This window comes from Metallosphaera yellowstonensis MK1, assembly GCF_000243315.1.
Lineage (GTDB): Archaea > Thermoproteota > Thermoprotei_A > Sulfolobales > Sulfolobaceae > Metallosphaera > Metallosphaera yellowstonensis.
Genome location: NZ_JH597761.1, coordinates 1,038,765 through 1,152,061 on the forward strand (window position 1 = coordinate 1,038,765; position 113,297 = coordinate 1,152,061).

The window sequence follows — 113,297 nt, forward strand, 5'->3', positions numbered from 1 at the left end:
ACGAGCGAGGTCACCACGTGATTGGATAGAGATCTCATGGTATGACCTAGCGCTCGTCCCCTTTTAGTGTTACTGATGTAGGATCAATTAAGTCACTTTCATTCTATAGAAACAAATAGAAATCGCAATGGAGACCTGAATCGCCCGTAGCTGTCTTCTAAATGTTTTTAACCATGGTTCCTTAACTCATTCAATGATAGTCAAGGACGAGGGGAGCACTAGGGAGACGTCAAGGTTGGAGCGAGAGTTAGGGAGGCTTTCCTTTACCTCATCAACGAGCTCGGTCACAATCGTATCTTTATCTTCGGGCCTGGAACAGTCTGTAGATAATGTGGAGTTCCCACCCTCTGCCCGCCGGGGCCAACACCATCTCGAGACGCCGGAAATTCCTACCTCAAGGAGGGAACTCCCGTGAGGGCGGGGTGAGTTAACACTCGCTGCAGGGCGACTCAACAATGGAGGGAGTAGAGGTCATTGAGCTAAAGAAGAGCTACGGGAGAAGGAAGGCGTTAGCTGGGATCTCATTAAGGGCTAAGCCAGGAAAGGTAACGGTGATCTTGGGACCTAACGGGGCTGGAAAGACTACGCTAATAAGGTCCCTGATGACGCTGATCTTTCCAGACTCTGGACAGGTGAGAATTCTAGGACGGGACCCCTTCAGACACAAGGAAGTCTTCAACAGGGTTGGTTACGTCCAGGAACTTCCAAATCTCCCCCCGTTCATGAGTGGGAGGGAGCTACTGGAGTTCTCGGCCAGGATCAAGGGTGTACCCAGAGAGGAGGTGGATCACGTTTTGGAACTCGTGGATATGAGGGAGAACGCCAACAGGAAGATAGCTAAGTATAGTAAGGGAATGACTCAAAGGATAGCCTTAGCTGAGGCTCTCCTGGGAGAACCAGACGTTCTAGTGATGGACGAGCCGAACGTAGGCACGGATCCCGTACTCAACCTCAGGTTGAGACAGGAGCTCGAGAAGAGGAAGAGAGAAGGCACCTCCATATTGATTTCCACCCACGAACTTGAGGAGGTGAAGAGGTTAGGGGACGAGGTCTATTTTCTCTTCAACGGAAAACTGTTCTTTAAGGGCACGGTGGAGGAGTTGGTGCTCAGGTTCTTAGGGGTCAGGGTCGTAGTGGAGACCTGCGACAGGGAGTCGCTCCTGGGTGTATTGAAAAGGTTGGATTACGTGATGGAGGTGAAGGAGAGTGGGAACAGGTTCCTCATCAGGCTCTCCTCCGACAAGAGGGAGGAATTCCTGAGGGAACTGGTGTTGAACGAGGTGAGGGTTAGGGGATTCTTCCTAGATCAATCATTGGAGGAGGCCTATGAGGCCGCAGTGAGGGAGGCTGTGAGAGCATGATAGGGGAATTGATCGTCTATGAGATGAGGAGGTCTGTGGCCAGAAAGAAGGTGGTGTCCCTAATCCTAATCACGGTCGTTTTTGAGGTGGGTATCTACGTCGCGCTCTCTCAGGTTAGGTCTCCTAGAATTGAGGAGCTTATATCCCCGATCCAGCCCATCCTGTGGCTAGTTGGCGTTCTCTTACCTCAGAGTTTACTGCTTCACTTCATTACAATCTCTATTTCCTCTGGCTCTATGTCGGAGGAGTACGAACAAGGAACCGTAGATTTCTTTCTAACGAAGGCAATAACCAGGTTGAAGTTTGGAATAGGTAAGTTGTTGGGTGGTTTCATTCTAGTATCGTTGATCTATATTCTAATGGTCATATTAGCAATAACATTTTCGAGTTTACTCTTCGGTTCCCAAGAGTACTTGAATTTCCTCCCAGGCCTGATACTCACAGTACTATTCTCCTCCCTCACCTTCTTCTCAATAGCCTTCATGGTCGGGGAACTAGTGAGAAGGAGCAGTCTGGCGTTCCTTATATCTAGCTCGGTTCTCATAGGTTCCATATTGGTAGGGGCCGTACTGGTCTTCGTGGCAAGGCTTACTGGAGATGATCTCTACAACGTCATTGCCATAGCCCTCCCCTCATGGGGAGCCACGGAATTGCCTTTCCTTTATGCTGGAGGAATACCCAATGCGTCGCTCATAGTCCAAGCTCTGGAGATATTCCCAGCAGTGCCGGGCACGCAGATAGATGCGGTGATCCTCACTATAGGATACTCTGGCATAGCGTTAATCATCTCCTTCGTGAGCCTCCTCACGAGGGATATCCCCAAGAGAATAGCGTGAACTTCTACTCTGGATTGTTAGAGTAATCGTAGAGTAGAAGGGCGATGACGCAATAGTAGCAAGAACGTCTCGGGAGCCCGTTGCAGATCTCTTTAGCTTCCTTAGTCGGTGTGACTTGGTCGTTATCAAACTTTCATGATATTTCTCAAATTATTAAAATAATATGGAAATAAAGCAATTTTACGAAGGATTCCTAGTCCTTTAGAATTTTCAACACCTCATGAAATATTTTTAGAAGTGTAATTTTGGGTCTACCGTTCAGGGCTGGTAGAAGGTGAGTAAAAGTGAAGAAGACTTTCAACGCGACTGTACGGTAACAATAAGTTAACATTGTTGAAAATTTCCCAAATTACCGAAAACTTTATAGCCTGAGTAAATAAAAAAAGAATGGGCGGTTTGCGGATATCCGTGCTAAGTATAAAGGGTGGGGTGGGAAAGTCGACAATTGCCCTGACCACCGCCCTGGAACTCACCGAAATGGGCCGAAATGTTCTTTTAATAGACAGGGATCTGTTGGGTTATTCCTCCCAGCTTGCGGGAATAAGAGGGAAGGGGTTATTGGCAAGTGTAGTTGAAGGGGGAAACGGTGGTAATTACATAAGTGAAATAAAAAGGGGAGGCACGCTGACTATACTAAAGTTTTACGGGGACGGTCTGAGGTTCAGAAAGGATATAGAGGCAATACATGAGAGGCTAGAGCTCAGGAGAGAACTTAGGTTAAAGTACACGAGGATATTATCTCGCAAGAAATTCGATTACGTGATAGTTGACAACCCCCCTCTTGTTCACCCCAGGGATGAGGCAGTTAAACATGAACTGGACTTGTTCAGGGATGTCTACCCTGATATGCCCATACGCAGAATTTATGTTACAGATCCACTAAAATATAACCTGGAAGAGACAATAGATTACCTTAGGGTAGTGGAGAGCCTATCGCAGGGTGGGGAAAGACCAATGGCGTTGGTAATAAACATGGTTCCTCCTCCGCTAAGTGTAGGGCCCTTCAGTGAGGTTATCAATGAGGCTAAACTAATAGATTCCAAGATGGGGATAGTAGTAGTACCTTTTGTTGAACAGTTGTTCCAATATTCGGGGGAAATAGACTGTATACCTAGGCTAGAGCAGATCAGAAGATTTGCTACGGCGATTGGAGGAGGTACAAGTTACGACATAGTGTTGTGATACCGCGTTTGCTCACGGTCTCTCAGTCCTCACTAGGGTATGATCTCCCCCTTGAGGCCGTTAATTTCTTGTGTACTGTAGACCAACGACCTAACAAACCTATGGATCTGAGGTACCTCTGGAAATCCAACTATGGCCCCAGAGTATTGGAACAACTCCTCTATGAAGGGGACCAGAATCACAGATATACTGGGGTCGAACCCTTGAACTTCCCTTACCATAGCTTCCACGCGGAGGCCTCCACCAGGGGGGATCATATTGATTACGAAAGCTATGGGTCTTCCGTCCCCAGGGTTTAGGGATTCGTTATACTTCATGTAAGCCATCGCGTCCCTGAAGTTGAAACCCAGGGAGTCCGTAACGTATATCCTACCTTTCCTCATCTCTGGATATACCTCTTGAAATAAGTCATGTTCCAACTTGACTGGCTCATCATTGAACGTAGCCATGCCCATGTTATCAAGGATCACGTAATCATATTTCCTTGACGTAAGGACGTCTCGGTATTCTTTCCTCAACGTCTTCATTAGTCTCTCATCTCGCTGGATCAGTCTAATGTCATCCTTGAACCTAGGTCCATCACCATAGAACTTCAGAACCGAGAACGTTCCACGGTTCTTGAACTCTCTGAAGAAGTCTCTGGAGCCTTCATCTATGACATATGACAGCAAACCACCACCCTTGATCCCGCACAGACTGGAAGCGTAACCTACCAAATCCCTGTCTATAAGGAGTACATCGTTACCAAGAGCTGAGAGCTCTAGAGCCATAGATACAGAAATCGTAGACTTCCCTACTCCTCCTTTATGGCTGAATATAGATATCCTCATAGAGTGATTCACTCCCGAAGTTGGTTTCCTATCCTAACGGCTTCGTTTAGGTAGTTCACTCCCTTTACATGCAAATTTGAGATATTCAGTGAAGTTCTCATAGGCCCCATCCATCCATTTCTCCTTGATTTACCCTGCGGTTTTCTGGAGTATCATTCAATGTAGGATACTGTTCCGAACCTGAGGTTAGAGTGATCAGTTTTAATGTAATGTGACCCTCATCCTCCCAGGGCAGGGACGAAGAGGGAACTCCGAGCCTAGGACACATTCCTCTCACTCATCCCCTGGGCTTCACTTACTAGGGGTTCAATTACCTTCACTAGTTGGTGAATTTCCTTGGGCGGATCACAATTCTGAAATCCCTTATAGAGTAGATCCCTGTAGAAAGGGATCGCAATTACATTGATGCCAGAAAGACCCTGTAATGATTCCTTAGACATGTTGATCACGAGGGCGATAGTCTTAACGAAGGACAGCTCAGGCACCATATGCTTAAGAATTTTTGCACTTTCACCCAAAAAATTCAATGTCCTCTCTAAGACCAACCCTGGAGTAGAGACCGCCACGAAGTAGGAGTGAACTTCACCCCTTGCCTTGTAATACGCCTTATACTCCATTATTTCAAGTTCGCTTATTCCACCAGGCGGATTATCGGTGATTAAAATGTCAGCTCCGTCCAAGAGGGTCTTATAGATCGGATAGAAGTTGTCCATATTTGGAACCTCGGTAGGTTGATATCTCGCCATGGAAATCACTTTTAGATTACCTTCCTCATGCACAAAACTCCCCTGGACGTTGTCGGTTAGGTAATTCAGGATACCTATCTTTATGCCGAATATTGAGCTGATGGTAGCAGTGAGGTCCCTGTCCACCAGGATAACCCTGTAGCGTTTACTTAGTTCCTTTGACAGATAATACGCTATGGTAGACTTCCCGACCCCACCTTTAGGACTCACGATGGCGAGTCTTAGCATGAACTGACCTCCCCCTCAGTCGTTATAAAAACTGGCATGAATTTCGACAGTAGGTCACTTAAGATCTCAGGCTAAGGTAGGCCATGACGCTACTTAACGCATAAAATACCAAGAAGTATAACCATATTGCCGCAATTAAATGATCTAAAGGATATTTGTAGAATATGAAGATTATAGGCGAAACTATTGAAAATATTATAAGTAATTTGAAGATAGCATAATCCAGCCTAGTACTGAAGGTAGTCTTGAGGATGTATTTTAGGAATATATTGTTTCTCATCTTATGCATCCCAGGTATCTTCGCCAATACCTTCTTTCCATCATCAGTTATCATCCATTCCGATCTTAACCCAGAGAGTCCTCGTCTGTTTATCTTCTTAAAGAATTTATATCGAGTGGATAGTACGTCGAGGTAGTTCAGGACAGTCCTTTTGGATATCCCAAGTTCCCTGGCCAGGGCGGACACCGGGACCTTTCCACCGTTGATCATCGCTGCCTTACCTATTTCAACGAAGTAGTAATAATGATTGAGGTTACGCATTATGTCGAGTTCCCCGTTAACCTGAGCTTGAGGTATTGGATCGTTGGAGTCCGTTCCTGTCCCGTTTAAGCTGTTCCTTTTCTTCTCCCCTTGTCCCACGGAGAACTCGGATAGCTTTCCAAGGAGCGTACGCCCTTCCTGCGATAACTGATAAATATCATACTTCACCTTGCTCACTAGCCCTTTGTCTATGAGCTTCCTCACAGAGTCTATCACCGCCTTCTTGTTGGCACCAACTCCCTTTGAGATCTCCGATGTAGAGGAAGGTCCCTTCTCTGAAAGGAAAAGAATTATTTTCCATTGTAGGACACCTCTAGCAAAATCTATATTCTCATCCAACTCCCTCATTGTCTCAATGAGATCTTCGAGCCGCATGAACCTTATAGTATACCTCTAGAGGGAAATAAAAAGTATAGTTGTAATAGTTAAGGCGAATAGAAACTCAAATGACGAACGATAATACGCGTATAGATAGTGGAAGGTTTTGTGTAGTAGACGTAAACGCTAATTTTACTTAGCGTCAGATCCAAAGGACAACTCATGTAGCCCAATAGTCGAAACTCCTAGTCTTTGTTAAATATATCTTAAGGCAAGTAACATGATAATGGACCTAGTTAACCAAACTTTCCTCTACGCAGTTACCTCCTCTAATCACCTAGCGTTCTTCTTGCTCATTAAAATTCTCGCGCTAAGTAACAACACGGTAGTGGCTAACGTTACGGATATTCAGACTAACGGAGCTCTTCTCAACTATACCGTTTCGCTTCCCCTCTTCCTCTTCTATTATAATGGTTCTGGCATCCCAGCAGGTCAGATTGACGGAGCCCCAGTATATTCAGTTAACTTACCTGGCTACGAAATTTACGTGGACTCGTATAACGGTTTAGTCCTGGCATATGTTAATGGGGATGGTAACTTCACCTTGAACGGATCAACAGTCCCTCTAGGACCTGGGGTGTATGTACCGTTACACGTACCTAATTTCAATCCAGAGCCCGACTACACTCCCTCGGTCACGGTCTTGACTGCAGTCTTGGTTTCCTCCTTCTACTTCCTCTTCAAGAGGAGGCGGTCATCACGATAAGGGAGGAGCTAGGGACTATGGGAAGGTCATTCATAGCCTCCTCGTTGATCCTTTTACTGCTATCTGCAGTGTTTTATACGTTCGGTGAGACCGCTCTCTCCAACACGTTGGGTAACTTCACTTACATGTGCCTATTTCTGGGGGTAATACTCGTTGGGATAGATTCAAAGGGTGAGAGTGAGACGAGTGAAGATCAGGAGAGTGATCAGGAGGATCTGATAATACGCAAAGGGAATAGCTAGGTCAAAAATTTATCAAGCCGTCGTCAACAATTCAGATAAGCTCTAAAGTTTATATTATTTGTTAGAAGAGATAAATACACTTACACCGGGTGGGTAAAGGTATCCCGAGGTGTGACGGTAACTAAAGGCGAGTTGATTTCCCCAAAGGATAGAGACACTCCGTTGGGTGGGGTCATCCCGCTGAGGGGCAACGGGCCAGCCCTGACTCCGGTGAAGCTCAAGGCCTAGGATTGATATCATTTGAAATCCTATTAAGCCCAAAACCCCTTGTTGGACATCTATACAGAACCTTGACCCATCTAGCGTATTTGCGTTCCCCTGGTTTCCATTAGATACACACTCGTTACGGTAGATATTATTCCTAGGAGAACGCCTAGGGTAGAGAAGAAGGCATCAACATGATATAGCATTAGGGGAAAGACGAATGTACCTAGAGCCCCACCCAGTCTACCCGAAAAGAATCCTAGACCGTGTCCCCTCCCTCTTATCGAGGTTTCAGTGAGCTCAGCCAGAGCCGTAAAAGTCGAAGAGAACACCAGTCCTCCTGAGAGCCATAACCAAACTAGGAATAACGTGAAGGGTATAACGTGATAGGCGACGAGGGCCAACGCTGCTGACCCACAACCCAAGCACGTTACAGGTTTCCTACCCAGCTTATCTAGTGTGAGTAGCGCCAAGAGTGAACCTGTCCCGAAGGACGCCCAAAGCACGACGCCAGAGCTCTCAGTCGTTATGTGAAGGTATGACGGAACGTAGGCTGCCAGTGAGGCCAGCGCCATGGTTAACAGGAACTGCTGGAGTATTAAGGGTAAGACCCTCCAGTTTATTCTCTTGAACGATCTCTGCTTCCTTAACCAGAGTGGACTCTCCGGCATGCTCCTATTCAAGATCAACAAGAATATGGAGGGAAAGGCGCCAGTCAGTAATACAGACCTATACCCTAGAGCAGATAAGGGAATGGAGACCAAGAGAGCAGTTATGCCTCCCATAGCCCATGACGTAAAGCTGAGTGACATTATCTTAGCCCTATTCGAGCCCATTAGCTCAGCTATCAGGGTGGCAGAAGTAGGTATTTCACCGCCTATGGCAAACCCAACTATAATCCTTCCTATGAGTAAGAGAGCATACGAGGACCATATGCTCAGCATACTCCCCAGGACGAATAGTACCCCTGAAATTATGAACGACAACCTCCTGCCTACGTAATCACTTAGTACGCCCATTACCAACGCTCCGATCACTGAGCCCACGAAAGCAGAAGAGACGAGTACTCCTATCTGTAGATTACTGAGTGAGAGAACTTTGGCTATCTGCCCTAAAACTCCGCTGACGATGAGCAGATCATAGCCGTCGGAAAAGTTCCCTAGGCTTAAGGCCACTACGAAAGTTTTCTTGATCATTTTCATCATCTCCATTCGTTACTAAAATCCCAGCTATCAGGTCGGGAGAGGTGAACGTAAGTGTAGATCATGTCATGTAATCCCCTAGAGGGATGTTCAAACCCCGAGAAGATAAAATCTTTTTTCTATGCAAATTTCGCCGTTGTCAACTTCCGATCAGCAGTTATTAGATTTTGCCTTGATTACAGGGCGATATTTAAGGGAAAATCCCATAACTGCTGTAGAAAAGTGATTTTGGATCTACCATCATGGGAGGATCTTCCGTCCTCCAGACTCCCAAGAAAATAAAGAAATTTAAACGTTTACTAATTCATCTGGGCTAATGAGTGCAGTAAAGTCGTCGAGCAACCTAATGAATTTCGACGAAAACACACGTAGAGGAGCAACGACTTTCCTTATCTCTCACATTACTCTTATTATCGATTCCTCGTCATTTAATATACTATGTTCTCCAATTAATTTCAGTGATGTGGGAGTCTTAAACGATAAAGAGGGGATGAGGTGGGAATAGTTGCGCATCCCAATTCTGAGCGTAAAGGGAGGGGTAGGAAAGTCCACACTCGCACTCCTCTTGGCCAGAGAGCTCTCCTTAATGGGGGGAAAAGTGCTCTTGATAGACAGGGATCAAGTGGGATTCTCTTCCTATCTCTGTGGGATAGAGGAAAAGGGTCTTGTGGCTAGCATAGTCGATGGGGAGACCCATAACTACATGACCACTCTAACCATGGGTCAAGGGAGTCTCACCGTCTTGAAATTTTATGGTGATGGACCCAGATTTAAGGCCGATCTTCAGCAAATCCTCTCCAACAGGGACATAGAGAGTACCGTCAAGAGGCTTTATTCGGACATCATCACTAGGGGAAAATTTGACTATGTCGTATTAGATAACGCTGCCCTAACCTTCCCTACAGATGAGGGAGTCAGACTCGAGATGGAGACTTATCTTCAGCACTTTCCCTCAGAGCCTTCCCTGAGATTGTTCGTCTCGGACCCCTCCACTCAAGGCATCAATAGTACCTTAAACTATATAGAATTCGTGAACTCATATGACATAACATCTGGAGTGCACGCTAACGTCAGTGGTCAGGTTCTGGCGATAAATATGGTTCCACCCGGATCTAATCTTGAGCTCTTACTGAATGCTCTACGAGATGCGATGAAAAGAGTTAAGATCTCTCTGGGTGTCGTGATTCCGTTTATGGATAACCTCTTTCAATACTCCAACGACTTGGAAGAAATGCCTCTCCCGCCACAGATCCGGGACCTCGCTAGGGCAATATCAAAGGGTTATCAACTCGGTGAGATCATTAAATAGCCTTTTGAGTATTTTCCTTCAGGACGTTAGGAGTCCCAAACCCACACGTGATCTCTGAAGTGGGTGTTGGAGCTATCCCACTTTAGAACGTGAAGGTTTCCTCGTAATACCTGTGAAGTTCTGAAGTTTAGATTAAACACTGTGAACTCACTTGAAGCCAAGCCCCTCGTACACGAGTTCCACCACATCCCTCATCTCTACCGGTTCTACTACGTTACTGAAGCCGTGGCCAACAGTTTCAGACAAACCGTAAAGTTTATATCATTTCGTCATAAACTCTTATATGATGCTAAGGCCTAAGGAAGTCCGCCAACGCTTAGGAATATCCTATAGGTGTGGTTTCACCCTGGACAGGCAATTGAACGCGTCCCTCAACATCTCCCTCAAGATGTGCGGGTTTCCCCACCTCTTTCTCACTCCCACTGGGAGTAGGTGGGTTTAGGTTACCCCGCTAAGGGGGCGGAGGGGTAACGGGTTTCCCCGCGACCCCGGTGAAGCTCAAGGGCTAAGGATTGGATACAAATTCATGAAAATTCAATGAAGCCCGAACTCCATCTTCACGACTACTCCTATCACTTTGACGTCTAATGATAACCATCGGAGACCCCGATAAGGTTTTTAAATTAATCCAGGAATAAGTATTTTGTGCAGGCTTATAGGGTATTGCCATTAGTCCTAACAGCATTGGTGGCTTCCTTGGCTTACTACTTCAACAATTATTTTCTACTCCTCATTGTACCCCCAGCCCTATACCTCCAATACGAGTTGGGTAGGGCACCAAAAATCAAGGATCAGCGTAGCCTAGAGAGGTACGTGAGGAGAGTTTACGGCAAGAGATGTCAGGGAATGATAGTTTTTGACAAGAACGCCAGCTTATACGCCTTCTTCCCCTCGAGGATGAGGGACAATACTGCGGTCTTGAACGAGGAACTTTGCGTGATAAAGACCAACGGCGAGATAAGGGTCATGGGAGTATACGACGGAATAGAGGAGGCGTTAAAGTTGCTCTCAGCCGCTGGTAAACCTGAACTGAGTAACTCCAGGAACTGATGAGAGACTGCAGAGAGACCCCTCACGCTCCAGTTTTACCGTCATTGGAATAATACTCGACTATCTTCCTTATGGCGACAGTATAGGGATAACCTTGAGGTAATGCCTTCGAGAGGCTCATGAGTAAGCTCTCAGGTATCCTCAGTCCGACAACCGCGTAAAGTGACGAACCGTCTTCACGGGACAGTATAGACTCCTTAACCTCGTCCTTTTCACTCAGGTATCTCCTCACCATGGAAATGATTAAGCCACTCTTGGTGGTTCCTAAATTTCTGGACATGGAATCAAGCAATAAATTGGTACTCCTCCCCAATCTGAAGGTTATGGTCCTGAAGAACTCATCGTCAAGTATGATCTCTTTCTTCCCCCTATCCAAGTTTCTCACCCCCTTGTCTGACCATTGAACCATCTCCAGCGTTCGTCCTCAGCCCCAGCCAGGCAGACAGTTCCAGGATAGCTGAGATGACTCTCATATCCTTAGGGGGTTCTGGAGAAGGACCGTAGAGGATAAGTTGTTTTATTAAGGGAATCTTGACCACTTTCTTGACTCTCTCTATCTCTTCTGGGATCTCGTCCTTGACCATGTTGACAACTAACACCTTTCTATCATCAGCTTCTGGGAAGAAGTCAGGAGAGTTGAGAACCTCTAATGTCTTAGCAGCAGTGAAGGGATGTGGTGTGGTTAGTAGGACTAGGCTCAGGGAGGCCTTCCCGTGAGATATCTTCCCCTCGAGCTCCAATAGTTCGTGGGTAGGAGAAGATGCGTCAATGATCACCAGGTCGTGTCTATCTAGGAGTCCAGGATAGACTGTCTGGAACTGTGTGAGTAAGCCAGGTGAAACCATGCCACCTAAGGATAGTATGGAGAAGTTACCTTGAGTCCAGTATAGGATCTGTGAATTACCGGAGTATAAGTCATTAACGTCCAGAAGACCTATTGTCCTACTTAGGCTCCTGGTGTAGTCGAGATCTAAGATCAGAACCTTCCTGAACTTCATGGCCTCCTTTGCCAACCAGAGGGCCACAGTGGACTTGCCTGAACCTCCCTTCACTCCAGTGACTAAGATCCTTGTAGTCATATGGTCACCCCCTGAAAGACGTAAGGGAAACTGTTAAGCGACATGAACAATGCCCAAAGGGCTAAGAACAAGAGAAGTGGGGTCCTCACGTCTTCCCTCAGCTTTGAGATCCCAAGCGAGGCTGGAATGAAGAGAGGTAGATCGATGATCAGGTTCTGTACGACCCCCAGAAATAGGGTGGCTAAGATTGACGACGAATAAATCACGAACATGATCCTAGGGGTCGAGTTCATACCATAAACCACTATGAGGTAATACAAGAAGGTGTTGATGGTTCCCCAACTCAGGAACGCTACCTGCGTGAAGTAGTTTGATGTCGAGAACCCAACAGGTACTGAGAAAAACCCGGTCAAGATTAGAGAGAAGCCCAGTATGAAGGGAAATGAAGTGAAGAGGACGTACGTTTTTAGTGGCTTCCCTATCTTTCTGGTTAGTAGGAAGGAAATCAGGCAAAAGAGCAATATGCCTCCTTCTATTTGGGCCCACGCATAGATGTGGGAGAACATGGAGACATATGAGGTTAAAACGCTCTGCCACACCTTGCCCTCAATTATGTAGGCCAATGACAAGTACATCAAAGAGATGGAGAATAGGTTTGCCTGCAGGCCTGAATATAGGAAGGTCAGCAACGTCGGCGAGACTACAGCCATGAAGGACGACAGGGGTCCTAGCCCAGGTTTTACTGCCTCTCCCAACTTGTAGGACGAGATCCACAGGAGGACGGTCAACACGGGAAGCTGTAACTCCCCCATAATCGAGGGACCCAACAGTCTGGCGAAGGGGAAGAACATGAGAAGGTAGAGGGGTCTCGAGAAGAAGAACCATCCCATGGTGGGGGACTCCCACCACTGGGAGTAATACCTCCAGTCCACAGTCTCAGGAACGTGTAATGAGTTGAGTTGAGTCATAGGGATCAGAGTTATCACGAGACCAAGCAAGACCGCTAAGACTGGATTGATACTCTGAGGTTCTACATCCTCCCCCCTAACCTTGAGCCCGTAAAGGATGCCAGCGAATAGTACAACGGGTATTAGGATAGGTGCACCAGCCTGGACTACGGCCATAGGTATGGCCAGTGGGTTGAGTCTGATACCTAACAAGGCGAAAATGACGTAGGTTAACCCAAAGGCATCAATAGCAAGCAATATTTCCCTTGCGAAGGTCGGTAAAGCTCTCACCGAGCTTACGGCTATCAAAAGCACGACGAGGGACACGTACTCCACGGGAACCAAATAGGAGAGGAAAGCTATGGGCAAAGAAAAGACGTAATAACCCATTCTGGTAGAGAGAGCTAAAGCAGAGGCTATGACCAGCAACTGTGCCAGGAGTGGGGAATACAGGAGATGCAGAAAGGTGGTCCTCCCCAGAGTTAGATTAAGTCCGAAGGAGAACGTAACCGATAGGAAGGCAAGGCCCACAGAGAGCCAAGAGACGTCCTCCTTTCTGACCAGGATCAACGTATCACCCTCCTGAGGACGAGATAGAGTTGAAGCCCGGCGAGAATTCCTAAAGCTGTCAGGAGGTTGAAGGGCAGTAAATCAACATGACCGGCAAGCGACCAGAAGTCTGGAGGACTCTCGTTTGCTAAACCTGGGAAGTTAGCGTACACTAGCCTGGTGGTCTGTCCATGGGAGACCTCCTCCAGTAGGACGTGATTGTAAGATATGACGATGATGGTGTTACCCTCTACAGATTCTATTGCAGGCACATTATTGTTACCCAGCACGTAGTTAGAGGGAGTTCCGGTCAGCTGTAGGGCGAGAATTGAAATTGGCCATGCCGTGGAGTAGTTGAGCACAGTGTGTGTTGTCGGATCTACGGTGATTAAAACCGAGCTATGATTGGTGAAGTTCAGTAAGTAGAACACGTAGGTTATACTGCCGTTAGTGACCACCTCGTATCCTAGGAAGTAGAACATGTGAGGATAGGGCCCCTCCCGATTTTAAAGGGAAGTGAGAGTTTCGACTTGCAATCTTCATCCGACTACGACTTCACGGGTCGCAACTATGTTTCGTTTAGACCGGATGGGAACTAACCGGTCTTTGGACAAACGTACACGATTATCATGCGGTATAAGTTGTGAGCTCAAAGGTACAAGGTTCAACGTTGACGAGACGAATGCGTCATCTCCTGGGAATGGGTACGACAAAATTTGTTTTGTTAACTTTATTTGTCAACTTTCTAGGCTAATCAAAGATTCAGATCAATCGGAGACAGAGTCTTACTTATTTGGGAAGAGCGAAGATCTATCTATGTGTGATCCTCTGGAACATACGTGTCCGAAAGTTGTAAAGGTGTCCTTGGAATATAAATCAATCCCTTAAATCCGATATAATCCTTAAAAGTTAATTTAATGAATCTTATCGGAGGTGTTTTGACAGCACCTCCTGAATTATGAACGAGGCCTTAGGGACTCTAGTGCCAACGTATCATTTATTTGAAATTAATGTTGTTTAAATATAAAAAAGATTAAATATTCTGTGTAAACGACGTGAGAATTAGAGTGGCGCTTTTACGTTTTCATTTGCTAACAGCTTACCATACGATCATCAGTCGAAAGATCTGAGCATCTTTAAAACAGGGCGTAAACCCACCCAACTAAAGGAGTGAAAGCGGATGGGAAAACTCAAGAAGGTGGTCCAAAGCTATAACAGGCTAGTCAGGCGTAAGGGTCTAGCAGGCCTAGATACTGCGATAATTCTAATAGCTTTCATAATAACTGCTTCGGTACTAGCCTTCGTAGCTATAAACATGGGACTATTCGTCACGCAGAAGGCAAAGACTACAATAAATAAGGGTGAAGAGACTGCGTCGACTGCACTGACTGTTTCCAGTTCAGTGCTTTATGCAGTTAACTATCCAACAAACTCTAAGAGCTATTGGATCTATTTCACTGTGAGTCCCACGTCTGGGGTTTCGAGCGTTGAGCTGGATCCGGCGACCACGGGACTCTCCTTCGTGGCGACACAGGAAGGCTTAACGTTATCAAATATATACAAATATACTCTATTAACTGTTCCAAATCCAGGGACACTATATAGTACTGTTAGCGGGAGTTACCTGACATTACAAAATAACGTGAGCAGTGGAGGTAACACCTATGTGTATTACCCAAACCCCTACTATGCTCTCCTGGCACTCAATGAAACTCTCGGAAAAAATATGAAAAATTCACCTATCTATATAAATTATACAGCTTATACAGTACAGTCGCCAGAGCCGGTTTGGCTTAAGCATGATAATAACTTCACTTTTACGCTGACGATAAATGGTAATACGGTCAAATATTACGTCTTCGTCAATCAGACATTCGCTTTCTCATTTCCCGTTGCTGGTGACCCATTAGTGGGTAGCGCAATAGCCCCAGCAGGTTCGACCATAGGTTTCATGATACTGTTTGGTCCTAACGTCGGCAGCCACATCTTCGAATATCAGACCATAAATATCCAAATAACGCCCAACATAGGATCCCCGCTGACCCTCTCAGAGTACATCTACCAGCCAGAAGGGTCCGTGACTTCCATAGGATAATTTTTTAGGAGGCAATATATATGGGAGACCTCTTCTCAAGTCAATTTTTTGTTGTTTTCGTTTCCGTAAGCATTCCTCTCTCCGTGTTTTTCGTTTTACTATTCTTTTTTGTGTTAAGACCTAGGGGGCTAACGTTTAGGAGAGGCTCAACTAATCCCCCACCTCAATCTCCTCAACCCACACAGACACAGCAGCCCCCTCCACTCCCATCGGTTCCTCCTCAGCAAGACTTGAGCAAGATAACCACGAGGATAGAGAAGATGCAGAGCGACATAACCAAGCTGATCAGTGATAGCACTGCTGAGTTCAAGCAGTCGGTCGAGGCATTGGGTAAGAACTTGGAGGATTTGGCCTTGGCCTTGAAGGCTTACAAGAGCGACGTTGAGTCTCCCTTCAACAACATTCCCGTGAACGATCACGAGGAACACCCCTCATCCTCTACTTTACAGGGCTCACTACAGTCTCCACAACAGAGGATTGACACAGTAGCCCTGAGCAAGATAGACCTCAAGAAGTTGATTCAGCTCTCAGTTCTGCTGGCAGTCCTTGACTATGACAAGTCCAAGATTAGGGCACTCATCAATCTGGACCTCATAACGCCAAGGGATCTAGAGATGATAACAAAAATAGAGGAGATAATCCATAAGAACAGGCCCAAGATAGACGCAACTGAACTTGCCCTCCTGGCTTACGACATAGCCAGAAGTTACGACTCCGTGGACTCTGACCTCGTAAGGTATATGTCGGTAATACTAGGTGAAGGTGATGGCAGGGGAAATAGTCAGTGAGGCGATCCTAGTTATAGCTAGCGTGACGCTGATGGGAATCTTGGTTGCCGGTGTTTACTTCTCGGTGAGCAGCATCAGTTCCGGGATGAGTTCAATGTCCACTGGACTGTCCCAGAGGTTGGTCACAGACGTCAAGGTAATATATGCTACCAACACCTCCCCTACGACCGTAGTATTTTACGTCCAGAACATAGGGGAGACAGAGGTGTACATGCCTTTCTCGTCGGTGTACTTCGGCAAGGTGTATCAGCTCCAACAGGTGGGCTACTCAGCATCCTCCCCTCCCAGTTGGACCTCCAGCGTCTCTGTCCTCTCCCCTGGGGGTACAGCTGCCGTGACTGTAACTCTACCTTCCCAACTTCAACCCAATCAGTACTACGAAGTCATGTTTGTTACCCAGAACGGTTACCAAACGGACTACGTATTCGAGGTGGTCTGATGGGTGTCTCCAACGTCATGGCGTTCTCGCTGACCATGTTCGTAGGCTTGGCCACCTTCGGTTTCCTCCTCCTGGCCATCACAAACGTGGTGAGCGTGGTGGAACATGCCGAGTCTTCGAGACAGGACCTCTACATCAATCAACTCAACTCCAGGATTTACATAACCTCCACCTCAGTCTCAGGTACCTACCTATACGTATTCGTCACCAATAACGGGTCTGTGCCCCTCTGGGAGTTCAACCACTTCGCTGTCCTAGTTCAGTATTGCGCAAACGTTAGCGGGAAGCCAGTCCTCAGCCTATCCCTCTATAACTTCTCCTCGAACCCCGTGGCGTACCAGTGGACCTCACTCGATGGACTGCTTGAGCCTGGGGGGATCGGGAAACTGGAGATAGTACTCCCCTATCCTCCCTACCAGGGCACAGCTGGGATAGTGATACTCTCCTCCAATTACGGGAGCTCCGCTGTGTGGAGGGGTATACTTTGATAATAAGGACAATGAACGAGGAGCTGGACAGGAGGCTTGGAGGAATTCCCTTCCCCGCCCTAATCCTAATTGAAGGGGATCACGGAACTGGGAAGAGCGTCATGGCTGCTCAGTTCATATACGGTCTCCTTTCTTCGGGGAAGAGTGGTTACGTGATCACCACTGAGCAGTCCACTTACGGTTACCTGAGGAAGATGAGGGAAGTAAAGGTGGACCTTATACCGTTCTTCCTTAGGGGAAAGCTGGGAGTGGCTCCACTGAACACCAGTAGGTTCAGCTGGAACTCCTCATTGGCCAAGAGGTTGCTCTACGTTATCCTGGACTTCATAAAGAGGGTGAGAGACTTCCTCTTGATCGACAGTCTGACAGTGATCTCAACTTTCTCTAGGAGGGAGGACTTAATGGAGTTCCTCAGGGGACTGAGGGTTGCGGTCACTGAGGGGAAGGGAATAATCATAACTGTTCATCCCAACGCCTTCCCCGAGGACTTTGGTACCAGGGTGAAGAGTGAGGTCGACGTTTACTTCAGGACCAGCTCTGCCAGCATAGGTAACAGGAGACTAAAGGTAATCGAGAAGATCAAGACAAGCGAGGGAACTTTCGGCTCAGACTCCGTGTCCTTCGATGTTGATCCCAGCCTAGGCATTAAGGTAGTACCGCTCACCCTCTCGAGGGCGTGACCATGGCCTTCGAATACCTGGATAAATACTTGGCTTCACTGGAGGAGAGGCCTGAGATGGTAGACGATCCCTCCAAATATAAGGGTTCTAGGGTCTTCAACATAGTCTACAGAGTGTCTGATGGGATCTTCGTTCACGTAACGAGCAGGAAGTCAGATGACGGATACTTTCAGTACATCGTGATCGAACCTCCCAGGCCTCCACAGAGGATCCTGGATGAGGCAGAGGTTCAGTTCGCTAAGATCATAAACTACAGGGAAAAGGTCCCAGAGACAGTACAAGAAAAGGAGGAGAAGATGAAGAGGTTGCTGGCCAAGGTGAAGGTTAGAGAATTCAACAGGGAGTACCTCATGTATCACTTCGTAAGGGACAAGCTCTATTCAGGACCCATAGAGCCCCTAATAAGGGATCCATTCATTGAGGACATCAGCCTCCCTGGATTGGGTCACGTTTACATAGTTCACAAGCTCTTCGGCCCCATGAAGACCTCCATCAAGATTGATACTCAAGAGGAGTTGGACGAACTGATAGTGACCCTGAGCGAGAAGACGTTGAGGCCCGTATCCCACAACAGGCCCATAATCGATGCCTCTCTTCCAGACGGATCGAGAGTTAACTTCGTTTTTGGCACAGATATAAGCAGGAGGGGGTCTAACCTCACTATCAGGAAGTTCAGCAAGGTGCCCATGAGTATAACCCAGCTAGTGGCAGGGGGAACCATTTCACCAACATTGGCCGGTTACCTGTGGATGATGCTCGATGAGGGAATGAACCTTTTCGTGTGTGGGGAAACTGCCTCAGGAAAGACAACTACGCTTAACGCCATCACCGCGTTCATTAAGCCCAATCAGAAGATCGTCACCATTGAGGACACCCCTGAGCTAACTGTCCCCCACGAGAATTGGGTCGCAGAAGTGACCAGGGAGACCGGGGGCGAGGGCACGGTGAAGTTGTTCGACCTCCTCAAGGCAGCCTTGAGACAGAGGCCCAATTACATACTTGTGGGGGAGATAAGGGACAGGGAAGGTAACGTGGCCTTCCAGGCCATGCAAACTGGACACTCTGTGATGGCAACTTTCCACGCAGCCAACATCAGGACGTTGGTCCAGAGGCTCAGCGGTTACCCCATAGAGGTTCCTAAGTCCTATATCAACAACCTTAACATAGCCCTCTTCCAGAGTGCCCTGTACGACAAGAAGGGTAACTCAGTGAGGAGAGTCATAGAGGTGGACGAGATAATCGACGTGGATCCCATAACCAACGATGTGGTTTTCGTACCTGCCTTCACTTACGATCCCGTTTATGATCAGATAAACTTCGCAGGCAAGGGTTCCTCGTTCCTGATAGAGAACAAGATAGCGGTGAGGAGGGGGATAGACAGGAGAAATATGAGCGTCCTCTACGAAGAGTTGAACTTGAGGTCAAAGTTCATAAATCTCTTGGTAGAGAAGGGTGTGTTCAACTACTTCCAGGTGTGGGAATGGATTCTCAAGGCTAGACAGATCGGTCTAGAGGAGGCGGTGAGACAGATTGCCGTTACGTAGTAAAGAAGAGTTGGACTCCAGGTTCATCTTCCTCATAGCCTACATGCTGGCCCTCTTTACAGCTGATCTCCCCCCAGAGACCATAGTGGTTCTCCTCTCTGGTCTTGAGTATTTCGGTGAGTACTCTAAGACCTTCAGCAAGTTAAAGACCTTGATTCACGGTTATAGGTACAAATTCTCCACTGCCATAAACGTGGTTAGCTCTAAGGTTTACATAAAACCCTTCAGGGAGTTCATCATCAGGTTCTCCCAGGCTCTGTCCCACGGTGACAACATGATATCTTTCCTGAACAGGGAGATAGAGATGACCTTGAACGATTATGAGGCCAACATGAATAGGAAGATAGACTCCATGAACAACTTTCTGGCCATATATGGTAGCTTAAGCAGTTCCCTCGTCTTCCTCATGGTCAACCTAACATTGATCTCCATACTGTTCGACGTAGGCACCTCGGCACTCAAGTTGCTATCTCTGGCCATGGTGATGGTAATCGTACTCATGACGTTAGTAATTTACCTCCTGTACAGACCCGAAGTTTACATCCTCTTGAGGAGATATGAAAGAGTTATGGGCATTCTTGCCGTGATGAGCTGCGTCATACTCATGATGATGGGTAGGAACTTCGTCTGGGTGGCCTTGGGGGGTGGAGTCCTCGTGGGTGCAGGAACGTATTTCAGGTTGAGGGAGAGGAGGCTCAGTACACTAGAGAGACACTACATAGCCTTCGTCACTTACTTTTCCAGGACCTTCTCCGTCGTAAACAACCTCATGGACACCCTCCTCAGTGTCATGCGAGGTGATCTGGGAACAATGAGACCGTTAGTAACCGTGTCCCTCAACAGACTAAAGTATGGGGTTAAGAAGTCCATCATATTCGAGATGATGGGAGAGGAGAGCGGGAGCGTCCTCATACTCATGATGAACAGGATACTCTCGGCGACCATCGAGCTGGGCGGTAACGTCAAGGAAGTAGGCGAGACCATATCGAAAGTTGGAGTAGCACTCCTGAACCTAAGGGCCAGGAGAGAACAGAACGGCAGGGCGTTTGAGGCCTCGGTATATGCCATGCAGGCTGCGAGCTCTGCGATAGGAGGGGCCCTCCTGGCCCTTATACAAGTCTTCGAGAACATATTCACCACTAACGTCATAAGTTCCATCTTTACGTTAGGTCAGGTCAGTATACCCGAGCTCTCCATACTCCTCCTGGCGATATTGGTGGCTTTATCGTTCGCCAACGGCGTGTCTATAGCCATAGCATACGGTAAATCATTTTTCTCGTCTTTGTATTTCATAGGAATATTGTTGATAATAACTGCCCTGAGCTTTCACTACACCTACGTATTAACTGGGGGTATATTCTCCGGAGTGTTTCAGGGATTGCCATCAGTTTCCAGTATTCCGCAGGGAGTTTAGCTTCTGGAGAGTTCAGCCTTCATCGTGACTAATAGTCACTTTTCGTGACTATTAATCACTTAGCCTCATCACTCCTTCTCCCTCTCCATGCCGTCTACGGGAGCGGTAGTTAAACCACTCCCTTCAAGGACATGGGGAGTTTCATTGGGTGCCTTCCTCCACCTCGCAACTGCTCATAGACTTCATAGTGGCACCTCCAATTTAATGTTATCACAAAAATTTATAAATTTTTCCGCTACTTACAAGGTATGGAGCAGATAGTTTTCAGAGGTGTCATATCCTCAGCTGGTAGTGATAAGTACGGTGAGAAGAGGTATGCAATATACATCCCTAAGAGTGTGAAAGAGAAGGCTGGGAAAATTGCTGGAAAGGAGGTGATTATAATTGTCATCCTACCGGATGATGAGGAGTAAATTAATTGGCTCTAAGGAAGCAATTGATAACTTCCAGTTTGTTACAATAAATGGTAGGGTTGAGTTTGAAGACGTTGAAAGAATCTCAAGGATTGCTTACTCTTACTCAAAGGCTGTGAAGGCTGGGATTAACCTGGCTTTAAAAGGAGTTTCATTAAATGATGCTGTTAAGGAGTTGTATAATATCATCCCTTACGCCTTTTATGCAGAGACTGCTTATAAGCAGGCTTTAGCTCTTGTTAATGGTAATAAGGTTGAGATTAAAAAGAGATGGATCGCTTGTAGAGGCAATAAAGCTGATAATGGTAATAGGGGGATTAAGTTTCACGTTTTTCAAGACCACGTTGAAGTTAAAGTTAAAGACCCATGGGGTAAGTGGGTTCACGGGAAGGCGTACTTAGGCAAGGAGTACTTACCATCACTTTCTGAGCTAGAGGAGTTATCTCGAAGGAAGGAGGAGGGTTACGGTGCTGTAGTAAGTTTCAAGCATTACCCTATGATCCACCTCCAAATCCCACTCTGGTTGTACTTAAAGCACTTCTCTTCGCCGAAACCCAATGGTTACGGTTTGGTTGCCGGTTTTGATTTAAATAGTGATAGGTTGAACGTTGTTGTAGTTAATGAGGAGGGTAAAGTTGTTACTGAAAAGACGTGGTGGTATTCGGATGTTACTAGACCAGGTTTTCCTAAAGGGAAAGCTATGGCTTTGCGTTTGAATGCTCTATCACAAGCCCTTAATTTCCTATCAAGGGTTGGTGTTGATTACGTAGTTTTTGAGGACTTATTCCTATAAGAAGAGGAGGTTCACTAGGAGTAGGAGTGGTAATAGGAAGGTTTCGCGTTTCGCTAAGAGGCAAATGTTAATTCACGGTGTTATTAAAGCACTTAGGTTAGGTTTCAACGTTGTGTTAGTTAATCCAAAGGGTACTACAAACTCGGAAGAACATGAAAAGGTGATGAGGGAGAAGGGATTTGATAGGCATACAGCCTCTGCTTACTTAATAGCATTAAAGGGATTAGAAGTAATTAAAAATAACGAATAGTTACGTAAATGTGCTATAGACTACGGAATTTTTACGTAAGTTTTAAATATTTTCAATTACTTCTAAATATAGTTTTGATGCAATTCATGTTTATATAACTTTACCAAAATTTCCCCTGATGGCCTCCCGGCTGATGATGGACACTGCTCACAGGATGGTAGCGATTAAAGAGATGGAGGGTATATTTTTCTAGTATATCTTCACAAGATTTCCTGGCTCTTCTGAAGAGCCAACCGTAAAGGCCCTCTCCTTTTTCCCAAGACAAATCGTACTCCCTTCTTCCTAACTTTTTAATATGCTTCCTCAACGAATATGGGAGTTTCAAGCATAGCCAAAAATAGCGGTATCGGGATAATACTATCACCGATTTGGTCTTTACTGACATACACGAACTTCTTTACCTTCCCCAATACCTTTTTACTCCCCTCCCTCACCTTTCCGTACTTGACCTCAACACCAAGATACTCTTCACCCCGTCTAACTATTATGTCCACCTCACCGTTAGTCCTGGCATAGCCCACCTCGTAGAGCCTTGAAAGGTGGGCAATCGTAACAGCCTCTGCCAGTTTCGGGTAGTCTAGGGGCTTACTCATGGTCCACCTCGTGAAACTGTGGTAAATAAATGGGTCTATGAAGTAGAACTTCTTCAGTTTTTTGTGTAGGGGCAAACCCGTGTTTACGTCCATAGTATCAACGACCTCCATCAAGTGTAACTTTTCCATTAAATCGACGTAACTTATAGCAGTTTTTACAGTCCCAACGCCGTAGTCTTTTGAGATGGTGTGGAAGCTGTACTCTGACGACGCTCTCTCAACTATCGCCTTTGCTGTGAGTTTGAAGAACCTCTCACTCCTCCTTAACTTGTTTATATCACTTATGATACTTGAGATGAAGTCTTCTTCAGTAGTTTTGTTAACCCTCCCCTCGTTTATGAAGTCCTTTATGGCGTTTGGAAACCCTCCCGTAAGTAAGTAGTTTTCAAACACTTCCTTCAGCTTGGGCAGGTAACCCACGTACTTGGTGTAGTTATCTAGGACGAATTGTAAGTCCCCTGTAGGTATGTTTATACCGAAGAGTTTGACATATTGTGAAAAGGGGAGGGGAAGCATTATCAAAGTCCTCCCCTTTCCCCTCCTACCTGGAAAGGTCTCTGTTTCCCCTTTGGCCTTAATTGACAGAGAGCCAGATAATATTAGTACGTCGTTACTGAACTTCCCCACATCGATCCTGTGTTTAATGCTCCTAAACCAGTCTTTGGGGAAGGTGACTTCGTCTAATATGATGACTGAACTCTTAACTCCTTCCCTTCTCCTAATCTTGTCGTATTCCTCTAAAATCTCGTCCAACTCCTTATAATCAGCCAGTTTGTCGCAAGCGAAGTAAAAGATGGACTTAGGGTTATAACCCATCTCCAGTAGCTTTTTCACGAGGAGTATCAACGCCGTACTTTTACCCACTTGTCTTGGGCCGAACAAAAAGTTTAAGGAGTAGGGTTGGAGAGATATGGGGAGTTCCACTTCCCACTTACCTTTTGATTGCTGGTACTTCTTATAGCATTCGTTTTCAGAGATGAGCCCTGGTGAGAGCCACCATGGGTTTTGTTCCTCAATCATATGTAATTACACTCTACAAGGGTTTATAAAGCTCGTTTACTCTGACTCCACAAGCCTTTATAAACGAAATGTGGCAAGGGATTGTCCTGAGTGGAGATAACTCAATGAATATGAAATGACAGAGATGTAATATTACACCTAATTGAGAATAAAGGAGAATTACCTTCACGCGTCGCTGAGCTCCGTTTGCCCCTACACTTTCATTTCACTCATCTTATGTTCAATCATGATGGAGTGCAGGGACTTAGCCCTCAGCCACCTACCAGCCTTAACGGTAGGTGGGTCACGGAACTCCTTGGAGCCCAAGGGCAAGGGACTCACATCTCTGCTATCACTCCCACCCCTTTGGGCTTAGCCCACATCGGCGTGAGAGGTCATCCTTTATCACCAAAAAAAGATTTCTGTTAACACGAAAAAGGATTCAGCCCATCTGAACGTTGTTAGAAAACAGGTATGAAGTCCTCCTCCTTGAGATCCTTGACTTCTTCCCCGGTTATTCCCAACTCCGGGATGGCCGGCATGGGAACCCCGTATCTACTCAAGGTAGATCCTACCCTGAGTATAGCCATCCTCCACGCCTCTTCCTTCTCCTTAAGTTCAGGGATATAGAATCCGGCCTCCCTGGCCAGATCCTCCATGTGCTCGTTAACCTCCTGGAACCACGATGGCAGTCTCCAGAAGTCCTTGGGAGGCCTATATGTTATTAAAGAGAGGAACACGAAGCCTGCCCTGACCTGTTTCGATACGAGTTTCTTCCTCTCCTCGCTCATGGAGGACGCGTTCTCAGTCATAATGAGATGAGTGAACGCATAGTGTCTGGTTTCGTCCACAGCAGTCTTCTTGAACAACTTGGAGAACTCCTCCACTTTCGCCCCCTTGGACATGGTACTGAACACGGTGGTGGCTGCAGCTTCCCCCATCATGAAGGAGGTAAAAAGGACGTCCATGGTGTATTTACTGTAAGCCTCTAGGTATGCCTTCCAGTATCTCGACCCGTTATACCAGGCCCATAGGGTATTGAGCTTAACCTTCCTCTCCAACTCATCCTGTGGCTTAAAATTGAAGGGATACCCGGGAAGGACGCTATTGATGGCCAGTCCGCACATGACGTTGTGTCTGTTCTCGTCGAAGGTTATGGTGGTGAGCACTCCCTTAACTGCGGTGTCGAGGTGCAGTTCGTGTGCCTTTACTAGCGCATAGGCGAATACAGGGGTAGCGTTATCAAAGGTGGAGAGTAGTGACCACCAGTAGGCTATGGCCAACCTCTGTTTCCTGTCCAACCCTGACGCTATCTCCCTGACCCTGTTCCAGTCTATCTCCTCCTCGTCCCACTGTTCCCTCTTGGCCCTCCTGTAGAGTTGCCAGGCCCTCTCATTGTCGAAGTTCCACCTGGGAGGGTAGACGTTGAACTCGGGGAAAATGGGTTCAAGCTCGTAGTTTACAGACATCCTCTCACTCATTTTATAGTGATAATCTCAGTTATATAAAGATTCCTTAAAACCTATAAATGAACTAGAATATTATATATGTCTTTGCTTTATACTCCAAGGGTAAAGGAGCCCTTAGTTTCTGTGCTGTTCAGGACTTTACGTCGAGCCTCACCGTTGTCAACGGCGTCTCATAAGTCCTCTGTGATAAAACAAACGACAAACCTCGCCCGGGCAATTCAGGACTCCTTTGCGAATTGTAATATCTCTGTTGATTTGGACTTATTCAATGGAGGAATTACTGAACAGCAGTTATGGGAATCTTAGGGAGGTAATACCAAGAACTTGGTATTAGCGAGAAGTTTTTAAACGACACCGTGGACCACAATACTCCAGGGGGGAGGACGTGAGCCCCTGAGAACCACTGGATCTACTGCCACGCCCACGGGAGGTTCGAGAGGGCCAAGCTCCTCACGGTCGCCATAGTGGACCTCAAGCAGGACGTTCAAGGTTTCCCCTACGCCGTGAGGAAGATGTTGGACTTGGGGATGGTCAACGAGTTCAAGACCAAGATCGAGATGGCCAGATGTTGGACGTGCTCAAGGGGTACTTCCGCGTGTCCAGGGTAGTCTTCGACTCCAGTACTGTCCGAGAAGCTCGTGACGGACAACGTGGTGTCTGAGCTCAAGTCAAACAGAGCCCAGGGTCGAGTCGGCCCGGGGGACCCTCGAGGAGGTGGAGGGACACCTCCGAGTGTGAGACCTACACCCTGGAGTCTACTACGCCGACCTGACCCCGGTAGGCCGAGCAATTACGGTAAAGTTGCCAGTCCGGGAATATAAACGTGACTCCATGACACACGTCAGGTACCTCTACACGACCGACCTCTCGCTCAGCGAGGAGGAGATCGAGGAGGCCTGTCGGGTGGGAGACCGAGGAGCTCCACAGGGACGTCAAGGCCCTGGGACTGGAGGACTCCTCGTTCTGGAGGAGGGAGAGGCTTCAGGGCTACCTCGCGATCTTCACCGTGACCAACGTCGTCAGGGAGCTGGTGGGGGAGCTGAACCTGAGGAGCGCGGAGGCGTTCCTCAGGTCCTCGAGCGCCATTTAGGCTGATCGCCGGGGCTGATGAAAATCTTTAAGTTACGTTAAAGTCCCATAACTGCTGAAGATTTAATGAAGAGATTTAAAGGAATACAGTGCTATATATTATTGATGTCTGATAACAAAATAACAAGGTTTTCAATTTTCGGGTTTAAGGGAGGAGTGGGTAAGTCTACCGTAGCCTACTTCCTAGCCAGGGATCTGGCCATGAGGCATAGAGTTCTCCTTGTGGATCGAGATTACACCAACACTATAGGTAAGATCTACGGTTTGGACACTGGAATAATCAACGTGCTGGCTGACGGTGTGGAGGGAAAGTTCTTGGCAAGGGATGGAAACCTGAAAGTACTATCCTTAATATCGTTTCAGCCCAGAACCCTTCCCGCATTGGAGGACTTCGCCCGTTCATATTCCCAGGTACTGGAAGATGTAGATGTGGTTGTCACTGACAATCCTCCCAACCTCGATGACATAACTAGGATAGAGGCGCAGGGGTATTATAGGGCTAGGGGCGAGTTCCACTGTAACGCAATAGTGGTAACTACTCCAGGTCTGGCCCTAAGGCTCACCTTGGAACACCTAAACGAGATATCCTCATCGCTTAGAAGCTGGGTTCCAGAGGCTACGTACACTAGATTGGTGGCATTCGTGGTCAACATGGCGAGAGAGAATGTAGACGTGGAAGTACCCAGGAAGGTCGTAATACCATTCTACAGGGACATGTTATTCAAAGGATTTAGGGAGGTCCCTGAACCTAAGGAGATGGAGAAAGTGCTAGAGTATGCTGAGCAGGCAATAGCGGGGGGGGGTCCCTGTTCTATGATAAAACAAACGACAAACCTCGCCCCTTCTAGGAACGGGGTAAAGTTCTTGACTCAGACCTACTCTTACTTCTAAGGTGCCCTCTCCTGGTCAACTTCCTGGGGATGAGGAGCGGGAGCCGACCTCTCATGCGATGCCAGAGGAGGGCGTCTAGAGGTTGAGTATAAGAAGAGGAGGGCAAACGTCGTACATCTTGTACCAAGGTTTCAGGAGAGGAAACTCAGGAACAGCAGATATGGGATTTTTCGTTAGGTGTAGCCTTGAAGTCAAGGCGAAATCTGATAACTGCTGTCAGGAAGTTAGCCAACCTCTCTTCTAAGTTGTTCAACGAGTTGAACTACGAGAGGAGACAACAATTCTTCAAGCACCACGTGGACTTCGAAGCCACGTGGGACAGGTACTACGGGAAGTACAAGGAAGAACTGGGAGTTAACGCTCAAGCAGTTATGCAGAAGGACAACGAGGCCCGGTCGTCGTTCTTCACCCTTCTGAAGCTGAGGAGAGAAGGGAGTTTGCCACCCCACATCAAACACGTCGCCCCACCCAAGTAATGGAAGGATAGGGACGAGAAGGGGAGGAAGTTACTACTCGTGGTGAGGCAGGACAGGAAGGTCGTGGACGAGCAGGACCAGCTGGTCCTGAAGGACTTCGACGTGGATGTCGAGTTCGCTGGGAGGTTGAGGTGGTACGGGAAACAGGGGAGGCTAGAGATACACTACGACGACGTGGAGAACGCCTGATACGCCTCTATCCCAGTCGAGGTAGGTGTAGAGACGACGAGGAAGGGCAACAGGTCGAAACACATTGTGAAGGGTGAGAGGAAGAGTATATGGATCGAATCACCCAAGGGGAATAAGGTCGCGTCCATCGTTGGGAATAAACGTGTTGGCGAGCGTTGAGGTAGACGACACCTGGATCTTGTACAGGGGCATAAGGACAAAGGAGGGCGGTAAACCACAAACCTGTGATCCGGCCTGATGGAACCCTCATCCTCAGGACGGGGAGGAGGTCAGTTTTGGCCCCATAACTGCCCATTACTAATAATGTTGCTTTCCTTGAAAACTGCAGAAAATGAAAGGAAAAGTTTATTTTTCAGATCTTAACTTTCCACTTGTGCGTATATCCATAGTGAGTACTAAGGGTGGTGTGGGAAAGTCTACTATAGCTATCTCCCTTTCTAGGGAGTTGGCGGATAGGGGTAAAAGGGTTCTGCTAGTGGACATGGACCTATCTGGGTTTTCCTCCCTCATTGCGGGAATAAGGGAACAGGGCCTGATCTCCTCAACAGTTGACGGTAACGATTCAAATTACCTAAGGGAAGTACACACTGGCAATGGAACGTTCACAGTACTCAAATTTTGCGGTGATGGACCTAGATTAAGGAGGGATCTTGAAGTAATTAGGGACAACGAATTCCTAAGAGAAGAGGTCATCGAGGCCTACTCCTCAATAATTTCCAGGGGTTATGACTTCGTAATCTTAGACAACAGGCCCTTAGCTAACCCTCAGGAGGAAGAAGCTGGGATCGAGTGGGAAGCTTTTAGGGACACGAAACAGGAAGAGAGCTATAGGATATACGTCACTGATGCCTCTGAGTTCGATATAGAGGACACGATCAGGTATCACGAGTGGCTTGACAAGGATCCACGCGATAATACGTTCCCTCTGACCCTTGTGATCAACATGATACCTGGCAAGGAGAGGATAGAAGAGATGAGAAGTAAGATTAAAGATGTAATGAAGCGAATGAGCGTAAGGATAGGAGTGCTCATACCCTTCATTGAAGAACTGTTCGAATATTCAGGTTCACTTGACGGTATGCCCAGATTGGAACAAGTAGGAAAGTTGGCTCAAAGGTTGCTTGACAGTAGCCTGGAGGATTACATCGTAATCGAGTGATTCGTATCCGTTATAGAAGAGGAGTTTAAAGGGGGCTGAAAATCTCGCCCTTAGGCGGGGATGGAAAGCCCCCAACATTTAAATATAACTTGGATTTTTCATTGGCAATCGCGGATAGGGTGAGAGTCACCTAGACACTTGAGCTAGAGTCAACGACGTACGCCTCTGCCCCACCAGACGGCCCTTCCCCTGATCGACTTCCTGGGGATAACGTAGCTCGTGCTAACTGTTGCCACCAACTACAATCTATCGACCTGTTTCCTTATTGTTAGGAATATTACAACATTCCTTTTCTTATTAATATTATAATATATATTTAATTAATTCATGCAAAATTACAAAAAATTAAAAGAGTTATTACAATTCACGATGGAAACCTAAATGGACCGAAACCTGAGCACATGATGAATAATCTAAACTGCCTTACTTAATTCTGACCTATTTTTCCGAGGAGGTGAGTTTGAATCTACCGTAAATGCCGAGATCCCCCCTCACAATATTTAACTAAAGATTATAACCAGCTAATGACGAGTGAAAGCAAGTTCTCAGAACGTGAGGAGATCGAGCCCAACTTTGTCCAGGGAGCTCATCCATTGCAGGAACTTCTTGACGTTATCTCCCTGGAACACTGAACCGTGCTGCGGAGCTATGAAGTCTATTTGTAGGCCTCTTATCCTGTTCAACCAGAGCTCTATGGCCTTCCTGCTCGGTATGTACCTCCTATGGAAGGCCTCCATCAGTTTGGCGTGTTCTTCAAAGTCCTCGACGATCAGGTACCAGGTACCTTTAGGGAATATGGCAGCTCCCATGTCGCCAGAGAAGTAACCCCTGGAGATGGGGTCATAGAAGTGAAAGTTCCCAGGAGAGTGAAGGAAGTGAGCTGGTATCGCCTCAATGAAACTCGACCCAAAGGGGATCCTCATCCCCATGTCGGGTATTTCGTTGATCTTCTCACTTACCTCCTGGCCGAGGTGTGGAAGGAATCTCTCCCAGAGCTCGGACACGTAGATCTGTGCGTTTGGGGCCACGTCGACCCATAGGTTGAGTGCACCTACTACGTCCGGGTCCTGATGGCTGAACAGTAGTAGCGAGATGTTCTCAGGCTTCAAGAATTCCTGGACAGAGTTCAATACTCTTTCGAAGACGAAGTAACCTCCAGCGTCAAGTATCGCTCCCTTTTCTCCGTCCCTGATTAGGTATTGGTTTGTGAGAACTCCCTTCTCTGCATCTGACTCATCAAGACCCAACCATATGAAGGAGTGATCTTTCTCTTCAAAGATTACATAAGGCTTATGTACTTTCATGACGTCACCTCAAGTACTTTGGGACTTAGAGCCACGTAAACGTGGATCTTGAAACCACCCTTCAAGATGTTCAGTGATCCCTCCTCGAGAGACTCCCTTCCTTCCCTCACGACGTAGACCCCCTTCATCTCTCCTCCCACAAAGAGTAACCTAAAACTGCCTTCCCCGCTACCGGAGATATATATGACGGGGTACTGCGAGTATTGGGATATGATTTCCTGTAAGTAGTCCACGAGCTCGCCTTCCTTAACATCTACCACCTCTGACTTCACCAGCTTGGACTTCATCAGTAGCTTTGTTATGAAGGAGACCTTAGAGAGGGACTGGGAGTAATCACCTCTGGTGCTGACTGAGGGGAGTTTCTCCACCTCCTTTCTTAAACCCTCCTGCAATTCCTTAGCAATGAGCTTTACGGCCTTGTTTACAACCCACTCCCTCTCACCGGAGTAACTCACAGAGATCGTCAATTCCCTCTCATTCCTCGAAGAGAATAAAATCACTAGGCTGTTCCCCCTTTGATCTGCTAACTTGTATTCCACCATCCTAGGTCCAAGGATGGCAGCGGAGACCTCGTAGGTAGATTCATGAGTTAGCATCACTCTTCTGAACCTCAGCTTAACTTTGTTTCCCTGTATGCTCACCACTCCAGGGAGGTGCGATATGACCACGTCCCTGTCCTTGGCAAGTCCTAGCAATCGATCTGCAGGGGATTCAGCGATTTCCACGGAAAATGATCCCATTATCTTCCGTTCAAAGAAAGCGCCATTAAGTTTTGTTAATTAACGGAAACCGTGTAGGACGTAAAACATTGTTAACGTAATTAGTCCAGCATAAATTAACCCAGTCTTACGACCAGGGTGGGCCTCATTGAATTTTCATGACTTTGTATCCAATCCTCAGCCCTTGGGCTTCACAGGGGTCACGGGGAAACCCGTTACTCCGCCCCCTTAGCGGGGTAACCCCAACCCACCTACTCCCGGTGGGAGTGAGAAAGAGGTGGGGAAACCCGCACATCTTGAGGTAGATATTCAGTGATGCGTTAAGTTGCCTGTCCAGGGTGAACCCACACCTCTCACACTTGAAAGTCCTACCTTTCGGGATAAGCTATGGCTATTTTAGAAACCTCGTTATTGAGTATCATTCTAAGTAACTTGAGGGACCCTTCCTCTTCACGTTCAATGAAGATCCCACGTCGGTTATTACCTGGTAGTATTCCTTAACGTTCTCCTCGAGGTACTTAACTTGGTTCACTAGATCGTCCTTTCGTGTGTTTGATGATACCCTAGCGTATAATATTACTTTCCTCTTTCTAACAATACCCATTAACTTCTCTAGGTCCTTCTCCCTGAACCTCCACTTCCCAATCTCTAGTACAGGTTTAATGTAACCCTTCTTAACATATTCCCTAACTGTAGCATAGGATATTCCTAAGCGTTGGCGGACTTCCTTAGGTCTTAGCATCATATAAGAGTTTATGATGAAATAATATAAACTTTACGGTTTATCGGAAACTGTTGACGAGGCTTCCCTCCTACAGCTCTCGGCCTCGGTTGGCTCTGAGGAACTTTCCAGGGAGTGAGTTCAAGTTCCTCTCACTGGTATGGCCTCAAGCCTTACTATGGACTTGGCAAATATCCCCTTTACCAAACTGTTCCACAGACGCGAGGGTACCCTTTCCTTTCTGGACTCTTCGTCGTTCCCCACACCACCTATCTTTATCTTCATCTCTGTGGCTACCCTCCTAAGGCCGAAAACACACTCGGCGTAAACGGGACAGGCGGGGCATGAGTATTTATCTGAACCCATATCGATGAAGATTAAGTGATTGTTGGACGTGTATAGTATACCCACGTCCAGATCCAGTGAACTCTCCCTCGGAATGAAGGGAAGGACAGCCTTAAACGCTATGGCGTTATCCTCAACTAATCCCATCCTTTTGAGGTCCTCGAGGATATAATAGTAATAACTTTTACTCATGCCCAAGGTCTGCCTCCTATCTGTGGAGAGTACCTTCATGTAGTTCTCGGTGCCCAACCTGTTGAAGTTCTCCCTGCTTAGCATAACTATCTTCTCAGTTTTCTTTACTGGTCTATCTGTGTTCAATATCCGGTAGTCGCACATTGTTATCGTGTAAAGTAACACTTTAAAAACATTAAAATGAATTTACATATCATTTCTTCTTAGGCACTTTAACGGCCTTTACCCAACTGAGCTCCCATGAGCTTAGTGAGCGAGGCCAGGGTGTTTACCCGTGGCGTAACTTTTCCTTACTTTTAATTACTTCTAATTCCACCACGGGCACCCCTCTTAAGGGATCATACAGGGTCACCCTTAACTCATTGGGGCTAGTCGAGGGAAACACCACTACCCTCCCATCCACCTTCCTTGCCAAGTTAAGGGGAGCAATAGAATCCCTCTCCAAAAGAACTTCACCGCTTTCCAGGTACCTAGCGTTCACCTTCAGTACTTTTACACCCCCACCCTCGTGAGCAGTGCCCGTCATCAGGTAGGGGTTTAAAACTTTGATAACTTTCTCAACTACCTGCTTTCTCTTCTTCAACTTCTCACCGTTAAATGGGTTGATGGAGGAAGTGTAGGACTCAGAGACCTCCGCGACGTCTATCGGCTGAGTTTTCAACATCTCCAGGAATTTAACAACACTCCACTGGTGAATCCTATGCCTAAGCTTAGCAGTCTTGTTACCCTCCATCTTCTCCTTAGACCTTGAGGAGAACTTACCAACAATAACCTTAGCCTTTAAATCCCTAGCTAACTCCACGACTCTCTTAACAGTCTTCCTCAACACGTCAATTTTCCTCTCCCTCTCCCTTAATTTCCTCAACTTCTTCTTAACCAGTTCGTCCTTAGTTGAATGCCCCTTAGTAATCTCTTCCCTCCTCAAGGAGTAGTTCATGACAACCCTCCCTAACCCAGTCTCATATCTTCTCAACTCCTTGAGTTTAAAACCCTCGAAGACTGCTAAAGTGACGTTATTCTCATTAACGTCAATAGAGATATGATTGCCGTCTTTCGTTTCAACCTCAACCTCCTTCTCAAAAGTCAACCAAACTAGGACTTTCCTACCAACTAATCTTAACTTAAGCTCTTGCGAAACCCTCCAACTCTCATGCAAGTAACGAATAAGCTGTCTAGTTACCATGAGGGGAATCTCGACCCAACCCTTGTGGGTTAGGACGGTGACAGAAACCTTGTTAAACCTCCAATTAACCATGTTAGGAATAGTGATTACAACTCTCTTGTACTCCGGTTTATCCTTCCTCGTTAACCCTCTCTTTTTCCTTTCTCTGAAACTCTTAACAATCCTTCCAGCAACGATATAAGAACCTTCAATAACCCTTGAAGGCAGGAAGGGGTACTTCTCCTTATAGTCACTGTAAAATCTCTCGTGCAACTTCTTCCTAGTGGTCTGTAAGCGCTTTGATAGGATTACCCCAATCATTTCGTTAACGATCTTCCCCTGATGTTCCTCAACCTCCTTAAGAACGCGGTATTTCCACTCGTTCAAGAAGTCACCCTCTAGTTTAACCGTCCTTTTCAACGTTTTCAACACATTTTACCACCTTCTCATACTCTTGGCCGTAAATTCTAGAGGCGAATGACTTGACGATTTCTACGAAGTCCTCCACTAGCTCCTGCGTGTGATCCTTATCATCTTGGGAAGCCACAATAACGTTTACTCCGTAAGCTTTGAATAACTCTACGAGGTATTCGAAGCCGAAACGTGTTAGCCTGTCCTTATAAGCTACTACAACTGCGTCAATTTGCCTCCTCTTGGCTAATTCTATTAACTTCTTTAACCCTCCCCTATCCTCTTTCAATCCGGAACCTATATCTTTGACTTCTATCACACTCACTTCACCGAGAGTTTTCCTAACCCATTCTCTCAATGCGCCCAACTGCCTCTCCAAGTCGTCCTTTTGCGTTCACGAAACTCTAGCATATCGCTACTTGTTTAACCCTTCCACCGCCAGACAACAATCTTTCAATTTCGCTGTAAGGTATTCTCCACCTACCGTTAACCTCAACAACCTTTATCTTCCCCTCCCTTACTTAATGACACCACTCCTACTCACGCCGAATATTTCAGCAACCTCAATAGGTGTTAGATACCTCTCCACAGTAATTAAAAGTAACTAGAAATATTTAAAAGTCACGTGAAAGTGCTATAGTCTCTTTCCTACAGTCGACTCCATGATATCCCTTGCCCGTTAAGACTGCCAGAAATCTGCACCCTCCCATGCACATGGGGAGGAAAGGACAGTCTGTACAGCTATTCATCTTTTCGCACTAGAGACCCCGTCCGTAACGGTAGACCTAAAATCACCTCCTTGAAAATAAATCTATATTATTAATAAGCGGTTCTATTGATTTAAATAGAAAATCTTTTAGATAGAATAAATCATCAGAAAACAAGAGTATTAGGAGTAACCTGAACTGCTCCCTCCTCACTTCCCCCTTGAACACGGTGTACAGGGAGTGGAAGGCCACGGCCAGCACGAAGATCAACGTGCGGAAGACGAACTTGGTGGAACTGGTGAAGGGGAGGAACGCCTTGATGTTCCGGTAAGAGGTCTCTATGGGACCCCTCACCTTGTTGTACAAGTCCAACACCTCCCCCTTCGGTAGGTCGAGGTTCGTAGCCCTAGCGAAGTAAACAACCTTCTTCCTCTTCCCCTTCTCCCTACCGTAGACCAAAAGCCTGAACTCGACCTGCTCGTCCCTCCTGTGCCTCTTACTGTTCGTCTCGTACTCGCCGTCGAACTCCTGGTAGACCTTCACGTCCCCAACAGGAACTCCGATTACGTACTTGAACTGCGAAACGAAGTTGAGCACGTCAATCGTGTAGAAACCAGCGTCGAGAGTCATCAACCTTACCTTGAACCCCATGGCGACGACTTGCTCCACGAGGGCCTTCACGACCTCATCCTTGGTCATCCCCTTGACTTGAGTGATGAAAGCTAGTAGGAGCACTTTCCCATCTTTAGTCGTCGCAGTTGCGTAGTTCCAAGAGCTCCCCTCCTCCGAACTCCCGAGCCCCTCCACCGGTCTCCCGTACCAGGTCTTGGTCGTCCAGTCTATTGAGAGGTCTATCTCCCTTACTCCCTTCAGTACCTTCAAGGATATCTTCCTCACTTGTTCCAACAGCTTTTCCACCACTTCCACCCCTTGCTCCTCCACGTAATTCCTCACGGTCTGTGGGGACACGCCGTACGCCCTCGACTTGCTTTCCACAGAATCGTTCCATAAACACGCTGAGATGAGGGTTCTCGCCACCTCTTCCCCTCTCTTTCCCTTGAAGTTCAGCATGGAAAGTAATTTATATCCCATTTGTTGTACGTTGTTTTGGTGAGGGAGTACCGGTGTTATCACCTTGATCTCCCACACGGTAATACCACATCTCCCTCACCTTAAACCTTTCTTCAACTGAATTCTTAATACCCTTATAAATCCTGTTATCTATCATGAATCGATATTATTCTGTCAGAATTATTTTTCATAATACGATTTTGGGTCTACCGAAGGGCGGAGGAGGATGAGTGGGGCAATGCCCCATGACTCTGTTGAAGCCCAAGGGCTGAGGATTGATATGAAATATTATGAAATCCTATGAAGCCCGAACCCCCAAGAACTTTAAGGGAACACTGACGTAACCTCTCGGTAATTACAACGAGGTTGGGGAGCTTTCCCGCAGGAGCCCGTCCTTAAAGATATCCTCCAGGTAACAAGAGGGATCCTTCCCCCAGAGGTCTCCAGTGTAGACCAACGCTCTTCCCCTCAATCCTCCGTTGCACACATCAAAGAAGGGGCAGGAGGAACACTTCACATACCTCTTCCTCTCTCTCAACATCTTCACCAAGGGTCTCGGCTCATCCCATATCTCCCTCAAGTTCTCAACTCTTCCCAACGGAACCGGAGTGAACTGATCCGGGTAGACTATTCCCTCGGGAGAGATATCTGCGATCCTCTCGCCAGACTTGTTCCCCCCATTCTTCCTCAGGAGATCGAGGACATTAACGCTCTTGGTGAGGGAGTACACCAGGATTCCGTCTACCGGATTATCGGCAGTGAGCACTTCCCATTTACCTGCCTTGGTCCGCTCCACTATCTTCTTCACGACAGATAGCCTGGTCTTGTTATCTATGTCAAGACTCCTGTCTGCCCTTCCTGCGTAGGCCAGATGATAGAAACATACCCTGTCAACCTCCTCCCTCTCCATGAGTTGGAACACGAAGTCCACATGTTCAACGTTGTCCTTGGTCAGGGTGAATCTAAACCCGGTCTTGAATCCCAACTCCTTAGCCAACCTAACGCCCTTGAGTGCCTTTGAGAAGGCTCCCTCTACCCCCCTAAACCGATCGTGTACTGGTTCAGGGCCGTCTATGCTCACCCCAACGTAATCTATCAGTCCTCGCAGTTCCTCTAACCTCTCCCTCGTCAGCATGGTGCCGTTGGTAGATAGCTCAACCCTTATTCCCCTCTCGTGGGCCTCCTTAGCGATCACGTGGACATCCCTCCTGGACAACGGTTCTCCACCTGACAAGAGGACGTGCTTGACTCCCATATCGGAGGCCTGTTTCACGGCGTTTAACCAGGAACTTAGGGGGAGATCTTGGAACAGACCGATGCCTGACCCAGAGTAGCAATGCTTACATCTCAGATTACAATTCCTGGTGACGTTGAAGACCAGGACTGAGGGGTACTTATCCTTTATGCCAGAGTACCTTATCCTATCTGCGTCCTCCACCTTCCCACTTATCAACCGTGATATGCTTATCATACTCTCATCCTCACCCTAGTAGGAACGTAAGAACAGAAGGGATCCTCCGCCAGAAAGTCTTCAGTTATACTGAACGCCCTGGCCCTGCAACCTCCACAGACGGTTCTAAATTCACAGATCCCGCACTTGCCTCCCAACTTATCTGGATCCCTCAGAGCCCTAAAGACTGGGGAGGAATCATATATCTCACTGAATTTCCTGTGTCTTACGTTGCCCGTAGGGATCGGGAGGAACCCGCATGGGTACACTGTGCCGTCGTATGCCACGAAAGCGTAACCGTTTCCTGCCATACAACCTCTCGCCCCATGGATGCTCCTCCTCCCATACGTGTTGTCTGGGGGGACCGGTCTGATTCCCATCTCGTTCATTACTCTGACTAGGTAAGGTGCGCAGGTCATCCTTACGTTTAGGCCCTCCAATCTCCACTTGGCAACAGTCCTCATTACCATATCACCCTCGTACGGGGAGATCATCATTTCCCTCGTGGCCCTACCGGTAGGTATCAACATGAAGATGTCCCAATACCTAGGGTTGAAGGACATTACCGCCTCCCTGACTTCCTCCAACCTGTTCACGTTGTATTTACTGACGGTAGTATTTATCTGGACAGGTACCCCTACCTCCTGTAAGGAGGAGATCGCCTTGCTGGCCATCTTGAACGCGCCCCTCACACCCCTGAACTCGTCGTGTATCTCCTCCGGTCCGTCTACACTTATGGAGACTATGGAGACGCCGGAGTCCTTGATCTCCTGTGCTACGCTGACGTCTATCCTGCTACCACTGGGGGAGAGGGCGGTGGTTATTCTCGACGATGAGTACGAGAGTATCTCAAAGATGTCCTCTCTCTTGAGGGCGTCCCCTCCGCTCACCACGAAGAGCTTCACTCCAGAAGACGCTAGATCGTCTATTAACCTCTTTATCTCCCAGGTCTCCAGTTCTCCAGGAAGTCTGTGGGGGAGGGCGACTGCTCTACAGTGCTTACACGCTAAGTCACACGCCTTAGTACTCTCCAATACAACCACGTGCGGAGCTACCATCTCTCCACCACCTCCCCGTGATAGGGGATGAGATATCTAAAGGGAAGAGAAAGTAATCGTTTGAAGGATTTCAGAGCCTTGACGTAGTCCCAAGAGAAGAAGGCCAAGGGAGGTGAAGGTTCACCATGAGGAGCCCTGACCGCATCGCCAGTGACGAGTACTACGCCATCGTGAAGGGCTATGTGGCCCGGAGTGTGACCAGGAACATGTATCACTTTGAAGCCAGCCAAGTTCTCTCCGCCCTTCAGTTTGACGTCAACAGTGACTGGATGGAAGCTAATGCCGTTGATTCTCCTCAAGGTCTCTTGAAATTCCTCCTCGCCTATCCCCAGCTCCTCCTTAACGGAGTCATAGGGCAGGTCGAATCTCCTGGGGTGGAGTAGGTATTCCTCCTCGTCCGCGTGAGCGTAAACCTTAGCCTTACTTATCCTCCTGATTTCCTCAGCGTTACCGCTGTGATCTGGGTGCCAATGTGTCACCACTACGTCTGAGATGTCCTCTAGAGAGAACCCCCACGCATCGAGGTATTTGGATATCTCGTCGAGGTAACCTGGTAGTCCAGTATCTATCATCATGATCCCTCCAGAGGGACCACCTTCCACCATCACTATGTTGTGATTCAGTGTAGTTCCGAAGAAATCTGGCTCCACCAACTCGATCACTCTCACTCTATTGAGCTTCACCATGTCCCCCAAACCTCTGGATCAATTCCAACGGAACCTCAACTTTCCCTAACTTTAACTCACCTAGTGGTCTACCCTCCACAGTTATCACGTTCCTGGCCACTGCGTCACAGTAACCGCAGTCCTCACAACTTCTGGTTTCGCAATCGTTATGTCTGAAAAAGGTCAGCCACTTTGGTGGGAATTTAGAGTTGTCCACGTAAACTTCCTTTAGGACATCATAATCCTTAGGCCCACCCACCCTCTCCACTACTCTTGGAGTAGCCCTGCCCTGTGGGTAACTCACAATGTCCAGGAGGTTTCCCTGATACCTCCTCTCCGAATAGGCCTTCACTGCCCTGACTAGCCATTCGGTCTTCTTGTTCCTTCCGGCTATCTTGAAACGATCTATCCCTAGGGTTTCGTAGAAGCTTAAGTCTTCCGGTCTTATCCACCTCATCCTTATGATGTTGGCGATATCGTTCCTAACGTCAGTGGCACAGAACAGTATGGGATACTCGAACCAGAAGTTCACGGAGTCCTGAGATGAGGCCAGTGAGGAGATCAAGTCGTGGGTCCTCCTGTAGACGCATCCCCAGAGACAGGAGTTGTTGGCTATTAGCTCCAGGTCCACCTTTCCCCTAAACCTCTGAAGTGAATTGAGGAGCTTGAAGTTCCTATTGTCGTCCTCGTGTAATATGATCGTGTCCGCACCCAGCGATACGAAGTTCTCAACCTCCCTTATGTTGTAGACCCTGGCGTATGAGGAGACTGAGACCTCCAGGTCAGGATGTTCATCCTTGATGAGCTTTATTAGGAAGGGTAGGGCGACCACGAACCCATCCACTCCCAAGTTCACCAGTGTCTCTATCTCTCTCCTCAACCTTTCCACAAACTCCCTGGAGTACTCCCTTCCGTGGAGGGTAGCTGTATTCATTGTGTATAGGAACTTAATCTTAGCTCCATGTACCACGTCCAGGTGTTCCTTGAACCTCCTCTCGCTAACTTCAGGGAGTAGGAAGGAGGCCCTGCCGTGTCCCGTCAGCGTCCTCTGATGGCTTCCGAAGACGTGGGTTACCGGGTAGCCCTTCACCTGCTCTATTAGGGAGTTGTCAAAGTTCGTTGCAACGACGAGTCTCATGAAATTAAGTACATTTTTATTATATTTAAAGCTGATATACAATTAACGACCTTTAACGGTAAATAATAATAATACTTCAAAGGGGGTAAACGGGCTTTAAACTTCCCTTCGTGTCACTCAAGGACTGGTTCAACCACTACGCCGACTTCCTTGCCGACCGTCCTCGAGTGGTATTTGAACTGACCTCCTCTCCGCCATGTCGGTAGACCCAAGATCGCTCTTCTAAAAATATTTGATCTACTATTTTAATTTTGAGCAAGGGAGGCATTAAGGTGTGAGTCGAGTAATGCTCGTGAGCAGGATGAAGGGGGAATACGATCGATCTACGTACAGGTTTGTGTCACAGTGGTCCTGTTCAAACTCTCTTCCTTAGGTAGGTCAAAGTTAGATATCCTCATAGTCCTTACGTTCTCCACCAGATTTTCCTTTATTCTCTTTATGAGCTCCTTCCATGCCTCCCTCGGATTGGCCTTGGATAAGGGTACTTTCACTTCTCTGGCCAACGTCTTCAAGGACTGAACACAGTAGCTCTTTACGGTACAATTCCCGCAGGCGAGGTCGTCTCTCTTTAAATCCATGAGGAGAACCTCCCTGTTCTCCGTAACATACATTATGCCGTCTCCTATCTCGATCCTATCACCCCTAACCTGGAACGGGAGAGCGACCTTGAAGGCCAACGCGTTATCCTTGATCAGCCCCATCTCTCTAAACCTCTCGAGTACAAGGTAGAAGTAACTCTTGCTCATATCCTCCCTCTCGTGGGTAGAGAGCACGGAGATATACTTCTTGTTAGTCAATTTTTCAAAATTTTCATTATGTAGTAAAACAACATTCTTTTCTATAATAGGCCGGTCAACTTTAGAAATGTTAAAGTAACACATGATCTCAATAATGTTATTACATATTTGAAGAAAAAAGCCTTACTTAGAAAAAAGCAAAAGCTTATCTTAAAACAGTATTAACCAAGTTAATTCGTCCATTGGGCACGTATGCCGTGCTATCATCAGCAGTCACAGGACTGTCCCTCGGATGTCAGCCCAGATTGAGACGAAATTGGTAATTACTGCATTAACTAATTTCTATCACCTCCGAGGAGTGAGGATCATGGAATAGTTGTTATTCCTGAGCCAGGATTGAGGTCGAGGGAGTATTAAACAGCGTTAACATCATCGTATATCGAGGCTGATAAGAAACCCTTATTGTACTAAGGTTAGAATATTTGTCCATGATAAGACATGATAGAGATTTCGCTTAAAGGAAGGGGAGGTCAGGGCGTAGTGACTGCTGGAGAGATAATGGCTAAGGCCGCCATAGTTGAGGGAAAGTACGCCCAGTCCATTCCCTTCTTCGGTGGAGAGAGGAGGGGGGCACCGGTGAGCTGTGAGGTGAGGATATCTGATCAGCCCATATCCCTACATAGGAGGGTTTACAATCCAGATGTCGTGACTGTGTTCGACGCGACCCTCATGGATTTGCTTAACCCTTTGACAGGGATAAAAGAGGGAGGAATCCTACTCATCAATACCGACAATCCAAGGAGATATTGGAATAGGACCTATTACGTCGACGCCACGGGAATAGCCAGGTCTTTAGGTCTCAACATAGCCGGTTGGGCAGTGGTCAACACAGCCATGGTAGGCGCCCTGTCATCTGTCACAAAACTCGTGGACATAGGTACCGCGGAGGATGTAGTTAAGGAGGAGTTTCCTGGAAAATTGGGTGAACTCAACGTAGAGGCCATGTACTTGGGTTTCAAGGAGGTGAGGGCCCTTGATTAATCTTCCTCCAGGAGTTCCCTTGGCGAGACCCTCCTTAGGTTCTTCGGGACAGACGGGCACTTGGAGGGTACTGAGACCTGTCATACACTACAACAAGTGTACCAAGTGCAGACTGTGCTTCTTCTACTGCGTTGAGAACACGATCGACCTCGAACTCAATATGTTCCCGAAGATAGATTACCAGTACTGTAAGGGCTGTGGGGTCTGCGCGCAAGTCTGTCCCACGGCCGCTATAGAAATGATGAGGGAGGTGAAGTAATTGCAGGTAACTAAGGGTGTAGTGAAGGCGTTGGTGGGAAATCACGCCGTGGCCTATGCCGTCAAACAGGCGAAACCTCAAGTCCTTGCGGTCTACCCGATAACTCCTCAGACCACCATGTTGGAAAAGCTCTCTGAGTACGTTGATAGAGGGGAGTTAAAGGCCAGGATGATAAGGGTGGAGAGTGAGCACTCCGCTCTTGCCTCGATCTACGGGGCAGCTGTGGCAGGGGCCAGAGTGTTCACGGCGACGGCCTCACAGGGGCTCCTATACATGACCGAGATGCTATATTGGGCCGGAGGTCAGAGGGTTCCTATAGTCGCCGCAGTGGCCACTAGGGCCCTGGCCTCGCCCTGGTCAATCCTCGATGACCACCAGGACTTCATGAGCAAGAGAGATGCCATTTGGATACAAATGATGGCTGAGAACGTCCAGGAAGCTTACGACCTAACGATCCAGGCCTTCAGGATATCCGAACACGAGAACGTCGTTCTCCCCGTGATGATGGGATTCGATGGTTTCATCCTCACCCACACCATGGAGAGGGTGGAGGTTCTCCACGACTCCGTAGTGGACTCCTTCATCCCTCCCAGAAAGTTCAACCTGGTCGACTTCACGGATCCTGTGGGGGTTGGACCAGTCGCCCCGCCTGAGGACTACATAAGGATAAGGTTCGAAGCCAAGAAGGCTATGGAGAGGAGTAAAAGGGTCATAAAGGAGATTTTCAGGGAATATGAGGACATCAGTGGCAGACCTCAGCACGGGCTCGTGGAGTGTTTCATGTGTCGTGACGCCGATTACGTCGTGGTGTCCATGGGGGCCTGGTCTGGAGACGCTCGCGTGGCGGTGAAGAGGTTAAGGGAGAGAGGAGCAAAGGTTGGTCTGCTCAAGGTGAGGGTATTCAGGCCGTTCCCCTTTGAGGAGGTGAGGGACTACCTGAGGGATTGTAAGGGGGTGTTGGTGATGGACAGAGCTTACTCTTTCGGTTCAGGTGGGATTTTAGTGAACGAGGTAAAGGTTTCCCTCTACGGTCACGACGTACCAGTTCACAGTCTCGTTGGGGGGTTAGGGGGTATGGATGTGAGGCCACTTCACATTCAGACTGCATTGGAGAACCTTATGGAGGGTAAATTGGAGGAGGAGAGGTGGCTACTATGATGTTCCTGAGGGGTAACGCGGCTTGTCCTGGTTGTCCGATCCCTAGGGAACTGGACGCCCTCCTGGAGGTAACCGGTGAGAGGACTGTCCTAGTGGTTCCAGCGTCATGTACGACAGTAATCATGGGGGACACCAGGGGCATGCCCTCTAAGGTTCCTGTCATTCACAGTGCTTTCGCCGCATCTTCAGCTATAGCGTCAGGAGTCCGTTCTGCGCTAGACGCTAGGGGAGAGAAAGCTACTGTAGTGGTGTGGGCTGGAGACGGAGGCACGGGAGACATAGGATTCGCCTCGCTCAGTGGTGCAGCTGAGAGGAATGAAGACATACTCTACGTTTGTTATGACAACGAGGCATACATGAATACCGGCGTACAGAGGTCTGGGTTGACGCCCTTCGGAGCCTGGACCACCACAACTCCCAGCGGAAAGGCTGAGTCCAAGAAACCCCTTCCCAAGATAATTGCGGATCATGGAGTTCCCTACGTGGCGACAGCCTCGATCGCTTACCTCTTCGATTACAAGGATAAGGTGAGGAAAGCAAAGGAGATGTCAGGATTCAGGTATATTCATCTCCTATCGCCCTGTCCTCCAGGGTGGAGGTTCGACGCTGGACTCACCGTTGAGATAGCTAAGCTGGCTGTGGAGACAGGGATATGGCCACTGTACGAGATAGAGAAAGGGAAGTTCAGGCTGACCAGTATAAGTAAAGTGTTGGTAGACAAGAAAAAGAGGAAACCAGTGGAGGAATACTTGAAGTTGCAGGGCAGGTTCAAGGATCTCAAAGGAGAAGACGTGAAGAGGATCCAAGAAGAAGTGGATCAGATGTGGGAAGATCTCGCCAGGATGTGATTTTTTAGCGGTTATGGGATTTTTCGTTAGGTGTGACCTTGAAGTCAAGGCAAAGTCTAATGACTGCTGTTCCTTAAGGACTTACCCACCGGTTCCTCAACTTGAATGTCCTCCATGACTACCACGTCGTACTTCTCGGCGAAGTGTTTGCCCAACCTCACGTCCTTCCTCGGCTCCTTCAAGTGCTCGTAAGTCTCAGCGGGCTTGGCCTCTCTTGGACAGGAACTCCTCCCTGGAGAGGTCCCCGTGCAGCTTCCTCAGCTCTCGAGTGCCTCCTCGTGTGGTCTCAGGTTGGGCACCATCCGAGGTCACTAGCGACTTCCCATCCCGACGTTCGGGGCAACCACCTCGTTCGTCCTGGGAAACTTCGGGAACTCGTGGTAGACCACGAACGAGACGTACACCCTCTCCGACCTGCTCAGTCTCACACTACCCTCTTCACCTTCAAGGGGAAGTCCCTGTGCACGACAAGCTTAAAGACGCCCGCGCGTTACAACCGCTGAACAACGAGCTCCCTCTTCTTGGTCCCCCAACCTTCAGGACGTTCCACCCGCCTTGCGTGTAAACCATGGAGAAGTACCTGTGGGCCCCCCTGGGGAAACGCGACAGTCCGTCTAAGGACCTCTGTCTAGCCTCGTAGTGCGACCTGTTGGACTACCTGGGAGTGCATTGACTGACATTGGACGTCCTGCTTCCTCAGGTCCAGTGCTAGTTGCCTAAGTTCCGTGAGAGTTAAACCCTTCCCATCCCTTTCACGGAAGTACACGTCTGCCCAACGCAGGGTGTTGTGAACTTGAGGCTAACTCCAACCGGGCCTCTAACGCCCTAAACGTTTGTTGATCTATGTGTGCCCCGAAACGGAACCCTACGGTGGGCTTCAACATAGTTCCTCGTTAGCCCTTATTGGGGGCCTATCCATCCCCACGGTGGGTCTTCCGCACCTTAACCCCAGTTAAGATAAAATATGCGGAGCTTATCCTAATCTCATGACTTCTGGGAAAGAGGACGCGGGCCAGGTCGACGTTTTTGCGAAGCTTCACACCTCATACCAAGGACTTAGCCAAGAGGAAGCCTCCAAGAGGCTGAAGGAGTACGGGCCCAATATGGTAACTGAAAGGAAGAGGAATCCTTTAATTCTCCTCCTCCTGAAATTTTGGGCTCCTGTTCCCTGGATGTTGGAGATAACGGCCATCCTCACCTATGTCCTCCATAAGTACCTCGACATGGAAATAATACTCTTCCTACTCATTTTCAATTCCATTATAAGTTTCATGCAAGAATATAGAGCGGAGAACGCTGTGGAATTATTAAAGAGAAGGCTCAAGGTCACTTCAAAGGTCAAGCGCGACGGTAAGTGGACCCTCATTCCGGCAGAGGAGCTTGTCCCTGGGGACGTCGTTTCAGTCAGGTTAGGCGATATAGTGCCTGCAGATGTTCATATAATCGACGGGATCGTCCTAGTCGACCAGTCCGTACTCACTGGTGAGTCTCAACCGGTGGAGAGGGGAAAAGGTGCTTTGTGGGTCACTTCATAATTATACAAAAATTTATAACTAATTACATCGAGTATTACCCATGGGAAAGAGTAAGCACAAGGGAAAGAGTGAGTACAAGAGGGATTGGCACAAGTACGACGAGAACGTCATAACGAGATACGAGCTAATGTTCCCCTTCTACGTCTTCCAACACTGGTGGGAATTACTCCAGGAAGAGAATAGGAATGCCAAGAAAACCTACAAGGCACCAAAGGAGTTCAACGACTTCCTAGCGTTCCTGCACTTGTTCCTACCCTACAGGGCAATGGAAGGAGTATTGAGAGCACTAGAGGGACTGAAGGTCGTCCCGACAAGCCTAGACTACTCGACAATATGGGAAAGGGTGAGGAACATGGACGTAACGTTCCCCGAAGCGAGTGACGAGCTAGAAGTGATAGCTGATGGTACTGGAATAAGCACAACGAGGGGAGGACAATACGTCGTTGCAAAGTGGGGTAAGACCAGGGACTCAAAGTTCCTCAAGATCGAAGTGGTTATGGAGAAGGACGAGTTCAAGGTAGTAAGCGCTGAGGTGACGAGCGACGAGGTCGAGGCTGCAGTCAAGACTAAGGACTTACAGGATGAGGGGAAGAAGGTGGAGAGGTTTTATGGGGATAAGGCTTACGACGCCAACGAGGTTTACAAGACGGGAGTTGAGGTAGTTGTCCCACCTAGGGAGAACGCTAGGCGCGGTCATCCCGCCAGGAGGAAGGCTGTGAGGGAGTTCAAGGAGTTGGGCTATGAACGTTGGAGGGAGGAGAGGGGTTACGGTGTTAGGTGGAGAGTTGAGTCCCTGTTCTCTGCAGTGAAGCGTACCTTTGGTGAATCTGTTGGGGCTACAAGTTTTGCTGGGCAAGTGGTTGAGGCTAAGCTCAAGTTCTGGGCTTACGCATGGATGGTCCATTTAGCTAATTATGTAGTCGGTAGGGCTCCTGGTATTAAGGTTTGAGCTCACGAATGACGTTGAAATATTAACTACTGAAAAATCCTCAGTGTATCATATTATGTTTATGAAATAAATTGAAGAGATCCACAAAGCAGATCTACTGTGAAGGGTGTGGGTTTTCCCGCTCGCCGGTGATAACTTGATGTCCAGTTGCTTTGCATCTTCAATCATCTTTCTTGTTATTTTTACTCTTCGCCAGTCATCTCTGGTTATTTTATGCTTCTTAATGAACCTTTCAACATCCAAAAACATCACCTGTTCAGCAGTTATGGGAATCTTAGGGAGGTAATACGAAGAAGTCGGTATTAGCGAGAAGTTTTTAATTTTCGACGTCGTCCCGCTGAAAAGATGTAGATGACGAACAGAAAGGGACAGGTCGAACTGGCTAAGGAGGATCTGATCAAGGCGGTCAACCAGGTCCTGGGCATAGTGAGGAGGAACGGGAGGAGCAGGAAGGTCGGGTTGGCACTCGTCTTGATGGTCCTGCTAGGTGGGAGGTCCAGCGTGAGGAATGCTGCTGAGACGTTCGGGTTGGACTACGCGAACCTGCTGGAGGCGTTGGGGGAACTCCACGACGCGTGGAGGGACTACCTGGAGGTCCTGTCGGGGCTGGTGAAGGGTGAGGTGGCCGTCATCATAGACGACACCGTGGACCACAAGGAGTACTCCAGGGGGAGGGACGTGAGCCCCCACGGGAACTACTGGATCTACTGCCACGCCCACGGGAGGTTCGAGAGGGGCGTGCAGCTCCTCACGGTCGCCATAGTGGACCTCTCCACGGGCAGGACGTTCATGGTGGGAGCCTTCCCCTACGCCGTGAGGAAGATGTTGGACTTGGGGATGGTCAACGAGTTCAAGACCAAGATCGAGATGGCCAGGGAGATGTTGGACGTGCTCAAGGAGCGCTTCCGTGTGTCCAGGGTCGTCTTCGACTCGTGGTACTGGTCAGAGAAGCTCGTGAAGGACAACGTGGTGTCTGAGCTCAAGTCCAACCGGAGGCTCCTCAGGGTCGAGTCGGCCCGGGGGACCCTCGAGGAGGTGGAGGGACACCTCCGAGTGGGGGACCTACCCCCCGGAGTCTACTACGCCGACCTGACCCTGGGAGGCCAAGCGATTACGGTAAAGTTGCTAGTCTGGGAATATAAACGTGACTCCGGGTCACACGTGAAGTACCTCTACACGACCGACCTCTCGCTCAGCGAGGAGGAGATCGAGGAGGCCTGGAGGATGAGGTGGGAGATCGAGAAGCTCCACAGGGACGTCAAGGCCCTGGGACTGGAGGACTCCTCATTCTGGAGGAGGGAGAGGCTTCAGGGCTACCTCGCGATCTTCACCATCATGACCAACGTCGTCAGGGAGCTGGTGGGGGAGCTTAACCTGAGGAGCGTGGAGGCGTTCCTCAGGTTCGTTGAACGTCTTTAGGCGGACCGCTGGGGCTGATGAAAATCTTTAAGTTACGTTAAAGTCCCATAACTGCTGACCTGTTAATATTCCTCAGAAACATTAACTTTTCAGGTGCTTTTAACACCCAAAACAGCTGTTTTCAGCCTTCAGACATTTGCGATGGTTCTGCGCGCAGAAAAACGCCAAAATTCGCCTTTGAGAACCATATAGTGTAAAATGCTTTCACATTTGAAGAGCCGAGGGGGGATTCGCCATCGGCGGAGATCCACGAGAATGAGATCCTCACATCGTCTGCTAGCCGCTCTTTTAGCTTCTCACAACTCGGTCCGGGTGAAATCCACGTTCCCTGGCTCCCATCATAGTACGAGCAGAACAATTGATATGTATTCACGGCTTCCCCCTCCGATAGTGAAATCTCAAGATCGATCCCCGCCGAGGATTTCCCAAGATCGTGCAGATAGTTGCGCAGCTCGGTCTCTTGAATACCCCCTTCTAGGCCGACCGCCGCCCTCAGGAGGCGCAGCGCCCTGATCATGTTCGTCTTCCCGGAGCCGTTCGGGCCGACGATCAGCGTCCTCCTCCCCAGCTCGATCCAGCCCGAGTCCTCGTAAGTCAGGAGGTTGCGGATCCTCAGCCTACTTATTATCTGCGGCACGTATGAAGAGGGATGCACGCGCTGAAAAGGTTTGTCGCGGAGGGCGCTTGAGGCATCCGCGCCATCCATATCCGCCGCCTGCAATCCGGCGCCCCGCCTTGCGGCGGCCTCCATGGATCCCCGCGGATACCAGATCGCCGTGTGCGGCGGCAGACAACGAGAAATATGAGATATCACCGGAATAAGCCTAAAGCATGGCTGAACGTGGTAGTAAGTCCGAGTGCTGTGATAAATCCGGATGCGGCGATACCTATCAGCTGATCCGCGGCCTGAACATGGTGCTCGTGGGCATAGTTGCCTCATACTTTCTCGAGGTTATGAGGGCGTCAGAGGGCGCGGCCCCCATCTACGTCCTGGAGGGTCCGGGCAGCCCCTACTTCCCGAGCACCCTCGGAGCCTCGGTGGTCATCGTGGGTTCCGTGGTGCTCATCCCGATGTTCTGGGACAAGTACTTTCCCATGCTTCGCAACGGCAACTCCTGCAAGCTGCCGCTGGAGGTCATATATTCGTTTGTGGCCCTGCTCCTCCCATTGGCCGCCCTATTGGTCGTGATGGGCCCATTCGAGTGGCACGGCGCCCTCGGGCTCAGGGCGCGCTACGTAGCAGCTATATACATATCCGCGGCCCTGCCGATCGTTGCGTTGAGGCTTCACCGGAAAAGGCAGCAATGCCCGAAGGTCCTGCCGCCGCGCGGGCGGTGAAGGGCCACCGGATGGAAGCCTCGTGGTCGGGGGCCGCGAGCCTAATAATCGCGGACGTGCCATCCCGGGCGTGCACGTGACCAAGCTGGGGCTCGAGAACTTCCTGTCGTTCGATGAGGGTGAGCTGGAGCTCGGCGACCTCACGATATTGGTAGGGCCCAACGGGGCCGTTCCAATAGAGTGATTTTAAATCCATAATAAAAAATAAAAATAGATTTACGCGTTCACCAATTCCACAGATTCGCCAAAGACGTCGGATACTGGCCGTTTGCTATTGCCTTTGGCTTCTCTATCTTAACTACGTTGACCATCGTATCGAAATACACTGCCTGGTAGCTGATCGGATCCGCTAGCGGCATGCCGACGTTGTTCTTGTCAGGCAGCATCAAAGGATTTGCTTGCAGGCCCCTTCTACGCCTCGGGTCAGCCTTTATCGTCACGCCGTCTATCACCGCATCCGTGGCCCCCCATCCCCAGTGCATGTAGTCTAGTACCACGCTCACCACCCCAGGGCGTATGGCCGGTGTCATCAGCACAGGCCCCTCGATGTACCTCTTCCCGAGCGGCCCCAGGTCGAGCTCGCCCGACGTGAGTGATGGACTTTCCAATCTAACGAAGTCGCCATTCTTGAGACCGAGGCTCTTGGCGTCCTCCGGGTTCATGACCACGTTGGGATACGGCAGGATCGATAACTGGGACCAGTACTCCACTATGGTGCGCTTGGCGATGAATATCGGCTTGAAGGTATGTAGATGGTACGTGTAGCCCGTCTGATCGATCGGAGTGCCGTCCGCGTATGTCGGCGGGTAGTACTTTGGAATTCCGTGGTAGTATTGGCCGGTCACGCTGTCCTTGGTCGCGGCAAGGGCCTCGTTGAATACGTTCCACAGCCCTGGGTATCTAGCTACCTTTATGTACTCTCCCTCATACGACTCGCTCAGCGGCGTGGCGCGTCCGCCCCTGTTGAGCACGTACACTACCTTGGGCCACCAGGAACCCACGGCCTCCTGCCACTTCTGTGCGTCGAACACGCTCGGCGGCAGATTCCTACGCGCTTTGGAGAACAGCTCCATCTCATCGTCGTTCGCGTCGGGCACCTCATCGCCGGGAGCGCTCCCGGCAGCCAAGTTGGCCACCTCCTTGAGGTGGAAGTGCTCCGGCCTCGTGAAGGGAACGCCGGGGCCGAATCCGTCGGGCCCGAACCCGGGCAGGTTCATCTTCTCCGCGATGGCCAGCAGCACGGCCTCCATGCTTATCGGCATCTGCTCGCCGTAGACCGTGACCGTCTCGGTCACGGGAGGGGCGGTCGGCTGCCTCACGACGGCGAACTTGCTTAGCACGCTCATGCCCTGAGGCGACGGAGACTCCACCATCCACTGCTCGAGGTATGTCCCATCAGGGAAGATGTAGTCTGCGAATACTGATGTGTCCCCTATGTTCGTGTCTATCGCTATTATGAGCGGGATCGTGCTGAGGTCGAGGAGCGCTTTTATTTGCTCATAGTTCGAAGGAACTAGGTTTGCCACATTGTTGGCGTACAAGATGGCGATCTTGAGAGGGTAGGGATAGCCGGCCTTGGCGGCGGGCAGAATTTCCTGGTAGCCGCCTAGAAGCGTGGGGCTGGCCCAACCGAACGGGAACCACGAACGCTTAGCCGGGTAGCCTTGCTCCTTGTACAGGGTCGTCATCTCATATAGGTAGCCGGCCCTCATGATGTTGACCCCGAAGGGCGTCAGCCCGTTCGGGACGCTCATGACGTCGAACGCGCGGCCGGATGCCGTCGGCCAGCTCGCGGCCCCGACAGCCAGCCCGCCCTTGAAGTCGGGGTTGCCTATCAACACGTTGAGGAGCTGTATGGCCATGCCCGCGTAGGTTCCGTTGTAGTGGGCTATCGGTCCTCTGTACATGTCCACGGCAGCCTTATGGCCGTGGCTCGTGAACTCACTCGCCACGTCCTCCACATCGGCGGGGTTCACCCCGGCCAGCTGGCACCACTCATCGAAGCTCTTCGAAGATGCCTCCTCCCAAAGTAACTGGAAGGCGGACTTGACCCTTATCCCGTTTATGGTTGTGTCCACGAACAAATCGCCTACAACGGGGTTCTCGGCGTCGTAGGGGTTGAACGCCACAGGTTGTCCGTTGACCATGGCCACGAAGTAGTCGTATGGGTTGGCCCCGCTCGGCACCTGAAGCCCCAGATCCGCGGCGCGCACGAATCTGCTGGCCCTCCCGTCGGGCTCTATCTCCACGAGCCACGTGGCGTTGGTCCAGTCCAGGTAGCCGTTCTGCTGGGCCGCGGCCTTGTTGGCCGCGCTGAGAAACACGGCGTCGTAGCGCTTGTTCTCAATTATCCACCTTATCATCGCCATCGCGAGGGGCAGATCCCCTCCCGGCTTCACCGGGATCCACTTCCAGGCCTTCGCGGCCGTCTTGCTATACCTCGGATCGATCACCGCCAGCTTCAGGCGCCCGGTGACCAGGCCGTCGGTTATCAGCTCCGTGACATTGACCGGACCGAAGCTCGCCTCGAACGGGCTGGTGCCCCAGGCTATGACGAACTCGGCGTTGGCGTAGTCGGGCCTAGCGCCGGTCGCCCCTGGGAGCCATCCGTGGATGGGCTGCCCGGGGCCGATGCCGGTCTTGTTCCACCCGACGTATTGGGCCGTAACCAACTTGACGGACACGTGGTGCGCTATGTCGCAGATCGAAAAGTGATCCAGGACGTTGACGGAGCCCAGGGAGTACTTGGTGAACCTAATTGCGAGGTCGTACCTGCTGCCCTCGATGCGGCTGGCGAAGAATACGAACTGGTTGTTCTTGGGGCCCAGGTCCGGATGGTCGGGATCGATGAGGACATCGAGGTTGTCCTTGTACTTGGCTTTGAACTCGTCCACGGTCATCTGCCCCATCATTATCTTCTGCACGTCAGCGGCCATGGAGGCTGCGAGCTGGGGGTCCGTCAGCTTTATCACGTCCTTGAGCCCCTCGACGTACCTGTTCTCCTCGCCCGGCACATCCTTGAATAGATAGCCGCCGTTCACTATTTCCTCTATTGCCTGCTCGAACGGGATGGAGATCCACTTATTGGAGCCCCTGGGACCTGCGCGCTTCAGAACCTTCACCACCCTGTAAGGGTCGGCGTAGTCCTGAACACCGGCCTGGCCCTTGGGGCAGACTTTGCCGTCTATGAGCACCGCCTGCGTGAGGGGCGTCTCGTACGGGAGCCAAGGATACATGTTCGTCGGTATGTAGGGATTCCCGTCGATCTTGACTGGATAGCCGTTCCCGTTCTCATATTGGATCTTCACCTTTATACCGCAGTTGTTATGGCACATGAAGCAGGCAGAGTAAATTACGTTCTCCGGGTGCGCGAGCTGGTATACATCATAGTCGTTGTAGAAGACATGGGATCCCGAGCGTTCGGTGTTGGGACTGGATCCGCTGGTCGAGCCGTTGGCCGGGACCGGAGGGGATTCCTCCGCGGAGAGCAGCGCTGAGAACTCCGCCGCGCCGCCGAGCAGCGCGGCCGACTTCAGGAATTTCCTCCTCCCCTCGTCCGTCCCCGCCCTTTCCTTCCTGGTCTCGTTCCCGCTCATGGCACCCACGCTCCATCGGCCATCGGCGCCTCCTCCTCCATCATGGGCTCGGTAAGGCCTATGTAGTAAACTTTCGGCTCGGTGCCGAGTTCCTCCTTGAGCCTGGACACGCCCTGCTCGCGAAGCAGCTTCGAGACGAGGCTGTCCGGGTCGTTGAGATCGCCGAAGTAGGTCGCCCTGCCGATGCAGGTCGTGACGCACTGCGGCAACATCCCGGACTCGAGCCTGTGAATGCAGAAGTGGCACTTGTGCGTGTTGAACTTCGGCGACTTCCTGCTGTCCACCGGACGATCCCATTTGTCAACGCCGTACTCAAACGACGTCCAAATATCGTAGTACTCGATCTTGGGCGTCCCGTCCGTGTAGTTGAGGCCCCAGTCGAAGGTCCTGGCCTGGTAGGGGCAGGTGGTGATGCAGTATCTGCAGCCTATGCATACATCGTAATCGATCGCGATTATGCCATCGGGCCTCTTGAACGTGGCACCCACGGGGCAGACTTCGGTGCATGGCGGGTTTTCGCACTGCATGCAGGGCCTCGGAAGGAAGGTCGCCGACTGGTTCGGATAGTCGCCGTGCACGGCCACCACAACCGGCCTGTACACGACTCCGGGGGGCTCCTTGTTCTCGATTTTGCACCCCACGGTGCACGCAAAGCAACCCACGCACTTGCGCGTGTCGATGACCATCCCCCACTTACGCTGGTTCGCGGGCTTGGCGAGGGCGCGCTTCAGATCCTCCATCATCCGATAAATTGGGTTCAGCTCATCGTACCCGGGCGGAACCTGTATCGTCGGCTGGCCCGGCAACCACGTGTACGGCTGCGACCAGCTCTCGTCCTCGAAATCCGTCTCCGCGACGGCCACCTGCGCGGCCTGCGCAACTAGCGGGGAAACCGCGACGACCCCTTCGCCGGCGGCCTTCACCAGTTTATTCTCGTCCACGAAGCTGGGTCTCTCCGCCCCCTCCCTGCGAGCCAGGCCTTCGATTATCCCGGTGCTGACCGCTGCCAGCCTCTCGCGCTCCCTGGCTATGAGGGCCCTCGCCGCCTGCCTGCTGTACGCCAGCGCAGATGACGTCGCCTTGGTCAGGGCACCCCACTTGATGGAAACGGCCACTAAGAATCCGGCCGCCGCCAAGCTGACGGACCTCAGAAACCCCCTCCTCTCCATCAGCTTAGGCTCGCCCGCATCACCGCTGATGGGACCCATCGATCCCCCGCGCCCCTGCTCAGGCATCGTGGGAGCCGATCCCCCGCGCCCCTGCTCAGGCATCGTGGGAGCCGCTGCCCGCGGCACGAGCGGCAGGATGCGATAGCCGAGATACAGCAGCCCGATGCCGAATGCCACCATGAACGTGACCACCTCCCATTCGTGGATGCTCGGGGTGTACGTGTCAATGAGCCTGGGATCGACGTAGGCGGACTGCAGGCCCGGAATTTCCGGTACACTGTAGGCCGGGATGACCTCAACGAGGCGGACCGCGAAATAGAAGATACCTGCGAACGCGCCGCCGATGCCGACGATTACGGGCCTATCCCTGAACCGGCTGCTGAGGAGGATCCCGGGGACGATGAACCCCAGCAGGACCTCGAAGATCCAGAAGACGTACCAGTACTGCCCGAACAGGACCTCGTTCGTAATGGCCGTGCCGGCGGGGTCGGTTCCGTACCAGATGGGAATTACGAGGTCGGCGACTATGAGCACGGCGTTCCCGATGAGGAGCCAGTAGACGATCCTCCCCAGATACGCGATCATCTCCCTGAACTCCTCATCCTTCCTCGGCCATAGGGCCATTAGGATTACTATGAAGAGTGCCGCCCCGGAATACAGCGCTCCGGCTACAAATACTATCGGAAATAGCGGACCGGTCCACCAGGGCTTGGAGAAGTACACGGTGCCCAGTAGAGCTCCAACTCCGCCGTGGAACAGCAGCGCGATGATGAGGCCAAACGCCCCCAAATATAGGAAGGACCTGCGAATCAACCTCGCGCTCCTCTCCAGGCTCTCCGGAGAGCCGGCACTCGGGTGCAGCAATCTGGATATCAATTTCTTTATAGGAGCACTTCCGCCGAGCGAGCCGAAGCGGCCCTCTATCAAGTCGAGGCGGAACGATAGCAGGAGCTCCACCACGAGGAGCACGAAGTATATAACGTATACCGTCACTACGTCGGCCATCACTGAGTGGTATTGGGGCCGAGAGAGCACCTCGATCGCGCGTTCTGGGTGCCCGAGATCGAGGATTATCGTGAAAATGGCCATGATCAACAGCACGAGGGCGCTGTAAAGGGATAGCTTCACCGTGGGCTCCAGCTTTTTCGTACCCAATACGTTCACGATCACGGAGATCAAGAACGCGCCGGCGGAGGCACCTATGAAATACATGTATGTCGGGACGTACAGCCCCCACACCACGTAACTCGTCGCGTTGGTCAAGTCCACTGGTGAGGTCAGTTCCTCGTACACCGCTATGGCGCCGACGACGAAGGCGACAAACCACATTGCGAACAATCCGACCTTCAGGGAACTGACGCCGCGATGGAGCCGCGACGTCCTTTGCCCTTTGCTATCTTCGGAATTCAACATTCTCATACCCCTTCATTAAATGATATTTCAAGGAAACAAGTGACTTGCTCACCGTCCAACCCCTACTATTGAGCGCCCAAAGTAACGCTTTTTGTTTAAACGCCTTTCTCTTTGTTTCATCATCATCACCCTTAAAACTTTTCAACAGATACTTTAACAAATATCTAATAGCCCTTTGTCATTAGTGATACGTTTTACATTAATTTGAGTTCCCACTCCATAATGATTTTCCCAAAGTTCACGTATCCACTCTACAGGAACAAAATCAACACCGAACAGCATGATGTGCAGATGTGGATTACCCGATTTCTGAAACTCTACGACCCTTACATAGCCTATGAAGTTAGGATACCGCTTTCTTATGGCTGTAACGATTTTGTTCCATCCTTCTATCATCCCTGTGTATGCTTGATGCAAACTTGAGAATCTGTTAGGGTTCAACGTCAACGTAAGGAAGATGCCTTCCGTATAGCCTATCTTCTTCCATTTCCGCGCGATTCTCTTAGCATATTCATCATCAAAGCGTGTTTTATAAGGCAGATACTTTATCTTTTGATGTTCATGGTTTATCAAAACAAGCGTCTTATTCGTAACATCCTCCATATACCTTTTAGCATACGCCTCTACTTCATCAGCGCTTCCCCACGCATTATCATAACCAAATATACTTGGTCTACGCACAACACGATTGGCTTCTAAAAACAACGGGTGCTTTTTAGCGTAAGATTTATCAGGCGCCCCACATATTATATTTCGCTCGTCATCGAGGTCCATATGTGGGGGGATAATTATCCCCCCGCATATATCGTTTTCGAAATTAAACTCAAACACGGGTAAAAGTAAACTGAAATTGGACAAATTAAAGTAAAAGTAAAGTAAAAGTAAACTGTTTACTTTTCTCACGCAGTTTACTTTTCCGCTCTTCATCGAAAACCGGAAAACCTAAGGAAGACCTAAAGAAAAATTCCGCACTCACATGATGTGTGAAAAACACACGGCTTAACACAAGCAATCCTTTAAAGCTAATCATAATCGGAAATAAAACAGACACGAAACAAAAACAAAAACCAACCCAAAAACAAATCAGGTATCAAAACCAAAATAAACCAAAAACTCAAAATACGAAAAACCCACACATTCCCTCGGAAAAACACCCAAAAAAGTCCAAAACTCCCTGTTTCCAGTTTGAGTTGGTCTATTGGATACTGAAATTAAACTTATTTTGCGCATATTTGTTTGCTATTTTACACATTTGCACAATCAAGCGCTATTGTACGAGGACTGCTAATCACGGCAATTTATTGCGTGCATCTTGTTCCTCAATTCTAGTGATGATAATTCCATGTTAAACCTGCCAAACTGCCAACACAGCGGCTAGATGAATGATTTTGAAGAAACTTAAGACTGATTAGGGTTAACTAGGATATAGTTATATTGAATCTTTATGTATACAGCAAGATTCATATTGAGCCGTTGACGCTGGACCGAGTCGGCAGGTTGAGTGTTATATTGAGAGCAACGATGTGATTAGGTGTATACAAATGTATACTTATAGACACAGTTGCCCCGTGCCGAATCGGACTAGGCGCGCGATTCACCTACATGTGGAATTCTCCTCCCGGGACGGCGAAGGCTATGGGGGATCATTACGGCAGGAAGTCGTCCCACGCCTCGGCGCTCAACTGGGCGCGTGCAGTCGGGGACATCGCGGTCGTGTGATATCCTCCTCATCTGACTGGCACCAGCGGAACTATATTTAAGTTAGTGGTGGTTATGGGGGCGAAGGTCCCCTTCCGCGAGGTAGGGGACAGATAGCTCGCTCACGATGGTTTTTACAGCCGGTCTGAACAATGATAAAGTGAACGGCAAACCTCGCCCCTTCTACAGTAGATCAAAAATTTTAATGGAAGACTCCAACAACATAGATACACACCCTTATCCTCGACATGTTGGTCTTCACTGGTCAGTTCACCGTCTACCTGGTCAGGGAGAGGAGGAGGATGTGGAGCTCTCTTCCCAGCTTACCATTACTGTTATCCAGTGTGGGTGCCATAACTTTCACTTGTCTGATCTCCATCCTAGGAATATTAGTGACCCCCCTGCCGCCCCCAATAGTCTTGGGGGTATTGGGGTTGAGTTTTGGATTTAATATAATATTTGATCAAATAAAGTTGGTCACACTGAGGCTGAGTAGAGGCGGAGGAACCTCAGTGAGCTGACCCATCGTGCGATCTTAGAGGGTCAAGCTTCGACGTTCAAGGTTCTACGTCACTCATTTGAGGAGAAAACCCCTTCATTTCTTCAAAAGCCTCCAGGCTCCTGAGAGATGATGAGTCCAACGTCTTAAGTTTATTAATGAATGGGGTTATCATCTAAATTGTGACGGATGTATGATGAGATCTTCCCTATCCAGTAGGAAGCTATTTCTCATAGCTACGGTTGGAATGTTGGTCGCAGCTCTCGTAATGGGATTGGCAAGCGTCCCCATGGCTCAGACGACACCACAGGTTGTTGCCTACAAGATCACAGGAACGGCCAACCTGAGCGCCCCAGGAACAGAACAGTTCTGGTCCAATATAGCCTGGGACAACATATCCCTGACGGCCAACATACCTCAAGCTCCGACCTCTGGAATAACGCACTACGTGCTCGTCAAAGCAGCATGGAACGGAACTGACCTCATGATCCTCATGAGATGGTATGCTCCATCTCCCGCCTACGGGGCGTGGTCTGCCGCGGCCGGAGCGTTGTATCCTCCCGCGAGTGGTCCTGGGCTGTTCAGGCTGATTGAACTCACACCCGGTACCACCTATTACATGAATACCTCCTATTCTAACTATTATGCAGTAGTGAACGGAGTACCCAAAAGCGGAAGGCTTATACTCAATTACTCAGGCATAACTCTACCTACCCCCAACGGGACCCAGATCGAGGTTCTGTCCAACGGAACAATCATCCTGTACCACTCCCTGAGGCCGATGGAGGATCTCCTTTACAACAACGGTATGTTCTACGGGTATTATACGAACTCCACGTGGTATTACCCAGATAGGGCTGCCATAATGTGGTACATGGGGACTGTCATCCCGCCAACCAGTGACTGTATGAACATAGGAGGAAAATTTCCAGGTCAGACATTCGATGGATTTACCCTGAAGGATGCCGGAGGATCTCTACAGCAACAGGGAGGTGCTGCCAATATATGGATGTGGGTATCAGGAGCTACCTGGGCCAACAAGACCTACGATCCAGCCTTCGCCACTAACCTGTGGCAGAACGAATCCTTGACCGGCCTGCCGTACATAGATCCAGGAAATCAAGGTTTCGCAGTACCCCTCTACACCAACAACACTGACATGTATGAGGTCGACACTGCTGGGATATGGTACGCACCAGTCTCTTCCTCTGGGTTAAATGGCTCTCTTTTCTTCGTAAAGACCGGAGCCACTTACTCCGACGGTTACTGGACTGTGGAGTATGTAAGACCCCTAGCTGTTCCTCAGGCCTACGCGCAGTGGATGCCCAACTTCACAGTAGGTAATACTTACTACGTTGCCTTCGCCGTATGGCAGGGAAAGTTGGGAGAGACGTTGTTCGATAAGTCCATCACATCAGGCTTCCTGCAGTTCACTCTCTCCACCTCTCCCCCCTCCCAAACTACGACCACTACGAGCACGAGTACAAACACTACCACGACGACACCACCGTCCACCACCACTAGTACAGTAAGCAATGTAACCCTGGACGTCACAGTGGTAGGGGCAGTAGTAGCCATAATAGCCTTAGTTGCCCTCTACGTGGTGTTCAGGAGATGAGCCTCAGACAGGGAGGCCTCCTCAAGTTAACCATGGTTTTTTTAGCCTTAGGTTCTGTCCTCCAGTTCATTCTTCAATTCGTCGCCTCAGTGTCCTTCCTTCCCATAAAGATACCTGCCCTCCCTCTTCTCACCAGATTGGGAGAGGTGGGGATCTACCTCAGCTTCGTGAGCATTGTGACGCTCTCATTCCTTATTTGGCCTAAGGTGAAGGCCTTGCTCCCCCTCGGGCTGATCCTCATGATATCTCCCGTGTTCACGATCGTTCCAGACTACTTTGCGTCGCCCTGGTGGATAGCCCTCGAAGTAGGTGTCGTAGTCCTGGGAATAGTTGCCATCGTGGAGAGCCTGTTGAAGGCGACACCTCTTTCACTCCTAAATCTTCCCACGTTTTTCATGGTGATCATACTCATGTGGGTAGCCCTAGACGTAGATGTAGTTCACAGCGAGGCACTCCTCAATTACTTGGCCTTATTCGACGCGTCAGTACTCGGTTTTGCCTTGTACACTCTAGTGTGGAAGACCAAAGGACTGAGGATGAGGAGAGCCTTGGCTTCGTATGGGGGGGCCGTTCCTGCCCTATTCGTCTTCTTACCCTTGTACTTTGTGGTGTCTGGTAACAGGTTCATGGAGATCATAATGAACATGGTCATGCCCTCGGTCTTCGGCATAGTGTTCTCAAACCCTTATTCTCTGCCAGTCTTCGTCCTCTCCCTGAGCCTGGCCTTGTATTTCATTGTGGCACTAGCGTTGAAAGGTAACTTCCTGGCCTCCCTGGGCTACTTCATGATCGTGACCACGACTTTCCTGGGCGTTAATGGTTACCATCTTATTCTATACATGATTTACCCTCTAGTGGGCTCTGTACTGCTCAATGTTGGTGACGAAGGGGCCTCTATCCTGTCCAAGTTGAGTAAATCAGTCCAACGTTGAAGACTTAATATTTATGGTAGCCCTCTTAAACTCTGTGAAAGGCTCATGCCCCTAAAATTCAGGCTCGGAAACGGGGAGAAGGGAGTTCTGAGGACCTCGGATTTACTCTTCATTCAGAAGATGCTCAAGACCATGAGAAACCCGAAGACTAGGTTCGACTCGAGGGAGTTCGTTGAGAAAGGGGAGGATTACCTCTTCAACTACGTGGGGAAGAACGTAGGCGGAGTAGATGAGGGGAGGAGGAATTTCCTCAAGGGCATAGTGATCGGGATAGCCGCAGCTACAGTTGTGGGAGTAGTTCCAGGGTTGAGAGTATTAGTACCTCCAGTTCAACAAGCCTCTGGTTTCCCCAAGTCGCTTTTGACCGACTCCTCAGGAAATCCCGTGAAGGCATCATCCGTACCCGTAAATAGTCCCATCATTATGCTCTTTGAATACCCGTTGACTGGAGAGCCTAACTTCCTGATCAACCTGGGGGACAAGGACAACAACCCTGTAGCCATAGCACCGGTTGAGGTCACTGTTCCCCAGACAGGCAAGAGCTACAAGTTCCCGGGTGGCGTGGGTCCCAAAAACTCCATAGTTGCCTATTCGGCCATATGCCAGCACCTTGGATGTACCCCTCCGTACATACACTTCTACCCGCCTAACTACGTTGGACCGTCCCAGCTAACCGCTCCAGAGCCAGATACGCTCACGGCACAGGCCCTGCTGGCGGCTAAACAGGCCAACGTCCCAGCTCTAATTCACTGCGATTGTCACGGCTCTACCTACGATCCCTATAGGGGGGCCGCAGTCCTCACCGGACCTACGGTGAGACCTCTACCGGCAGTCCTGTTGGAGTGGGACAACTCCACAGACTACCTCTACGCTATTGGGGCCATAGGAGTGGCAACGTACCCAGAGGGGGCTGACGGAACGCCGTCTCAGGATCCAAACTCCGACTTGAATACATCGCAGTTCGGCAGTTCAGTGGGTGACAAGACCCAACTGCAGGCCAGTACAAACCCATTCTCGGGTTCATGAGTCCAACGATTAACACTTTTTTGTCTTGAAACATGAGGTGATAACATGAGTGGTTCCAAAAGGATCTCCGGGTGGTTCTCAGAGAGGTTGAAGCTTGAGGACCTCCCGTTCTTCAAGACTCCTGACTACATGTACCACGTGAACGAATGGCTCGGTGCACTCGTGGCAGCCTCCTTCATCTATACGATCATCTCTGGGCTTATACTCCTCCTGTATTACAACCCAGAGGCCGGCTATCAGTCCACTGAGGCCATAATTCAACAGGTACCTTATGGTTCTGTGGTGCTCTACAGCCACCTCTACGGGGCATACGCTATGATCATCCTGGCCTACGTCCACATGTTCAGGAACTACTTCGCTGGAGCCTACAAGAGACCTAGAGAACTCCTATGGATCTTGGGAGTTCTCATGCTAGTCCTAACTTTGGGGGCTTCCTTCCTAGGTTACAGCCTAATCGGGGATGCCTTGGCTGTGAGCGCTGTGGACGTCGGTGCTGGAATAATAACTTCCATTCCCCAGCTATCCTTCCTGATCCCCATTATATTCGGGAACTACGATACAGGTGATTACGAGAGAGTATTGGCCATGCATATCATCCTGGTAGCTTTGATAGGTTTACTATTCGTCTTCCATTTCTTCCTTGCCGAACAGTACGGCATGATGCCGTCTAGGAAGGTAAAGCCTAAGGTTCCCGCGGTGTATACAAAGGAGGAGTGGTCCAGGTTCAACCCGTGGTGGCCTAGAAATTTCGTCTACATGAGCTCCTTGATCTTCATAACTTGGGGCTTCATACTCGCGGTACCCAACGCTCTGGCTTACCTGAACGGTCTCCCCCAGTTCCTCAACCCCTTCATGAACCCTAAACCTGCTCCACCTCCCAATAGCCCGGCTGCAGCTCACATAACTACCTATCCTCCGTGGTTTTTCCTTTTCCTATACAAGATAGCCGACTTCACCAGTGACGTAGTGGTGTTCCTACTCATAGGCGTCATCATTCCGTTAGTCTACCTAGTCCTGGTACCCTTCATCGACAGGTCTGACGAGCTTCATCCCCTGAGGAGAAAGGTCTTCACTGGGATCGGGATATTGATGATGACATACCTCATTCAGACGTCCCTCTGGGGTGACCTAGCACCTGGAGTAGAGGTGAGTGTTAAGGAACAGGTCGTCGCTTACCTGATTCCAGCCATAATAGTGGCACTGGGTCTGACCTTCATGAAACCGTTGGAGAATCAAGGGAAAGTAATTAAGGGTACATCACCGCTTACGTCCATTCTCTTCGTTATTGTAGCCATGCTGTTCGCTGGAGCTTGGGTGGAGCTGTTACAGTACCCATCGGCCTTCACCTTTGCGGTGACCGCCTTCTTCGGATCACTCTTCTATTTAGGGGCTAAGGAGATGTCCAAGGTAGTGCTGACTTCGGTTCCCAACAGGGCTTTGCCAGAGACCAGGCAGGCTACGGTATCCACTTCCAACGAGACCAAGAAGAAGTTTGCTGAGATCCTCATGAGTTTGCTCTTCATCCTAGTGGTGATCCTAGTGGCGCAGATGTGGACTATACCTCCCACCGGCTACGCCTCCAATCTCTTCGGAGTGGACTTAGGTCTAGTGTTCCTCATGCTCGGGGAAGCCATCTCCCTATATCATTACGTAGTGTATAAGAAACCTAACGAAGTGGTGGAGTAAGTTTTTTATTTTCCAGACCAATAGTAATTTTTATGATAAACGTAGGTTTCTATTACAGGGTGAAGAAAGGACATGAGAAGGAGTTCGAACAGACCTTCTCCAGTGTCTTGGAATACCTCAAGTCCAGCTACCCAGGCTTTAGGGACGCTAAGCTCTACAGGAGCGTGACTGACCCTCAAGAGTACCTTATATACAGTGAGTGGGACGATCTAGACACGTTCAGGAAGTTCATCTCAAGCCAGGCTTATAGGGATACTACCAGTTACGGGAAGAACATCCTAGAGGGAAGGCCTACACACAGAGTTCTTCAGCTCGTCGAATGAGTTCATCTCTTCCTATTTTTTAATAGAGGACAGCAGTTATTGGATTTTGCCTTGACTTCAAGGCTACACCTAACGAGAAATCCCATAACTGCTGTAGAGGAGTTCCGCCTCTTTAAACCCCCTCTTCAATAAACAAGGTATCTCTAAATCGAACAAGATGCCAGCTCTCGACATCTGTCAGTACGGACGAGTGATGGTTCAGGAGGGCCACGTCTTCGTGAACTTCAATGCCAGTAGGGTTAGGGCTACGGCGCCCAACTTTAGAGCTCCTTCGTCTACAGTAAACTTGGAGCTGTGATTGGGATAAACTATCCCCCTCTCCTCGTTCCTGACCCCAAGGAACACGAAGGCTCCCTTCGCCCTCTGTAAGAATCTCGAGAAGTCCTCTCCGCCCATCACTGGATCGGTCTCCTGAACTGTGGCCCCAGGGATCTCTGAGAGTACCTTCATGACCTCATCGGTGGTCTCAGGATCATTCACGGTTACGGGATAGGCATCCTCTTTGAACTTCACCTGGCACTGGGCCTGATAGGCCTCACATATGGACATAACGATCCTTTGGAGTGACTCTAACGCCTTCTTCCTAACGTCATCGTGGAGGGTTCTGATCGTGCCCTCTATCATCGCCCTGTCTGGTATTATGTTATCCTTGGTTCCAGAGTGAATACTGGTCACTGAGAGGACGAAGGGTTTCAGTGGATCTATGAGCCTCGTCCTTATCCCTTGAAGGGCAGTCACGATCAGGGCGGAGACGTAAACCGGATCTACGGTCTCGTGAGGGGCGGAACCGTGTCCCCCTCTCCCTATCACCTCCACTCTGAAGGAGTCCGGTGCGGCCATCAATGGGCCCCTCCTCGTGGCGAACGTACCGGAAGGATATCTACTCATCACGTGCAAACCGAAGACGTAATCCACGCCCTCCATGACTCCAGCCTCTATCATGGGTAGAGCCCCTCCCCTCCCACCGTCCTCCTCAGCCGGTTGGAAGACGAGTCTCACCTCTCCCTTGAGTTCGTGAGCATGTTTGGTCAGTAACTTCGCAGCACCGAGGAGCATGGCTACGTGGGCATCGTGCCCACACGCGTGCATGACTCCAGGCCTCCTCGAGGAGAAGGGCAAGTTAGTCTCCTCGCTGACAGGCAATGCGTCCATGTCTGCCCTGAGGGCTACGGTTTCCCCTCCCTCCTTACCTCTCACCACTCCCACTACGGCAGTGGGCAGACCAACTCCTACCTTGGTCTCGATACCCAATCCCTCCAGGTACTTCCTGACCAGTTGTGCGGTCTCGAACTCCTGATAGGACAACTCAGGATTCTCGTGAATCTTTCTCCTCAAGGATATTATCTCCTCCTCTATCTCCTGGGCCTCCTCCAATATCTTCTTGGCATCCATAGTTTAAGGTGGGGGCCCCACTTAAAAAGAGGATAGCCTCCCCGTCTTCCTTAGGTATTCCCTCAGGAAAGGAGTGTCGTCTATCTTCTTCCTACTCAGGAACTCCAGGAGAAGACCACGAGGTTTCGCTCTCTTCCTCTCCGTCTTGAAGACATTCTCCTCGGTCACTATGAGGTCGAGGGGTACATCGAAGGGCTCCCAGGGTATTTCATCAACTACCTGGAGGGAGTGTACCGTGGTGACTACAGGTACGTCCTCACTGACCTTTCCGACTTCCCTGAGTATGGCGTACTCGAGTTCACTGTAACCCTCTCCTTTTCCCACACGTTCCCCCTCCCTCGAGACCGCCACAGAACCAACGACCACTAGGTCTACCTGAGGAATTTCCTCAAGACCTACTCTTCTCCCGTAAACGGAGAAGTTCCTTATCCGTGAGGCCTCCCTGGGGTTTTCGATCGATTTTCCCAGGAACAGGAAGAACTCTCCCCTGAGCCTGGGTGTTGGGACGAGAAGAGTCTTCCCCTCTCTCATGGCCAACTCTCTAACCGAAGCTTGAGGGGAGTCTGGGTTGCACTTCACTACCTCTGCCCTCTTGAACTCCGGAACTCTCCTCAAGTTCTCAGCAGCTTCTCTGTTACCCTTGAAGTTAGGTATTCTACCCTTTATCGGCAGGGGGAAAGTAGCTACGCCCCTCTCCTCCAACAGTTCCCAAATTCTCTCCCTGATCCTCGCCTTATCCTCCTTAACTCCCACGTCTCTCCAGCCTCGCCTTCAGGCTCATGGCCTCATAGATCAAGTTGGAGGCGAGCATGGTGGTAAGCTCGCTCACGTCGTAGGGAGGGGACACCTCTACCACGTCGAAGCCTACGAGCTCGACGGGAAGCCCTCTCACCAACTCCAATGCCTCGAACGAGGTCAGTCCCCCCACTTCCGGAGTCCCGGTTCCTGGGGCGAAGGCCGGATCGACTACGTCTATGTCGAAAGAGACGTAGGTAGGACCCCTCAGAGCCTTGACTCGATCCATGACCTCTCCCCAGTTCTTCTTTACCTCCCTGATGCTGAACGACGTTATCCCTAACCTCTTACTGTCCTCCACATCTTCGTGGGAGAAGACGGATCCCCTTATTCCAATCTGAACCACCTCCTCCAGGAGGCCCTCCTCCAGGGCCCTCCGTAGCCACGTGCCGTGATCGTATTTCTTACCCCAGTGTGAGTCCCAGAAGTCGTAATGCGAGTCCATGTGTATCAAGTTCACCCTACCGTGTACCTTATGCACTGCCCTCAAGACTGGGAGAGTGATGGAATGATCTCCTCCCACTATAAAGGGAGTGGAGAAAACGAGGATGTTGAGCAAACCCTCCTCAACCTTCTTCATGGTGTCCTCAATGTGACCCGGAACAGTATCCACATCTCCGGCGTCACAGGCATTAAGTTCGTCAAAGGGATAGACTCCCTGAAAAGGGTTGTAGGGCCTGAGCAATCTGGACCCATCCCTGACCCCCATGGGACCGAATCTCGCTCCTGGCCTGTAAGTAGTCGCGTCATCGAAAGGTATCCCGATGAAGACAGCTTTAGGTCTCTCCTCCCCACAGAGGGGTAGCCGGGCGAAAGTCGACACTTGGGAAAACCTCGGAGACTTCAGGGCATCTATTTGTCTCATAAAGTAGACTCTCATGGGAGGCATATAGGGTTTCATTAAAGGCTAACATCTCCGTAATCCCTCCCACCCTTTTGGCATAGCCCACATTGGTATGAGATGTCATCCTTTGTTGATTTTTTATAAACAGATAGAAAAAGATTTTCTATTAACGTGAAAAAGGATTAATTCCAGTCAAGAAGACTGAAAGCCTAAGGGGTCGTGGATCAGGACCTAGCACTCCAGTGTTTACCCGTGGCGTAACTTACCTTCTTTAATTACTTCTAATTCCACCACGGGCACCCCTCTTAAGGGATCATACAGGGTCACCCCCAGATCATTGGGGCTAGTCGAGGGAAACACCGCTACCCTCCCATCCACACTTTTATCACTCCCCAAACCTCGTGAGCAGTGCCCGTCATCAGTTAGGGGGATCATCAATAAAAACTACTTCGGTGATACTATATAAACACAACTTGTCAAAACGATATTTAGAAGTGATTAAAAATAACGAGTAGTTACGTAGAAGCGTTACAGTCTGTCTATTCAAGCTCCAGCCTTCTATCAAGAGCAGGTGTGTCTTCAAGAAAAGCTTTAGTGTGCTGGGAAGAAATAATATATAATGACAAAAGTCTCTGACGTAATGAATCCAGTGGTAGTCTCCATATCTCCTCACTCAGAAATGAAGGAATTACTAGACGTTCTCAGCAGAGAGAAGTCGGGAAGAGTAGTAGTGATGGATCAAGGTAAGCCAGTAGCCATGGTCACTACCAGGAGCGTAGTTCTTGCCTACGCTGAACATGGTAGAGAATTGTCTAGGTTGAAGGTCAAGGACCTAATGAGCGAGGATTTGGTCAAGGTGAGACTAGATGATGAACTGCAGGCCGTGTTAAGGTTGATGCTCAACAAGGAGATAGGAGGAGTGCCAGTGATGGACGGGGACGTGTTGGTGGGAATTTTCACCGAGAGGGAGTTGATAAAGTTCATGGCAAAGCAGACTTATTCAGGATTGGTGGACTCGGTGATGAGCACTGACCTGAAGGTAATAGACGAGCATGAGGACACGCTAGAGGCCTCAAAAATGATGCAAAGATATAAGGTCAGGAGGTTGCCTGTGGTTTCAAATGGAAGACTGGTGGGTATCATAACCGCAGCCGATATTGTAAAAAGTCTGGCCAGGACTCTAGATCCCAAACCAGTACTGGAGGCGGGAACCAGGAATCCCATAACAGTGGGGAGATATGAGACCTTAATGAGGATCGTAAGGATCATGGAGGAGAGGAGGATAGGCACAATACCCGTTGTGGAGAATGAGATAGTAGGGATAGTCACAGAGAGGGATTTGTTGTACGCTACTGTGACCTCTGGGATAAGTTAAAACTTTTTATTTTTCTGTCCTATATTTAGTATTTCTTTTTTATCCCTCCTGATCATGCAGTCGTATGATGAGATGAAGTAATTTTCAAGAGCAATAAGTCTTTTCACATGAGTTTCATATAGGGGAAACTGCATTCCTAAGTCCTGCTGTACACTTGTCAGAAATTTAAATAATACGAGACAACAGAACAAAAAATCCTACCTTTGGCTCCTGTTTGAAAACACTTTAGAGTATCTTGTCAGGCCCCGTTTCGGCTCCCTTAGTCATCTTATCTGCACTGGCTTCAGTCGGTAAGGCTTTTACTCCCACTCCGGATCCTCTGGCTACTCCGTTATTCTCTTCTATCATTATGTTTCCGTCGGCCGGTAGCATGAGCGGTAGCTCCTCCTCCTTGTAGCCTTCCCTCCTCATACCGTATCTCTCCAGGGCTATCGTCTGAACTGCCCACATAGGCAGATCCGTCTTCGGCATCTTCTCACCGTAGAGGAGGGTTAGCACCAGGTTGTAGGCGAATATTATCGTCGCGAAACCGGCCAGCCATCCACCTATCAGCAGCAGTTGGTAGTAGACCTCGTAGAAGCCAGCCCACGCGACCTCCCTCCTTATGAGGCCGAACATTCCTCCTTCACTAGACGCTATGGCGAAGAGCCCCATTCCTGCCTGCCAGCCCCAGAAGTGTAGCCAGCCTAACTTGTTGCTATACCATTTCTTGCCGAAGAGATCTGGGCCAACTACGTAAAGGGCACCTAGCAGTCCCCCCACCGAATATATGGCGAGCATTATATGGAAGTGGCCGAATATCCAGCCTGTGTTGTGTACCGTTGGATCCACGGCCGGTACCGGGTTGGTGGGTTCTGCCTGGATCCCACCAATGATGTTCCACACTGCTGCGGCGAAAATGAAGGCGAAACCGGGATCCCACTTTAATTTCCTGGGGTCTCCTAGTGTTGTGAAGAACAGTAACCAGAGTGCAGCGAAGGGTACGGCTATCAGGGCCGTGCTGGTCTGGGCGAAGATGTCCCTGAGGATGAGGGGCCACGGGTCGTCAACGATGTGGTGCACGTAGACGCTGGAGCCCAGGACGAAGAGTACTGGAATGAGCCACCTGGTGAACCTGACGCTGTACATTGGCCTCCTGGCGTAGAGCGGGGTTATGGCCACAGTCGCTCCGGTCAGTGCGTACGGGGCGAAGTACACCAGTGGGTGATCTGCAAACCAGAACAGTCCCTTCCACACCTCGGCGTTAGGGATACCGAACAGGTAGATGTTGAGCCCACCTATGGGGGAGAACAGACTCCACATGTCAGCTATGAAGACGGATATGTTGGCCAGGGCCATCATGATCATGTCCATTACTATGAAACCTATGGCAGTCGGCACAAGCCTACCAGGGACTCTTCCTAAGAAGGAAGTACCTAGGACAGAAACCATCTCCAACCACTCTCCCACTACCATTAGTCCGTACCCTATGTACCAGGTGGGGGAGGCCTGCAGTGGGTTCAGGAACGTGAAGAGGTACTGGTTCTGGATTCCACCGAGGTTCATCATGAATAACGCCAATATGCTGAGCCAGAAGCCGGCGTTGGCTATCTTGGGCCACTTCACCAGCCTAGAGCCGTTCAGTGCTGGTATCATGTAGAACGCCACTGCGAACACCACGTTGAACGCTGCACCGAATATCATGTCCATGACGTGGTTGGTCATGGCCTGGAAGTAGTACGCTGGATCCACCACAACCGGTACTCCCTCGCTGGAGAGCCCCGCCTGTCCCCTCAGTATGAGGGCGAAGGCTCCCCCTATGAAGAGGAACATCAAGCCAGCGAGGATTAGCTTTATGGATATCGTCTTATAGTCTTCAGTGTATAATACCTTCATTAGTAGCGATCTCTTAGCTTCTCTCTCCTGGACCTCTTGAAACTGTCTGGCCCACTCCGTGAGTTTTTCTCTTTCTTGCCTCCTAATCTCCTCGTGCGTAGCCATTTGTCTTCTTCAATGCAAAAAGAGATATAAAAAGATTGATGAAGTACTTTAAGATCAATATTCCAAGGGTATTGGAGATATCACGAGTATGTTGTCTGATAGCTTTATAAACATAAAATGAGCCTTAACATTTTTTACTCTTCAGTAAAATGCAGAGCTACACATATGTGGCATCTTAGGCATACCTGCTTCGGTGTCGTTCTCAAGGAGAACTCTAGGCTTAAGACTCTCTTCCATTTATGCATTGGGAAAAGTCACAATTCTTTCACGTTAAACAGCGTTTATTAGATTTCGCCTCGATTACAGGGCGATATTTAAGGGAAAGTCCCATAACTGCAGGTTAAAATAGCCCTGCATGCAGAATTCATAGTCACGTCTCAAGGTGCTTTGTGGGACCGTTCAATTTTCTAGGGGTTGAGCCCAGTGAGTTTTCTTAAATCCAAAATCTAGTGTTAGAGTAAAGGTAGGTTTCATGTTGTCTCTGATAAAATATTGAAGTAGCCCACAAAGCAGTCTCAAGCCAAATTTTTAAGTAAAAAATTATTAGTATCTTTAAAATGAAACTATTTTTGTGAAGCGTTTCCAGAGGATAGAGAAAGATCGACGTCAGGTTTAGGAACAAGCTTTGCCTCTGAACTTAGTGCCTTAACGCTGCTTATACCTGCTGAGGCACCAGTTACGGATTCGTTGAGCCTTATCATCCCGTCGGCCGGTAGCATGAGCGGTAGCTCCTCCTCCTTGTAGCCTTCCCTCCTCATACCGTATCTCTCCAGGGCTATCGTGTAAACAGCCCATAGATCTATGTCTGTCTTCGGCATCTTCTCACCGTAGAGGAGGGTTAGCACCAGGTTGTAGGCGAATATTATCGTCGCGAAACCGGCCAGCCATCCACCTATCAGCAGCAGTTGGTAGTAGACCTCGTAGAAGCCAGCCCACGCGACCTCCCTCCTTATCATCCCCATGAGACCTCCCTCGCTTGCAACTGCGCTAAATAGTCCCATTCCTGCCTGCCAGCCCCAGAAGTGTAGCCAGCCTAACTTGTTGCTATACCATTTCTTACCAAGCAGATACGGCCCAGCTACGTAAATTACGCCCAGAACACCTCCCACGGAGTAAAGTGTGAGCATTATATGGAAGTGGCCGAATATCCAGCCTGTGTTGTGTATCGTTGGATCCATGGCCGGTACCGGGTTGGTGGGTTCTGCCTGGATCCCACCAATGATGTTCCATATGGCGGCAGAATAGATAAAAGCAATACCTGGGTCCCATTTTATCTTTCTTGGATCGCCCAGAGTGATGAAGAACAGTAACCAGAGTGCAGCGAAGGGTACGGCTACTAGGGCCGTGCTGGTCTGGGCGAAGATGTCCCTGAGGATGAGGGGCCACGGGTCGTCAACGATGTGATGAACGTAGACGCTGGAACCCAGGACAAAAGCTGTGGGAATGAGCCACCTGGTGAACCTAACGCTGTACATTGGCCTCCTGGCGTAGAGCGGGGCTATGGCGACGATGCATCCCGAGAGAGTGTAGGGTACGAAGTACACCAGTGGGTGATCTGCAAACCAGAACAGTCCCTTCCACACCTCGGCGTTAGGGATACCGAACAGGTAGATGTTGAGCCCACCTATGGGGGAGAACAGGCTCCACATGTCAGCTATGAAGACGGATATGTTGGCCAGGGCCATCATGATCATGTCCATTACTATGAAACCTATGGCAGTCGGCACTAATCTCCCCTTCACCCTTCCCTCAAAGCTGGTACCCATTACTGAGACCATCTCCATCCACTCTGCCACTACCATTAGTCCGTACCCTATGTACCAGGTGGGGGAGGCCTGCAGTGGGTTCAGGAACGTGAAGAGGTACTGGTTCTGGATTCCGCCGAGGTTCATCATGAATAACGCCAAGTTGTTCAGCCAGAAGCCGGCGTTGGCTATCTTGGGCCACTTCACCAGCCTAGAGCCGTTCAGTGCCGGAATGACGTAGAATGCCAAGGCGAAGACGGCTGTGAATGCCAGACCGAACACCATGTCCATGACGTGGTTGGTCATGGCCTGGAAGTAGTACGCTGGATCCACCACAACCGGTACTCCCTCGCTGGAGAGCCCCGCCTGTCCCCTCAGTATGAGGGCGAAGGCTCCCCCTATGAAGAACCAAACTACAGCTGCCAGCAGGAGCTTAATACTTAACGTTTTGTACTCTTCAGTGTACAGAACCTTCACAAATAGAGACCTCTTGGCTTCCCTCTCAAGAACCTCCTGGTACTGTCTTGCCCACTCTATGAGTTTCTGTTGTTCTTCTCTCCTAATCTCCTCACGAGTAGCCACCATCCATCACTTAGACATAACTTGCTTGATAGAACCTTTAAGTGGCTGAGAACTTTCGTATTTCCGTTAGACAGAAGTCCATCTTTGAGGGTATAATTCAACGGGAATCTTAGGTCGCTTTAAAAATATAAAAAACATAAAAATGAGATTATTCTCTCTTTCTTATCCGCTCAAGGAGACGTTGAAGTTGAACGTGTTACCGTCACTGAAGACAATGGTGTAGACTCCAGGCGAAAGTTTGAGCGGTACGATTACGGTCTCTACCCCGAGATATATCTCGTGGGCTTGAACGTAGACTGTTGAGACGGAACCGTTGGGGAGAGGCGCAACTTGCGTTTCGTAGTACCAAGGGGGGACTACTTTGAACGTGGAGTTGTAGACTGATGATATCTGTAGAGCATTTTGATCCTGATTGTTCAACGTTAGCTTCACTCCCTCAACGGTGAGGTACGTTACAGTATCGTTGGGGTAGTAGACAGGTATACGATAGACACCGTAAGTGGCACTGTATTCAGGTATGAAGGGAGATGAAGGGATCAGGCTCTCAACCACGAAGTAGGCTGTAATACCAACTAATATTAGAACTATCAGAACTGTCAAAAAATTTTTCCTTGTCAAAATCCCATCACTTTCAGTCCTGCATGTATGCACCAACCATTATTAACGCTAGCCCTATGATAGAGATTGCGAGCCCTGCTAAGTCCGTACCTGTCACGGTAAATGCGAAGGAAGCGGGGTTAGGCTTAAGGAGCGTATAGCTGTACAGGGTAAGCATTATGACTGATATTGCTACTAGAACTCCACCAGAAAGTATTGGACCCCAGACCTTTAGATTCATGATGTCTCAAGATTACTTTCGTGATTAACTCAAATAAAAAGCTTTACTATTCTAACCTTGGGGTCCAACATATTATCTCCCTAATGTAAGGATTAGCCTGTAATTTCTAGAGATTAAACGCTCACCTGAAAACTGACTCCTCCGTTGCGGCGTTAAAGGCATGGCTGAAGTCGACTTGTGAGATGTATGACCCGCTACGTTGGCAGAGGTGTATTTCCGTGAGAGGGACGGAGAGTGGTTGGCTCGAACAGCGTTGAGACAGCTCACCCTAGACCTGAGGAAATAGGACGTAGAGCAACAGGCGATGTACTCCAGAACAACAGATCGTAGATCACTACTGCGAGACCAGGGAGAGGTTCTTTCAGGGGTTAGGAAGGTTCCCGAATGAGAAGAAGGCCCATGAGTACTATTCCCTAGTCTACCGCAGAGCAGTTGGAAGGTCCTGGAAGTTAGGAAGACAGTGAAGGGAAGGAAGAGGTAGATCACGTTGGGCCGTTGTCAACAGTTTCCGATAAATCGTAAAATTTATGTACTTTAATGATAAATATAAATGCGGTGACACCAGATGTGGATGGGTTTTCCGAAAAAAGGGACGGTAAATCAAAGACGTACGGGTTTCCCCAAACGGATGACAACACTCCGTTGGGTGGGGTTATTCCGCTAAGGGGGCGGAGGGGTGTGAACGGGTTTCCCCGTGACTCCGGTTAAGTCCAAGGGCTGGGAATTGGATACAAATTTATTAAAATTCAATGAAGCCCGAACCCCTGTCCCACCTAGGATGGGTAACTTACACCGCAATATGCCTAATGATATGTGAACCTATGTCCTTCCTGAAAGGCTTATATATTATAACATCAGATTCTCGATTTAGAATGTAGCTATGTGTCAGTATAGAATCCTTAAGGTGAGAAGGGCGCTGAAGAACACAGAGAAGGTCGTCCTCCTGCATGAGGATAATCTCAATAGGATCCTTTCAGAACCATTATTCTCAATACTCCTTTCGGATAGGTGGGAAGAAACAGGGATAAGCAGAAGTTATTACTACTCAGGGTTGAAGACCCTAAGGGAGCTCAGACTCATAGAGGATAACGCGATAGCGTTTAAAGTGGCGTTGGCGTATAGATATGAGAGAAACTGTCTCAGGCTTCTCTCTGACAAGCTCGCTTTCGTCTCTAAGGGGAGGATAGTGATTTCCATGGGATTATCTGAGAGGCCGAATTGTCTATCGTGTGAGCTATTAACCGAATGCATCTACGGTTTGAAGTTGATTAAGACCGAGTTGAGGCTGAAGAGTACCTCCGTTGATCCCCACGAGAGGTGGATCGAGAACATTAATGAAATAGAGGAGCGGTTAAAAAGGAACGATGTTGAGACAGAGTTAGTTCTGAAGAAGGGTTAAAAACTTCGCTTCTTCACTTCGAGACAGAACGTTTGGACATGTGCTACCTTGGCTAATAGACAATAAGCACAATCTATCGTCTCTAGCCTGAACGCATTGTCACATCAAAGACGCGGGCCATTTCCCCGTATGTCCCTCTCCTTCCCTCCACCGAAACCTAACCCACTTCCGAAAAGAAGCTGAAGAGGCCCATACATTCCAAGTGATCATGGGATTCCAGCAGTTATTAGATTTTGCCTTGACTTCAAGGCTACACCTAACGAGAATTCCCATAACTGCTGGGATTCCCTTCGGTCTGCATCACGTCTGGTGAGAGTTCCCTCAGACTTAAAATGGGACAGCAGTTATGGGAATCTTAGGGAGGTAATACGAAAAAGCCGGTATTGGCGAGAAGTTTTTCGACGTCGTCCCGCTGAAAAGGTGCGGAAAGGGACAGATCGAGTTCGCTAGGGAGAGGCTGGTCAGGGCGGTAAACAGGCTGGGAGTGGTCAGGGGGAAGGGGAGGAGCAGGAAGGTCGGGTTGACGCTAGTCCTCATGGTCCTGGTAGGTGGGAGGGCCAGCGTGAGGAACAGGGCCGAGACGTTCGGGTTGGACTACGCAAACCTGCTGGAGGCGTTGGGAGAACTCGACGACGCGTGGAGGTCCTGTCAGACTGGTGAAGGGTCAGGTTGTCATCATGGACGACACCGTGGACCACGACGCTCCAGGGGGACGTGAGCCCCTGAGAACTACTGGACCTACTGCCACACCCACGGGAGGTTCGAGAGGGCCAAGCTCCTCACGGTAGCCGTAGTGGACCTCTCCACGGGCAGGACGTTCACGGTTTCCCCTACGCCGTGAGGAAGATGTTGGATTTGTGAGGGTCAACGAGTTCAAGACCGAGATCGACGTGGCCAGATGTTGGACGTGCTCAAGGAGCGCTTCCGCGTGTCCAGGGTCGTCTTCGACTCCCGTACTGTCCGAGAAGCTCGTGACGGACAACGTGGTGTCTGAGCTCAAGTCCAACCGAGCCCAGGGTCGAGTCGGCCCAGGGGACCCTCGAGGAGGTGGAGGGACACCTCCGAGTGGGAGACCCCTGGAGTCTACTACGCCGACCTGACCCTGGGAGGCCGAGCCATTACGGTGAAGTTGCTAGTCCGGGAACGTAAACGTGACTCTGGGACACAGGCCAGGTACCTCTACACCACCGACCTCTCGCTCAGCTGGGAGGAGATCGAGGAGGCCTGCCGGGTGGGAGATCGAGGACCTCCAAGGGACGTCAAGGCCCTGGGACTGGGGGACTCCTCGTTCTGGAGGGGGGAGAAGCTTAAGGGCTACCTCACGATCTTCACCATCAATAACGTCGTCAGGGAGTTGATAGGGAGCTTAACCTGAGGAGCGTGGAGGCGTTCCTCAGGTTCGTTGAACGTCATTTAGGCGGACCGCCGGGGCTGATGAAAATCTTTAAGTTACGTTAAAGTCCCATAACTGCTGATGGAAAAAGTATGAAATTCACGTCTCATGGAAACTACTGAGCATGCTGCGAGTGATGGCTGACTTTGGACGTTTCAGACTCATTTCTCTATGTAGGTATTTCATGGAGTCTACTTCGTTCGTCCTAGAGGTACACTTCCCTACTCCCTTGTTGGACAATCTAAATTATAATTATTAATATCATTAACGGGGCTTAAAGATATTTTAGATAAACGTCTCCTAAGGTAAAAATCGAAAGTTTTTTAAGTATAAAGGGTTATACCAGAAACAACACTGGGACTGTTTTCACTGATTCTCCTGTGAAGATAGTATTTTCTAGATAAACTGATGTTTCCTGGCAGGTATTTAAGTCCAACGCCTTGTAGTTGAGGTATCCGTATGGATAACCGTGAGATATGATCTTCAAGAACAAATGATAACTTCGCGAAATTCAGGAAAAAAGAATCTTACATAAAGAAACAAAAGGTTTTTAAGCAGGTTCTGAGGGTAGAGAGTAAGGTGATAAGGTGAAACGTGGTACTGTAATAGCTCTGTTCTTCGTTCTCGTAATTGTAGCAATAATATCCCTGGAGGTACAGTTCAGCTCTTACGACTACATAGGTTTTAGCCCAAATTACGCATCAGACCACATTCCTGCTGGGGAAGGTGTCGTTCATGCGCAGTTAGCTAACGCACTGGGAGCTTATAAGGGTCCTTATGTAATCATCTACGTTACTGGACAGCAGTGGCATTGGGATTTCTATCCCCATAACATGGTATACACCAATATAACCTACGTACCTGTAGGAGAGCCCGTCCTTTTCGTAATACATAGCGTCGACGTATTCCACGAATTCTTCATCCAAGCTGCGACGTCCAACTTCACCATTCCGCTCAACGACGGGGCTGAGGCTGTACCAGGTTACTACTCCTATATGGTGTTCGTATTTCCACAACCCGGACTCTACCACGTTGCATGTGCAGAATACTGTGGCACAGCTGCTACTGGGCTTGGGCATTCCTGGTTAGTAGGCACCATAGTTGCCACTACTAACGCCTCTTACGTGATGCAACAGACGGGAGGAGTAATGCCTCAGGGAACTTGGGATCCTTACGTCAATGAAACAGGGTGATAGAGATGGTTAATTCCAAGACCTTCATGTACCTTGGCGTGATCCTTGCAATAATAGGAATCATAATCCTGGCTGCGGGCACAACTACTTGGACGTATCCAAGGGAGGTCTTCTCGGTGAATGGAATGAACCTCGTGGCCAACAACACTACGCCCAACTACTTCTTCAACTTCGTGGGACTAGCAATATTTCTATTCGGCATTGGTTCCCTACTGTCCTATGCGGAGATGAGGAGGAGTGGGAAAACATGAGTGATTTTTCATATTTGAGAATTGGAGGTGTATATAAATGAATGGGAATAATAATGTGAAAAGTCTTCTTATACTCGGATTCGTTTTTATGTTAGTTCTAGTTGGAGTAGCCTACGGTGCTGACGTCTTGCTCAACGCGGCCTCCAGCGCCTCAAATACCATTACTGCATATTACGTCCCAAACGCCCAAATAAACGAGGCCAACCCAGGCGGGGAGCTATTCTGGCAGTCCATCCCCTACAGCTCGATTCCCCTAGAGCCTACGGTCCCAGTCCCCGATGGTATATCAGGGCACACAACAGTGGTTTACGTTAAGGCAGCGTGGACCTACGTGGATGGAGTTCCTTATATATTCATCCTAATGAAGGCCCCAGTGGTAGGTCAGGCCTCGTGGTTAGCGTGCCCTGAGAGGACACCCTCCGGTCAAATATGGGAACCATTCGGGAGACCAGTACCGCAGGGATGGTGGGTCGTAAACGTCTCATATGCCCAGAAGGATCAGGCCATGGCCTCTGTTTACACTCTTCCCAATTCCGAACAGTTGGGATACCCACCAGGTCAGGCACTCACTAACCCAATAACGATCTACGTCTACAACCAGAGTGGAAGGATATACGGACAGATAGTAGGGGCTATAGACCCAGAAGGCAATCCGTTGAACAACGGCAACCCCATAAACATAACTTCAATAAATCTGAACTATAACGGCACACCGGTCACTTCCCTGACCCAGTTCTTATCCATGGGACTGAACGGGACCACATGGTTCCAAGACACTTACAACCTATTCTACCCGGAGGATACTGCAGGCTACGTGTCGCTCTTCTATAACAGTACTTACTACTATCCAGACAGGTTTGCCATAATGTGGCTCCTGGGAGGCGTTCCCAGCACATGGACTCAAGTTGCCTACACTCCCCACATGATGCCGGGAACCTCGGGCGCTCTGTCAGCTGGTCAAGCTGAGATATGGTTCCTCAACAGTAATCCTAGAGCGAACAATACACAAGATTCCGGTTATCCGGGACCAACGTTCTTCAGCAGGACATCTCCTCCACCTTATGTCCACCACCCCCAGTACAATGATCCGTTGAACTTAGGTTACTTGCCCAACCAGGGTCTGATCGCTGATCTCTTCGTTAACGGTTCCTCCATCTACTATATAGGAGGGAACTATCAGGCCTCCTTCCCCTCCATAGATAACCCGCACATAACCCCGTGGCAGGTAGCCAACGGCATGGCAAACCTCTCGCAGCTCTGGGACCCGTCGGTCGTTGCAACAGGATTCCAATTCGTCAACACCCCAACTGGTCAGTACATGATAGCTGAGTTCGCGAGGACCTTCTCCACCGTGGGTGTATCCGGAGGACAGGGAGAGTCCCATTATCAGATACAACTGCAACCAGGGCAGACGTATCACGTGGCATTCGCCGTGTTCCAAGGCGGAGCCGGAGAGTCTGTGGACTTCAAGTCTATATCCTTCTGGTGGAACCTCTACATACAGCCAGCTAACAGTGGCTCGACATTCCTTCCGCTATTCCTATTGGGTAACGCGTTCACGGCACCAATGATAGCCTTCATGCTCATGAACAACAACTCACTAGTAAGGTTTTCTTCTAAGCTCGGTCCAGTGATAAGGATCCTAAGGCAGATCGGTAATGTCTCGCATACCAGGAGTTAATTTAACTATTTTTTCTTTAGTCTACGTTTTCGCACTCCTTTTTGAGTTGATCTTTAATAGGGAGTTCTTGGCTGGAGTGATACCCATAGGTATGGCAGCAAACACTCAGGTAGTGGAGAGAGTATTCTCGGCCATGTTCATTGTTGGGGCAGTAGCTTACGGGCTAGTTCTTATCCTCCAGCCTATCATGATAGGGATAGCAGGAATTTACGGTGATTTACCAAGGCTGGGTAAAGCGTTCCTTTGGACTAGTCTCTATCTATCCCTGATCCTGGATGCTGTACACTTCTACTACGGAGTAGACAACACTAGCTTCAATCCGCCGGTACTCTTCTCCATAACATACGTGGGTATTATATTGATAACCGTTCTACTCCTCTCCAAATTCTCCAGAAGATGGATAATCCCTCTACTCGTCATACCTGACTTACTCGCTTATCTAACCCTTCTAGGAGACTGGTTGGTTCAGATATCGGGTAACTCCGCGTTTGGGGCCGTGACCTATTACTCTGGGATAATAATGCCCTACTCCGTCATGTTTTCTGCGCTATCCTTCCTGGTTTTTGCCATCCTAGACGGAATAAACAAGACAGCCTTGATCCCCTTTACGGCGTTGGCAGTAGTCGTCGCGTCACTAGTTTACCTCAACGCCATACCTGGCCTCGGTATCATGATAGGGGTTGTGTTCCCCTACATACTGGGAATAATAGGCGTTAGGGACTGGATGCCACCAATAATATTCGCCGTAGCTGTTTTAGCCTTAGGATCAGCGATGTTAGAGTACAAAGAAGACAAGGGAGCGGCCCTGAGCGCTCTTTCGTTGTTTTTTGGTGCGCTCGTATTTGACACAGTTAACACTACGATTTACCTTATGCTCCCAGTGTCTGCCCTAGTTTTCTCAATACTGTTCTCTAGATCCCCCAATAAGAACGTTAACAGAGCGACTCAGGATGGGAATCAGTTGGTTAAATAAGTGCCCGTAGTCAAAAGTTTCAGATTAACCATAAAGTTTTGTCATTTGCTTTGTTGGTCGTTCATTTTTCTTAGAGGTTGAGCCCAGTGAATTTTGTTAAATTCCAGCAGTTATGGGATTCTCCCTTAGGTACCGTCCTGTAATCTGGGTGAAATCTAATAACTGCTGTAAATTCAAAATCCAGTGTTAGATTAAAAGTAGGTTTCACGTTGTCCATGTAAAAATTGAATAACTCACAAAGCATTATTTATTTAAAAATAAAAACTTGGATACAGTTACACTGGATGGGTGAAGGTATCCAGACAAGGTATGACAGTGACTAGAGGTGTACGGGTTTTCCTCAACGGATAAAACACCCCGGTGGGTAAGGCCATCCCACTGGGAAGGGGAACGGGACAGCCCTGACTCCAGCGAAGTGCAAGGGCTGACGATCGATATTGTATGAAAATATTATGAAGTCCAAAACCCCTATACAACCCTCATCTCACCAGTTGATGGGTGATAAAAAGAACGACAAACCTCGCCACTTCTATGGGCGGGGTAAAGTTCTTGACTGAGACCTTCTCTTACTTCTAAGGTGCCCTCTCCTGGTCAACTTCCTGGGACATAGAGTGCAAAGCGACCTAAACGGGGCACTGAACATCCTGAGGAAGGCCACCAACTCGCTCGTGTCAACAACAAAGAAACCCATCTCCTTCCTGGTGGACCACAACAGAGCAACACCCGTAAAGGGGTGTAACCCTTAACTCGGGGAAACCTCGCCTTCATGGCGGGGAGGAAGTCAGTAACACAACACCCTCAGCCTAAAAGCCGCCATCAAGATTTATAAAGTGGAATAATAAACTAAATATTGTGAGACAATGGCAGGAGTTAAGTTCTCAAGGAGAGTTCTTGGTTCCATAATAGCAGCAATAGGTGTAGCAGCATGGGTCTCTGACCTATTTTTGGTTCAAACTCTTCCCTATTCGCAATTTGCTGACGATTCACTAGTGGCCATAGTGCCTTTGTCGGGAGCTGTACTAGTGGCTGGAGGACTCCTAATGGGATTATGGAACTAAGGGATGGTGAGAATGCCAAGGGCAAGTGAGGCATATCTATTTTTGGGCGTTGCCATGATAATCGCAAGTGCGAATCCTCTTTCGCTTCAGCTCTCTACAGTCCAGGAAATCGCTAAGTTCTCGTTCGATATGATGTTGGTTTGGGGGGCAGGGCTAGTAGGAATATGGTTGGCAAAGAGGCTCTATCAGAAAGGAGGAAGGGCAGCGACCTCGTTCTTGGACTTCAATTACTCCACAAAGGGTCTTGTCCTCTCATGGATAGTGGGCGGTTCTATCCTCACATATTGGTACATCCCTGGACCATTTGAGGCCAGCGTCACCAGCACCATGGCCAGGGCCTTCCAGGTGATCTCTTTCATAGTGGCAGGTATTCTCTCAGGGATTGGATGGGAGGCCATGCCAAAGGTTTGGAAGAGCATAACGATTTTCGCTGTCTTCAGCATGATGGCTACCATGGCAGAAATATTCCTGGAAATGGGCGGTTATTACGCGGTAGACGTCTATAGGCCCTACCCTGTATCTCAACTGGTGGAAACCTCATACTTCCTGTTCGCAATGGCTTTCGTACCCTCCACTTATTACATGGTGAAGATACTAAAGGACCTAGATATTTTCTAAAACTAATTTAAAGTCATTTTCTTTCTTAATAATGGAAACCGAAAGCCTTTTATATTTTTACGCGTAAAAACTTACGAAGTAGTATGGCTCTAATAGAATCTCAGGTGATGTTGTACCAGGTGAGCTATTTCCTTATGGCTGTGGTATACCCAATATGGTACTTCATACTTCTCTGGAAGGCAGACAAGGATCCTCAAGTGGACATTGCAGCAGTAGTGAAACAGGAGTCCTCTTAAGCAAGGGGACCTGAGTGCAAAGGTTAACTGACCTTTTTAAGGTTAGATGGTTTAAGCTTGTTTTTTCTATAACTTTCTCTCTCTATTTCTTGTTTTATCAGGTAGTAGATAGAATAATCTTATTTCAGAACATAGTTTTACCTAAGGGAGTGTACTTAGTAGTGGACACCTCAACCCCAGTACCTCCATCCCAGATGCCCTATCCCCTCTGGGGTCCATTCATTTCGATTACGAGCAATTACCTAGACTGGGCCATAACTCCGCTGTCTCTCGGTGTCTCCTTCATTCTTTCCTTCCTAGTAGCCCTCAACGTAAGTCTTTACCTAGCTCTGTTCAGGTTAATGCAGATGAGTTCGACTCATAGACTGGCCGCGTCCCTGGGATTGTTGGCCACTTCCCTCTCCTGCTCCTGCGAACTCTTCACAGCCCTGATCGGAGCTACAGTATCCAACATACCCTTCATGATCTCCATAGGGTTCATGGATACCTTGGGGATAACGTTGACTCTGGTTGCCGGAATAATACTCACGCTATCTTCCCTGGTGATAGCCTCGGAGATAACTGGCTCAAGACCCTTCTCGTGGATGAGGGGAAATTACGCCATCGCCGTTGCGATTATATTGTTAACCTCGTATTTATTGATACCACAGTCCCAGACCTTCTTCCTTGTCAGGATCACCGACATGACGATGGCAGGCGGGGTAATAGCCTATGCTGCGAGTAAGAGGTTGAGATTAAGAGGCAACCCACTCCTATTCTGGGTCTCTGCGGGTTTGATAACCGCGGAGATCGTAGGGTTTCCTCTCATGGTGCCAGTCGTCTCAGCCCTATTATCCCTTATAGCAGGGGCAGTGGGCTACTTAGGGTACTCCACCTTGAAGCCGTGGGCCAGACTCGGCCTACTTCACGTTGTAGGATGGACCCTCATAATGCCCGGTCCAATTTCTCTGATATTGGGCCAACCGATTCCGTTCTTTAACCTTGTGGGCGACCAGGCCATACTCTTCTGGATAACAGCCTGGATATTCGGCACACCCATAGCGTGGCTCGCAGGAATCCAGTACCTTCAATACATCAGGGACTCCATGGTGAATTATTCCCCTACCAAGATGGATCTGAGATTGCCACCAAGGAGGGCACAGTTCCCCTGGCAGTGGTTCCTCCTGGGAGGAGTAGCCGTCGTTTCACAGATGCTGTTTTTCATGACCCACCCTCAGGACTTCCTGGACTATAACGGCTACGACATGGTGTTCCTAGAGGCGATGACGTTAGCTTCGACGTTGTTAATAACGGCTGGGTTAGTCCTCATAGGTTACGGGGTATACGAGCTCATAAGGGACAGATACGGGATTCCTCGAATCAGCAATAAGCACTTCTTGATAGCCGTCGTCATCTACGGGGTGCTAGAGATGATAGCAACGAAGATGCTTGTGATAGCTCCTTCCGGCTATCCCTATCCACCTATCCTCCTGTTGACCTACGGTGAACCCATGTATGCTCCGGCTGTGACGATTTACATCCCGAACATAATAGGCTTCTACATATACCCAGTGTCCTTACTGGCGTTAATATCTTCCTCCCTACTGGCAGGTTACATTTGGGCCCTAGTTTTCCAAACGAGGCGAAACAGGTTGGGTTCCCTCACGGCCTTCAGCCTTATCACAGCGTGTCCCTCGTGTGGACTCTCCGCAATGGGTTATGTCATGTCCTCACTGGTCACTGCTGCGAGTTTTTTGGCCTCAACCTACGCCCAGATAGGCATGACCTTGTTGTCTCTGTCTCTGTTGGTTGGGCTCTTGGTGTACGTCCTCAGGACAAGTAAGGGTACCTGTGACCTCAAGAAGTGACCCAACAATTTCGTTTATTAATGTTTTCATCCCGATGTATATTATGGACAGCCTGGAGCTCTGGGCCACCCTCCTGGGTTTCTCATCATTAATGGTCGCAGTAATAGTCGTGCTCCTCTATTACGTGTATAGAGTGATCACAAAACTGGGTGTCTTCTTCCTGTACTTCTCATTCGTCATGATGGCCTTCATGTTGGTTGGCGCCTCTGTTTACTTGTATTCTCCCAGCGAGACGAGCCTGGGAGTGGCCGTGGGAGTGAACATGGCCTCCATGATATTGCTCCTTGCTTACTTCTTCGCTGTGGCCGAGAGATTAACGGAGGAGTTCACCATGCGAGAGGTTCACTACTATTCCTTGGCTGGACTGGTCGTGCTCAATGAGGGCCTCATGGGCCTTACCTTCGGACTCGCCCAGTTCGGAAGGACCCCTTTCAGTGACCTTGAGTTAGCCCTCTACAATTCCTTGAACAGCTATTGGTTCTTCTACCCCATGATGGCTGAGATGCTGTCCCTATATTTCATTCTCTTGAGTAGGAGGAGGGCTCCGTTAGAGCTCTTCCCCCTAATAGGAATAACAGCGTTTCCGCCCACCATCTTCACAGGTCTACTAATCTGGAGATATACGGCACTCGTGATGGGGCTGGGTATGTCAGCGTTAGGTCTCACGTTTAAGAGTAGGTTGAGACTCCTCTACATAGTCACTATTTTAGGAGTAATAACTACGGTTTACACACCTTGGCTCTTCGACACTTCGATTATTGCAGGTATGGTACTCTATTACGTGGTCTCATTTAAGGCTGAGAGGATAGCTAGGTCATAGTCCTGAACCGCTCAGAACTTTTCGCACTCCCACCCAGAGCACCGGTCTAGGATCTCTCATTCCTTCGGACGTTTGGTATCAAGCTCAGTAATCGAAGTACCTTTGCACACTCCTAATCACGTAGAAGAGCAGAATTCCACAAATCAACAGGTCAAGGAAGAGTATACCGTAAAAGAGAAGGTTGTTCTTGACGAATATAATGTCGGCGAAGAGGACTATGGCAAAGACGAAACCGATCTGGACCAGGTTGACCAGAGACCTCAATCCCTCCGTGGGCATACCTATCACCTGAATATCTTTCTAGCCATGATAATAATTACATATGGAATAACTTCCACCATTACCAAAAACGCCCCCGCGTACACTACTATCCCCTCCAAAACCCCAAGGATGAGAAAGTAAAATATAATAATGAATATAAGTTTTATCTCAACACTGCTCAGGTAATACAGGTCTAACCAGCTAACAACCTCTTGCCAACCTATTCCCAGGACTATGAGGGAGAAGACTCCCGACATCCCCAACGAGTAGACGAGGAGGCCTGCGACTGAGTATATTTCAGGCGTAAGTACCAGTTAGCTTCACCCTCTCAGAGAATGAGGAATAGTAGTTTATCATGGCTTGACTGACGGTCGGTTTCACGGACTTCAGCGACTCTACAACGTCCTCCATGGTCACCTTTGAGGCTTTACCTTCCTTTACTGACCTCCTTACGGCCAACAGCACGGCTCTATTAACTACTCCCTTGATATCTGCTGGGGTGAAGTTCTCGGTGACCTTGGCGAGGTAGGAGAAATCTATCCCTTCATCGAACGGATGTTTGGTTATCATCCTTTGGAACAGAACCTTCCTAGTCTCATAGTCAGGGGGAGGAACGTAAACCAGCTTCTCCAGCCGACCGGGCCTGATTAACGCGGGATCTATAATGTCTGGTCTGTTGGTAGCAGCCATGAATATCACCCTCTCCTTTCTACTGGATACTCCGTCCATCTCAGTCAGCATTTGACTTAACGCCCTGTCGGTCACTCTGTTGGGATCGGATCCTCTAACCGTGGCTATAGCGTCTATCTCGTCAAAGAAGATGACCGTGGGAGACGCTTGCCTCGCCCTCTTGAACACTTCCCTGATCGCTCTCTCCGTCTCTCCTACCCACATGTTCATGAGTTCAGGCCCACTGACAGCGATGAAGTTCGCCCCGCTTTCGTGTGCCACGGCCTTTGCCAGCATGGTCTTCCCGGTCCCTGGAGGACCGTAAAGCATGACTCCTGAAGGTACGTCGGCTCTCATCTCATCGTATAGGGAGGAGTACTTTAGGGGCCACTCGACTACCTCCCTCAGCTCCTGTTTCACTTGGTCTAGACCTATTATGTCCTCCCAAGATACGTTCGGTATCTCAATCCTGAACTCCCTGAGTGCAGAAGGCTCAACGACCTTCATCGCCTCAAGGAAGTCGGCCATGGTAACCTTTACTTCCTCTGGGTTTTCGGTTCGTCGTAAAGCCCTCATAGTGGCCTCCCTCACCAGGGCCTCTAGGTCTGCGCCCACGAACCCGTTAGTCATTGAGGCTATCCTCTCCAGGTCTACGTCCTCGGACATGGGTATCCTTCTGGTGTGGATCCTTAGGATCTCCAGCCTTCCCCTCTTATCAGGTACAGGGATTTCTACCTCTCTATCGAACCTACCCGGTCTCCTCAATGCTGGATCTACGGCGTTTGGCCTATTGGTCGCACCTATGACGAGGACACCTCCTCCTGAGGCGACTCCGTCCATGAGAGTCAGGAGCTGTGCCACTATTCTCTTATCAGCCTCCGCGTTGGTTACGTCCCTGTTGGGCGCGATGGCGTCTATCTCGTCTATGAAGATGATGGATGGGGAGGACTTCTCGGCCTGTTCGAATATCTCCCTCAATCTCTTCTCGCTCTCTCCGTAATACTTTGACCCTATTTCCGGACCGCTTATGAAGAAGAAGTTGGCCATCACGGAGTTGGCCAAGGCCTTGGCGATCAAGGTCTTCCCGGTCCCTGGAGGACCGTACAGTAAAACACCCTTTGGAGCTCTGAACCCGAACAACCTGGGCACTTCGGGTTTCAGTAGGGCTATATCTATGATCTCCTTCAGGGAAGTTATTTGTTCCGTGAGTCCTCCTATGTCGTCCAGAGAAACTAAAGGGATGTTCTTCTGAGTTTGCCTTATGACCTCTCCTGTTATCTCTATCTCGGTCTCTCCTACTATCATCCCGACGTCTCCTCTAGGTTCAAAGGCCACCACGGAGAACTCCCCTTGTCTCGTTGAGAGAGTTATGCCCCTGGAGACGGGCAAACCTCTCAATTCCAGGTTCAGCCTCTTTATGTCGAAGGTTTTAGGTGAGGAGGGGGCCAGAGTGACCCTCCGTAAAATCAGGGGCTCGACCTTCCTTGCAACAGTCTTCTCCCCGTTTCTAATCCCGAGGAACTTAGCCACGTCCTCGTGGATCATTAAACCTCCAGTACTCTCCTTGTCCTCCTGGACTTGTAATGGGAACATCCTATGAGTGACCAACACTATCACGTCCCCGTAGTTGATTGCCTTGGATCTCATTAACTCCGGGTCAGCTAAGCAGACGCTTCTGTTCTTGACTTTCCTGTTGCTCCAGTAGACCTTGGCGACGAACTCACTGACCAACTCTCATCAGTATACCATGTGCCTCACGACATAAAAGTTTTCATTTACATGTCACTTCTCAGGATTTAAAGCCAACTATAGTGAAAAACTTAGGCAAAGGGTTGCTAAGGGCGATTCAGGTCTCCATTGCGATTTCTATTTGTTTCTATAGAATGGAAGTGACTTAATTGATCCTACATCAGTAACACTAAAAAGGGGACGAGCGCTAGGTCATACCATGAGACACCCATTTTATCACGTGGTGACCTCGCTCGTCCCCGAGTTACTTGGGAAGGACGCGCTATTAAATGAAACGGTGGCTGAGATCGAGAGGAGGGCCCTGGAGGAGGCGGAGAGGACCTCCCCCAGGTACGCCAGGGGGAAGGAGGTGAGGAGGAGGGGTTACGCCAGGTACAGGTTCTTGAAGGGGTTCAGGGTCTCCCTCCGGGGGAGGAGGGTAGTGTACGGGGTGGAGTGGGTCACGGTGAGGTTGCCCGTGCTGTACAGGGGAGGGGAGAGGGTGAGGACGAGGGTGGAGGAGGAGTTGCTCAGGGAGGAGAGGCTGGTGCTCAGGTCCCTCCTCCTGCTCCACTCCGTGTTGGGAGGGAAGTTGAACGCCAAGCTCTGGACCCAGGAGCTAAGGTTGGGGACTTCAAGTACGTGGTCGTGGACGGGAAGTACGTGAAGTTGAGGGGAGGGAGGAGGGGGGTCCTCTTAATCGCGTTGGGACTCACTGACCACGGTGTGAGGGCCGTGCTTGACGTGGTCCTGACCGGGGAGGAGGACGTCGTGAGCTACTGGGACCTCCTGGTGAGGCTGTGGAGGAGGTACAACCTCACCCTGGTCGTAGCCGACGGGGTGAAGGCCCTAGACACGGCAATCTCCCGCTCCGGGATCAAGGTCGCGAGGCAGACCTGCCTGGTCCACCTCAAACGGAGGGTGGACAGGAGGGTGAGGGTCTTGCTGGACCTCCTCCTCTCCCTCGCCGAGTCCGTCCCCACCCGTGTCTCTCCCCTCCTCTCCTACCTCCTTGCCCCCAGGGAGCTCTGGCCCCTCCTCAGGTCGAACAACCTGGCCGAGTCCTTCAACTCCCTCCTGGAGAGGAGGAGGTTCGGGAAGTGCCACTCCCCCTGGAGGATACTCCAGATCGCCCAGGCCATAGCCGTCAACTACAACCTCTCGACCTGTTATCTCGCTCTTGTAATAATATTACAGGGTTCCTTATTTCTTCGTGATATGATCAAATATATTCAATAATTCCTCCATTGAATAAGTCCAAATCAACAGAGATATTACAATTTGCAAAGGAGCCCTGAATCGCCCGTTGCTAAAAATCCGGCGTGCTTAATCCAGTCTTAGGAGTCCAGGGAAGACCCGAGGACTGTTCAAGGTACTCTAGTGACTCCCCTCACCCACACCGCTTGTTTAGCGACCTCCTTTACACTCAGGATCTTCCATGATTCCCCATCTTTCACCGGAATGTGTCTCAAGTTATGTTCCATCATCATGGCCAACGCCTTGGATATCTCTTCGTTTCCTGAGAGCACAGTTACTCCCCACCTCGGTTCCACGGGATCACGTAGGTCTCTGCCCTTCCCTAAGGCTCTCGTCAGGTCTCTGATCGAGAGGAGTCCTATTGAGTCGCCTCTTCTCACCAGTAAAGCCTTAGTCCCCTCCCTCTTCATTACGGCGTAAGCTTCAGAGTTTGTTATCTCTCCTACGACCGGAACAGGAGTAGCGTACTTCTTGACGATGTCCTTTGGGTTAACCGCAACTGCCTCTTCTCTTAGAACAGGAGACGTGGTTGAGAGGGATCGTAGTGCGTCCCTTATGGATAACATCCCTGACACTTTACCCCTCTCCGTGACAGGTAGGTGTCCTATGTTCCTGTCGACCATTATCTTTAGTGCCTCCTCCACCGTTGCACTGCCCTCCACTGTTATGGCGTCCTTGGCCAGTTTCCCTACACTCTCTTGCTCCAGCCTGTTGGACCACGCCTCCAGTACGTCAGTCTCCGTGAGTATCTTTAACCTGTCCTCAAGGATCAGGAGGGAACCCACTCCTCTCTCAGTCATGATTTTGGCTCCTTCCCTCACTGTAACCTCTGGGCTCACGGTCACAAGGTGCCTATTCATGTATCTCCTTACCCTGGAGAGGGTGACCTTAGCCCTACTGGCTACGTCGATACCGTCGTTCAAGACCACTATACAGTCGTAGGGACAGGCCCTTTCACAGGCTCCACACCCCGTGCAGTCCTCAGGTCTGACCACCTCCGCAAGCCTACTCAACTCGTTTATCTCGAGGCATTGGGCTAGGGCACAAGCCCTCTGGCACATGTAACACCCGACGCATCTGTCCGCGTCGATCAGGACTATAGGTTCCATTCCATCACCTCAGAAGGGGGGAGAGGCCTGAGTGGGATTATAGAGGAGGTTGCCCAGGTACGGATTATAGAATGGTATTGAGGGAGAAGCGGGGGATGACATCCAATAGGTCACCAACATGAAGGCTATCCCGAAGGCCAACACTACCGCGTAGTACGTCCACCTGCTCACCCCATCCGTGACACTCAGCATGTTAGAAGCCCTTATCCCGAGGTAGGTGCCGAAGGCCATGACTGCCTCCATCACCAGTAGTACCCACCATGCAGCCGCAGCGTTCAGGGGATCGTGACCCAGGGAGTGAAGGAAACTGCCCCAGAACGTGGAATATATCTGGGAGTTATGCATCCCGTAGCCGGTGGGATTCAGTATCTCGTTGAGGATTAGAGGTGATCCCCCTAGGAACTTGGGCAAGTTCCTCACGAGGATCGAGGCGGCGAACACTGGTATCAAGGCGTAGGAGATGCTTGTGAACCCCCACTTGAGAGGAACGCCCCTCCTCTCCTCGAACTTCGCAGCAATTAGCACAGCGAGGATAGGTACCAAGTTTATGGCGAAGTAATCTATAGGGTTGGGGTAACCGTCGTTGGAGTAACCGTAATTAGAGAGCCCAGGTACCAGCAACTTGGAGAACGAAGCCCACCCAGTCACATGGTTCAGCCATTGGTCCATCATAGAGTAAAACGGAAGTGCGTTGAGGAACTGGAATAGGACGACACCGGTCAGTAAAGTCACCGACAGTGCCAGGTCGAATCTTTTCTTGCCGGTCATTAGGTCGCTGAGCCACGGGAACCTCTTTACCTGCCAATCTATGTTGTCGTGTGGACAGGCCTTGTAACAGTCAGAGGCCAACCCGCACATGGGCGAGTTCTCCTTGCTTCCAGGGGAGGCAAACCATGGACAACCGTGGTACTTATCGTTCCCTTTCATGCAATCCTTTGTGGTACACTTCTTGCATACCTCGGGGTCTCTGGCCCTAAAGGTTCCCAGCGGGGAGATCGTGGTGGTTATAGCTAGAGGTGCACTGAGGGGACAAATGGTCCTGCAGAAGGTCCTGTCTTGGAAAAGAAGGCTGATGAAGAGTTCCAACGCCCCTATGTATATCAACACTACGGAGGTGAGCATCGGGACACCAGGGCCTCCTATACCGTAGAACTCCTCCATCCAGGTTAGCACCGAGAATCCGACCGCGGAGTAGAAGATAGTGGAGTACTTTATCGGCCACCTCAGGTCTAACCCTAGCTTCTTCCTCATCTTCTTCCACGGATGAAGTCTGTGCACCCACTCCGCCTGGCCACTGAAGGGACAAGTTTGGCACCACGCCCTCCCGTTTGCCAGCCAGGTTAGGAGCCAGAGTAGCGGGAACCAGAAGAGCCAGCTTATGTCTGATGCGAAGTTTACCAAGGAGATCCCAGCGGGGCCCAGCTTCTGATACCCTATCAGTCCAGTGACCATGACCACATAGAATATCACGAAACTTGGAAGGATTATAGCGAAGTGTGCCCAGGTTTGTTTAAATAACCAAGATACAAATCTAGTTATGGGGTTGGTACCCCTCAAAAGGGAGGGTCTATGTTCACAAATCTCCTTTCCAACCTCATCTGCTCTCTTCAATATCTCCCTGGGTGGTGTGACAAACACCCAGGAGTTAGTATGTGACTTAACAAACATATCCAGTACTAAGTTCACTGCGAGCACTGTTAGTGCTGTGGTAAAGAGGAGTATTCCAGTCTCTATCATGAGTACATTTCGTAAAAGTATTGAAATTCCTGTGAAGGCTCCCGTTCCTACCGTGGATACTGCAGTGTAGAGGTTGAACTTCCTCTCTGCGTTTCTTATCCTTGAAGTTAGCTTATATTCTGCCCTCTGCATGGTCTCACCACATTTGTGTGAAATTTTACATGATTAAACATATTTACACACAACATGGTGACTTACAGTCGAGGATAGAATATATAAATATTTCTGTTATTTGTCAACTAACTTGAAGTTTGTTATTAAATAATTTAAACTTAACCCAAAGTTAGTAGGAAAAAATGTAATGTTAATTACAGATATATTTATCGTGAGTGCTTTTCATGTTTATAAGCCAAAAATGACGCTGATGCTAATATATTCATAAGGAAGAACGACTTCTTATAAACATTAATAGGGTAGATCTATATCGTAGTTAAAAATTGTACATCGCGATTGATGGAGGAGAGGATACCCTCACCCTTCCAAGGCCTAGAGAAGATCAGAGAACTTAAGCCCTTATCGTGTTTCCCTTAATATCTTCTTGTTGGGTTATCTCTTCGACTATCAAGTATAGGGCGGTCCTCAGGACATCACTTTTCCGATACCCTCCTCCCATCTCTTTGATATAGGAATTAATCCTCTCCTGGAGTTCCTGTGGCAACTTGACCGTGACCACAATCAGCGGCTCCCCTCCTTCCAGCCTCCTTGGAACCTGCCTCTGCTCCAATATCTGCTCCACCTTTCTCCTTATAAGGGGAGAAAGACTGTAGCCCTTACTTTCCACAAACTTCCACAGGATCTCGGCCTTACTCTTCTCTACTTTAAATGAGTTGACTTTCATGATGGTATTATTGGTATTATGTATTTATAAATTTTTATAAAGGAAGGGGGGATCGACGGGGTGTAAAACCAAGCCCCTTCCAGGGGCAGGGATGTGCCATTCGTACGATTTTAAGCTTCTAATCCCTCTTCATCTCAAGATTTTCTCCTCAGGTCGACACCTCTGGGAGTGGGAGCCGACCTCTCCCGCGATGCCTGGGGAGAGGATGACGAGGAGACCACTTCACCTGTACAGGAACTTCACGTCCCACCTAGTCGAGACACTCCACGAACTAGGCATGTCCACGATCTACTTGGGTCACCCCTTAAACGTGGCACGTGACAACTGCAACAAGTGCATGTCACAGCAGTCATGGGACTTTAACGTAACTTAATGATTTTCATCATCCCCGGCGGTCCGCCTAAAGGGCGCTCGAGAGCCTGAGGAACGCCTCCACGCTCCCCAGGTTCAGCTCCCCTACCAGCTCTCTGACGACGTTGTTGATGGTGAAGATCGTGAGGTAGCCCTGAAGCGTCTCCCTCCTCCAGAAGGACGAGTCCCAGGGCCTTGACGTCCCTTGGAGGTCCTCGATCTCCCACACGACAGGGCTCCTCCCCGCTGAGCGAGAGGTCGGTGGTGTAGAGGTACCTGGCGTGTGTCCCGGAGTCACGTTTACGTTCCCGGACTAGCAACTTCACCGTTATCACTCGGCCTCCCAGGGTCAGGTCGGCGTAGTAGACTCCGGGGGTCTCCCACTGGGAGGTCTTCCTCGAGGGTGTCCTGGCCGACCCTGAGCTCGGTTGGACTTGAGCCTTGACACCACGTTGTCCGTCACGAGCTTCTCGGACCAGTACTGGGGTCGAAGACTACCCTGGACACGCGGAAGGACTCCTTGAACACGTCCAACATCTGGCCACGTCGATCTCGGTCTTGAACTCGTTGACCCTCACAAATCCAACATCTTCCTCACGGCGTAGGGGAAACCATGAACGTCCTGCTTGAGGTCCACTATGGCTACCGTGAGGAGCTTGGCCCTCTCGAACCTCCCGTGGGCGTGGCAGCAGGTCCAGTGGTTCTCAGGGGTTCACGTCCCCCTGGAGCCTTGCTGTCACGGTGTCGTCTATGATGACAGGTCCCTTCACCAGCCTGACAGGACCTCCACGCGTCGTCAAGTTCTCCCAACGCCCCATCAATTCACGTTCCAACCCGAACGTCTCGGCCGCGTTCCTCACGCTGGCCCTCCCACATACCAGGACCATGAGGATCAGTGCCAGTTAACCTTCCTGCTCCTCCCGTTCCTCCTGACCACGCCCAGCCTGTTTACCGCCCTGACCAGCCTCTCCCTAGCGAACTCGATCAGTCCTTCCGCACCTTTTCAGCAGGACGACGTCGAAAAACTTCTCGCAATACCGACTTCCCCGTATTACCTCCCTAAGATTCCCATAACTGCTGAATTGAAGTAGCCCACAAAGCTGCAGGACTCACTAAAACTTCAACTTCGTCTTCCTTTTAACCTTGGCAATGGTTCAAGGGTGTTAGATTTAAATCCAGTTTGCTAGATTTTGTCCCTCAAATAAAAATAGGCCACTATTGAGAACTAATGGACTCTCTACTGAAAAACAAAAAGATTGAAGTTTATCTGAACCTTCTCCTGGGTTCGTCCTCAACTACCTTATCGGAAAGGTTATTCTGCGTGTTAACTTCGAATGAACCCTGAGTCTCAACTAGTTTACCTTCCCGACCCAAGGTCAATCTCATGGAACCTCTATGGACGGAAACGAAGCCGTCCTCTATGGCGAATACCTTTCCTTGCGTCACCTTAGGTATATTTGAGTCCCACACGCTCATAAGGATTGCCCCAGTCTCATCTCCGACAAGGACATCCATAACCTGGTGGGAAGAACCATCCTTCCCTATCACGTTCCTTTTCTCACCCAGACTAACTACCTTTACTACTACGTCAGCCCTCCTTCTAGGGGCTAAGTCTTTCACTTTCAAACTTTTTCCACTGAGTCTAAGTAGGGAACAGTGTATATTAAATTCTTGCTAACTGTTCGCCCTTCGAGAATAGTTTTCATCTATATGACAAATATCTTAAACGCGAACTTTTCGTCGGATCCTGAAACCCCTAGGTTTATTAAATGACTGCTCTTATCTAACATGTGAAAACATGTCCAAGGTAGGATTCATAGGAGTAGGCAAGATAGGACAGACCATAGTCTACTCGTCGATAGTGAGTGGAGCTGTGGATGAGGCGGTGATTTATGATATAATTCCCGAACTTCCCGAAAAATTTGAACATGAGCTTAGACACGCCTTCGCAACTAAAGGGATAAAGACCGAAATCCTTGGAACCAATAACCTAGACGACGTGGCAGGGATGGACATGGTAGTGATCTCGGCAGGAAAACCGAGGAAGCCGGGCATGAGCAGGAGGGACTTATTCGTTGATAATGCCAAGATAATGATGGATTTGGCAGGTAAGCTTGCCCCTAAGAACCCAGGGGCCATCTACCTCATGGTCGCGAACCCCGTGGACATGATGGCCTCGGTCTTCATGAAGTACTCGAAAGAGTACACGATAAGCACCGGTGACCAAGTGGAGACCATGAGGATGAGGTCGTACATAGCCAAGAAACTTAAAGTTCCTGTGACCCAGGTGGATGGGTTCGTCGGCGGTGAACACGGGGAAGATGCGGTAGTTCTATGGAGCACTGTGAAGGTTAAGGGAAAACCCATCGATAACTTCAACATCAATAAACAGGAAGTAGAGGACTACGTGAAAAAGATACCCGGAGAGATAATCAGAGTCATGGGAGGTACCACTTGGGGACCTGGGACCATAATAGCTGACATCATAAAGGCTGTGTCTCTAAACGAGAACAGAGTCATGAGTATAGCAACTCCCAGACAGTATGAGGGACAGATAATACACGTCAGCTCACCCATAGTAGTGAGTTCCAGCATAGGGCCTAGTCTTGAGACTCTACTGGACGAGAAGGATAGATGGCACCTCAACTCTGCCATGAAGGACTTCTATGAGGCCTACATGGAGAACATGAAACAGTTAGAGCAATCCCTGAAGCCAACCTAACCTTTACGACCCCACCCGTTTTCGTTTTAACCTGAGGGAAGAGTACTGCGCAAGGTTTTCCGTTTCAAGTCGCCTCCATGAGAAGAGGTTTTAACGTTAAAAGTTGTTGGAATCCCCCTTTACTCGGAGATGAGATTAAAGGGAAAATCCATGTATCTTCTGTCGACGTCAGGGAGATCTTTAGCTAAGCATGTTGATTGATCTATAATTTATGCCAGAAATCGTCCTAGGAGGGATAAAAGGAAATAACGTGAGAACAAAGAACATCCCTATGCCACCTCAGTTTATGGCCTCAGCCGTCACTGACGGGGAAATAATGAGGCTGCCTGAGCTCAAGGTTATATGGGGGAAGCTTATTATGACCTGAGCGTTCTCCGTCGGACCTACTAAGAGGTCCTTTCCTGCAACGAAGTGTATCTTAAACACGTTACTGGGCACCGTGACGGAGAATCCAGATAGCGAGGCCGTTGCGTTAGATATGTAGAGGAACACCTCGTTATACTTACCGGCAGGTATCCTGGCTGAGGCCAGGAGTGTTAGGTTCGAGCTCAACTTGAAAGTGATCGTTTTGTTGGACACGGTGACCCAACTACCGTTGACTGCGTGGAGCATTATGGAAGTAACTGTTAGATATATTGAGAGACCCGAGGGGGCGTCCTGAACGTACACCGATACGTTACCAGTTGTTCCGTATATATACCCAAGATATCCTCCTACAACCAGGACTATGACCACGAGTCCGAGGATCCAAGTCTTCATTGATACTTACAAGTTCACGTAAATTAAAAAATTTCTCCAGAGATCTTCACTTTTTCCGCATTATTGCCATAATAATTCCTAAGAACGCGAGACCTGACCGTGCAAGAAAATGACAGCTCTCGTAGTCTCGCATCAGTTTAGATCCTCACCTGGAGGTGAAGAATATAGAGAAATTAATCGCAGGAGTGTTGATGGCAAGAGAAGTCATGAAGTGGGAAGAGTGGAGACCTTTAACGTCTCAGGACCTATAGCCAGTCCTATCATTGATAATAGAGCTCCCACTGCCAGTATGACAGTGGCTGACATGGAGACTGGCATAGCTCCAGATAACTGCGAGATGAAGAGTTGCGTGAACCCGGCCACTATGAATGCCCCGTTGTACGAGAATCCCACTCCCGTGGCTCTGCTGAAGGTGGCGAACCTCTCTGCCAGATAGGACGGAGTTATGGCTGATGCCAGGTTAATTCCGAAACCGAAGATCACCATCGAGAGAAGGGATGGATGTCCAGATGCGTAGAACCAGATGGCTGTGAGTAACCCCACGGCCACGCCTGCAATCCCCATGGCCTTCCTCCCCACGAAATCCGAGAGGAACCCCGAGAACAACATGGACGGAATCCCTACAACGTTCATGACCAAGGCAAGGAGACCGTAAACCTGAGGCTTGAGGTGAAGGACTTCGCCAAGGTAGACTGGAATAAATTGGGGGCCTGCGTATATCATGACCCAAAAACCTACCATCACCAGGAGGGTCTGTATCAAGGGTGAAAGGCCCTTCAGTGGGTATTGTTTGGGAGCTTCCAGATATATCCTAGGCTCTGAGACCTTAGCCCTTATGACGAGGGCGAGTATTGCGGGTATGACTCCCACGAAGTAAATCACCCTCCAACCGTTCACGGCGAAACCTGGGCTCCTGGCCAGGTTCGTGAAGAGGAGGTCAACCAGTACGAAACCTAGTAGAGTTCCTGATTGCATTAGCCCCGAGTAGAGACCCCTCCTCGAACTGACACTCTCCATGGCAAGAGTAAATGAACTGGAGACGTCTCCCCCTATGAACATTCCCTGTACGACTCTTAGTAGAGATACTATGACGGGTGCCAATATCCCTATTTGATAATACCCTGGTAGTAAACCCGTGAGGCCTATAGATAGGGAATAGCCCAAAACGGTAACTATTAAGGCCTTCTTCCTCCCCTGAAGGTCGGCCAGCATTCCGAACAGTAAACCTCCAAGGGGCCTCGACACCACAGTGAAAATGATGGGTAAGACTGCTCCCAGTAGACCGAAGGTGGGATAGAAGACCTTTTCCAGTATCGTTGCAGTGATCACTACTGCCCCTAGGTCGTAGGAGTCCATGACCCAGGATAAATACGCTCCTATGAAGTTGGACCTCATAAAGGCGAAAATTCAGTAGAAATTTAAAAAATTAAGTATATGCCTTTTAGGAGAACTAATTTAACGGGTTTGTCATCTTCTCCTCAAGATGAGTACTACAGCAAACACGATCACTACAACAACCACTATCCCAACTATCAGTGTGGTATTGAGCCCTCCTCCGGTAGTGGGCGGAGCTGGTGGACTGCTCTGATTTGTATGCTTAGAGGTATTGCTCGGTGTAGTCGTCGACGTAGTGTTGGTCTTGGTTGGTGGGGACACTTGAGTCGGCTTAACAGCAGTGAAGGTGATGGAAGACTCCTTCTCCAACTGTACTCCCTGAGGCGTCACAGAGTAAGTGCTCACAGTGACGGTGTAACTACCTGCTTGCGGAGGAGTTATTGAGACTTGAAAAGTGGCGGAACCGTTCACTGGTAGAGTGTAGTTGAACTGCCTGGTCAAGTTTAAAGGTTCCACAAGTACCAGAAGGTAACCTTTCCCAGAGTAATTCCCTTGATTGTTAACCGTAACCTTTATCGTGAAGGAGGAGTTAACCTGGACCTGGAAGTTGAGTATCGGTGAACCGTTTGCATAGTAGAGCTTCACTGACGGGGTGGGCAGAAACACCAGAGGTAGAAACTCGACTCTCACACTCGTGGTTCCATTAACGAAGATTACACCTGAGGGAGTCTCAGCCTGGAATCCTGTCACTTGACCCACGGAGTACTCGTACTTTCCTCCCTTTACTTGGAACGTTATCTGACTCCCCGTGGAGGTCTTGGTAGTACCGTTGAGGGTCACAGACCATTGGGTACCTGAGGGTAGACCCTGTTCCTGAAAAGTCACGTTGAACAGCTGAAGCTTAGGTGAGACGCCAACGTATAAGGGAAAGCTCTGGCTCACGGATATGTTGGAACCAGCCTTCACCAAGACGTCTAAGGTATAGACGCCACTCTGAGGAGGAGTGAACTCAAAGCCCACCTGCGTCTGGCTCCCTGCCCCTAGCGACTCCACAGGCGTGACGTTGGCATAGACTTTTCCAGCCATGGTCACGGTCTCTTCAACAAAAATCAGGGTCTGCACGTTACCTTCGTTCTTAACGTCTACAAGTAGCTCATAGTTACTACCAGGTTGTAGCTCAGGGACAGCAGACCCGTTACTCAAACTGATCACTGAGAACCCAGTTATAATTAGCTTAATGAAGGGAGGGGCGAAAGACACGTTTATGAGCTGGGAAGAATTAATGAAGAGAGTCCCTGAGGAGGGCGTGGGGATATAGTTTCCAGCCTTCGCTACACTGTACTGGAGGTATGCAGGCCCATTTACTTGGAACGTTATCTGACTCCCCGTGGAGGTCTTGGTAGTACCGTTGAGGGTCACAGACCATTGGGTACCTGAGGGTAGACCCTGTTCCTGAAAAGTCACGTTGAACATGTTTTGAGAGGCGTTAGAACTTGTGTGGGTAACAATTAACAGGGCTGGGCTCAATAGGGTCAAGAGGATTAGGATTCCTGCAGTTTGTCTCATGATCTCTGCAACGGATAAGCTCTGCATTTTATAAATTTTTCCGATACACTCTAAAATTGTCCACAGCATCAGAGCTTACTATTTTAACCTAATTTTTAAAATAAATAAAAATATTGTAAAGCTTAAGGATAAAGGATCTCCCTAACCCCAGCTGTAACCAGACCCGCCAGAGGAGCCAGAGCTACTGGAGCCTCCAGAGGAGCCTCCGGAACTACCCGAGGAAGAGCTTCCTGACGAACTAGTCATGGTCGAAGTGGAGGTCGTCTTAGCTGTGGGAGCGTGTGATAACGCCATAGCCATGAAGACCCCTCCCACTATTAATACTACCACTACCAAAGCAATTATTCCCAGCTTTACGCCGCTCAGTCCTTTTCCGCCTCTCATAGTTGATCTAATGAACTTTACCCCACGTTTTAAAAAACTTTTACCCAAATTGGAAGATGATCTAAATTCTTTACTGTCCAAATAAATAGTCCTTTAGAAAATGTAATCATAAAAAGATTTGAAAGTTGTCTAGATTTGGGAAAAACTATTTTTAAAGATACATCCTAAGACAGCTCGATATGAGCACTGTGTCAACTCAGGAAAAGATACTCAGGATATTCGGCGGTGTACTCCTGTTGGCTTGGGCAGCGTTGCACTTTTTCCTCGGATCAGCTCTATTACGCCATCTCCCTCTAGTGGGCCAGTTTTTCTTCGTCGATGCCGTGTTAGCGATCGTAGGGGCCGTGATGATCTTCATAGGGATAAGATGGTTATACACTCCTGCGTTAGTGTTTGCATTGGTGAATTATCTGCTCTTAACAGAATCTAGAGTTTATCCAGCCCCCGTGTTAGGCAAGCCGCTCCCAGCCATAAATTCCTACGTGATATTCACTTTCGGCCTAGATATTCTACTGATTGTGGTTTTGACAGCGCTGGTGTTGTCGATAAAGTGATCTTTTTTATAAACGTCCCTCCGTGATTATTCGTGGTACATTAACTTTAGGAGGTAAATTCCAGGGACATCTATGAAACTGCCGTATACAACAGTTTGAGATAAACCGTGAAGTTTATACATTTTGTATGTGAGTTTTATTATGGTGCTGAAACCTAAGGAAGTGTGCCAAAAACTGGGAATATCCTACCGCACGTTGCAGAGCTACGTTAAGGAGGGTTACATTAAACCAGTAGTGCAGAGCGGGAAGTGGAGGTTCAGGGAGGACGTAGAGAGATTGATGGGTATTGTCAAGAGGAGGAAAGTGGCATTATACGCTAGGGTATCGAACAAGCGAAAGGACGACTTGGTGAACCAGGTTAAATACCTAGAGGAGAACGTTAAGGAATACGAAGGTGATAACAGACGTGGGGTCTTGGTTGAACGTGAAGAGGAAGGGGTTCCTCAACTGAGGACGATATTGAACAACGAGGTGTCGAAAGCCGTAGCTTACCCGGACAGACCGGTGAGGTTCGGCTTCGAGATGGTAGAGGAGGTGTGCAAAGCACACGACCGTGAGCTCGTGGTGTTGAACGGGGAGGACAAAACGCCGGAACAAGAGTTGATAGAGGACTTGATCTCTATACGTATCGTTAAGCGAGAAATTGCAAGGAGTGGGGAGTCACGAGTACGAGAAGGTGAGGAAGTGCGTCGAGGAAGTTGAGGCTTAAATCGTTTCAGCCAGAGGAGGAATACGTCTACCTAATTTACTCCATGAAGAACGACAAGAAGGAGGAGAGCAGGGTACTACTGGAGAACTACAGAGTCCTACTGCAGAGGGCTTTAGACTGGTTGTGGGAGAGGATCAAGGTTGAGAGGAGGGAAGTGAAGAGGGGTAAGAATGTCATCACGAAGGTCAAGATAACCCTCCCCGAGAACGGTAGACCCAAAATCACCTCCTTGAAAATAAATCTATATTATTAATAAGCGGTTCTATTGATTTAAGTAGAAAATCTCTTAGATAGAATAAATCATCAGAAAACAAGAGTATTAGGAGTAACCTGAACTGCTCCCTCCTCACCTCCCCCTTGAACACGGTGTACAGGGAGTAGAGTACGATTGCCAGCACGAAGATCAACGTGCGGAAGACGAACTTGGTGGAACTGGTGAATGGGAGAAAAGCCTTGATGTTCCGGTAAGAGGTCTCTATGGGACCCCTCACCTTGTTGTACAAGTCCAACACCTCCCCCTTCGGTAGGTCGAGGTTCGTAGCCCTAGCGAAGTAAACAACCTTCCTCTTCCCCTTCTCCCTACCGTAGACCAAAAGCCTGAACTTGACCTGCTCGTCCTTCCTGTGCCTCTTACTGTTCGTCTCGTACTCGCCGTCGAACTCCTGGTAGACCTTCACGTCCCCAACAGGGACGGCAATTACGTACTTGAACTGCGAAACGAAGTTGAGCACGTCAATCGCGTAGAAGCCAGCGTCGAGAGTCATCAACCTTACCTTGAACCCCATGGCGACGACTCGCTCCACGAGGGCCTTCACGACCTCATCCTTGGTCATCCCCTTGACTTGAGTGACGAAGGCCAGTAGGAGCACTTTCCCGTCAAACTTAGTCGTCGCAGTTGCGTAGTTCCAAGAGTTTCCCTCCTCCGAACTCCCGAGCCCCTCCACCGGTCTCCCGTACCAGGTCTTGGTTGTCCAGTCTATTGAGAGGTCTATCTCCTTGACTCCCTTCAGTACCTTCAAGGATATTTTCCTCACTTGTTCCAAGAGTTTCTCAATAACTTCCACCCCTTGCTCCTCCACGTAATTCCTCACGGTCTGTGGGGACACGCCATACGCCCTCGACTTACTTTCCACCGAATCGTTCCATAAACACGCTGAGATGAGGGTTCTCGCCACCTCTTCCCCTCTCTTTCCCTTGAAGTTCAGCATGGAAAGTAATTTATATCCTATTTGTTGAACGTTGTTTTGGTGAGGGAGATGGTGTATTATCATCTCGCTCTCACACGTGGTAATACCACATCTCCCTCACCTTAAACCTTTCTTCAACTGAATTCTTAATACCCTTATAAATCCTGTTATCTGCCATGAATCGATATTATCCTGCTGGAGTTATTTTTCATAATATGATTTTGGGTCTACCGAGAAGAAGGGAGTGTACAAGACGTTGAGGCATGAACTGGAGGAGGTCAACGTCCTAGCTTCCCACTACGCTGACAAGGCAATAAGCGACGCTTACTCCGTGTTGAGGAGCTGGAAGAGGAGGGCCGAGAAGGGGCGAGCTTCACTGAGGAAACCTAAACTGAAGAGGGTTTACGTGAGGGTTAAGTCTACTCTGAGGAAGGTTGATGGCGAGAACGTGAGGATTACTGTTAAACCTTACCAGTACTTGACCCTCTCCTGGTCTCACACCTGGTTCTCTCCACGGGTCAAAGGGTTAGAACTGGGTGAACCAGTGATAAAGGAGGACAGAGTTCACCTACCATTCCGTTACAGATTACCCTGGTCAACTCCCCTGGACTATCTAGCAATCGACAGTAACCTCTACACGCTGGACGCTTACGACGATGAGAAGTTCGTCACTTTCTCCTGGAGGGAGTTGTACAGCCTCAAGTTTGGGATGGAGTTGAAGAGGGGTAGAATCAAGTCCTTCGCTTCAAAGCACGGTAGGAAAGGGGGGAAGCTGATGGGGAAGTACTCTCACCGTGAAAGGAACCGCGTCCTAGATTACGTTCACAAGTTTGTGAACAAGTTGCTGGAGATGTATCCCGTGAAGACGTTCGCTGTTGAGAAGTTGGACAAACAGTCAATGTTCCAAGATGCCGACGACAAGTTGTCTAAGGAAATATCTAGGACTGTATGGAGGTCGATCCACCGTGTGTTGAAGTACAAGGCCCCACTATACGGCTCCCTAGTTAAGGAGGTGAACCCGCATTTAACTTCCAAGTCCTGCCCCAGATGTGGATGGGTTTCCCGAAAGGTAGGACTTTTCGTTGTGAGAGGTGTGGTTTCACCTTGGACAGGCAACTGAACGCATCCCTCAACATCTTCCTCAAGATGTGCGGGTTTCCCCACCTCTTTCTCACTCCCACTGGGAGTAGGTGGGTTTAGGTTACCCCGCTAAGGGGGCGGAGGGGTAACGGGTTTCCCCGCGACTCCTGTGAAGCCCAAGGGCTTAGGATTGGATACAAATTCATGAAAATTCAATGAAGCCCGAACCCCAATAAACGTCTGTAGCTCTATATAGCTAAATATAATCTAGTCCCTTCAGTTTTATAATCTCGTTTCAACAAATCCCGCATATGAAAGGTATATCTGGTAGGTTAGTAGCCGTAATAGTAGTTGTCATCGTGATTGTGGCAGCGTTAGCAGTGGTGGAGTTAACGTCCAGACCCCACACTACAAGCACCACTACTAGTCCGACTAATATTACTACGACACCACCGGTTGTGGGTAACGCCACGAACGTCACCATAACCGTGGTGACTTTCTCAGGGCAATCAGCCAACTTCATTCAGTACGCAGGTAACCTCTTCCACCAGATGCATCCCAACGTCTACGTGCAGGTCGTCACGTTCCCCTTCAGCGAATACATACAGAAAGAGCTGACCGCGCTCACTGCCCACTCCACACAGTACGACATAATAGGCTACACCTCCACCTCAGCACAGAGAGTAGCTCCCTATCTGCTACCCCTCACCGGCTTCAACACTTCAGAGCTGATAACTCCACAGGAGGACTTCGGGGGAGTAATATATAACGTGTCTACGGGGCAGACCGAGACTGTAGGAGTGGTCTATGAGACAGCTGTCTACCTGATGGCCTATAGGGTTTCCATATTCCAGAACCAGACGTTGGCCAACGAGTTCTATCAGCAATACCACGTTCCCTTCAATCCGGCTGAGTGGAACAATTGGACTGACGTTATTTATGCAGATCAATTCCTCACCAGTCACGGCCTGACGAAGTACGGTTTCCTCATAGATGATCACGTGTCCCACGGCATCATCGACGCTTTTCCAGCGGTCTTCGGCTGGTATTATTCCAGGGATCCCGCTCTGTCAGGCAATACCACGGGGGGAATTCCTGGGTTCAACATCATGTTCACCGGCTACATTCCCTCCGGGATGAAGGTACCGGTTCCGTCCTTCAACTCTTCCGCTGGAGTTCAGGCACTTAGTACCTACGCCCAGCTCGTCTCATACGAGCCGAACCCCTCTCAGCTCCAGATAAGTTACGATAACCTCCCAGAGCTGTTCCCTCAGGCACCAGGTGGATTCCTCTTCACCAGCCAGTTGTCCTACATCAATTCCTCCGTGGCACAGGACACCTACTTGGCACCTCTCCCAGGAGGTTACGCCGAGACCGGAACCGACTTCCTGGGAGTGAGCAAGTTCTCAACCCACCCTCTGGTAGCTGAGGAGTTCCTGCAGTTCCTTGTATCACCACAGGTCCAGGAACAGGCCTTCCTGAAGTTCGGCAAATTCCCTGTGAACGTTCAGGCCTATCCAGCTCTCCTCAACAACTCCTCGATTCCATCATATCAGAGGGAATGGTTGAACGCGACCTATCACGCCGCGTTGAACGCTTGGGCGAACCCACCCAATATCCCGCCCACTTACATCTCGTTGATCACTGACTTCAACAACCAGGTCTACAGCTACTTGACTGGGCAGAATATGAACGCCACCGAGGTCCTCCAGACCGCAGCACAGCAATGGGCAACAGCAGTTGAGAGCTACTATGGTGCCTGAACTTGAGCGTGGAGATCAAGGGGGTATCCAAGAGGTACGGTAAGGTCGTCGCTCTCGACGAGATCAAATTGAGTATAGAGAAGGGAGAGTTTTTTGTCATATTGGGTCCGTCAGGATCAGGTAAGACCACCCTGCTCAGAGTCCTAGCGGGATTGGAGACGGTTGACCGTGGAGAGATAATCCTTGACGGAAGGGACGTGACGAGAGTTCCTGCATCAAGGAGAGAAGTGGCCATGGTTTTTCAGAATTATGCCCTCTATCCCCATAAGACCGTCATGGAGAACCTAACCATGCCGGTGGAATCGGAGATGAGTAGGGAGGAGGCTAGGGAGTTGGCAGAGAGTATAGCCAGGAAGCTCAACATAGCGGAACTATTGAACAGATATCCCAATGAGCTCTCCGGCGGTCAACAGCAAAGGGTTGCCTTGGCTAGAGCGCTCATGAAGAGGCCCAAGCTCTTCCTCATGGACGAGCCCTTGTCCAACCTGGACGCAATACAGAGGATTTCGGCCAGGAAACTCATTAAGGACATTCAGAGGGACAACTCCATAACCACCGTTTACGTCACACATGATCAAGTTGAGGCTATGGCGTTGGCAGATCGTGTAGGCATAATGGACTCAGGAAGGCTCATCCAAGTGGGCACACCAGAGGAAGTATATAACAACGTAGCCAACGATTTCGTAGCGTCGTTCTTCGGGAATCCACCCATGTCGCTATTGAGCGGGGAATTCCTGGGAATCAAGGGCCGAATAGGTATCAGGCCCGAGGACGTGGTCATCGGAGAAGGAGAACTGAGAGGTCGAGTGTCAGAGGTGGAGTTCTGGGGGGACAGATACCTGGTTTATCTGGAGATAAACGGCTCGGAGATGAGGGCTTTCCACGGATCGAGGCTGAGGGTGGGGGAACAGGTCAGGTTCACCGTCAGGAGGTACTCCGGCCCTTGGGATGACGGAAAATGAGGTACCCTATCCCCTATCTCATTTACATCTTTGCCTTTGGAATAATACCTTTCTTTGGGGCCTTCCTGATACTGGGAGTGAACATTTCCTCAGCCTTCTCCGTGTTCAAGTTCGTTCCCGTGGGATTAGTAGTTGAGAACACGCTCATCTTCTCCTTCTTTACAGCTGCCCTGTCCTCAGTCCTGGGTACCCTCCTCGCAGTGGCCGTGGAGATCCTGCCTAAGGGGAAGAGGTTAGCCTCGCTCTTGGTCATGCTACCGTACACCATACCCTTCACCTCCTCAGCCCTCATATGGACCATTAGTCTGTACGGTAAATACGGATGGTTCTCCTACCTCTTCCACCTCCCATTCGATCCTCTCTATCTGGCCAAGACCTCCATATGGGCTGTTACTGGAGTGAGCGTTTGGTCCTCTGTGCCCGTCTCCTTCCTAATCATGATCTCCTCCCTGAGGTCAGTACCAAAGGAAGTCAGGGAGGCGTCAGTGATGGACGGCCTCTCGCTTTCCCAGTATTACTCCAGTGTCGCCGTACCCATGGTTGGGAAGGCCTTCTGGATATCTTTCCTCCTACAGTTCGTACTAGCCATGGGAAACTTCGACCTCCCCTACGTCCTGACCCAGGGCGGTCCAGGATTTTCCTCCACTACCTTGCCACTCCTGGTCTTCGACGAGATGTTCACCTTCGGGAACTTCTCAGGGGGGGAGTTGGTTGCGGCTCTCCTAGGGCTCATGGCTACCCTTCCCTCCCTGGCCTTGATTTTCCTCTTCAGATCCAGGAGGAGGAAGTATCTCCCCTCCCTCAACCTCAAGTTGTCGGATCGCGTGTTCAAGGGAATCATGATGGCCCTCATGGGCTTACTCTTGTTCACCCTGGACTTTCCGGTCTATTGGATGGTCTTAGTTGCGTTTAGGGAACCTATCCTGGACTTTAAGTATCCACCGGTCCTGTTCCCCACTCACCTGACTTCGTCGTACTTCATATCTTCCCTGGAGCAGTCGGTTCCATACATGATAACAAGCGTGGTGGTGGGCCTCACGGCGTCACTCTTCACCGTTTTGATGTCCCTCCCAGCCTCCTACGAGGCGGCGAGGAAGGGGATGGGATGGTTACTTTTCCTCTCCATATACCTGTACTCCCTCCCGGCCGCTTCTTTCGTGATACCCCTCTACCTGCTCTTCACGGGAATTGGGTTGATAAACACCTGGTGGGCCCTCATACTGTCTACTCCGATCTTTACCGCAACTTTCGCCACGTGGATATTCTATAACTTTTACATGGACTTCCCCAGGGGGTACGATGACGCCGCTCAGGTCTTCGGTATAAAGAGGAAGTTGTTCAGGATAATCATGCCTCTCTCTAGGGGCTCCATCTTCTCCGTTTTCTTACTGTCGTTCGTTTTCAATTGGCACCTCCTCTTTTATCCACTGATATTTGCCAATACTCCCTACAACATGAGATTCCCACCTGAGGGAGCCCTAACCATAACGATCTTCGCACTCCAGGCACTGGGAAACGAATCTCTAAATTGGGGATTGTTGGCCTCTTCAGCTCTAGTGGCATCGCTTCCGGTTATGGTGATCACCATGATGGCGGTGGACAGGATCCTACGGGGAGAGAGAGGGAGTGGAGTCAAGTTTATCTAATTCCCTTCACAGTCGTGTACTCGCAGTCTCATGATCGGTGTCTCTCTTGACATCGGGGGAATCCTGTTTTAAACTTCTAGAGGTAAATTTAAATTTCTAGCGTAAAGATTTTAAATTAAAATCCTGTTTATATGGTTAGAAACTTTTTTAGTTATTTTGAATCAGGTCGTGTAGGTGTTTACCCGTGGCGTAACTTTTCCTTACTTTTAATTACTTCTAATTCCGCCACGGGCACCCCTCTTAAGGGATCATACACAGTCACCCTTAACTCATTGGGGCTAGTCGAGGGAAACATCAATACCCTCCCATCCACACCTTTATCACTCCCCAAACCTCGTGAGCAGTGCCCGTCATCAGTTAGGGGGATCATCAATAAAAACTACTTCGGTAATACTATATAAACATTACTTAATTAAAACGATATTTAGAAGTGATTAAAAATAACGAGTAGTTACGTAGAAGCGTTACAGTCTAGAGAGCGTCAATGAAGCACAGGCCGGTGTCTAAAGCCTCTCTTTTTTAAACCGTTGAGAGGCCCTCTTCCTTATTATTTTTCCCGTTTTCATAGACTAACATGAACAAGGACGTAGGTAGGAACGCAGAGAGGGAGCTGGTGAGCCTCCTCAGATCTCAGGGTTTCAGGGCAGTGAGGATCCCGACATCAAACTCCTCCCCAAATCCCCTCCCAGACGTCTTTGCAGTTCGTTCAGGCTTCCTTTACGCCTTTGAGGTCAAAAGTACGTGGGATCCAAAGATTAAGGTCAGGAAGTTACAGATCGAGAAGTTGTTGGGCTTCCTCTCCATGTTTCCTATTCCTGGGGGGGCCTACATCGCCGTGAAGTTCAAAACGTTCAAGGAATGGCGATACGTCCAGGTCAATTCGCCTCAGGACACGACTGTGACCAGGGAGTCATCCACCCTTCTGGAGGAATTACTGTGGCCAAAACCCTTAATTTCAGGGAGCACATTAGATACACATGTTAACGATTCACTCCCTGAAGTCACACAATAAATGGGACAACACACTTCCCCCGATTGAGAGGATAAGGTCAGGGGACGTAATTACGGTGGAGTCCAAAGAGGCGTCCGATGGCCAAGTAACTCCCAACTCCGCCCCCTCAGACCTACTGAAGCTGGACTTCTCCAGGATTCATCCCCTGACAGGTCCCATAGAAGTGGAGGGAGCCGAGCCAGGGGACGTCATCGAGGTGGAGTTCCTGGACTTTACAACCAAGGGGTGGGGATGGACTGGAGTTTTACCGGGCTTCGGGTTCCTAGCTGGCGATCAATACACTACACCTGTGGACTTAACAGGACCAGCCCTTAAGATATGGAAGGTAGGAGAGACCGCCGAGGCTAAGTTTGGGGAAGTCTTGGTGAAAGTGCCCTCCAGACCATTCACAGGAGTTATAGGGACGGCCCTCCTCAGTCCTGGGAAATTCAGCACAATTCCCCCGAGGGAGAACGGAGGGAACATGGACATCAAGCATCTCACCAAGGGAACTAAGCTTTACCTACCAGTCTTCGTGAAAGGAGCTCTCCTCTCTCTAGGGGATACCCACGTGGCCCAGGGTGATGGAGAGGTGTGTGGAACTGCCATAGAGGCACCCATGGACGTTACCATCAAAGTTGTGTTACATAAAAACGTGGGATTGACACAACCGGTGTTCGTTACCTCGTCCGTCAGGGAGCAGGAGTTCAGGGAATACTTAGCCTTCCCTGGGATCGATCCTAACCTATGGGAAGCTGGGAAAAAGGCAATCAAGGGCATCATCTCCCTGTTGTCTAGATTTATGACACCTGTCGAGGCTTACATGCTCTCCAGCGTTGCGGTAGACATGAAAGTCAGCGAAGTGGTGGACGTACCCAACTGGATTGTGACAGCCTATCTGCCCAAGGATATATTCCCAGAGGAAGTAAGGAAGGAGCTAAACTTCGTCAGGTAGTAAGCTCGTTTGAAAATTCTGATCTCCACCACATCTGATAGAAATGTAAGTCCCCTAGAGGAGAGCTATTTAAGGTCTTTTCTTTCGAGTGCTTTGTGAGCTATCTCAATTTTTATTAGAGATAACGTGAAACCTGCTTTTTAATCTAACACTAGATTTTGAATTTAAGAAAACTTACTGGGCTAAACTCCTGAAAAATTGAACAGTTCCCAAAAAAGCAACTTTCGAGAGGGTGAACAAGGTACGAACTCACGAGAGAGCTAGCCCTGGAGCTGAGGTGAGGAGTCCTGGGTTTAAGTAAAGGTGCCGTCGTCAAGTTCCGATAAACCGCGAAGTTTATGCACTCTATAGCAGCAGTTACTAGATTTTGCCTTGATTACAGGGCAATATCTAAGGGAAAGTCCCACAACTGCTGTCTATTAGGAAAAAATCACACCAAACGAGATGGAAGCATCACGATAGGTGTGACGACGAGTCATGTATGGGACGTGCGGGTTTCCTCAACGGATAGAGTCACGCCGGTGGGTGGGGTCATCCCACTTAGGAGTGCGAACGGATCGGCCCTGACTCCGTGAAACTCAAGGCCTAGGATTTATGCAAATCCATGAAAATTCGATGAAAGCCCAAACCTCTTAGATAAGACAACAGATTCTTGACGAGAATGTAGGCCAATGCACCCGAGAATCAGGCTTTATATATTTTCAGTTCGTGTTGGGAACCATGACATTTAACCTGAGATTGGAAATGATAGCAGCTGGATTTCTTACGGTAGTTTCTGAAGCTTTAACGATTTATACACTTCTCGCGTTACTGGGGATATCTCCTCTCATCGTCCTATTTGTCCTTCCCATCTTTTGGTTCGTTCAATGGGTCGTCTCTCCCTATCTAGTGGGTAGGAACACCTTTGAGGTCACTCCCTATGACCCAACGTTCGGCTGGGTGTACCATCTGGTCAGTGAAGTAGCCGTGGAGTCTAGGGTTAAACCCCCGAAGGTGTACGTGGCTGATGTAGGCTATCCTAACGCTTTCGCCCACGGAAATTACATAACCGGAAAGAGGGTGGCCATAACGATCCCTCTTTTGAACATTCTGACCCCACAGGAGTTGAGGGCGGTAGTAGCCCACGAGATAGGGCACATCAAACACAACGATGTGGAAATAGGGATGGCCCTAGGACTGATACCTACAGCACTGAGTTACGTGAGCACGCTATTGATGTACGCTGGATATTTCCTCCTATTCCTAGCAGGTGATGAAGTGGAATTGGCCATGGCCTTGGCTTCACTGGCCCTCGGGGGATTTCTCTTCGTAGTGACGTTCTTCCTTCAGATATTCGTGCTCTGGTTCAATAGGCTGAGGGAGTCCTACGCCGACTATCATTCGGTCTCCCTTCTAGGCAAGGGGTCACTGAACCTAGCCACTGCCTTGGCAAAGATACAGATCTACATGCAGAAAGTTAGGCTGGATCCCTTCACCGGGATCATAGTCACTACGGCTCCCGTGAGGGTTGATAACACAGAACCTTATCTCCTGGTTCAGGAGTGGTTGAGAAAGAAGGTGTCCCTCCTGACGGACTTTCTGTCAACCCACCCCCACCCAGCTAAACGGGTACAGATGATTTACAGTCTGATCGGTGGTTAGGGAATTTGGCTGTCCGTTCTAAACGTAGGACTTTTCAGTCACTGTAATCCTGGAGGATCCTCTTGGCGAGCTTGTAGTGGACGTAGTCTACCAGCTTGTCGTCTAACCTTATAGCCCCCTTACCAATCTTCATCGCCTCTTCAAAAGCCTGAACGACCTTCCTGTGCCACTCTATCTCCTCCTTAGAGGGGGAGAAGACCTGGTTCGCCACGTCCACCTGCGAAGGATGGATGACCTGCTTCCCCACGAAGCCGAGAGATTTGGCCAGGAGAGCCTCTCTCCTGAATCCCTCAACGTCCTTGAGATCGAAGAACACCCTGTCCACCGGATCGACATCATACGTCTTCGCAGTGATCGCTATGGCAGTCATGACGTAAATGTTTCCCTCATAACCACGTAGATCCCCTCCAGCGTGGAGGGCCAGATCTGCAGCACCGTAACTCACTGCCACCACACCTTCAGACCTCACGAGTTCCTCCAAGGTCGTCAAACCCTTTGGGGTCTCCACGATGGGCTCAATCTCCTTTCCCGTAACCTCGTGAACGAAGCTCAGGTCTCCCTCTGCCTTAGGCACCAACACGGTATGCAACTCTAGCTCTCCCAGAAGTAGAAGATCTCTCAGACCATCCCTAGTGTTTACGGAGTTTATCCTAACTGCTAACTCTCTCTTACCCCACTCCAACTGTTTGACCAAGAGCCTGAGGTTCTCCCTCGCCTTCTCCTTCTGGTCTGGGGGGACCGAGTCCTCAAGGTCGAAGATCACTGTGTCTGAGGGGATTTCCACGCTCTTCCTGATCATCTTTTCGCTAATGGCGGGTACGTAGAGCTGAGATCTCCTCCTCATCTCAATCTATTCCAGTAAAAGGGTACAGCATTTATTAGATTTCGCCTGATTACAGGGCGATATTTAAGGGAAGGTCCCATAACTGGTGCAGGTATTTACGCACTCTTACCTTAAGAGCGGGACGGTGCTCTCGTCTATGTGAGGTCCTTAACCACGTGTATGTACTCCCGATCTTGCTGTGTGGAAGACGTCACGTTACACTGCAACCTCTACAGGTGAGGTTCCCTCTGATGGGCTTGAGGTCTCTGGACTGAACGCGGGAGGTTTCTGTGACGGGAATTGGAAGTGGAAGTCGCGATTCAGGTTAGCCATTTTATTACGAGAAGAACAGTTTTGATAAGTAATAAATAGTTCCCAGTTAGGAATCTTCCCATGCGAAGAGTTTTGATATTACTAGTGAGTGCCTTACTTGTTGTGTCATTGGCTTCACTATTTATGGTGCTGAACATCCTCGATCAGAGATATCCCCTCCCGACATCACAGGGACTCGACTCTCAACTTGGTGGAAAGTGGCAGGTAGTGGCTGAAGGTAATCTAGATAATACCTCCGGCTTGTCCAAGATATTAAGTGCCCTGGCTGAGGATTCCCAGAACTCCTACTTCGCTTCCTATAAAGGAGAGGATCAGATCCTGACGGTCTTTGTGTTTAAACTTCACACTAACTACACAGATTCCCTGCTATACAAGATAAGGGAAATATACACGACTCTGAACTGGTCTGTGAGACCTCTCAATGAGACCCCAGGGTTCTACATTTCCTCTCCACAGGCACAGTATGTATACGCAGGTTACAAAGAGTGGATAGTGGTGATCTACATTAACGGGACCCAGGTGAGACCAGGAGAGGAGCTCCAGGTCCTCTCCTTGGCCTTAAATCAGCTAGATTGACTCAAAGAGGTATGGACGGCCTCAGGTAGAATGTGTGACCTAATCCCTTAATACTGCTCAACCGATTCAAGGCTTCTCGGTTTACCGACCTGACTCCCTGGTCGTTTAGCGTTACCCCCAAAACGTTCTCGTCCTCAACCAAAGCCGTGAGGTGCCACCCCCTACCTATGGAGGCTGCAGCGATCATAGTCAGCCCCTCGCCCCTGAGTATGCTCGGACTTAAGGCCTCAACCTTTTCTCTCCTCACCACCCTGTCGAACACAGTGTACAGGTAAGCCAAGAAAGCTCCGTCACCCATCAACTCTTCTATTCCCCTCCTCTCCTCTAAGGCCTCCGCAAATTGCCAATGAGTTGACGGATCACCCAGCTTGAGCATCACGAAGGAGACATAATCTCCCATGTTGAATATCTCGTACTTAGAGTTGAAGAGTTTAGCAACCTCCGGTAGGGTTACTTCCACTGCTGCCGGATGATCCACCAGGAGCTCTAACATCTCGCCCGGCTTGATCTTCATCAATTCCCTCTTAGCTATCATCTCTGGCACTGGGCACACCTCGCCCCTCACATCCACAACTTTCTTGACCTCTGGTTTCAGCATGGAGGCAATGAGGCTTAAGGGAAAACTCTCTACTCTTCCCTTGGAGCATATCAGGCTACCGTACTCCCTTATGTTCCTGGTTAAGGTATTCAGCAGACTTTCCTTCAACACGGAGTTCGGAGACTCCACGTTAATCCTGACCTGTAGGTTTCCTTTACCTCTCCTAAAACTTATGGAGGAGTAGAACCTCCCGTTCTCTTCCACGATTTCCAGTTTATCGGAGCTGACCCTAACGAAAACCTTGAAAGATAGACCGGCTAGCCTGAGGACACCAGTGTATCCCCAGTTCAGCCTCTTCAGATCGTGGAGCATATAGAGCCTACGATACTTTTCCAGATCCAGTAAAGGTTTATAGCTCACTTCACCTAGGCTTATTACTTCAGATTCCACATGATAAATTACTTTTAGGCCTAATAAACCCATCTAGTAGAAAATACTTAATTAAGAAAACCCCGAA

106 protein-coding genes and 12 pseudogenes are annotated in these 113,297 nt (G+C 49.4%); 64 read left to right on the forward strand and 54 right to left on the reverse strand.

The window, feature by feature from the left end; all coding sequences use genetic code 11:
- The first annotated feature begins 193 nt into the window (after positions 1–193).
- From METMK1DRAFT_RS06205 to METMK1DRAFT_RS06220, 4 genes are all read left to right on the forward strand, one after another.
- The gene (locus tag METMK1DRAFT_RS06205; RefSeq protein WP_009071847.1) at positions 194–415 is read left to right on the forward strand and encodes a hypothetical protein; all 222 of its coding nucleotides are present in this window, start codon (positions 194–196) and stop codon (positions 413–415) included.
- A 40-nt stretch (positions 416–455) separates the two neighbouring features.
- Entirely contained in the window at positions 456–1,361 is a 906-nt protein-coding gene (locus METMK1DRAFT_RS06210) for an ABC transporter ATP-binding protein (protein WP_009071850.1), read from the forward strand.
- Positions 1,358–2,197, forward strand: coding sequence for an ABC transporter permease (locus tag METMK1DRAFT_RS06215; RefSeq protein ID WP_009071853.1), 840 nt, complete (start codon positions 1,358–1,360; stop codon positions 2,195–2,197). Before METMK1DRAFT_RS06210 ends, METMK1DRAFT_RS06215 begins: the two co-directional genes overlap by 4 nt.
- Before the next feature lie 387 nt (positions 2,198–2,584).
- The gene (locus tag METMK1DRAFT_RS06220) at positions 2,585–3,379 is read left to right on the forward strand and encodes a P-loop NTPase (protein ID WP_009071855.1); all 795 of its coding nucleotides are present in this window, start codon (positions 2,585–2,587) and stop codon (positions 3,377–3,379) included.
- Positions 3,380–3,411: 32 nt separating this feature from the next.
- Here METMK1DRAFT_RS06220 and METMK1DRAFT_RS06225 read toward each other — a convergent pair whose 3' ends face one another.
- From METMK1DRAFT_RS06225 to METMK1DRAFT_RS06235, 3 genes are all read right to left on the reverse strand, one after another.
- A complete protein-coding gene (locus tag METMK1DRAFT_RS06225; RefSeq protein ID WP_009071857.1) occupies positions 3,412–4,209 on the reverse strand; it encodes a ParA family protein in 798 nt (265 codons plus the stop codon).
- 257 nt (positions 4,210–4,466) lie between these two features.
- On the reverse strand, positions 4,467–5,183 hold the full coding sequence (locus tag METMK1DRAFT_RS06230) for a tyrosine-protein kinase family protein (protein WP_009071859.1): 717 nt from the start codon (positions 5,181–5,183) through the stop codon (positions 4,467–4,469).
- A 58-nt stretch (positions 5,184–5,241) separates the two neighbouring features.
- Positions 5,242–6,099, reverse strand: coding sequence for a winged helix-turn-helix transcriptional regulator (locus METMK1DRAFT_RS06235; RefSeq protein WP_009071862.1), 858 nt, complete (start codon positions 6,097–6,099; stop codon positions 5,242–5,244).
- A gap of 223 nt (positions 6,100–6,322) precedes the next feature.
- On the opposite strand from METMK1DRAFT_RS06235, the gene METMK1DRAFT_RS06240 reads away from it, so the two are divergent.
- Entirely contained in the window at positions 6,323–6,808 is a 486-nt protein-coding gene (locus tag METMK1DRAFT_RS06240; protein WP_009071865.1) for a hypothetical protein, read from the forward strand.
- 17 nt (positions 6,809–6,825) lie between these two features.
- Complete coding sequence (locus METMK1DRAFT_RS06245) at positions 6,826–7,050, forward strand: hypothetical protein (RefSeq protein WP_009071866.1); 225 nt, start codon at positions 6,826–6,828, stop codon at positions 7,048–7,050.
- 299 nt (positions 7,051–7,349) lie between these two features.
- Here the strand turns inward: METMK1DRAFT_RS06245 and METMK1DRAFT_RS15565 are convergent, their stop codons facing one another.
- Positions 7,350–8,450, reverse strand: coding sequence for an MFS transporter (locus METMK1DRAFT_RS15565; protein ID WP_009071867.1), 1,101 nt, complete (start codon positions 8,448–8,450; stop codon positions 7,350–7,352).
- Between the two features lie 511 nt (positions 8,451–8,961).
- Here METMK1DRAFT_RS15565 and METMK1DRAFT_RS06260 point away from each other — a divergent pair.
- The 3 genes and pseudogenes from METMK1DRAFT_RS06260 (at position 8,962) to METMK1DRAFT_RS06265 (ending at position 10,815) form a co-directional block, all read left to right on the forward strand.
- Complete coding sequence (locus tag METMK1DRAFT_RS06260; protein WP_009071870.1) at positions 8,962–9,765, forward strand: AAA family ATPase; 804 nt, start codon at positions 8,962–8,964, stop codon at positions 9,763–9,765.
- Positions 9,766–10,096: 331 nt separating this feature from the next.
- Positions 10,097–10,306: pseudogene (locus tag METMK1DRAFT_RS17505) on the forward strand (RNA-guided endonuclease TnpB family protein); the annotation flags it as partial.
- A 104-nt stretch (positions 10,307–10,410) separates the two neighbouring features.
- Complete coding sequence (locus METMK1DRAFT_RS06265; protein ID WP_009071875.1) at positions 10,411–10,815, forward strand: hypothetical protein; 405 nt, start codon at positions 10,411–10,413, stop codon at positions 10,813–10,815.
- 22 nt (positions 10,816–10,837) lie between these two features.
- Here METMK1DRAFT_RS06265 and METMK1DRAFT_RS06270 read toward each other — a convergent pair whose 3' ends face one another.
- From METMK1DRAFT_RS06270 to METMK1DRAFT_RS06285, 4 genes are read right to left on the reverse strand one after another with little or no spacing between them, the layout of a single operon-like run.
- Positions 10,838–11,191: a hypothetical protein gene (locus METMK1DRAFT_RS06270; protein WP_048087465.1), complete on the reverse strand. Its 354-nt coding sequence runs from the start codon at positions 11,189–11,191 to the stop codon at positions 10,838–10,840.
- Positions 11,184–11,894 carry a nucleotide-binding protein gene (locus tag METMK1DRAFT_RS06275; protein ID WP_009071878.1) on the reverse strand — a complete coding sequence of 237 codons (711 nt, stop codon included), beginning with the start codon at positions 11,892–11,894 and terminating at the stop codon, positions 11,184–11,186. The genes METMK1DRAFT_RS06270 and METMK1DRAFT_RS06275 overlap by 8 nt, the downstream gene beginning before the upstream one ends.
- Positions 11,891–13,351: a hypothetical protein gene (locus METMK1DRAFT_RS06280; RefSeq protein WP_009071880.1), complete on the reverse strand. Its 1,461-nt coding sequence runs from the start codon at positions 13,349–13,351 to the stop codon at positions 11,891–11,893. The genes METMK1DRAFT_RS06275 and METMK1DRAFT_RS06280 overlap by 4 nt, the downstream gene beginning before the upstream one ends.
- Positions 13,348–13,812, reverse strand: coding sequence for a hypothetical protein (locus METMK1DRAFT_RS06285; RefSeq protein ID WP_009071882.1), 465 nt, complete (start codon positions 13,810–13,812; stop codon positions 13,348–13,350). The genes METMK1DRAFT_RS06280 and METMK1DRAFT_RS06285 overlap by 4 nt, the downstream gene beginning before the upstream one ends.
- A gap of 698 nt (positions 13,813–14,510) precedes the next feature.
- On the opposite strand from METMK1DRAFT_RS06285, the gene METMK1DRAFT_RS06290 reads away from it, so the two are divergent.
- The 9 genes and pseudogenes from METMK1DRAFT_RS06290 (at position 14,511) to METMK1DRAFT_RS06325 (ending at position 22,234) form a co-directional block, all read left to right on the forward strand.
- Complete coding sequence (locus METMK1DRAFT_RS06290; RefSeq protein WP_009071884.1) at positions 14,511–15,425, forward strand: archaellin/type IV pilin N-terminal domain-containing protein; 915 nt, start codon at positions 14,511–14,513, stop codon at positions 15,423–15,425.
- A gap of 20 nt (positions 15,426–15,445) precedes the next feature.
- On the forward strand, positions 15,446–16,213 hold the full coding sequence (locus tag METMK1DRAFT_RS06295; protein ID WP_009071886.1) for a hypothetical protein: 768 nt from the start codon (positions 15,446–15,448) through the stop codon (positions 16,211–16,213).
- The gene (locus METMK1DRAFT_RS06300) at positions 16,191–16,652 is read left to right on the forward strand and encodes a hypothetical protein (protein ID WP_009071888.1); all 462 of its coding nucleotides are present in this window, start codon (positions 16,191–16,193) and stop codon (positions 16,650–16,652) included. Before METMK1DRAFT_RS06295 ends, METMK1DRAFT_RS06300 begins: the two co-directional genes overlap by 23 nt.
- Complete coding sequence (locus METMK1DRAFT_RS06305) at positions 16,652–17,140, forward strand: hypothetical protein (RefSeq protein ID WP_009071889.1); 489 nt, start codon at positions 16,652–16,654, stop codon at positions 17,138–17,140. The genes METMK1DRAFT_RS06300 and METMK1DRAFT_RS06305 overlap by 1 nt, the downstream gene beginning before the upstream one ends.
- Positions 17,122–17,820 (forward strand): ATPase domain-containing protein, encoded by a 699-nt coding sequence (locus tag METMK1DRAFT_RS06310; RefSeq protein WP_048087467.1) that lies wholly within the window; start codon positions 17,122–17,124, stop codon positions 17,818–17,820. Before METMK1DRAFT_RS06305 ends, METMK1DRAFT_RS06310 begins: the two co-directional genes overlap by 19 nt.
- A gap of 2 nt (positions 17,821–17,822) precedes the next feature.
- Positions 17,823–19,364: a type II/IV secretion system ATPase subunit gene (locus tag METMK1DRAFT_RS06315; RefSeq protein WP_009071893.1), complete on the forward strand. Its 1,542-nt coding sequence runs from the start codon at positions 17,823–17,825 to the stop codon at positions 19,362–19,364.
- Entirely contained in the window at positions 19,351–20,778 is a 1,428-nt protein-coding gene (locus tag METMK1DRAFT_RS06320; RefSeq protein WP_009071895.1) for a flagellar protein FlaJ, read from the forward strand. The genes METMK1DRAFT_RS06315 and METMK1DRAFT_RS06320 overlap by 14 nt, the downstream gene beginning before the upstream one ends.
- A gap of 248 nt (positions 20,779–21,026) precedes the next feature.
- Positions 21,027–21,191: a hypothetical protein gene (locus tag METMK1DRAFT_RS18175; protein WP_009071896.1), complete on the forward strand. Its 165-nt coding sequence runs from the start codon at positions 21,027–21,029 to the stop codon at positions 21,189–21,191.
- Positions 21,181–22,234: pseudogene (locus METMK1DRAFT_RS06325) on the forward strand (hypothetical protein). Before METMK1DRAFT_RS18175 ends, METMK1DRAFT_RS06325 begins: the two are co-directional and overlap by 11 nt.
- A 290-nt stretch (positions 22,235–22,524) precedes the next feature.
- On the opposite strand, the gene METMK1DRAFT_RS06330 reads toward METMK1DRAFT_RS06325, so the two are convergent.
- Together METMK1DRAFT_RS06330 and METMK1DRAFT_RS06340 are read right to left on the reverse strand one after the other, a co-directional pair.
- Positions 22,525–23,847 carry an ATP-binding protein gene (locus METMK1DRAFT_RS06330; protein WP_009071902.1) on the reverse strand — a complete coding sequence of 441 codons (1,323 nt, stop codon included), beginning with the start codon at positions 23,845–23,847 and terminating at the stop codon, positions 22,525–22,527.
- A gap of 440 nt (positions 23,848–24,287) precedes the next feature.
- Positions 24,288–25,295 carry a ribonucleotide reductase subunit beta gene (locus METMK1DRAFT_RS06340; protein WP_009071904.1) on the reverse strand — a complete coding sequence of 336 codons (1,008 nt, stop codon included), beginning with the start codon at positions 25,293–25,295 and terminating at the stop codon, positions 24,288–24,290.
- 364 nt (positions 25,296–25,659) lie between these two features.
- Here METMK1DRAFT_RS06340 and METMK1DRAFT_RS20030 point away from each other — a divergent pair.
- The 5 genes and pseudogenes from METMK1DRAFT_RS20030 to METMK1DRAFT_RS06355 form a co-directional block, all read left to right on the forward strand.
- Positions 25,660–26,390 (forward strand): annotated as a pseudogene (locus METMK1DRAFT_RS20030) (IS701 family transposase); the annotation flags it as partial.
- Positions 26,391–26,489: 99 nt separating this feature from the next.
- The gene (locus METMK1DRAFT_RS06345; protein ID WP_155812310.1) at positions 26,490–27,275 is read left to right on the forward strand and encodes a tyrosine-protein kinase family protein; all 786 of its coding nucleotides are present in this window, start codon (positions 26,490–26,492) and stop codon (positions 27,273–27,275) included.
- A gap of 185 nt (positions 27,276–27,460) precedes the next feature.
- Complete coding sequence (locus METMK1DRAFT_RS15570; RefSeq protein WP_009071910.1) at positions 27,461–27,751, forward strand: transposase; 291 nt, start codon at positions 27,461–27,463, stop codon at positions 27,749–27,751.
- A 39-nt stretch (positions 27,752–27,790) separates the two neighbouring features.
- A complete protein-coding gene (locus METMK1DRAFT_RS17510) occupies positions 27,791–27,940 on the forward strand; it encodes a transposase (protein WP_009071912.1) in 150 nt (49 codons plus the stop codon).
- Positions 27,941–28,313: 373 nt separating this feature from the next.
- Entirely contained in the window at positions 28,314–29,099 is a 786-nt protein-coding gene (locus METMK1DRAFT_RS06355; protein ID WP_048087469.1) for a ParA family protein, read from the forward strand.
- A gap of 545 nt (positions 29,100–29,644) precedes the next feature.
- Here the strand turns inward: METMK1DRAFT_RS06355 and METMK1DRAFT_RS06360 are convergent.
- The 13 genes and pseudogenes from METMK1DRAFT_RS06360 to METMK1DRAFT_RS06415 all read right to left on the reverse strand — a co-directional run bounded on the left by METMK1DRAFT_RS06360 (position 29,645) and on the right by METMK1DRAFT_RS06415 (position 40,839).
- Positions 29,645–30,403, reverse strand: coding sequence for an oxygen-binding di-iron domain-containing protein (locus METMK1DRAFT_RS06360; protein ID WP_009071918.1), 759 nt, complete (start codon positions 30,401–30,403; stop codon positions 29,645–29,647).
- Positions 30,400–31,143, reverse strand: a complete 744-nt coding sequence (locus METMK1DRAFT_RS06365) for a hypothetical protein (RefSeq protein ID WP_009071920.1) — start codon at positions 31,141–31,143, stop codon at positions 30,400–30,402. Before METMK1DRAFT_RS06365 ends, METMK1DRAFT_RS06360 begins: the two co-directional genes overlap by 4 nt.
- Before the next feature lie 124 nt (positions 31,144–31,267).
- Positions 31,268–31,495: pseudogene (locus tag METMK1DRAFT_RS16325) on the reverse strand (zinc ribbon domain-containing protein); the annotation flags it as partial.
- Positions 31,494–31,864 (reverse strand): annotated as a pseudogene (locus tag METMK1DRAFT_RS06370) (helix-turn-helix domain-containing protein); the annotation flags it as partial. The pseudogenes METMK1DRAFT_RS16325 and METMK1DRAFT_RS06370, both read right to left, overlap by 2 nt.
- A gap of 120 nt (positions 31,865–31,984) precedes the next feature.
- Positions 31,985–32,524: a hypothetical protein gene (locus METMK1DRAFT_RS06375; protein WP_009071925.1), complete on the reverse strand. Its 540-nt coding sequence runs from the start codon at positions 32,522–32,524 to the stop codon at positions 31,985–31,987.
- Positions 32,525–32,648: 124 nt separating this feature from the next.
- Positions 32,649–33,974 (reverse strand): IS200/IS605 family accessory protein TnpB-related protein, encoded by a 1,326-nt coding sequence (locus METMK1DRAFT_RS06380; protein ID WP_048087471.1) that lies wholly within the window; start codon positions 33,972–33,974, stop codon positions 32,649–32,651.
- A pseudogene (locus METMK1DRAFT_RS06385) lies at positions 33,946–34,542 on the reverse strand (IS607 family transposase). Before METMK1DRAFT_RS06385 ends, METMK1DRAFT_RS06380 begins: the two are co-directional and overlap by 29 nt.
- A 202-nt stretch (positions 34,543–34,744) precedes the next feature.
- Complete coding sequence (locus METMK1DRAFT_RS06390) at positions 34,745–35,794, reverse strand: ISH3 family transposase (RefSeq protein WP_048087682.1); 1,050 nt, start codon at positions 35,792–35,794, stop codon at positions 34,745–34,747.
- 292 nt (positions 35,795–36,086) lie between these two features.
- Complete coding sequence (locus METMK1DRAFT_RS06395; protein ID WP_009071932.1) at positions 36,087–37,202, reverse strand: radical SAM/SPASM domain-containing protein; 1,116 nt, start codon at positions 37,200–37,202, stop codon at positions 36,087–36,089.
- Positions 37,199–38,239, reverse strand: a complete 1,041-nt coding sequence (locus METMK1DRAFT_RS06400) for a radical SAM/SPASM domain-containing protein (protein ID WP_009071934.1) — start codon at positions 38,237–38,239, stop codon at positions 37,199–37,201. Before METMK1DRAFT_RS06400 ends, METMK1DRAFT_RS06395 begins: the two co-directional genes overlap by 4 nt.
- Positions 38,233–38,925 carry an MBL fold metallo-hydrolase gene (locus tag METMK1DRAFT_RS06405; RefSeq protein ID WP_009071937.1) on the reverse strand — a complete coding sequence of 231 codons (693 nt, stop codon included), beginning with the start codon at positions 38,923–38,925 and terminating at the stop codon, positions 38,233–38,235. The genes METMK1DRAFT_RS06400 and METMK1DRAFT_RS06405 overlap by 7 nt, the downstream gene beginning before the upstream one ends.
- Complete coding sequence (locus tag METMK1DRAFT_RS06410; protein WP_009071939.1) at positions 38,909–40,042, reverse strand: peptidase U32 family protein; 1,134 nt, start codon at positions 40,040–40,042, stop codon at positions 38,909–38,911. Before METMK1DRAFT_RS06410 ends, METMK1DRAFT_RS06405 begins: the two co-directional genes overlap by 17 nt.
- A gap of 323 nt (positions 40,043–40,365) precedes the next feature.
- Positions 40,366–40,839 (reverse strand): hypothetical protein, encoded by a 474-nt coding sequence (locus METMK1DRAFT_RS06415; protein WP_216586090.1) that lies wholly within the window; start codon positions 40,837–40,839, stop codon positions 40,366–40,368.
- Positions 40,840–41,277: 438 nt separating this feature from the next.
- Between METMK1DRAFT_RS06415 and METMK1DRAFT_RS06420 the strand changes: the two genes are divergently transcribed.
- The 4 genes from METMK1DRAFT_RS06420 to METMK1DRAFT_RS06435 are packed head-to-tail and all read left to right on the forward strand — an operon-like array spanning position 41,278 to position 44,085.
- Positions 41,278–41,820: a 2-oxoacid:acceptor oxidoreductase subunit gamma family protein gene (locus METMK1DRAFT_RS06420; RefSeq protein ID WP_009071944.1), complete on the forward strand. Its 543-nt coding sequence runs from the start codon at positions 41,278–41,280 to the stop codon at positions 41,818–41,820.
- Positions 41,813–42,079: a 4Fe-4S binding protein gene (locus METMK1DRAFT_RS06425; protein WP_009071946.1), complete on the forward strand. Its 267-nt coding sequence runs from the start codon at positions 41,813–41,815 to the stop codon at positions 42,077–42,079. The genes METMK1DRAFT_RS06420 and METMK1DRAFT_RS06425 overlap by 8 nt, the downstream gene beginning before the upstream one ends.
- Positions 42,080–43,237, forward strand: coding sequence for a pyruvate ferredoxin oxidoreductase (locus METMK1DRAFT_RS06430; protein WP_009071949.1), 1,158 nt, complete (start codon positions 42,080–42,082; stop codon positions 43,235–43,237).
- Entirely contained in the window at positions 43,234–44,085 is an 852-nt protein-coding gene (locus METMK1DRAFT_RS06435) for a 3-methyl-2-oxobutanoate dehydrogenase subunit beta (RefSeq protein ID WP_009071951.1), read from the forward strand. Before METMK1DRAFT_RS06430 ends, METMK1DRAFT_RS06435 begins: the two co-directional genes overlap by 4 nt.
- 56 nt (positions 44,086–44,141) lie before the next feature.
- Here the strand turns inward: METMK1DRAFT_RS06435 and METMK1DRAFT_RS19470 are convergent, their stop codons facing one another.
- The gene (locus tag METMK1DRAFT_RS19470; protein ID WP_281034088.1) at positions 44,142–44,267 is read right to left on the reverse strand and encodes a hypothetical protein; all 126 of its coding nucleotides are present in this window, start codon (positions 44,265–44,267) and stop codon (positions 44,142–44,144) included.
- 804 nt (positions 44,268–45,071) lie between these two features.
- On the opposite strand from METMK1DRAFT_RS19470, the gene METMK1DRAFT_RS06445 reads away from it, so the two are divergent.
- Together METMK1DRAFT_RS06445 and METMK1DRAFT_RS06450 are read left to right on the forward strand one after the other, a co-directional pair.
- Complete coding sequence (locus METMK1DRAFT_RS06445) at positions 45,072–45,620, forward strand: HAD-IC family P-type ATPase (protein WP_009071954.1); 549 nt, start codon at positions 45,072–45,074, stop codon at positions 45,618–45,620.
- A gap of 40 nt (positions 45,621–45,660) precedes the next feature.
- Entirely contained in the window at positions 45,661–46,569 is a 909-nt protein-coding gene (locus METMK1DRAFT_RS06450) for an IS5 family transposase (RefSeq protein WP_009071956.1), read from the forward strand.
- 48 nt (positions 46,570–46,617) lie between these two features.
- On the opposite strand, the gene METMK1DRAFT_RS06455 is transcribed toward METMK1DRAFT_RS06450, so the two are convergent.
- Complete coding sequence (locus METMK1DRAFT_RS06455) at positions 46,618–46,812, reverse strand: hypothetical protein (RefSeq protein WP_155812311.1); 195 nt, start codon at positions 46,810–46,812, stop codon at positions 46,618–46,620.
- Positions 46,813–46,920: 108 nt separating this feature from the next.
- Here METMK1DRAFT_RS06455 and METMK1DRAFT_RS06460 point away from each other — a divergent pair.
- A pseudogene (locus tag METMK1DRAFT_RS06460) lies at positions 46,921–48,029 on the forward strand (transposase).
- A gap of 80 nt (positions 48,030–48,109) precedes the next feature.
- Here the strand turns inward: METMK1DRAFT_RS06460 and METMK1DRAFT_RS06465 are convergent.
- Positions 48,110–48,694, reverse strand: coding sequence for an AAA family ATPase (locus METMK1DRAFT_RS06465; RefSeq protein ID WP_216586091.1), 585 nt, complete (start codon positions 48,692–48,694; stop codon positions 48,110–48,112).
- A 125-nt stretch (positions 48,695–48,819) separates the two neighbouring features.
- Between METMK1DRAFT_RS06465 and METMK1DRAFT_RS06470 the strand changes: the two genes are divergently transcribed.
- Positions 48,820–49,326 carry a hypothetical protein gene (locus METMK1DRAFT_RS06470; RefSeq protein ID WP_009071964.1) on the forward strand — a complete coding sequence of 169 codons (507 nt, stop codon included), beginning with the start codon at positions 48,820–48,822 and terminating at the stop codon, positions 49,324–49,326.
- A gap of 224 nt (positions 49,327–49,550) precedes the next feature.
- Here the strand turns inward: METMK1DRAFT_RS06470 and METMK1DRAFT_RS06475 are convergent, their stop codons facing one another.
- The 3 genes from METMK1DRAFT_RS06475 to METMK1DRAFT_RS06485 all read right to left on the reverse strand — a co-directional run bounded on the left by METMK1DRAFT_RS06475 (position 49,551) and on the right by METMK1DRAFT_RS06485 (position 56,431).
- Complete coding sequence (locus METMK1DRAFT_RS06475) at positions 49,551–52,922, reverse strand: molybdopterin-dependent oxidoreductase (RefSeq protein WP_009071967.1); 3,372 nt, start codon at positions 52,920–52,922, stop codon at positions 49,551–49,553.
- The gene (nrfD, locus tag METMK1DRAFT_RS16335) at positions 52,919–55,420 is read right to left on the reverse strand and encodes an NrfD/PsrC family molybdoenzyme membrane anchor subunit (RefSeq protein ID WP_172634118.1); all 2,502 of its coding nucleotides are present in this window, start codon (positions 55,418–55,420) and stop codon (positions 52,919–52,921) included. Before nrfD ends, METMK1DRAFT_RS06475 begins: the two co-directional genes overlap by 4 nt.
- A 237-nt stretch (positions 55,421–55,657) precedes the next feature.
- On the reverse strand, positions 55,658–56,431 hold the full coding sequence (locus METMK1DRAFT_RS06485) for a rolling circle replication-associated protein (protein WP_009071973.1): 774 nt from the start codon (positions 56,429–56,431) through the stop codon (positions 55,658–55,660).
- A 1,022-nt stretch (positions 56,432–57,453) separates the two neighbouring features.
- On the opposite strand from METMK1DRAFT_RS06485, the gene METMK1DRAFT_RS06490 reads away from it, so the two are divergent.
- From METMK1DRAFT_RS06490 to METMK1DRAFT_RS06515, 6 genes are all read left to right on the forward strand, one after another.
- The gene (locus METMK1DRAFT_RS06490; protein WP_155812314.1) at positions 57,454–57,723 is read left to right on the forward strand and encodes a hypothetical protein; all 270 of its coding nucleotides are present in this window, start codon (positions 57,454–57,456) and stop codon (positions 57,721–57,723) included.
- A 225-nt stretch (positions 57,724–57,948) separates the two neighbouring features.
- A complete protein-coding gene (gene cbsA, locus METMK1DRAFT_RS06495) occupies positions 57,949–59,319 on the forward strand; it encodes a cytochrome b558/566 subunit A (RefSeq protein WP_425357379.1) in 1,371 nt (456 codons plus the stop codon).
- The gene (gene cbsB / locus METMK1DRAFT_RS06500) at positions 59,316–60,251 is read left to right on the forward strand and encodes a cytochrome b558/566 subunit B (RefSeq protein ID WP_009071982.1); all 936 of its coding nucleotides are present in this window, start codon (positions 59,316–59,318) and stop codon (positions 60,249–60,251) included. Before cbsA ends, cbsB begins: the two co-directional genes overlap by 4 nt.
- Positions 60,252–60,296: 45 nt before the next feature.
- Positions 60,297–61,277 carry a Rieske iron-sulfur protein SoxL2 gene (soxL2, locus tag METMK1DRAFT_RS06505; protein WP_009071984.1) on the forward strand — a complete coding sequence of 327 codons (981 nt, stop codon included), beginning with the start codon at positions 60,297–60,299 and terminating at the stop codon, positions 61,275–61,277.
- Positions 61,278–61,322: 45 nt separating this feature from the next.
- On the forward strand, positions 61,323–62,963 hold the full coding sequence (gene soxC, locus METMK1DRAFT_RS06510; RefSeq protein WP_009071987.1) for a proton pump complex cytochrome B SoxC: 1,641 nt from the start codon (positions 61,323–61,325) through the stop codon (positions 62,961–62,963).
- A gap of 32 nt (positions 62,964–62,995) precedes the next feature.
- Positions 62,996–63,286 carry an antibiotic biosynthesis monooxygenase family protein gene (locus METMK1DRAFT_RS06515; protein WP_009071989.1) on the forward strand — a complete coding sequence of 97 codons (291 nt, stop codon included), beginning with the start codon at positions 62,996–62,998 and terminating at the stop codon, positions 63,284–63,286.
- Between the two features lie 198 nt (positions 63,287–63,484).
- On the opposite strand, the gene cpsA is transcribed toward METMK1DRAFT_RS06515, so the two are convergent.
- From cpsA to METMK1DRAFT_RS06535, 4 genes are all read right to left on the reverse strand, one after another.
- The gene (gene cpsA / locus METMK1DRAFT_RS06520; RefSeq protein WP_009071991.1) at positions 63,485–64,678 is read right to left on the reverse strand and encodes a carboxypeptidase CpsA; all 1,194 of its coding nucleotides are present in this window, start codon (positions 64,676–64,678) and stop codon (positions 63,485–63,487) included.
- A 21-nt stretch (positions 64,679–64,699) separates the two neighbouring features.
- On the reverse strand, positions 64,700–65,431 hold the full coding sequence (locus METMK1DRAFT_RS06525) for a 5-formyltetrahydrofolate cyclo-ligase (protein WP_009071994.1): 732 nt from the start codon (positions 65,429–65,431) through the stop codon (positions 64,700–64,702).
- Entirely contained in the window at positions 65,421–66,338 is a 918-nt protein-coding gene (gene speB / locus METMK1DRAFT_RS06530; RefSeq protein ID WP_048087688.1) for an agmatinase, read from the reverse strand. The genes METMK1DRAFT_RS06525 and speB overlap by 11 nt, the downstream gene beginning before the upstream one ends.
- A gap of 225 nt (positions 66,339–66,563) precedes the next feature.
- Positions 66,564–66,752: a hypothetical protein gene (locus METMK1DRAFT_RS06535; RefSeq protein ID WP_009071998.1), complete on the reverse strand. Its 189-nt coding sequence runs from the start codon at positions 66,750–66,752 to the stop codon at positions 66,564–66,566.
- 184 nt (positions 66,753–66,936) lie between these two features.
- Between METMK1DRAFT_RS06535 and METMK1DRAFT_RS06540 the strand changes: the two genes are divergently transcribed.
- Positions 66,937–67,692: a CBS domain-containing protein gene (locus tag METMK1DRAFT_RS06540; protein ID WP_009072000.1), complete on the forward strand. Its 756-nt coding sequence runs from the start codon at positions 66,937–66,939 to the stop codon at positions 67,690–67,692.
- A 225-nt stretch (positions 67,693–67,917) separates the two neighbouring features.
- Here the strand turns inward: METMK1DRAFT_RS06540 and METMK1DRAFT_RS06545 are convergent, their stop codons facing one another.
- From METMK1DRAFT_RS06545 to METMK1DRAFT_RS18180, 4 genes are all read right to left on the reverse strand, one after another.
- On the reverse strand, positions 67,918–69,672 hold the full coding sequence (locus METMK1DRAFT_RS06545; RefSeq protein WP_009072005.1) for a cbb3-type cytochrome c oxidase subunit I: 1,755 nt from the start codon (positions 69,670–69,672) through the stop codon (positions 67,918–67,920).
- A gap of 563 nt (positions 69,673–70,235) precedes the next feature.
- Positions 70,236–72,002: a cbb3-type cytochrome c oxidase subunit I gene (locus METMK1DRAFT_RS06550; RefSeq protein WP_009072007.1), complete on the reverse strand. Its 1,767-nt coding sequence runs from the start codon at positions 72,000–72,002 to the stop codon at positions 70,236–70,238.
- Positions 72,003–72,161: 159 nt separating this feature from the next.
- The gene (locus tag METMK1DRAFT_RS06555; protein WP_155812316.1) at positions 72,162–72,599 is read right to left on the reverse strand and encodes a hypothetical protein; all 438 of its coding nucleotides are present in this window, start codon (positions 72,597–72,599) and stop codon (positions 72,162–72,164) included.
- A gap of 31 nt (positions 72,600–72,630) precedes the next feature.
- A complete protein-coding gene (locus METMK1DRAFT_RS18180) occupies positions 72,631–72,837 on the reverse strand; it encodes a hypothetical protein (protein ID WP_009072011.1) in 207 nt (68 codons plus the stop codon).
- Between the two features lie 904 nt (positions 72,838–73,741).
- Here METMK1DRAFT_RS18180 and METMK1DRAFT_RS06565 point away from each other — a divergent pair.
- From METMK1DRAFT_RS06565 to METMK1DRAFT_RS06615, 12 genes and pseudogenes are all read left to right on the forward strand, one after another.
- Complete coding sequence (locus METMK1DRAFT_RS06565; protein WP_245544572.1) at positions 73,742–74,236, forward strand: hypothetical protein; 495 nt, start codon at positions 73,742–73,744, stop codon at positions 74,234–74,236.
- 412 nt (positions 74,237–74,648) lie between these two features.
- Positions 74,649–75,694: pseudogene (locus METMK1DRAFT_RS20035) on the forward strand (IS701 family transposase).
- Positions 75,695–76,216: 522 nt separating this feature from the next.
- Positions 76,217–76,822 (forward strand): cupredoxin domain-containing protein, encoded by a 606-nt coding sequence (locus METMK1DRAFT_RS06580; protein ID WP_009072023.1) that lies wholly within the window; start codon positions 76,217–76,219, stop codon positions 76,820–76,822.
- A 5-nt stretch (positions 76,823–76,827) separates the two neighbouring features.
- A complete protein-coding gene (locus METMK1DRAFT_RS06585; RefSeq protein WP_009072025.1) occupies positions 76,828–77,073 on the forward strand; it encodes a DUF6463 family protein in 246 nt (81 codons plus the stop codon).
- Between the two features lie 37 nt (positions 77,074–77,110).
- On the forward strand, positions 77,111–78,754 hold the full coding sequence (locus tag METMK1DRAFT_RS06590) for a DOMON domain-containing protein (protein WP_009072027.1): 1,644 nt from the start codon (positions 77,111–77,113) through the stop codon (positions 78,752–78,754).
- Entirely contained in the window at positions 78,732–79,727 is a 996-nt protein-coding gene (locus tag METMK1DRAFT_RS06595) for a hypothetical protein (protein WP_009072029.1), read from the forward strand. The genes METMK1DRAFT_RS06590 and METMK1DRAFT_RS06595 overlap by 23 nt, the downstream gene beginning before the upstream one ends.
- 611 nt (positions 79,728–80,338) lie before the next feature.
- Positions 80,339–80,473 (forward strand): hypothetical protein, encoded by a 135-nt coding sequence (locus tag METMK1DRAFT_RS19475; RefSeq protein WP_281034090.1) that lies wholly within the window; start codon positions 80,339–80,341, stop codon positions 80,471–80,473.
- A gap of 114 nt (positions 80,474–80,587) precedes the next feature.
- On the forward strand, positions 80,588–80,785 hold the full coding sequence (locus tag METMK1DRAFT_RS06600) for a hypothetical protein (protein ID WP_009072031.1): 198 nt from the start codon (positions 80,588–80,590) through the stop codon (positions 80,783–80,785).
- 12 nt (positions 80,786–80,797) lie between these two features.
- Positions 80,798–81,403, forward strand: a complete 606-nt coding sequence (locus METMK1DRAFT_RS06605; RefSeq protein ID WP_155812319.1) for a DUF1404 domain-containing protein — start codon at positions 80,798–80,800, stop codon at positions 81,401–81,403.
- Between the two features lie 83 nt (positions 81,404–81,486).
- Positions 81,487–81,639 (forward strand): hypothetical protein, encoded by a 153-nt coding sequence (locus tag METMK1DRAFT_RS17535; RefSeq protein ID WP_009072035.1) that lies wholly within the window; start codon positions 81,487–81,489, stop codon positions 81,637–81,639.
- An 89-nt stretch (positions 81,640–81,728) separates the two neighbouring features.
- Positions 81,729–83,486 (forward strand): hypothetical protein, encoded by a 1,758-nt coding sequence (locus METMK1DRAFT_RS06610; protein ID WP_245544573.1) that lies wholly within the window; start codon positions 81,729–81,731, stop codon positions 83,484–83,486.
- Positions 83,487–83,529: 43 nt separating this feature from the next.
- Positions 83,530–84,306 carry a hypothetical protein gene (locus METMK1DRAFT_RS06615; protein ID WP_009072039.1) on the forward strand — a complete coding sequence of 259 codons (777 nt, stop codon included), beginning with the start codon at positions 83,530–83,532 and terminating at the stop codon, positions 84,304–84,306.
- 84 nt (positions 84,307–84,390) lie between these two features.
- Here the strand turns inward: METMK1DRAFT_RS06615 and METMK1DRAFT_RS06620 are convergent, their stop codons facing one another.
- Genes METMK1DRAFT_RS06620 through METMK1DRAFT_RS06630 form a run of 3 tightly spaced genes read right to left on the reverse strand, consistent with a single transcriptional unit; the run spans position 84,391 to position 86,967 of the window.
- Complete coding sequence (locus tag METMK1DRAFT_RS06620) at positions 84,391–84,585, reverse strand: hypothetical protein (RefSeq protein WP_009072041.1); 195 nt, start codon at positions 84,583–84,585, stop codon at positions 84,391–84,393.
- 5 nt (positions 84,586–84,590) lie between these two features.
- Positions 84,591–84,824 carry a hypothetical protein gene (locus METMK1DRAFT_RS06625; RefSeq protein WP_009072042.1) on the reverse strand — a complete coding sequence of 78 codons (234 nt, stop codon included), beginning with the start codon at positions 84,822–84,824 and terminating at the stop codon, positions 84,591–84,593.
- A 40-nt stretch (positions 84,825–84,864) separates the two neighbouring features.
- Positions 84,865–86,967 carry an AAA family ATPase gene (locus tag METMK1DRAFT_RS06630; RefSeq protein WP_009072044.1) on the reverse strand — a complete coding sequence of 701 codons (2,103 nt, stop codon included), beginning with the start codon at positions 86,965–86,967 and terminating at the stop codon, positions 84,865–84,867.
- Positions 86,968–87,184: 217 nt separating this feature from the next.
- Here METMK1DRAFT_RS06630 and METMK1DRAFT_RS06635 point away from each other — a divergent pair.
- A pseudogene (locus METMK1DRAFT_RS06635) lies at positions 87,185–88,203 on the forward strand (transposase).
- A gap of 128 nt (positions 88,204–88,331) precedes the next feature.
- Here METMK1DRAFT_RS06635 and METMK1DRAFT_RS06640 read toward each other — a convergent pair.
- The 3 genes from METMK1DRAFT_RS06640 to METMK1DRAFT_RS06650 form a co-directional block, all read right to left on the reverse strand.
- Positions 88,332–89,330 (reverse strand): CBS domain-containing protein, encoded by a 999-nt coding sequence (locus METMK1DRAFT_RS06640; protein WP_009072050.1) that lies wholly within the window; start codon positions 89,328–89,330, stop codon positions 88,332–88,334.
- A 9-nt stretch (positions 89,331–89,339) separates the two neighbouring features.
- Positions 89,340–91,199: a 4Fe-4S binding protein gene (locus tag METMK1DRAFT_RS06645; protein ID WP_009072051.1), complete on the reverse strand. Its 1,860-nt coding sequence runs from the start codon at positions 91,197–91,199 to the stop codon at positions 89,340–89,342.
- A 373-nt stretch (positions 91,200–91,572) separates the two neighbouring features.
- Entirely contained in the window at positions 91,573–91,905 is a 333-nt protein-coding gene (locus METMK1DRAFT_RS06650) for a hypothetical protein (RefSeq protein ID WP_009072053.1), read from the reverse strand.
- 205 nt (positions 91,906–92,110) lie between these two features.
- On the opposite strand from METMK1DRAFT_RS06650, the gene METMK1DRAFT_RS18465 reads away from it, so the two are divergent.
- On the forward strand, positions 92,111–92,278 hold the full coding sequence (locus METMK1DRAFT_RS18465) for a hypothetical protein (protein ID WP_216586092.1): 168 nt from the start codon (positions 92,111–92,113) through the stop codon (positions 92,276–92,278).
- On the opposite strand, the gene METMK1DRAFT_RS18185 is transcribed toward METMK1DRAFT_RS18465, so the two are convergent.
- The 3 genes from METMK1DRAFT_RS18185 to METMK1DRAFT_RS06660 all read right to left on the reverse strand — a co-directional run bounded on the left by METMK1DRAFT_RS18185 (position 92,265) and on the right by METMK1DRAFT_RS06660 (position 93,876).
- On the reverse strand, positions 92,265–92,591 hold the full coding sequence (locus METMK1DRAFT_RS18185) for a hypothetical protein (RefSeq protein WP_172634119.1): 327 nt from the start codon (positions 92,589–92,591) through the stop codon (positions 92,265–92,267). The genes METMK1DRAFT_RS18465 and METMK1DRAFT_RS18185 overlap by 14 nt on opposite strands.
- Positions 92,592–92,960: 369 nt before the next feature.
- Complete coding sequence (locus METMK1DRAFT_RS15580; protein ID WP_009072057.1) at positions 92,961–93,143, reverse strand: hypothetical protein; 183 nt, start codon at positions 93,141–93,143, stop codon at positions 92,961–92,963.
- A gap of 376 nt (positions 93,144–93,519) precedes the next feature.
- The gene (locus METMK1DRAFT_RS06660; RefSeq protein ID WP_245544574.1) at positions 93,520–93,876 is read right to left on the reverse strand and encodes a single stranded DNA-binding domain-containing protein; all 357 of its coding nucleotides are present in this window, start codon (positions 93,874–93,876) and stop codon (positions 93,520–93,522) included.
- A gap of 178 nt (positions 93,877–94,054) precedes the next feature.
- On the opposite strand from METMK1DRAFT_RS06660, the gene METMK1DRAFT_RS06665 reads away from it, so the two are divergent.
- The gene (locus METMK1DRAFT_RS06665; RefSeq protein ID WP_009072061.1) at positions 94,055–94,978 is read left to right on the forward strand and encodes a lactate/malate dehydrogenase family protein; all 924 of its coding nucleotides are present in this window, start codon (positions 94,055–94,057) and stop codon (positions 94,976–94,978) included.
- Positions 94,979–95,257: 279 nt separating this feature from the next.
- Here the strand turns inward: METMK1DRAFT_RS06665 and METMK1DRAFT_RS06670 are convergent, their stop codons facing one another.
- From METMK1DRAFT_RS06670 to METMK1DRAFT_RS18470, 4 genes are all read right to left on the reverse strand, one after another.
- Positions 95,258–95,737, reverse strand: coding sequence for a DUF4382 domain-containing protein (locus tag METMK1DRAFT_RS06670; protein ID WP_009072064.1), 480 nt, complete (start codon positions 95,735–95,737; stop codon positions 95,258–95,260).
- Between the two features lie 204 nt (positions 95,738–95,941).
- Entirely contained in the window at positions 95,942–97,132 is a 1,191-nt protein-coding gene (locus tag METMK1DRAFT_RS06675; protein WP_009072065.1) for an MFS transporter, read from the reverse strand.
- Positions 97,133–97,204: 72 nt separating this feature from the next.
- A complete protein-coding gene (locus METMK1DRAFT_RS06680) occupies positions 97,205–98,665 on the reverse strand; it encodes a COG1470 family protein (protein ID WP_048087478.1) in 1,461 nt (486 codons plus the stop codon).
- Between the two features lie 114 nt (positions 98,666–98,779).
- Positions 98,780–99,022, reverse strand: coding sequence for a hypothetical protein (locus tag METMK1DRAFT_RS18470; RefSeq protein WP_009072068.1), 243 nt, complete (start codon positions 99,020–99,022; stop codon positions 98,780–98,782).
- 179 nt (positions 99,023–99,201) lie between these two features.
- Between METMK1DRAFT_RS18470 and METMK1DRAFT_RS06690 the strand changes: the two genes are divergently transcribed.
- From METMK1DRAFT_RS06690 to METMK1DRAFT_RS06700, 3 genes and pseudogenes are all read left to right on the forward strand, one after another.
- The gene (locus tag METMK1DRAFT_RS06690; protein WP_009072070.1) at positions 99,202–99,576 is read left to right on the forward strand and encodes a hypothetical protein; all 375 of its coding nucleotides are present in this window, start codon (positions 99,202–99,204) and stop codon (positions 99,574–99,576) included.
- A gap of 144 nt (positions 99,577–99,720) precedes the next feature.
- Positions 99,721–100,285 (forward strand): annotated as a pseudogene (locus METMK1DRAFT_RS06695) (IS607 family transposase).
- Positions 100,275–100,490 (forward strand): annotated as a pseudogene (locus METMK1DRAFT_RS06700) (hypothetical protein); the annotation flags it as partial. The pseudogenes METMK1DRAFT_RS06695 and METMK1DRAFT_RS06700, both read left to right, overlap by 11 nt.
- 16 nt (positions 100,491–100,506) lie before the next feature.
- Here METMK1DRAFT_RS06700 and METMK1DRAFT_RS06705 read toward each other — a convergent pair.
- Positions 100,507–101,556, reverse strand: a complete 1,050-nt coding sequence (locus tag METMK1DRAFT_RS06705; protein WP_009072076.1) for an ISH3 family transposase — start codon at positions 101,554–101,556, stop codon at positions 100,507–100,509.
- Positions 101,557–101,707: 151 nt separating this feature from the next.
- Between METMK1DRAFT_RS06705 and METMK1DRAFT_RS06710 the strand changes: the two are divergent.
- The 4 genes and pseudogenes from METMK1DRAFT_RS06710 to METMK1DRAFT_RS06725 form a co-directional block, all read left to right on the forward strand.
- A pseudogene (locus METMK1DRAFT_RS06710) lies at positions 101,708–102,771 on the forward strand (RNA-guided endonuclease InsQ/TnpB family protein); the annotation flags it as partial.
- A gap of 92 nt (positions 102,772–102,863) precedes the next feature.
- Positions 102,864–104,315, forward strand: coding sequence for an ABC transporter substrate-binding protein (locus METMK1DRAFT_RS06715; protein WP_009072078.1), 1,452 nt, complete (start codon positions 102,864–102,866; stop codon positions 104,313–104,315).
- A 2-nt stretch (positions 104,316–104,317) separates the two neighbouring features.
- The gene (locus METMK1DRAFT_RS06720; protein ID WP_009072080.1) at positions 104,318–105,277 is read left to right on the forward strand and encodes an ABC transporter ATP-binding protein; all 960 of its coding nucleotides are present in this window, start codon (positions 104,318–104,320) and stop codon (positions 105,275–105,277) included.
- The gene (locus METMK1DRAFT_RS06725) at positions 105,274–106,923 is read left to right on the forward strand and encodes an ABC transporter permease (protein ID WP_009072081.1); all 1,650 of its coding nucleotides are present in this window, start codon (positions 105,274–105,276) and stop codon (positions 106,921–106,923) included. The genes METMK1DRAFT_RS06720 and METMK1DRAFT_RS06725 overlap by 4 nt, the downstream gene beginning before the upstream one ends.
- Before the next feature lie 178 nt (positions 106,924–107,101).
- Here the strand turns inward: METMK1DRAFT_RS06725 and METMK1DRAFT_RS06730 are convergent, their stop codons facing one another.
- Positions 107,102–107,293, reverse strand: coding sequence for a hypothetical protein (locus METMK1DRAFT_RS06730; RefSeq protein WP_009072082.1), 192 nt, complete (start codon positions 107,291–107,293; stop codon positions 107,102–107,104).
- Between the two features lie 204 nt (positions 107,294–107,497).
- Here METMK1DRAFT_RS06730 and hjc point away from each other — a divergent pair, with 204 nt between their 5' ends.
- From hjc to METMK1DRAFT_RS06745, 3 genes are all read left to right on the forward strand, one after another.
- Entirely contained in the window at positions 107,498–107,935 is a 438-nt protein-coding gene (gene hjc / locus METMK1DRAFT_RS06735; protein WP_009072083.1) for a Holliday junction resolvase Hjc, read from the forward strand.
- A complete protein-coding gene (locus METMK1DRAFT_RS06740) occupies positions 107,901–108,869 on the forward strand; it encodes an acetamidase/formamidase family protein (protein ID WP_009072084.1) in 969 nt (322 codons plus the stop codon). Before hjc ends, METMK1DRAFT_RS06740 begins: the two co-directional genes overlap by 35 nt.
- Before the next feature lie 720 nt (positions 108,870–109,589).
- A complete protein-coding gene (locus tag METMK1DRAFT_RS06745) occupies positions 109,590–110,510 on the forward strand; it encodes a zinc metalloprotease HtpX (protein WP_009072085.1) in 921 nt (306 codons plus the stop codon).
- Between the two features lie 34 nt (positions 110,511–110,544).
- On the opposite strand, the gene METMK1DRAFT_RS06750 is transcribed toward METMK1DRAFT_RS06745, so the two are convergent.
- On the reverse strand, positions 110,545–111,354 hold the full coding sequence (locus METMK1DRAFT_RS06750; protein WP_009072088.1) for an HpcH/HpaI aldolase/citrate lyase family protein: 810 nt from the start codon (positions 111,352–111,354) through the stop codon (positions 110,545–110,547).
- A gap of 414 nt (positions 111,355–111,768) precedes the next feature.
- Here METMK1DRAFT_RS06750 and METMK1DRAFT_RS06755 point away from each other — a divergent pair, with 414 nt between their 5' ends.
- Positions 111,769–112,242, forward strand: a complete 474-nt coding sequence (locus METMK1DRAFT_RS06755; RefSeq protein WP_155812321.1) for a hypothetical protein — start codon at positions 111,769–111,771, stop codon at positions 112,240–112,242.
- 1 nt (position 112,243) lies between these two features.
- Here the strand turns inward: METMK1DRAFT_RS06755 and METMK1DRAFT_RS06760 are convergent, their stop codons facing one another.
- Positions 112,244–113,230, reverse strand: coding sequence for a sulfurtransferase TusA family protein (locus METMK1DRAFT_RS06760; protein WP_245544575.1), 987 nt, complete (start codon positions 113,228–113,230; stop codon positions 112,244–112,246).
- Positions 113,231–113,297: the final 67 nt, after the last annotated feature.

What these genes read in the sequence shown, in the direction of transcription:
- hjc (WP_009072083.1), top strand. Translation starts at nt 107,498, where the DNA reads ATGAACAAGGACGTAGGTAGGAACGCAGAGAGGGAGCTGGTGAGCCTC.
- METMK1DRAFT_RS06675 (WP_009072065.1), bottom strand. Translation starts at nt 97,132, where the DNA reads ATGAGGTCCAACTTCATAGGAGCGTATTTATCCTGGGTCATGGACTCC.
- METMK1DRAFT_RS06545 (WP_009072005.1), bottom strand. Translation starts at nt 69,672, where the DNA reads ATGGCTACGCACGAGGAGATTAGGAGGCAAGAAAGAGAAAAACTCACG.
- METMK1DRAFT_RS06550 (WP_009072007.1), bottom strand. Translation starts at nt 72,002, where the DNA reads ATGGTGGCTACTCGTGAGGAGATTAGGAGAGAAGAACAACAGAAACTC.
- METMK1DRAFT_RS06650 (WP_009072053.1), bottom strand. Translation starts at nt 91,905, where the DNA reads ATGAAAGTCAACTCATTTAAAGTAGAGAAGAGTAAGGCCGAGATCCTG.
- METMK1DRAFT_RS06450 (WP_009071956.1), top strand. Translation starts at nt 45,661, where the DNA reads ATGGGAAAGAGTAAGCACAAGGGAAAGAGTGAGTACAAGAGGGATTGG.
- METMK1DRAFT_RS06690 (WP_009072070.1), top strand. Translation starts at nt 99,202, where the DNA reads ATGAGCACTGTGTCAACTCAGGAAAAGATACTCAGGATATTCGGCGGT.
- METMK1DRAFT_RS06730 (WP_009072082.1), bottom strand. Translation starts at nt 107,293, where the DNA reads ATGATCCCCCTAACTGATGACGGGCACTGCTCACGAGGTTTGGGGAGT.
- soxC (WP_009071987.1), top strand. Translation starts at nt 61,323, where the DNA reads ATGAGTGGTTCCAAAAGGATCTCCGGGTGGTTCTCAGAGAGGTTGAAG.
- METMK1DRAFT_RS06230 (WP_009071859.1), bottom strand. Translation starts at nt 5,183, where the DNA reads ATGCTAAGACTCGCCATCGTGAGTCCTAAAGGTGGGGTCGGGAAGTCT.
- speB (WP_048087688.1), bottom strand. Translation starts at nt 66,338, where the DNA reads ATGAGACAAATAGATGCCCTGAAGTCTCCGAGGTTTTCCCAAGTGTCG.
- nrfD (WP_172634118.1), bottom strand. Translation starts at nt 55,420, where the DNA reads ATGTGGTTTGTCGCCTTCGTCGTCGGCGCCATAGCGGTGTACGAGGAA.
- METMK1DRAFT_RS06330 (WP_009071902.1), bottom strand. Translation starts at nt 23,847, where the DNA reads ATGATTGAGGAACAAAACCCATGGTGGCTCTCACCAGGGCTCATCTCT.
- METMK1DRAFT_RS06715 (WP_009072078.1), top strand. Translation starts at nt 102,864, where the DNA reads ATGAAAGGTATATCTGGTAGGTTAGTAGCCGTAATAGTAGTTGTCATC.
- METMK1DRAFT_RS06515 (WP_009071989.1), top strand. Translation starts at nt 62,996, where the DNA reads ATGATAAACGTAGGTTTCTATTACAGGGTGAAGAAAGGACATGAGAAG.
- METMK1DRAFT_RS15580 (WP_009072057.1), bottom strand. Translation starts at nt 93,143, where the DNA reads ATGGTCCTGGTATGTGGGAGGGCCAGCGTGAGGAACGCGGCCGAGACG.
- METMK1DRAFT_RS06645 (WP_009072051.1), bottom strand. Translation starts at nt 91,199, where the DNA reads ATGCAGAGGGCAGAATATAAGCTAACTTCAAGGATAAGAAACGCAGAG.
- METMK1DRAFT_RS06705 (WP_009072076.1), bottom strand. Translation starts at nt 101,556, where the DNA reads ATGATAATACACCATCTCCCTCACCAAAACAACGTTCAACAAATAGGA.
- METMK1DRAFT_RS06295 (WP_009071886.1), top strand. Translation starts at nt 15,446, where the DNA reads ATGGGAGACCTCTTCTCAAGTCAATTTTTTGTTGTTTTCGTTTCCGTA.
- METMK1DRAFT_RS06235 (WP_009071862.1), bottom strand. Translation starts at nt 6,099, where the DNA reads ATGCGGCTCGAAGATCTCATTGAGACAATGAGGGAGTTGGATGAGAAT.
- METMK1DRAFT_RS06745 (WP_009072085.1), top strand. Translation starts at nt 109,590, where the DNA reads ATGACATTTAACCTGAGATTGGAAATGATAGCAGCTGGATTTCTTACG.
- METMK1DRAFT_RS06620 (WP_009072041.1), bottom strand. Translation starts at nt 84,585, where the DNA reads ATGCCCACGGAGGGATTGAGGTCTCTGGTCAACCTGGTCCAGATCGGT.
- METMK1DRAFT_RS06220 (WP_009071855.1), top strand. Translation starts at nt 2,585, where the DNA reads ATGGGCGGTTTGCGGATATCCGTGCTAAGTATAAAGGGTGGGGTGGGA.
- METMK1DRAFT_RS06240 (WP_009071865.1), top strand. Translation starts at nt 6,323, where the DNA reads ATGATAATGGACCTAGTTAACCAAACTTTCCTCTACGCAGTTACCTCC.
- METMK1DRAFT_RS06615 (WP_009072039.1), top strand. Translation starts at nt 83,530, where the DNA reads ATGGACAGCCTGGAGCTCTGGGCCACCCTCCTGGGTTTCTCATCATTA.
- METMK1DRAFT_RS17535 (WP_009072035.1), top strand. Translation starts at nt 81,487, where the DNA reads ATGGCTCTAATAGAATCTCAGGTGATGTTGTACCAGGTGAGCTATTTC.
- METMK1DRAFT_RS06725 (WP_009072081.1), top strand. Translation starts at nt 105,274, where the DNA reads ATGAGGTACCCTATCCCCTATCTCATTTACATCTTTGCCTTTGGAATA.
- METMK1DRAFT_RS06290 (WP_009071884.1), top strand. Translation starts at nt 14,511, where the DNA reads ATGGGAAAACTCAAGAAGGTGGTCCAAAGCTATAACAGGCTAGTCAGG.
- METMK1DRAFT_RS06625 (WP_009072042.1), bottom strand. Translation starts at nt 84,824, where the DNA reads ATGTCGGGAGTCTTCTCCCTCATAGTCCTGGGAATAGGTTGGCAAGAG.
- METMK1DRAFT_RS06275 (WP_009071878.1), bottom strand. Translation starts at nt 11,894, where the DNA reads ATGACTACAAGGATCTTAGTCACTGGAGTGAAGGGAGGTTCAGGCAAG.
- METMK1DRAFT_RS06245 (WP_009071866.1), top strand. Translation starts at nt 6,826, where the DNA reads ATGGGAAGGTCATTCATAGCCTCCTCGTTGATCCTTTTACTGCTATCT.
- METMK1DRAFT_RS06540 (WP_009072000.1), top strand. Translation starts at nt 66,937, where the DNA reads ATGACAAAAGTCTCTGACGTAATGAATCCAGTGGTAGTCTCCATATCT.
- METMK1DRAFT_RS18465 (WP_216586092.1), top strand. Translation starts at nt 92,111, where the DNA reads ATGACGAGGAGACCACTTCACCTGTACAGGAACTTCACGTCCCACCTA.
- METMK1DRAFT_RS06395 (WP_009071932.1), bottom strand. Translation starts at nt 37,202, where the DNA reads ATGATAAGCATATCACGGTTGATAAGTGGGAAGGTGGAGGACGCAGAT.
- METMK1DRAFT_RS06210 (WP_009071850.1), top strand. Translation starts at nt 456, where the DNA reads ATGGAGGGAGTAGAGGTCATTGAGCTAAAGAAGAGCTACGGGAGAAGG.
- METMK1DRAFT_RS06215 (WP_009071853.1), top strand. Translation starts at nt 1,358, where the DNA reads ATGATAGGGGAATTGATCGTCTATGAGATGAGGAGGTCTGTGGCCAGA.
- soxL2 (WP_009071984.1), top strand. Translation starts at nt 60,297, where the DNA reads ATGCCCCTAAAATTCAGGCTCGGAAACGGGGAGAAGGGAGTTCTGAGG.
- cbsB (WP_009071982.1), top strand. Translation starts at nt 59,316, where the DNA reads ATGAGCCTCAGACAGGGAGGCCTCCTCAAGTTAACCATGGTTTTTTTA.
- METMK1DRAFT_RS06470 (WP_009071964.1), top strand. Translation starts at nt 48,820, where the DNA reads ATGGCTGAACGTGGTAGTAAGTCCGAGTGCTGTGATAAATCCGGATGC.
- METMK1DRAFT_RS06360 (WP_009071918.1), bottom strand. Translation starts at nt 30,403, where the DNA reads ATGAAAGTACATAAGCCTTATGTAATCTTTGAAGAGAAAGATCACTCC.
- METMK1DRAFT_RS06225 (WP_009071857.1), bottom strand. Translation starts at nt 4,209, where the DNA reads ATGAGGATATCTATATTCAGCCATAAAGGAGGAGTAGGGAAGTCTACG.
- METMK1DRAFT_RS06400 (WP_009071934.1), bottom strand. Translation starts at nt 38,239, where the DNA reads ATGGTAGCTCCGCACGTGGTTGTATTGGAGAGTACTAAGGCGTGTGAC.
- METMK1DRAFT_RS06590 (WP_009072027.1), top strand. Translation starts at nt 77,111, where the DNA reads ATGAATGGGAATAATAATGTGAAAAGTCTTCTTATACTCGGATTCGTT.
- METMK1DRAFT_RS18175 (WP_009071896.1), top strand. Translation starts at nt 21,027, where the DNA reads ATGGAGCAGATAGTTTTCAGAGGTGTCATATCCTCAGCTGGTAGTGAT.
- METMK1DRAFT_RS06750 (WP_009072088.1), bottom strand. Translation starts at nt 111,354, where the DNA reads ATGAGGAGGAGATCTCAGCTCTACGTACCCGCCATTAGCGAAAAGATG.
- METMK1DRAFT_RS06665 (WP_009072061.1), top strand. Translation starts at nt 94,055, where the DNA reads ATGTCCAAGGTAGGATTCATAGGAGTAGGCAAGATAGGACAGACCATA.
- METMK1DRAFT_RS06315 (WP_009071893.1), top strand. Translation starts at nt 17,823, where the DNA reads ATGGCCTTCGAATACCTGGATAAATACTTGGCTTCACTGGAGGAGAGG.
- METMK1DRAFT_RS06420 (WP_009071944.1), top strand. Translation starts at nt 41,278, where the DNA reads ATGATAGAGATTTCGCTTAAAGGAAGGGGAGGTCAGGGCGTAGTGACT.
- METMK1DRAFT_RS06365 (WP_009071920.1), bottom strand. Translation starts at nt 31,143, where the DNA reads ATGGGATCATTTTCCGTGGAAATCGCTGAATCCCCTGCAGATCGATTG.
- METMK1DRAFT_RS06205 (WP_009071847.1), top strand. Translation starts at nt 194, where the DNA reads ATGATAGTCAAGGACGAGGGGAGCACTAGGGAGACGTCAAGGTTGGAG.
- cpsA (WP_009071991.1), bottom strand. Translation starts at nt 64,678, where the DNA reads ATGGATGCCAAGAAGATATTGGAGGAGGCCCAGGAGATAGAGGAGGAG.
- METMK1DRAFT_RS06640 (WP_009072050.1), bottom strand. Translation starts at nt 89,330, where the DNA reads ATGGAACCTATAGTCCTGATCGACGCGGACAGATGCGTCGGGTGTTAC.
- METMK1DRAFT_RS06600 (WP_009072031.1), top strand. Translation starts at nt 80,588, where the DNA reads ATGGCAGGAGTTAAGTTCTCAAGGAGAGTTCTTGGTTCCATAATAGCA.
- METMK1DRAFT_RS06740 (WP_009072084.1), top strand. Translation starts at nt 107,901, where the DNA reads ATGTTAACGATTCACTCCCTGAAGTCACACAATAAATGGGACAACACA.
- METMK1DRAFT_RS06375 (WP_009071925.1), bottom strand. Translation starts at nt 32,524, where the DNA reads ATGTGCGACTACCGGATATTGAACACAGATAGACCAGTAAAGAAAACT.
- METMK1DRAFT_RS06405 (WP_009071937.1), bottom strand. Translation starts at nt 38,925, where the DNA reads ATGGTGAAGCTCAATAGAGTGAGAGTGATCGAGTTGGTGGAGCCAGAT.
- METMK1DRAFT_RS06595 (WP_009072029.1), top strand. Translation starts at nt 78,732, where the DNA reads ATGTCTCGCATACCAGGAGTTAATTTAACTATTTTTTCTTTAGTCTAC.
- METMK1DRAFT_RS06435 (WP_009071951.1), top strand. Translation starts at nt 43,234, where the DNA reads ATGATGTTCCTGAGGGGTAACGCGGCTTGTCCTGGTTGTCCGATCCCT.
- METMK1DRAFT_RS06585 (WP_009072025.1), top strand. Translation starts at nt 76,828, where the DNA reads ATGGTTAATTCCAAGACCTTCATGTACCTTGGCGTGATCCTTGCAATA.
- METMK1DRAFT_RS06485 (WP_009071973.1), bottom strand. Translation starts at nt 56,431, where the DNA reads ATGAAGAGCGGAAAAGTAAACTGCGTGAGAAAAGTAAACAGTTTACTT.
- METMK1DRAFT_RS06680 (WP_048087478.1), bottom strand. Translation starts at nt 98,665, where the DNA reads ATGCAGAGCTTATCCGTTGCAGAGATCATGAGACAAACTGCAGGAATC.
- METMK1DRAFT_RS06605 (WP_155812319.1), top strand. Translation starts at nt 80,798, where the DNA reads ATGCCAAGGGCAAGTGAGGCATATCTATTTTTGGGCGTTGCCATGATA.
- cbsA (WP_425357379.1), top strand. Translation starts at nt 57,949, where the DNA reads ATGTTGGTCGCAGCTCTCGTAATGGGATTGGCAAGCGTCCCCATGGCT.
- METMK1DRAFT_RS06340 (WP_009071904.1), bottom strand. Translation starts at nt 25,295, where the DNA reads ATGTCTGTAAACTACGAGCTTGAACCCATTTTCCCCGAGTTCAACGTC.
- METMK1DRAFT_RS06410 (WP_009071939.1), bottom strand. Translation starts at nt 40,042, where the DNA reads ATGAGACTCGTCGTTGCAACGAACTTTGACAACTCCCTAATAGAGCAG.
- METMK1DRAFT_RS06285 (WP_009071882.1), bottom strand. Translation starts at nt 13,812, where the DNA reads ATGTTCTACTTCCTAGGATACGAGGTGGTCACTAACGGCAGTATAACC.
- METMK1DRAFT_RS06475 (WP_009071967.1), bottom strand. Translation starts at nt 52,922, where the DNA reads ATGAGCGGGAACGAGACCAGGAAGGAAAGGGCGGGGACGGACGAGGGG.
- METMK1DRAFT_RS15565 (WP_009071867.1), bottom strand. Translation starts at nt 8,450, where the DNA reads ATGATCAAGAAAACTTTCGTAGTGGCCTTAAGCCTAGGGAACTTTTCC.
- METMK1DRAFT_RS06445 (WP_009071954.1), top strand. Translation starts at nt 45,072, where the DNA reads ATGACTTCTGGGAAAGAGGACGCGGGCCAGGTCGACGTTTTTGCGAAG.
- METMK1DRAFT_RS06345 (WP_155812310.1), top strand. Translation starts at nt 26,490, where the DNA reads ATGTCTGATAACAAAATAACAAGGTTTTCAATTTTCGGGTTTAAGGGA.
- METMK1DRAFT_RS06305 (WP_009071889.1), top strand. Translation starts at nt 16,652, where the DNA reads ATGGGTGTCTCCAACGTCATGGCGTTCTCGCTGACCATGTTCGTAGGC.
- METMK1DRAFT_RS06670 (WP_009072064.1), bottom strand. Translation starts at nt 95,737, where the DNA reads ATGAAGACTTGGATCCTCGGACTCGTGGTCATAGTCCTGGTTGTAGGA.
- METMK1DRAFT_RS06535 (WP_009071998.1), bottom strand. Translation starts at nt 66,752, where the DNA reads ATGATCCCCCTAACTGATGACGGGCACTGCTCACGAGGTTTGGGGAGT.
- METMK1DRAFT_RS18470 (WP_009072068.1), bottom strand. Translation starts at nt 99,022, where the DNA reads ATGAGAGGCGGAAAAGGACTGAGCGGCGTAAAGCTGGGAATAATTGCT.
- METMK1DRAFT_RS06465 (WP_216586091.1), bottom strand. Translation starts at nt 48,694, where the DNA reads ATGGATGGCGCGGATGCCTCAAGCGCCCTCCGCGACAAACCTTTTCAG.
- METMK1DRAFT_RS18180 (WP_009072011.1), bottom strand. Translation starts at nt 72,837, where the DNA reads ATGAATCTAAAGGTCTGGGGTCCAATACTTTCTGGTGGAGTTCTAGTA.
- METMK1DRAFT_RS06300 (WP_009071888.1), top strand. Translation starts at nt 16,191, where the DNA reads ATGGCAGGGGAAATAGTCAGTGAGGCGATCCTAGTTATAGCTAGCGTG.